Consider the following 115,343-nt stretch of genomic DNA (forward strand, 5'->3'; position numbering starts at 1 on the left):
CGAGGAAAGTCATCGCATGAAAAACCGAAAAAGCATTTTTTCGGCAAAAGTGTAAAAAGGAAACGAGCAAAAAGTGTAAAATTCGACTTGACGTCTACAGTCCTTTCCTAAACTATCCCTTCCTGTTGCTAGGTTCCATATATAAACAATAAATTGTCTTGCAAAAATAGAGGTGTTAGAATTAATGGAAAATACTGAATTTATTTCGAGGTGATTAAAGTTGGAAGCCTCTAAACCCTTTGATTATGAATCCCAATTGAAAGCTTATCAAGAGATGAGTAAGGATTTACAGGCTATATTTGATTTATCATTTGACGTTATTTATGTTTCAGACGCAAGGGGCGTCACACTAAGGGCAAGTTCAGCATGTAAGGCACTTTGGGGGAAAGAAGTGGAGGAACTTGTAGGGAAAAGCGTGCTGGATCTCGAAAAAGAAGGGCTATTCACCCCATCTATAACTCGGCTTGTTCTTGAAAGAAAGGAAAAGGTATCTGGCATTCAAACAACAAGTACAGGAAAACGATTAATGGTGGTGGGGACGCCAATAAAAGATGAGAACGGAAAAATCGTTCGAGTTGTAAATGCCTCAAGGGATATTACGGAATTACATCGCTTAGAGGAAGAATTAGAAGAAATGAGGCTCCTTTCGGAAGGCTACAAAAAAGAAATCATGCTTCTTAAAGAAGAAAAAGAGAGTTTCAGCAGGGTAGTATTTGCAAGTGAGGAAATGAAAAAAGTGTTAGAAATGGCTAGAAGGGTTGCAAAGGTAGATACAACCGTTTTAATTCTAGGTGAATCAGGGGTTGGAAAGGAAGTAATTGTAAACCAGATTCATCATTCCAGTCCCAGGAGAGAAAAGCCCTTTATTAAGGTTAACTGTGGAGCCATTCCCGAGAATTTATTGGAATCAGAATTATTTGGCTATGAGAGTGGAGCATTCACAGGTGCTAATAAACAAGGAAAAAAAGGATTATTTGAACTTGCTAATGGAGGCACCTTATTTCTGGATGAAATTGCAGAGATGCCCTTAGCTCTTCAGGTTAAGCTGTTAAGGATATTACAGGACCAGGAAATCACAAGGGTAGGGGGCACGCGGCCTGTTAAGGTGGATGTAAGAATTTTAGCAGCTGCCAATCGGGACTTAACCGCGGAAATTGAAAAAGGCCGTTTTCGTGAAGACTTATTTTATCGGTTACATGTAGTGCCCATTACGATACCTCGTTTAAAAGATAGAAGGAAAGATATATTACCTTTATTGCTTCATTTCATCCAATACTATAATCAGAAGTATTTTAAAAAGACAAGCTTAACACCTGGAGTCATCCATATGCTTGAACAGTATCACTGGCCCGGAAATGTCAGGGAGCTGCAGAATATTGTAGAAAGATTAGTCGTGACAACAGACGAAAACGAAATAACAGTCGAACACTTTACACAAATTATTGAACTTGTATCGAATTCAAAAAAAAAGGTTGAAATTCACGATCTTATGCCACTTAGAGATTGTATTGAATCTGCAGAGGAACAATTACTAAAGTTAGCCGCAAAGCGTTTTAAAAGTACTACTAAAATGGCAAAAGCACTGAACGTGAATCAATCTACCATCAGCCGGAAGCTCCAGAAACTTGGAATTAGACGACCTTAAAAACCTGCATATGCAGGTTTTTTGTATGCAAAATAACATATTTTTATGCATATTTGCATAACCAAGAGCTCTCATTTGTTTGAGAATGGCTGATTTTATAGCTTTCTGAATTTGGCACGGAAATTGCTTGGTAGTATGGTACAAACTTATTGTTCTGACTTAGTTTGTAATATGCAGCAGCGGGGAGTGAGAGGTCCAAATAATGAGAATGGAATCATATTTAAAGAACAATTAATAAGGAGGATTTTATGGGGATTAGTACTTGGTTATGGATTGAGTTGTCAATTTTCATGTTGTTGATGGTCATTTTAAGCATTTATGCAGCCAAAAAAACAAAAACAATTGAAGACTTTGCCATTAGCGGGTCTAACTTAGGTCCGTATGTTCTTGGCTTAAGCTTTGCAGCCACATTCTTTAGTGCAGCAACTTTCATGGGATACCCTGGATGGTCATATGCGTGGGGATATAGTAATCTATGGCTCTTCTTAACACTTATTGGAGCAGGACCGATTGGCATTATTGCTGTGGCGAAAGTGGTTAGAAAAGTAAATGATTCGCAGAAGTCGCTGTCCCTTCCGGATTGGCTTGGTGATTATTATAACAGTGATATTCTGCGCGTGGGCACAGGTATTATCATGCTTTTTAACATCTTTTACATTGCAGCCCAATTTTCAGCAGGAGCAAGGATATTTGAAAATATGTTAGGACTTCCTTACTTGACCGGTTTAGTCATCATTGCAGCTATCGTCATCGCGTATGTATTTTACGGAGGATCCTATGCTGATGTATATACAGATGCAGCCCAGGCGGTTGTTATGGCATTAACAGGTGTTATGGTGTTCATATCAGGTATTGTGATCTTTGGAGACGGGAGTGTAACAAAGGCTTTTACTTATATTACCGAAAATCTGTCTAATCAGGATCCTAATTTAGTAAAGATAATTAATCCGGAATCTACTAACTATTATGCGATTTCCACGATTATCGGCATCTTTATTATCCAGTTTGCTTTCAGTTCTCAGCCGCAGCTGTTTAACAAGGTATTGAGTTTAAAGAATTCAAAAGACCTTGGAAAAATGATCGTCACTTATATCGTTGCAGCTTTATTATGCTTAGTTGTATTCTTTGGGGGACTATATGCCAGAGTTGCCTTGCCTGGAATAGAAGTGGCCGATCAAGCACTATTAGAATATGTTGCTTGGGCAATGCCGGCAGCGCTTGCTGCATTTGTAGGTGTTGTCATTGTTGCGGCGGCACTTTCTACGACAGATGGATTATTCGTTGTAATGTCAACTGTTTTCGCAAATGATATCTATCGTAAATTCTTAGTAAAGAACGGCATTCTTAAACATGAAGAAGAGAAAGTAAATAGAGTGGCATTAAGTATTAGCCGCTGGGTCGTGCTGGGGGTAGGGGTTATTGCTACCTTAATTGTTATTAATCCGCCTGTATTTATGGGGAATTTCATGTGGATTGGGATTTCGGGAGTCTCTGCAGGCACTCTTGGGCCTATTTTATATGCCGTTTTTGCTAGAAAGAAAGTTCGTGGAATTGCAGCAGAAATCAGCATGGGTGTGGGGATCGTTTCATACCTTATTATTTTCTTTGGAGGCCTTGAAACGAGTCCAATGGCAGCTGGCGCATGGGCAACTCTAGTTGGAATTGTTACGATGTGGGCAGGAGCCGCTGTTTTTAAGAATCAGAACGTAAATCAAAAACAAAATATCGCGAAATGAGGGAGAAGTTGGATCCCTTAGCCATGGAATAAAATCAATTAATTTTTTATTTTAATAGATTAATAGAATCATACGCCAAGGGGGAAAGAATATGTGGATAAATGAAATGCTTTCAATTTGGTTATATGGAACACTTATCTTTTTGGCAATCAGCGGTTTTAGCCTATGGAAGTGGTATTTCAAAGATTGAAACCAGGGAACCTCCTGGTCAACAGTATAGTATTTATCATAAATTTCACTTAGGCTCGTTAAGTGATTTAATACAAGGATTTTGCAGGGAGTGGGTTATTGTATGGAAACCATAAAAGATTTCGTTGCTTTTGACATAAAGACCTTATCAAAGCTGATAGAAGAGAAGGAAGTATCACCTGTGGAAGTTACTTTACAGCTGCTGGATCGCATCGAAGCGGTGGATCCGGGTATTAATTCGTTTATAACGATCGATCGTGAAGCTGTTCTTGCACAAGCCCAAAAAGCTGAAGAAGAAATAGAGGCCGGCCTGTATAAAGGTCCTCTTCATGGAATTGCGATTGGGTTAAAGGATATTATTTATACTGATAACATGAGAACAACGATGGGATCAGAAATCTATCAGGATTATGTACCTGAGTATAATGCAGCAGTTGTGGAAAAATTGAAAAAAGCGGGAGCCATTATCATCGGAAAGCTGAATACCCATCAGTTTGCCTATGGTCCCACAGGTGACCGCTCACACTTTGGCCCTGTGAATAACCCATATGATAAACAAAAAATAACTGGCGGATCAAGCAGCGGATCTGCAGCAAGTGTATCAGCCTGTTTATGCTTTGGTTCTCTAGGCACAGATACAGGCGGATCTGTTCGAATTCCTTCTTCATTTTGCGGAATTGTTGGAATGAAGCCGACTTATGGAAGAATCAGCAAGCATGGGGTTTTTCCGCTGTCCTGGACACTTGATCATGTGGGGCCATTAACACGAACGGTGACGGATAATGCTCTTCTTCTCAACACCCTTGTCGATTACGATTCAAAGGATCCAAGCCCTGATCAGAGTGAACCGGAAGATTTTACCCGATTCCTTGGAAAAGGAATTGAAGGGATGACAATTGGGCTGCCTTCCACTTTTTACTTTGATGATATGAATGGAGAGGTCAAACAAGTTCTTGATCAAACTATTGAGACATTGCGTGAGCTTGGGGCAAGGATAGTACCCGTCACCATACCAAATCTGGATAAATTCACAGTAGCCCATAAGCACATTTTAAGAAGTGAGGCCTATGCGGTTCATGAGCAGCACTTGGCTGATTATCCGGATCAGTGGGATGATGAAGTAAAAGAACGTCTGCTGACAGCACATGATACTAAGGGCTATGAATATGCCCAGGCACTGCAAATACGCCAACTCGCGAAAGACGAATTTAATAAGGCACTAGAGCAAGTGGATGTCCTATTCACCCCAACCTTGCCAATTTTGCCCCCAAAAATCAATGAACGTCATGTGGATATTGAAAAATACGCAGGACAGCATATTCGCTGGTCCATTATAAAGCTTACAGCTCCTACTAATCTTAATGGATTTCCAAGCTTGTCATTGCCGTGTGGTTTTTCATCTGAAGGTATGCCAATCGGTGGACAATTGATAGGCCGAGAATTTGATGAAGCTGTATTATATCGTTTTGCTTATGCTTTAGAGCAGAAACTTTCTAGTAAAGGGGTCAGACCCCGGTTACGGTGAAGTGGTAAGTGTAGAATAAAAGCCAATAAAATAAAGCCTTGCTGATTCTGCAGCAAGGTTTTTTGTTATACAGGAAGGACCAGATCCCAAAAACGCAAAATGCTGTTAATTATATCAATGGATGAGAGCAGATGGACAAACATGTTTTTCAGGGACGTTATAGGGTATAGTTTTTTTATAGAAGGTGTATAAATGAAAATTCTATAAAATTGGAATTTGCTTTTCTGAAAGAATCAGTAATTCAAATGAAGAAGCAAATATGAAAACGATTACCCATCCTTCTTCGATTATTTATTATAATCCCACATAATTGTCCATTCGTCTTTTTCTTTCCCCACAAAGATATCCTGCTCGATATCAAAGTTTCCATATTTCCCTTCGAATGTTTGGATAACTGTAAGCTTATAAACATCCTTAATGGCTTTGTCCTCTTTGGACATCTTCCAGGACTTTAATTTTTCTGGCTTGCTGAGAGTATATGTAAAGGTATCTACTCCAAAATGATTCATAAAAACGTGGGCACGATCCTGAATATAATGTCCTTTTGTAAATTTCTGTTTCATACTGGAGTGAAAGAGCTCCCATGATGAGGCAAATTCCCCCTCCTGTTCATAGGAGTAGAATTCCTCAGCAATTTCTTTGACATGCTTCTCAGATGATGAGAATAGGAATTTGAAGACAAACAGGAGCATGGCTGCTAAAATCAGTCCTAAGGTGATTTTAAAGATTATTTTCTGCTGGTATTTTACAACTCTCAAGTATAGCCCTCCCTCTGCATATGGGGTATATACTTTTTATCCTATTCGAATTTATATATATAAATGAAAAAAGTTGCTGGGAGAATGTTGAAAAAAAAGAGAACCCTTGCATAGGGGGCTCCTTGTGACGATTACTTAGTAACGTATATTCGTTATAACCATTTTCCTTGCATAACGTTCTTGGCCGAGGATTCTTGAAGCAGAGCTGGAGCCGGAAGTAAATCTAAGATAATTGTAAAAAAGGGATGCAGATTTTGATCTGCATCCCTTTTCTGCTTCAAATAGCAAGGTGTTCCTTCAGCTCAGTTTGCACTCTTAATTTTTCTTCGTCACTTACAAGCAAATACCAGATAGAATTAATCTTTTGGCCGCTGCCTTCTATTGTCATTTGTTCTATATCTTTGCCCGCATTTTTGTAATGTTTCTGTATATCCACCATTTCATTAAAAGTCATGTTGGTTTTAATATTGTTTCCTAGTGCTTCAAAGATGTCGTCGAACTTTGTTAAAGAAGAGAAGCTGGCTCCCTGCCTAATGACTTCCTGGATAATTTGGCGCTGTCTCAGCTGTCGGCCGAAATCTCCGCGGGGATCTTCATATCTCATTCTGGAATAAATTAATGCCTTCTCCCCGTTTAAAGTGATGCTGCCTTTGGGGAATGATACTCCACCGGTAGTGAAGTCTAAATCATTGTTAACTGTAACTCCCCCAACCGCATCAACAATATCCTTAAAACCTTCCATATTGATTTGCATGTAATAATCAATCGGAATATCCAGGAAGTTTTCAACGGTATTCATGGACATTTCAATTCCGCCGAAAGCATAGGCATGGTTGATTTTATCATCAATTCCTTTTCCCGCTATTTCTGTCCTGGTATCACGGGGAATACTCAGCATTTTGACTGAGTTTTTTTCAGGGTTAACTGTCAAGACAATCATCGTGTCTGAACGCCCGCTGTCACCTTCGCGTTCATCCACTCCCAGCATTAAAACGGAGAATGGTTCTTTCTTCTCAAGCGTTATTTGCTCTTCCCGTTTCTCCGACTTTTCCCGGTTAATTGGCTCATGCATCGTTTCCACAGCCGATGTTAAAGATTTATATACGGTATAACCGTAAATGCCTGTTCCGGCAATCAATAGTAAAAATATAATCCCTAGCACGCGAAGCCATAGTCGCTTCTTTTTCTTCCCATTGGCTCTCATTGCCATACCCCCGAATAATTTTAAAAACCTAAATAAAAGAATACCAAATTTTTATTATATTGGATAGCTAATATTCCAGTAAATAGTAGTTTTATAGAAAAAAAGTAGGTCGAAGGGGACAGGTACCTTGTCCCGCCTCGAAAAGTTCTGTGGAGATGAATCTCTGCAGGGCTTTTCTTTATGCATTTTTTTGGATGGAGAATGATAGAGTTTAAGTACAAAACCAATTACAGTAATTCCTGAATGATAAAACCATCAAACTGGTGAATACTTTTCTTGAATAATGAACAGCCTCATATCCCGCTTCTTTTATTCTGATTGGAGCGATGAACCTTTCCTTGAAAGCAAATGGGCAAGTGTATACGAATAACTCCAAATTGATGGGTCGAGATACCTGTTCTCATGTCCCGATCTTATCTCATTTTTCTAATTTATAAAAATATATTGACTATTTAGAATTTTATTTTTACAATAAATTAAAGAACTTTGTTATAACAAAGTTGAATAAAGTAATTACTAATGAGGTGTAGTTTTGAAAAAAGCATTGCATATCGAAGTTTATAAAGACTTATTCAATAAAATAACATCTGGTTATTTTGCCATAGGGGATAAGCTTCCAACAGAAAGTGAAATGCAAAGAATATATGGGGTGAGCAGGGCTCCTATTAGACAAGCTTTAGGGAAATTAGAAGAAAAGGGATTAATTGATAGAAAACCAGGAATCGGTACAGTAGTTATTAAATGTGAAGCATCGGTTCCTTGGCCATCTGTTGGAGGATTTAGTTCCAATTTCAGTAAAAAATGGCGTCAACTGAAAGTTAAAACCATCGATGTCTCAAAAGTAATTTCGGACATAGATGTCACAAACAGTCTCGAATTAGAGCCAGAAAGCCCCACTATTAAAGTTACCAGGATAAGAACGGAAAACGATATACCTATTTTCTTATTAATCAACTACTACATTGATGCAGATGTAGAGAAAATAAAAAATGCAGGAGATATTTTGAATATGAGGCAATTTGCCAGTGAAGTCCTAGGTGTGAATTTTTCTTATGTTACTGAAGAATTAACAGCGGTCCCTGCAGATGAACAAACCAGCTATTTACTCCAGGTTGAAAAGGGTTTCCCCGTCCTGCAAATTAAGAGAGTTTCTTTTGACTCTAATTATCACCCGGTTGAATATGTAAAGTACTTCGTAAATACCATAGATTGGCCATATAACATTACGTATAACCAAGATTCAGGCGATTTTGATTTATGATAAGAGTCTTTATCATTATTCATAAATTAAAAATTAATCTTTGGAGGTGACAAAATGAAAAAAAGAAAAGATCTCGCATTACCACTTCGTTACTTAATTAGTCTTTCGCTTTTAGCCATTGTTGTGATTACCATTCTTCAAGTTATTGCACGATTTATTTTTGACAGTCCGCTTGTATGGAGTGATGAGTTAGCTCGGTTTTTACTTATTTGGATGGTATTTATAGGAGCAGCTATTGTTTCTTATGATGATAAGCATATGGGAATAGAAATGCTTCAAGAAAAAATGTCCCATAAAACCAAATTAATAACATCCTTAATAATGAGGGCAGTCATTCTATTAGCATTAATTATTACAGTTAACTCATCTATCGAATTAGTTCAAGTTTCACACAGTCAAAAATCGGGTGCTTTGGAAATTCCGTTTTCATTCTGGAGGGGTTCTGCTTCAATAGGATGCTTCTTAATGATAGTTTTTATCACAATAAGATCTGTCTACGATATCCAAGATTATCGAAATGGTAACTATCGCAATAGTTCTATTTTAGAGGAGGTGAAAGAATGATTTTTCTAGTAATCTTTTTAATGATTTTCTTAATTATTGTCGGTATGCCTGTAGCTTTTGCCTTATTAATTTCTTCATTGTTTTATCTTATTGCAGAAGGAATTAATCTCAGTATGGTTGCTCAAAGTCTGGTGCGGGGAGTAGATTCATTTACGCTGCTTGCAGTACCGTTCTTTCTTTTAGTTGGTGAGCTAATGAATTCTGGAGGTATTACCAATAAGATCATCTCAATGGCAAGAGTTCTGGTGGGGCATTTTAAAGGTGGATTAGCTCAAGTAAATAATGTTGCAAGTCTTCTCTTTTCAGGGATATCAGGATCTGCAACAGCAGATACTGTAGCATTAGGATCTGTATTAATACCAGCGATGGAAAAGGAAGGGTATGACAAGAAATTTTCCGCAGCTATTACTGCTGCCTCTTCCATTGTAGGGCCAATAATTCCGCCAAGTATCACATTGATTCTTTATGGGATTGTTACAGCACAGCCAATAGGGCCATTATTAATTGCAGGACTAATTCCTGGATTCTTAGTTTCTGTCTCTTTAATGGTATATACGTATTTTATTTCTGTTAAAAGGGATTACCCAAGCTATCCTAAAGCAACATTTCGAGAAGCTCGAAAAACATTTTCATCAGGTATACCCGCACTTTTATTACCAGTAATTATTGTTGCTGGTACGGTCAGTGGGGTTTTTACACCAACAGAATCAGCGGCAATAGCTGTTTTATACGGAATTATTATTACTTTCTTTTATTATAAGAATGTTAATATCCGTTCATTTGGATCTATTCTGAAAAAGACAAGCTATGAATCTGCCAAAATTCTATTTATCATTGCAGCTGCAACAATTTTTGCATGGGTTGTTACTAAGTCCAGGATTTCTGATATCTTAGGAGATTTTCTTTTTGGATTTTCTACTAATCCAACAGTCATAATGACCATAGTCGTTGTGTTTCTTTTCTTTATTGGATTATTTATGCTGCCATCTGAAGCGATTATTGTGTTTGCTCCAATTTTAACACCAATTGTAATGACGGTTGGCATTGACCCTATTCATTTCGGAGTTCTCATGGTATTAACATTAACAATTGGAGGTGCAACTCCACCAGTTGGAATGATGTTGTATATTGTTGCAGATATTGCAAAGCTTTCTTTTGCGAAATTAGTAAGAGAGATGCTGCCAATGTATATTCCATTAATTATTACTGTTCTACTAACAGCATATATACCTTACATTAGTTTGGTATTTGTAAGGATGTTCTTTTAAATATAGTAAATTCAAAAGGAGAATGACTATTTTGAGAAAAAATGCAATGCATCATATGACATGGAAAGAAATAGAAGAAGCTTTTAAGAAGGATCCAGTGGTAATCGTTCCCTTGGGATCAATGGAAGAACACGGCCCGCATTCAATTACTGGAGATTTCTTAGCTTCAACGGAAATTGCAAAAAAAGTAGCTAAAGAAACAGGTGCACTTTATACACCAACTATTCCATTTGGTAATTCAGAATATTTTAGAGGGTATCCAGGGACGATTTCTTTATCTCAACAAACCGTAATCAGTGTTCTGGAAGACATTTGTACTAGTTTAACAGAGCACGGAATTACAAAAATTATATTCTTCAACGGACATGCTGGAAATGGTCCGGCTGTCGATCAGGTTGCAAGAAAAGTAAGACGCGAAAAAAAGGTAATGGTTGTGTCTATGGATTTATGGCAAATGCTTAGCATTGAACAAAAAAATGAAATCTATAAAGAAGTAAAGGATCCATCTGGTCATGGTGGTGAGCCGCTATCATCGGTAATGTCTCATCTATTCCCTGAAGATATGAGAATGGATTTACTGCCAGACACCTGGGAAGTCAAGAATAAATGGGAAGATTTCGAAATTGATAATTTAGCAAAAACAAAACTCAATAACTCTAAAGCTAATTTATTTTTAAACATGGAGGAAATCTCAAAAGAAGGAATCTTAGGTAATCCTTTAAACGCCTCTTCAGAAAGAGGTGAAAAAATCATTTCATGTATAGTTGAATATGGAATTTCATTGGTTAAAAAGACTGAAAAATCAGAAATGTTGTTAAAAGAAAAAGCTTCGGTTGTTAAATAACAATATTATTCTTAATAGAATTGTTAGGAGGATGAAAAAATGAGAAAAAATTTACTGTCATTATTTTTGGGAGGAGCAGTTAGCATAGCAATGTTATCTGCATGCTCAGGTGGAGAAGAAAGCAGTGGAACATCCAATCCTGACTCCGGGAAGACATATGAAATTTCTTATAGTACATGGGCAAATCCAGGAGAACCAGCTTATCTAGGTATGGAAAAGTTCAAAGAGATCGTTGAAGAAAAAACCGACGGTAAAATAACAGTCGAGCTCTTTCCGGGAAATCAACTTGGATCTACAGAAGAGCAAATGGAGCAAGTAAAGTTAGGAACAATACAAATGATGTCAAGCGGTAACCCAGGTTTGGATGAGATAGAATACTTATCTCTTCCTTATCTAATGAAGTCTAATGCTCATTGGATGAATGTATTAGAATCTGATATTGGACAAGAATGGAATGAAAAATTAGTTAGTGAGATGGGCATTAGAAATATTGGCATTTTACCTCGGGGCCCTAGGGTAATTTCTGCTAATAAAGAAATACAAACTCCTGATGATATGAAAGGTTTGAAATTGAGATCTCCAGAAAGAGATTATTATGTCCAAACATTTGAAGCTTTACAAGCAAACCCAACACCAATGGATTTTGGGGAGGTATACAGCGGCTTGCAAACAGGTGTAGTTGATGGGCAGGAAAATCCCTTAGAAACCTTCTATGCTTCAGGTTTTCAAGAAGTTCAAGAGTATGTAATTCTTTCAAATCATATGTATAAACCGGCATTTGTAACAATTAATGATCAATTCTTCCAGGATCTTTCTGAAGAATATCAAAAAGTTTTAGTTGATGCTGCAGAAGAATCTGAAGCTTATACTGATGAAAAGTTGGAAGAGAGTGAACAAACGATGAGAGATGAAATTGAAAAGGCTGGAGTTACTTTTGTTGAACCGGATGTGGATTTGTTTATTGAATCAACTCAAAAAGTTAGAGATACATTAGGGGTTAAAACTTGGGGAGAAGAGGTATACCAGCAAATCGTTGAAATGGGACAAGCTGATCTATAATTTAGCAGGAAAGATTAAGGCTACATCGCTCAGTAGTAGTCTTAATCTCTTTTTTTATCAACTATTGAATAGTTGCATTTATCTAATTGATAATAATTTCAACGTAAGGAGAAAACACGTGAATTCTAATAACTTAACAATAGAAAAAGAGATAAATAAATTAACTGCAGAAATAGAAGAAAAAATAATAGAAATTCGAAGACACTTACACGAAAACCCCGAATTAAGTTTCCAAGAGTTTCGTACCACTGACTACATTTATAGTACTCTGTTGGACACAAATATTGAATTAAAGAAGTGTTCGGGTGGTACTGGAGTTATTGGGATATTAAAAGGAAACGGAGAGGGTCCAACGCTGGGAATCCGTGCTGACATTGATGCTTTACCGATCGTAGAAGAAACTGGTCTTGAATACGCATCTAGCAAACCTGGAGTTATGCATGCTTGCGGTCACGACATCCATACATCTGTTTTATTAGGTGCAGCGATTGTACTGGATAAATTAAGAGACTCCATTAATGGAACGATTAAGTTCATTTTTCAACCAGCAGAGGAAACGATGCAAGGTGCAAAATACATGATGGAAGAAGGAGTATTATCAGAACCAAATCTAGATAATATCATATGTTTGCACACTTGGCCTTTCACAGATGCAGGTAAAATCGCGATTCGTCATGGAGCGATTATGGCTTCCACCAATCGTTTTGAAATTGAAGTGTTTGGAACAGGTGGGCATGCCGCACATCCACACAAAAGTGTTGATCCGATTCCGGTAGCTGCACAAATCATAAGCAGCCTTCAGCAGATTGTATCCAGAACTCTTCCTCCGCTTGAATCAGCTGTTGTGACCATTGGGCAAATACATGGCGGCACTGCAGACAATATTATCGCCAATAAAGTAATGATATCTGGTACGGTTCGCACCTTAAAGACGGAAGTTAGCGATAAAATTAAACAATCAATGAAAGAGATCTCAGAAAATGTTGCAAAAGCATTTAATGGAAGTGCAGTATTGAAGTACTTTCCAGGTTCGCCTCCTGTTGTAAATGACAAAAAAATGGTTGACTTGTTAGCCGAAGCAGTTTCAGAAAGTCTTGGTAAAGAAAGCTTAGAATATTTACCTGAACCTTCATTAGGGGGGGAGGACTTTTCCTTCTATCTCCAGCATGTCAACGGCATTCTGTTTAGATTGGGAACTCGCAATGAAACAGAAGCATCACAAAAAGGCCTTCATAATCCAGGAATCATCTTTGATGAAAAAGCTATTTCAACAGGGATCATTTCAATGAGCTCTTTTGCGGTAAAATATTTAAATCAGTAAAAGGACCAAGGGGACAGGTTCATCGTCCCAGTTGATGTGGGTAGTTCTATAAAGAATGTAATGTTGGGAGATTCTGGCGGGGTTCTATTAGGAGACAGGATGATGTGCTTGATTGGGTAAGGATAGGTTTATTGATTTAGTAATGAGGAGAGGCCATTAGGATTAATGGGCTCTCCTTCTGTATATTCATAAGATACTAAAAATAGTTCAGACTGATTTATGCCATTCACAATAACCTTGGTTTTTCTGATTAACGGCCCGAGGGGATATAGAATAACAGCATATTGCCGAAGAGGGTAAGGAAATAGGGCTTCCTTGGGACGAGGTACCTGGCACCATGGACCTCAAATAGATAGGCCCTGACAATGTGTAATATAGTATGATACCTTGAATAAGGAATATAGAAGTAAATATTTGTATAAAATGGTGGCCTATATTGTGTAGGTACTACAATCAGGAAAGGAAGTCATGTCAGTGAAAAAATTGTCTGCAGCATTAGCACTTTTTATGTTTTTGGCCGGATGTAATAATGAGAATAGCACAGATAAGTCAGTTTCTGAAAACAATACTGAAACGGGTGACATAACATCAGAAAATAAATCGGAAAGTTCAACAAATAATCAAGAAGGTCAAAATATTGATGAGAATGAAAACAGCAGTACTTCAGAAACGGATAGCCAAAAACAAGAAGATACCCAAAATGAGTCAAGTAGTAATACAGAGGATAAAGAAGCAGGTACAGAAACAGAGAAGAATATGGGAAAAAAGGATAAATACATAGAAAAACTTAATGAAATTGAAAAAGCAGCAGCTGAAATACGCAATACCGATGATGACTCGACATTAGGGATGACAAAATCAGAAGAAGAAATATTAAAAAAGTGGGATCAAGCTTTAAATGAAATCTATCAAGTACTGGAAAAGCAGCTTTCTAAAAGTGAAATGGAAAAACTAAGAGCAGAACAAAGAAAGTGGATCGCATATAGAGATGAAACAGCAAAAGAAGCAGCAAAGAAATATGAAGGAGGAACATTGGAGTCATTGGAATATATAGCCTCCCAAGCAGGGACAACAAAAGATAGATGCTATGAATTAGTTGAAGGTTATATGAATTGAATTTAGAATTTTTTAATGAATAACTATCTAAACTGCACAACATAGACATTATCAGGAAAAGACTGGGCTTTTATTTAGCATAAAATAGCTAGATTTATAACCTCAAGTAATACTCCAAACTAATATTTTTCCGATAAACCAATCTAACTGCCTCAAATGTAACTATATAATAAGCTTCCCCGGTCCTTTGGCCGGGCAGCTTTATAGCAAAGCCTTTTGTTGCAAGATCCTCCCACAGATCAGATGGCTCAAAAGCATAATGAAATTTTTTATGGGGCCTTTTATGATTATTAATTAAGCCCAATGCTTCCCTTATCTCAGAGTATTGGATGGCTGAGATATCTGAAATCTTCATTTCCATCATTACAACACCTTATAGACGATTGCTGTTCCCATATTTAAATATCATCATCCCTTAGTTCTTCAAAAGAAAAATCATAAAGTGCAGCTAACTGTTCCATTCTTACTGTACTAGGAAAATATCGCTCCCAAGCAGATATCATATATACACTAACTCCTATTATTTTTGCTGCTTCTTTTTGGGTTAAGTTACGGGCCAGTCGTTTCATTCTTAATTTATCACCGATAGCTGGATACATTAGGATACATCTACTGATGAGTTTTATGGGTATATTTTACTAATAACAAGCGATGCGTGTAGTTCTATTCTCACTTCTTCAGGAGAGATCTCACAAGAATAGATGGTGTATATCAGTTTATTGCTTTCAATTTTATAACTTTAGGAATAATTCATGTAGTCATTGAAGACGGAGGGAGAATTAGCATACTTTTTTTTACTCAGAAGTCAAACATCTGATACCCAGTAATCAATAAATTTGACAATTACAATAGCGAAATACAAAGGTTAACCATCTCCCTGACTTGGTGTGAATTTGGTGAATACACCTAAAAATTTGTGTAATATTCTTCTCTATACTCGTGTATATCATATTGTATTGATGATAATTGAGGAGGCAAAGGATGAAAAAATTTCTGTTTTTCTGCACTTGTTTTATATTATCATTTCTCATCACCTATACTTCACTGAAGGTACATGCAGAAGAAGACATCATTAAAAAGAACCTAATCACTATTACAGAAAACGTTGAAGTTAAAAGAGGAGCAACAATGAATTACCCAACTGTTTTTACTTTAAAGAAAGGTACCCGGGTTTATGTAAGAGATACTTTCGCTGGAAGTGACGGAAGCAAGTGGGTTTCGATAGTTACACATGGTTATAAGTCAGGCTGGGCACTATTGGAAAAATTTGAAGTGCCTTCACCTGAGGCGGGAAGAAAAGCCTTTATTACAGACCAGGTTGATATCAGGAGAGGGGCACATTGGGGTTATGAACCAGTTGCATCTCTGCAAAAAGGTATGGTTGTCACTCAGGCAGATACATTCATGACTTTTTCAGGTCAGCTATGGCATAAAGTAGATACGGGCAGAAAACAAGGATGGTTAGAAAGCCAATATTTCCAGAATTATATAGATTATTATGGAAAAGGATCCATTAGTGTGAAAAATGGCTTAATTAGAAAAGGCGCATCAATGGATTATAGTGTTAGAGCTACCTTATCTCAGGGTACAGAAGTAAATACGTTTGTAAAATTCCTCAATAGCCGGGGTGAAATTTGGTATCATGTTCAAACACTGCAGGGGATGAATGGATGGATTAAATCAAGTGAAATTTCGGTTAGACCATATTAAATGAAATGACTTGTTCAATAGCAATAACAGTTTAAGATATATTTGAAAAACTATGGTGCTGCACCATTTTTTATTAAGTTATAGAGATAGGGCAGTGAAAACTGTCCTTTTTTTTGATAAAATAAGAATGTGTAAACTTTCACAAGGTGGCGATAGGATGAACGTCATTTTATTTGATGGAGAATGTAATTTCTGTGATCGAAGTGTTCAATTTATTATTAAAAGAGATAAAAAGGTTTTATATCACTTCGCATCTTTACAAAGCGAGGCAGGACAAGAGATATTAGCTAAGCATCATATTCCTGACAGTATTGACAGTTTCTTTCTTGTGGAAGGTCTTAAAAAGTTATGATAAGTCCTCGGCTGCTTTAAGAGTTTGTAAGAATTTAGAAGGTGGCTGGAAGCTGCTATATTGTTTATTAATAGTACCAAAACCATTTCGGGATTCTTTTTATGATATTATTGCAAAAAATAGGTATAAATGGTTCGGGAAAAATGAAAGCGGTATACTGCCATCTCCTGAGATAAGAAAAAGATTTTTTTAAGTATAAACAGCTATGGTCAAAATCTATAGGTTAGGACAGCTGTCATATAGGCAGCTGTTATATTCACTGCCGGAATCTTTATTTGATGAAATTTAGATTGGAGGTTACATATTGAAGGTTGAATATAAATTAACCGGTGCCGGCTGGGCTGAATGCGAAATAACACTTAATGGTAAGGCGTATAAATTTTCTGCAGGTTACCTTACGAATGCTTTTGGCGACATACTCCAGGCATTATTAGATATTAACCCTTTATATTCTGATGAGATTTATAAGGAGGAGGGGGCAAGCTTTTCCTGGGATGCTGAACCAATCGAAACAGATTGGCATGTTAAATACCTGGGTGATGATAAAATGCAAATAGCCATTTCAGAGTATGAAGATAGTCAACATCCTTTGGCAGAATTAAATCTTGAATGTTCCTACGACGCTTTTCTGCAACAATGGATAAAAACTGCAGAAAATATCCTATTAGAATATGGAATTGTGGGATATAAGAGGTTGTGGATGGAACATGAATTTCCTTTAAGTATTTACCTGCAATTAAAATACTATCTGCAACACAAAACCGAGTTTCCTGTTATTAAAGAAACTACTGATGATATAGAAATATTAAAAAGTAATATTGAAATGGAATTAAATTATCTAAAAAAGAATTAATGATATCACTATAAGATATTCAACCTCCGCAGCTGCCATTTTGGCGGCTTTTTTGATTTATTTAATAATAAATAATTTATTTATAATGGAAGTCAATGGATATATTTCAATACATTTTCTTGGTAGAGTAAGGCACAAATTAAAATAGATTTTCAGTTAAATTCATTCTTTAAGGAAAATACCAGAAAAAGAATTATTAGTTCTATACTACCATTTTATTGGAAATGAATATAGGTATATTCCAATTTTTGTTATACTTAGCATAGTTTTTAATTTGAAAGGAGAAAGTATCTTGCTTAAAAAAATTCTCTCTATATTTCTAGTATCCCTGTTAGCATTCAGCTCATTCAATGTAGTAAAAAGCGAAGCAGCATCAGCACCTATTGGAGTGAAATGGGGGAATTCCATTCTAATTCCTGGCCAGATTGGAAAGGTGACCATTCTCCAGGATACAAACTTATACCAGCTAAATTCCAATGGAGAGCTTACAGTATCCCGTAAGCTATTAAAAGGGAATGAGTACCGGGTATATTCTTATCTCAGCAGTCACGGCGGTCTTTATGGTGTAGGAGGAGGAATGTATGTTAAAAAGTCTCCTGCACAGGTGAAATATGAAACTCCTTCAACCACAAAGAAACGCCAAATTCAAAGAATCCTGTTTTTTGACCAGCAATTATTAACCCTTGCTGAGCAGGGAATTCTTAAGGGGCAGCCTATTGCTGCGGACGGCATACATGATATTAAGGAAGTCTATGAGCATTTTAAGAAGATCGGAAACACAGTCCCTAAGCTGGAGAGCACCCATTCTGGAAGCCTTGCTCATACCTTTAAGATGTATACGTATTATACCTATTACCCTCATGACAATAATGTACAGGTGATCGACTGGAACGACGATAATTTTGTTCCAATTACTCCTTATGTTATTCGAGAACTTCTTGGGAAGCCGGAATCGGAAGGAAAGAGTGAAATAAATGGAAAGTGGATTATGAGATACAAAGCAGGAACTTATAATTTATATGTTGGCTTTAGAGGCGATAATGGTTCACAGCTTGATTACCTTCGATTAAAGAAGTATTAACCCAAATTGAAGGCCATGAGCCAATTAAGTAATGTGTAACATGATTATATTTAATGTTGAAAAGAGAGGTACAACCTTGAAACGTTTGATGATTTTCTTATTCCTGCTTTTAGCACTTTCCGGCTGCACTCAAAAAAGCGAAGAAGGAATTCGAACTGAAATATACACAGCAGGAACAACCTATTTAAAATCCATGCAGAAAAGCGTGGAAGAGCTGGACAAATCTCCATCAAAAGGTGTTGTATCAAATTCAGATCACTTTAAGGAAGTATGTACAAAAAAATTTGATTACAGTAAGCTCTCAAAAAAAGAAACAAAGTTTATTGATAGTATTGGAGATTTAAGAATAGCTTACGAACACGTGGTAGACAGCCGCAATTCTAAATATAAAGACAGTTTCAATGAAGAAGCAGCATTAGGCGAATTTAATAGTTTGTCACAAAAATTTGTAAATAATTATAAAGTAGATAAATAGAGTAATTTTAATGCGTGTTAAAGTAAAGGTCCAGCAGAGCTGCCGCTTTCGGCAGCTTTTTCTTATTTGTAAAATTGTTGTAATAATTTATGAGAGGTTTGAACCCCCTCAATTACTTGGAACGTCTAAAAACTAGAAAGGGGGATACAATTGAACCATCTGCAGGAAATTACAGGGGATCCTGATATAGTAATGACTTATATTATGAAGCAGTATGGCACAGAGCTTTCTGTTTTAGCTTATTCCTATATTAGAGATTTAGAAGCCTCGAAAGACATCGTACAAAACGTATTTATCAAGTGCTATACACATCTGGATACATTTGAAGGGCGCTCATCTATTAAAACCTGGCTTTATAGAATTACCATTAATCAATGTAAGGATTATTTGAGATCTCACTATTTAAAGAGGATATTTTTATTCGGCCAAATAAAAGAAGAGGTAACAAAGCAATCCCCTGAGACTATTACTTTACAGAAGTTAGATGAGGAACAGGTTATTAATCATATGATGACTCTAAGCAAAAAGTATCGGGAGGTTTTGGTCCTCAGGTTCATTCATTCTCTCGAAGTCAGGGAAATAGCAGAAGTATTAAATATACCGGCAGAAACAGTAAAGACCAGGATTCGCAGAGGGAAAAACCTGCTAAAGCCTATATTAAAGGAGGAATTTCTGTATGAATAGAAAAAAATCCTTAAAACAGGCCTTTATTAATAAGTATGGGGAGGACCTGCATTTTTCTGATGAGGATATGCAGCTGGTATTGAACAAAGTTCATAGTAAAAAAGTTGAACAGCCTAAAAGGAAATTTAATATGGGCCCTGTTTTAATGTTGATCCTTGCACCATTGATTATGATGATTCTTATTTTAAGTTCGGATCACTTGTTGACCGATTCAAAGGATGCTTCAAAGGAATCAGAGCCTGCAGCGGAATCGGATAGGGATTTATTTGGAGATGCAGGGATTCAAACTATCATAAAGAATGACCTTTTTACTGAAATTAATCAAACCGTGGAGAAGAACGGAGTGGCTTTTACCATCCATGAAGTTATGTATGATGGAACCCGTCTGGCCCTTGTATATTCCATGGATAAAGAAGAAAGCAATCAGGAAGGAAGTACACACCCCGAGTTTCCTTTCTTTAAGTTGTCGATAGATGGAGAGCCTTTTATTGATTACTCCGAAAGCACGTCCTATGCTGGTGAAAAAAATAAGCTTCTTCAGGAGTTCCACACATATACAGATATGCCAGATCAGTTTCAATTGAGCATAGATATTTTGCGCCTGGGAGAAATAGAAGGTCCCTGGAGCTTTCAATTTCCTATAGAAAAAATCAAAGAGAAATATCATGCTTCACCAGGTAAATCAACTGCAAATGGTGATACAAGTTTGACTCTTAATGAACTGTCCTTTTCCGCAAGTGCCACAAATTTAAGCATTGATATGAGCGAACCAATTGAAGAGCAAAGAAAAAGAGCAGGCACTTACATTTTTGAAGTTAGGGATAATAAGGGGAATTCAATAGCTCATATGACTTCCGGTGCTACAGGTGGAGGAGACAGAGACGGGAAATTTGTTGAGAATTTCAATGAGTATTTTGAACCCGTTGATAAGCTGCCAAAATCCATTACGATTACTCCTTACCTGGAAAAAAGGGAAGAAATGAATTATGTTACAATGCCCCTTAATCAGGAATTGCCTATTTATCTGGAACAAGATCAGTTTGGCGGAATTATGATTAAGGAAGTGGAGCAAAAGCAGGGGGAAATATGGATTTATTATGAAGGTGAGGGCGTGTCAGAGAGCTTTCGAAGTTGGGTGGTTCTAGAGGAGAAAGGATCGAAAGCTCCAATAGAACGTATTAATAACTACGAAAAGACCGCAGAAGGGTATATTGCCAAGTTTAAAACCTCAATTCCTTTAGAAAGTTTAATAGTCAGTACAGCAAAGAGGAATATCACAAAGCTGGAGGGATTGGAGTTAAATGTAGATATCAAATAATTATTATGAAAAGATGATTAGGTATTCTAATACTCTATAACAATAAAATGATAGTGTTAATTTGGGAGGCGATTCAAAATGAAATTTAAATTACTTTTAGCAGCTCTATTGTCAGTGGTTACGCTTACCCTTTCAACTGGGAATGCTGAAGCTGCACCCACAAAGGTCTGGTGGGATGGAACAGAATTGAAAAAGGGACAAATAGGTCGAGTGACAATGCTGAAAACAGGTTTCTCTATCTTTAAATTAGAAGATGGGAATATGGTTCCAGCCCGTTATGTGAAAAAGGGTGAAGTATTCCGCGTTTATGGCATCTACCGTGATGACTACACAACGAATTATGCTTTGGGAGCCAACCTGTTTGCTTATAGAAGCAGTCACCGGCTGGATGGCAGCAACGAATATTTTCAAAAGAATTTATTCTATGAGACACCTTCTAAAGCTAAGCTGGAATTAGTGAGGCAATTAAATAACTAGATTAATAGCCAGCTGCTTAGCTGGCTATTTTAGTGCAGCAGAGTATCTTTTTTTATGATATTGACAGGCTTATAGGTGTAAACAACTTTTTAGTTGTAAGTTTTTATAACACTCAAGCCGGTGGCATTACCCATATTATTCTGCATTCTCCTGATCCATAAATCCTATTTTTGTGTTAATTATTTACATTATTATTATATAATTCAATTATACTGATAAAGGAGGAGTTTTGTTTATGAAGAAAGTACTATTCTCTGTTTTTGCTGTAATCCTATTTCTTGCTGCATCCCATCAACCGGCAAGTGCAGGGGGAGAATGCAATGCCTACAGAGAAGCCACAAAGATATGGTGGGATGGCGTGGAACTGAAAAAGGGCCAAATCGGAAGGCTGAATATCGAGAAGGATACACCCTTATTCAAGTTGGATGGCAATAAGAGAATCACTTCAAGAACTCTGAAAAAAGGGGAGTTCTACCGGATATATGCCTTTAAGCCAGGATTGCTGAGCGTCGGAGGCGGCTACTATGTGGACCGTGATGCGCGGGTCACCTATAAAACGCCAAGCAAGGCTAAATTAAATGGAGCAGAATGCATACATAACCGTTTTGAAAACCTGGGTTCGCAAATACATAATACAATTGCCATTACTGGTGCAGCCGGCTATGCGCCGGATGGGACAGCTCTCATGTATGTGCTGCTGCAGGGGGAGCCGGCCAAGTTTGTGGCGATCGATATCGTTAAAAATAAAGTTTGGGATGAAAAGACGTTAAATGGTGCTACCAGTGCATGGGCTGTCTCTGTAGACAGTGAGGGGAACGTCTGGATCGGCGGAACACCAAATGGACACTTATACCAATATATCCCTAAGACAAAATCCCTGACAGATAAGGGAAAGGCAACCGCAAACGGGACATCCATTCATGACCTCGAAGCAACAGGTGCAGGTACTGTTTTTGGCAGCACCTCCCCAAATGGAAGCGTGTTTAAATATGAAGCCGGCAACGGATTCACAGATCTGGGACAGGTTTTATCCGGAAAAACATTAGCGAGAAGCCTGGCGTATAACGAAGATACGAATACACTATTTGCGGGAGTCGGCGCAAAAGCCCAGCTGGTGGCATGGAATCTAACCACAAATAAAAAGCAGAGCATCCTTCCGGATAAGTTCCAGGGTGAAACATCTGTTTACGATTTAGATGAAGAAAATGGCCTGCTTTTTGCCAAACTGGAGCCGAGCAAAAAGATCCTGGTGTTTGACAGCCGCACCTATGCTTTTAAGGAGGAACTTCCTGCGAGCTCCCGAGGAGTTTCACAGGTTAGTGCGGATAAGAACTCTGTCTACTATTCACATGGCTATGTTCTTCGCAAGTATAACCTGAGCAGCGGTGAAACAAGCAGACTACCGGGAACACTCAAAGGAACCGAAGCTGTTTCGATTGATTTGATCGATTTGAAGCATAAAGATTACCCGGGCGACTCAGTGGTTGGCCTTTTAGGTAATTCAGGCACTTATTTATTGTACAATCCAGCTAAGAATGAACTGCAGGTGAATAAACTGAAACTGCCAAATCAGTCCATTCCGATCTACAATATAGAGCGGGGACCCCGGGGACAGATAATCTCAAATGGTTTTGTCTCAGGGCAGGTAAGTGCATACAATCCGCAGACGAAGGCAACAAAAGAACTTTTAAAAGTAGGCCAGGCTGAATCGATGGCAACCTTAAATGACAAGCTTTATCTGGGGGTTTACCCGGGAGCTGATCTATATGAATACGATCCATCACAGGCAGTTTCCGGCGGAAAGCTGCTTCCGCTCTTTAGTATAGGCAACGGGCAGGATCGCATTGTGGCTATGGCGGCTGATGAAACAACTAAGAGCCTGTTCATGGGAACACATCCGAAAAACGGCGAAATAGGCGGAGCTTTAGGTGTATACAATCCGGCTTCCAAAAGCAAAACAATCCGGAGGAATATAGTTCCTGAGCAAAGTGTTGTATCCCTGGCGTCAAGCGGCGGCTATATTTACGGAGGAACTACTATTTTCAGCAATGGCAAAAATGAATCACAGAAAACAGCTGTTTTCTTCCGTTTAAACAGCAAGAATCCAAAGGGAAAAATCGAACAAATACCGCTTCCTTTAACAAAGCCAAGAATGATTCATAGCCTGGCTGCTGCTCCTGATGGCACGATTTGGGGATTATCGGACGGAAACTTGTTTGCTTACGACCCAAAGACGAAAAAAACAAAAACAATGAACATCACCCCAGCCACGAGCGGCAGATTCAAAAATGGAACACTTGTGATTGGCAAAGATGGCATGGTATATGGGACTGTCGAGGAGAAACTGTTTTTGGTGAATCCGAAGACAATGAAAAAGATCATCTATCCGGGTGTTGCAGCTTCCGACATTACAATGGATAACATCGGGAATGTTTATTTTAAAAATGGGGCGGATTTGTGGATGTTTAGGTGATTGCATTTTAAAGCTGAATTTCAGTGTGCGGTCATTCACGAACGGAGTATCATAATAAACTTGAATTATCTATAGAACAAGGCAGCTGGTTTATATGCCAGCTGCCTTGTCTGTGTACCTACTTCACTTTTTTCAGCATAAATTTATAATCTTCATTTCCGTCTAAATGGCCAGTTATGTATCCATTATTATATTTTCCGGCTAAATCTACAACTACATAAGATCCTGGCTGCTGTATCCAAGAACCGCCTTTAATTTCGATAGACTTTGTTTTTATATCATACGTGTTGGATGTTGTAAAAACACCTGAAGGTACTCCGGGGTTTTCGTCAACAGCATAGAAATGGAACTCGCCTGTTCTTCCGTTAAGAACTAATGTAACGCCTGTCAGTCCCTGCCCGGCTGTATATGTCCCCTGGTAAGTGCCAAAAAGAGGAGCATTTTCTTTTTTCACTTGAGCCAGCTTAGCTTTAGAAGGAGTTTGATACCTAACCCGCTTGTCCCGGTCAATATAATATCCGCCGCCGACCCCTAGCATGCCAGGCTTGAAATTATAGATACGGTACGTTTCTCCCGGCAAAAGATTGCGCTCAAATACTCTCTGATTGCCTTCAAGCTTAAAAAGGATTGTTTCTTCCAGCACAGCCAATCTACCAATTTGACCAAGCTTCAATTCTACTCCATCCCAGAACACTTTGGCTTCTGCCTTGTTTGCATTCGGGGCAAAAAGACTGAATCCCATTGCTAAGGTGAGTGTAAGTATAATAACTTTCACTTTGTTCATATGTTTTCCTCCCTATAAAAATGGTTTTAATTAGTTGATTATACAGTAAAGGGTTTAAATGGTAAATAATTTATTAGTTCTAAATTCCTATTAAAATTTATTTATACCTATCTATGACTAAATAACTATTGATAGATAGACAAAGAAGATGCTGAAATAATTACATTTGTCACCAATAATTCTCATATTCTGCTATAATAGGAAAGTAATAATATGTAAATTAAGGAGGATTTTTGGTGCATAAAAGATTTAAGTCTATTACTTTTGTCATATTTTTGGCTTTCGTGCTGAGCAGTTTTTCTTCCAGTTCTTACGCGCAGAGTCAAAATGAAAATATTGCTGGTTCACCGGTGCTGACTTCAAGCCAGATGGGGGATTTTGTTTTAATGCATAATCCAACTCCATTGCTGCAGGGAGTAACGATATATCAGCTGGCAGATTATTATTTGAATACTGGGCGCGTTGAAGGAATTCGCGGTGATATTGCATTTGCTCAGGCGATTAAGGAGACGGGTTATTTTAAATTTGGCGGTGATGTAATTCCTGAACAAAATAATTATGCAGGTATTGGCACGACAGGCGGCGGTGTGAAGGGAGCTTTTTTTAAGACTGCTGAGGAAGGGGTTCGTGCCCAAATCCAGCACTTAAAGGCATATTCTTCAAAAGAGTCTTTAGTTACTGAGAATGTCGATCCTCGTTTTCATCTGGTCACACGGGGGATTGCGCCAAAATGGACAGACCTGAATGGCCGCTGGGCTGTGCCGGGAAATAATTATGGCCAAGAAATTCTCGATATCTACAATAATATGGAGAAAATGACGATCCAGATTCCGAATGTGTCTTTGCCTTCCAATCATAAATTGCCGGTAGCAAAGCTGGTGCCGCGCAGAAATGTGACTATGTTTACACCTGATGGCAAACCATATAACACACTGCAAAAGGATATTCATTACCGTGTATACGGGGTGAAGGGAACCTATTATGATGTGGGCGGCGGCTACCTGGTTAAGGGAGACAGCAGCAAAGTGGGAATTTATATCGGAAGAGTCTACATAAAGGATACAAATATTCCTCTTTACGGTCCGGATAACAAAATCAAACGGTATCTGAAAAGAGGAGAAACGGTCCGTGTATACAGCTATGATCATAGCCGTTATGACGTGGGCGGCGGTTATTATATTAAAAAAGGAAGCAACCAGACCTATTATTTAGGTACAGCAACACTCAAGCAAAATACCATTCTTTATGACAAGAGCGGAAAGGCTGTACGCACGCTTAAAAAGAAAGAATCATACCGTGTATATAAAATAGACAGCATCAAACTGGATCTTGGCGGCGGCTTCTATATTAACTATGATAAAAAAATGATAGATTATGTGAATTAAAGGGCGAATGTGTAGAAGGATAGCTTTAAATGTATTATCAGCTTATAACTCAGCAGATTACCAGATTTGCTGATACATAAATAGCGTGGAGGATAAAAGAATGAATATGAAAAACTGGGTATTTAGTATTCCTTTTGTATTAATGCTGGTATTAGGCCTAAATACCGAAGCGGAGGCAGCTGAAGCCCCAATCGGTGTAAAATGGGGAAATTCCATCTTAATTAAAGGTCAGATTGGCAAAGTAACAATCCTAAAAGACACAGATCTTGTAAAAGAGGAAAAAGGCAAGCTAACAGTCATTCGAAAGCTGAAAAAAGGCAGCGAGTTCCGTGTTTATTCTTATAAAGACCGTGATGGCGGCATCTACGGGCTTGGCGGCGGCGCTTTTGTGAAGAAAACTGCTTCTGTTAAATATGAGACACCTTCTCAGACAAAAAAGAATCAGATTGTGCGTCTGAGCATGTTCCAGGAGGGCTTTCTGGCATCTGCAAAGAAGGGAATTATGAAAGGGCAGCCTATTGCCATTGGCGGATATGAAGATTTATATGATGTGTATGACTATTATGGGATGTATCCAACCTGGGAAGGCTATATAGATGGCGGATTGGGCAGACAATTTGGTGATGGCAGCAATTATATTTATTATACTGGCGATGAATATGATGCTGAACTGACTGCTATTGATTGGTGGAACGACGACCTTGTTTTCCTTACTCCATATATCATAAAGAAGACGGTAGGAGCACCAACATCAGAGGGCATCAGTGAAATGGACGGTACCTGGTACATGTATTATGATTGCGGTTATTATGATCTGTATTTCTTTTTCGAAGACGGAAACCGCTCTAACCTGGATTTTGTGAGACTTAAATAATAATAGAAAAAGGAGAGCGTAAGTAGCTCTCCTTTTTCTATTCCATCACAATAATCGGCTTCTTAGCAGGTTCCAGCCACTGCAGGATTTTCACTAATTCTTTTTCCGCTATGGCGACACAGCCTAATGTGTAAGCAGTACCAGAAGTTCTGATATGCAAAAAGATTGCGCTGCCTTCTCCTTTTATAATGGGATTATCATTATATCTAATGACCACTCCATATTTATAGAGAGGGTGGTTCATTCTTTCGAAGGATTTCCAGCGTGCATACGGGTTCCCGGTGTAAGTAATCCATTTGTTATAGTCCGCTGAGGATACATCATCGACCCAATAATCTTGAGAAGTTACAGCCTTAAATGGGTAGCTCATGCCTGAGGGCTTCGGCCCCCACCCAAATGAGGTACCTAGCCTATAGGTTCCATAAGGAGTCCTGGCATCTCCCTCTTTTGTCTTTCCCATGCCCTCTTTTCCTATCACTGCCGCAACAGGCGAGGAAGCTTGCATCCATTTCCCGTTTTGTTTTTGATAGGTTTGCAGAGTGGCGGCTGTTTTCACTGATGATTTCTTCACGACAATCATCTGCTGTGCTTCATTTTTTAGTTGTGTATCTTTCTGGTAGACGCATGCCACGATCTGCAGCTTCATTTTAGAAGGAGTCTGATAGCTGATCAGCCTATCCCGTTTCACATACAATCCGCCTCCAACACTCAGCAGACCCGGTTTAAAGGCATACACGCGATAAACCTCTCCAGCTTTTAAAGTGCGGCTGTAACTCAGCTGTTCTCCGTTTAACTTATAGAGCGGTGCATCCTTAAGCACAGTGATCCTGCCGATTTGCCCTGGACGAAGCTCTGCGCCATCCCACCAGACCTTTGTGCCGGTTCTGATATCATTGCAGTCTATGTCTGAAGCCTGTGCAGGATTGCCATAAAGTATAACAGCCATACCAATCAGAACCAATAAGAGCTTTATATATTTTGGCATTATTTCACCTCTTTTTAATCCTAATCATACATGATGGAACTTCCATAGGCATCTATCATTTGGCATGATTCAGCATATTTTAGGCTCTCATTCCTGCATTTTTATCTTCTGTCTAACATATGCATAGCAGTAGGAAATCAGGAAATATGCAGGAGGTTCGATGATGAAAATAGGCAAATTACTAGTTGTGTTTTCCCTTGCAATAACTTTACTGCTGTTCTCCAATAAAGAGGCTCAGGCAGGCTCTGCTCCAATCGGTGTAAAATGGGATAACTCCATCCTCATTCAGGGGCAGATTGGGAGGGTCACCATCCTCAAGGATACAGCTCTTCTAAAGTATGAAAACGGTAAAATAATTACGATTAAAACTCTGCGTAAGGGAAATATCTATCGGGTTTACACCTATAAGGATCAAAATGGCGGTATATATGGAGTAGGCGGAGGAGCCTTTGTCAAAAAGTCCTCCTCAATTAAATATGAGACACCTTCCAAAACAAAGCGCAGCCAGCTTACCAGAATCGTATTTTTTGATGAAGGAGATTTTCTGAAGCTTGCTAAACAGGGCGTTATGAAAGGACAGCCAATTTCACTTAATAATGATGATTTGAATGATGTGTATGATCACTTCGGAAGCACGCCTTCATGGGAAGGGTACTATGAGGGAGGATATGGCAGGAAGTTTGGGAACTATATCTATTTTACAAGCTGGGAAGAGGATCCGGAATTTACAGCGTTCATGTGGGCCAATGATGGTTTGACTCCTTTAACACCCTATATTATTAAAAATACAGTTGGAAAACCATCCTGGGAAGGCATCAGCGAAATGGACGGCCATTGGATGATGTATTATTATCTTGGCTATTATGAGGTTTACTTTTCATTTAAAGGGGATAATCGGTCGGATCTGCATAGTATTTTGCTGAAGAGGAGTTATAGATAAGAAAGAGACAGGGGATATTATTCCCCTGTCTCATTTTTTCTTCATAATGGAGTGCGGAAATCATCCCGTTTTCTAATGAAAAAAGTATAAAATTATATATTGACAGTCATTTTGGAAAAGTCTATTATTATGTTAACGCTAACATTGTATTTCTTGTAAATGTGTTTTTTTTACCGAAAAATGTTAACGTTAACATTTTTGTGAAATGATAACTACATTAGAAGGATGATGCGGGTGACTCGAAGTCCAAATTTAATAGAAGTAGCAAAAGCTGCCGGTGTCTCTAACATGACCGTATCAAGAGTAATCAATAATAGCGGGAAAGTTTCAGAAAAAACGAGGCAGAAAGTATTAAAGGCAATAAAAGAGCTTAATTATCAGCCCAATTTAATTGCCAGAAGCCTGGCGAGGAAAAAAACAAACATCCTTGGGCTTGTCATGTACACTGAAAAAGGTGTTCACCCTGCTTTTTACAACGAGATTATCAACGGTGTTCAGCAAGGGGCATCTGAATTAGGGTATGATCTGCTTATTTTCGCTAATCGGGAAGAACAATCCTACAGTGACCGGATCACTCATTCGAGCTTCGTTGATGGTGTGATTTTTATGGGCGTAAAGATTAATCAGGATGATATTAAGAATGTACATGAAAAAGGATTTCCTTATGTCTTTGTTGGAAAGAGGGAGATAGAAGGGATTCAGCCCTATTTCATATCACCTGATTATGTGAAAGGCACCAGGATGGCCACGGAACATTTAATTGAACTGGGTCATACGAAAATAGGATTCATTGGACAATCAAGAATTATCGAACCGGATTATGACAAATTGCTTGGATACCAGGAAGCTTTGTTTATGAACCATGTTGTTTATAATCCTCAGCTTGTTTTTGAAGAGAGCCAAACTCAATTGGATGGCTATAACGCCATGAAAGAATTGCTTAAGCAGAAGCCTACAGCTGTGATTATTAACAACACGTATGCAACGATAGGGGCAACGACTGCCATTAAGGAAGCAGGTCTTCAAATCCCTCAAGATATTTCTGTCATTGGATTTGATGACAATCAGGAGCTTAATGAACAGTTTAATGATTTTATTGGGCTGGAGCTTTCCTCTATTCGAATCCCTAAGGTGGAACTGGGAAGGGAGGCAGCTAGGATGACTATTTCTTTGCTGGAAGGAAATGAAACTCCTAAGGCCAATTTTATCGATCTTCACTTTATGAAAAATAGTTCATGTAAAAAATTATAAATTCATATTTTTGAGGAGGATTAAGATGTTAAGAAAAATTAAAGTGCCGTTGCTGCTCGCATTCGTTCTAATTTTATCCGTAATTGTAAGCGCTTGCGGAGGATCTGAAACTGGGAGTGATGAAGATGGAAAAGTCGAACTTCGCTTCATTCTTAATAATGACAGCCCAACCCTGGTAGAACAAATTAAAGACTTTGAAAAAGAAAATCCCAACATCAAAGTGAATGTTGAAAAAATTCCTTTAGATCAATTCTTTGAAAAAATTGAAACAATGATTGCTGGAGGCAGAACACCTGATTTATTGTACACTCCAGTGCTTGCAACTCAGCGTTATGCCAATATGGATCTGCTACTGGATGTTTCCAGCGATCTTACGGAAGAGAAGAATGATTTTCTCCCTTCTGCTCTTGTAAGTGTAAAGAATGGAGATAAAGTAGTAGGAGTTCCTCATTTTACAGACAGCATTGCAGTTTTCTATAATAAAGCCCTTTTTGAAAAAGCAGGCGTGAAAGTCCCTGAGTCCATTGATTCAACATGGAACTGGGAGGAATTCGCTGCAGCCGCAGAAAAAGTAAAGAGTGCCAATAACTTAAAATATGGTGTCAGCACAGGAAGTGATGTTTCACAATTCCTTCCGTTCCTATATCAAAATCAAGGAACTGTTTTAAGTGAAGACCAAAAGTCCGCAGGAATCAATTCCGATTCGTCTATCGAGTCAATCGAATTTTTTAAATCATTATTTGATAAAGGGTTAGCATCCAAAGAATCCTTTATCGGATCCGAAAAATCAGATGAGCTATTTAAGCAGGGACAGCTGCCGATGGTTATTACGTTCTCTGGACTGATTAATTCATTTGAAAAAGATATTCAAGGATTTGAGTACGGTGTGACATACTTGCCGAAAAAGGAAGTAACAGCTACAAAACTGGGAGGCGCCAATATTGTTTCCTTTAAAGAAACAAAGCATCCCAAAGAGGCAGTGAAGCTAATGAAATACTTAACAAGCGAAGAAAAAATGGCTGAATTCGCTGCTAAAGAAGGGGTCGTTCCTACCCGGACAAGTGCACAGGAATCTGTTGATTATGGCGCTATTGATGAAGGAATGCAAACCATTATTAATGAGATAAATAGTGTCCCGGAATTTGCAGTGAAAGATTTCTCTATTCCTGAATACTTAGGCTACAAATCAATTCTGACGAGCGAAATGCAATCGGTTATTTTAGGTGAAAAGTCTCCGAAAGAAGCTGCTAAGTCTATGGAAGAACAAATCAATAGTTCAGTTCTGAAAAAATAATGAAGGATGGAGGGGCTGCTTCCCCTCCTTTCTAATTCCAGGGGTGATATCACATGGATTTGGTCAAGTCAATAGAGGTTAAAGAAGATCGCAATCATATGGCGAAACGTTATAAATGGAAACAAAAATTAACTCCGATTGGATTTATGTCTCCTGTTCTTCTTATATTCTCCCTATTTTTATTCTTCCCGGTATTATTTGCTTTCTTTATGAGCTTCCACCAATGGGGAATGATTGGAACGCCTGAATTTGTGGGCTTTAACAACTATGTGCGTCTTTTTAAAGATCCGCTTTTTTGGATCTCTATCAAAAACACGCTGATTTTCTCTCTTTCTGTTCCTTTAAAGGTGGCCATTGCTTTATTCATTGCGGTCCTTTTGAATCAGAAGATTAGAGGCTTAGGGTTTTACCGGGCAGCCTTTTTCTTCCCGGTTGTTCTTTCCATGGTTGTCGTCGGATTGGTCTGGCAATGGATGTTTAGTCCAAGTTACGGTTTTATCAACTATGTATTAGAAAAGCTTGGCTTGCCTCTGCAGAACATGCTGATTGACTCGGACCAGGCAATGATTGTTCTTATTGTCGTAAGTATTTGGAAGGGGCTGGGGAGCAACCTGCTATTATTTCTTGCCGGCTTACAGGCAATTCCAAGCAGTGTGTATGAAGCTGCAGAGATCGATGGGGCTAATTCATGGCAAAAATTTTGGTATATTACCGTACAGCTCCTGAAGCCTACCACTCTATTTGTACTTATCATTACGCTAATCGGTTCATTTAAAATATTTGATCTGGCTTATGTTATAACAGGCGGCGGACCTGGCACGAGCACAATGGTTCTGGTTCATTATATTTATCAAGAGGCATTCCAGCGATTTGATATGGGGTATGCATCTGCGGCAGCATATGTATTCTTTATCATTCTGTTTATTTTAACGCTCGTTCAAATGAGAGTGTTTAAATCCGATAGTGAATTCTAGGAGGGACCTTCTATGAGCAATAGAAGCAGAGAGATGTTAAAGCGAATACCTTTATATGCATTTTTGATTCTGGGTTCAATTGGGATGCTCGTTCCATTTGTCTGGATGATTTCAAGTGCTTTGAAGCCCAATAATGAAATTTTCACAAGTCCTCCTACATTCCTGCCCAAGGATGCCAATTGGGGTAATTTTATAGCAGCATGGAACTCGGGAGACTTCACGCAATACTTTATCAACACGTCGATTATATCGATATTAACTACGATCATTACCCTATTTATCTGTTCATTGGCAGGCTACACGTTCGCAAAATTTAACTTTATGGGCAAAAAACTGCTCTTTCTGTTATTTCTGGGGACGATGATGATCCCGATGCAAGTCATTATGATTCCGATTTTTCTGATGATGTCAAAGATCGGATTATTAAATTCTTACTGGTCTGTTATCTTGCCGCTGGTGGCGAACGCTTATGGCGTTTTCCTGATGAGGCAGTTTATGAGTACCATACCAACTGAACTTATGGAAGCGGCCCGAATTGATGGATGCTCGGAATTCCGGATCTTCTGGCAGATTATCTTGCCATTAACCAAACCGGCACTGGTAACCTTGGGAATATTAACGTTTCTTGGAGCCTGGAACGAATTTTTATGGCCATTAATTATGCTGGATTCGCCGGATATGATGACACTTCAAGTCGCATTAACCCAGTTCCAGGGGCAATATGAGGTGAAATGGAACCTTTTAATGGCGGCGTCGGCCTTATCCATGATACCAATCGCTTTAATCTTCATTGTTTTTCAGCGTTATTTGGTAGAGGGAATCGCATCATCAGGGGTAAAGGGATAGGAGGAATTGGAGATGGAAATGTATACACAGATAAAAAATATAGAGATTTCAAAACATGCAGATGTCATTGTAGCTGGCGGCGGCCCTGCCGGCATTGCGGCTGCTATTGCTTCAGCCAGGCAGGGTGCCAATACCATCCTGCTTGAACGGAATGGATTTTTAGGAGGAATGGGCTCCGCAGCACTTGTAAATCCATTTATGAGTTTTTCATCAGGCAAAACTCAGCTGGTAAAAGGCATCTTTCAGGAAATGATCGATCGCTTGAAGGAAGCGGGAGCATTTGGTGGAGAAGGGCATGCTTGGTCCTTTGATCCTGAAGTCTATAAATATGTCCTAAATGAAATGGCCCTCGAAAGCGGGGTCCGGCTGCAATTCCATTCGTTTGTGGTCGATGCGGTGACAGAGGGGAACCTGATTACAGGGTTGATCATCGAAAGCAAATCGGGACGCCAGTTGTTAAAAGCAAAAACGTTCATTGATTGTACAGGAGATGGAGATTTAGCAGCCAGAGCCGGGGCGGAATTTAAAATTGGCCGAGAGTCTGATGGCCAGTGTCAGCCTGCAAGCATTATGTTTAAAATGGGCGGAGTAACAAACCGTAAAAAAGCTTGTGAGTATGCAGTTGAAGATGAACGGCTTCCTCAGGGCAGGGTATTGTTTTTTAAGATGCCCCGTGAAGGAGAAGTCATGATCAATATGACACGGATTGTGAACGTGGATGCCCTGGATGTGGATGATTTAACGAGAGCAGAAGTTGAAGGCAGAAAGCAAGTCAAAGAGATTGTAGAATATATGCAGGAAAACGTGGAAGGGTTTGAAAATTCTTATTTAGTCACGACAGGACCACAAATTGGCATTCGTGAATCACGCCGGATTATTGGCGAATATGTTTTAACCGCTGATGATGTACTGGGTTGCCGTAAGTTTGATGATGCTATTGCTTCCTGCTCTTATATGATTGATATTCATAACCCGACAGGAGCGGGGACGGAGAAGGTGATCCTGCCTAAAGGACAATGGTATGATATCCCGTACCGCTGTTTGCTTCCGAAGGACTTCGAGAATCTTTTAGTAGCAGGCAGATGTATCTCTTCAACACATGAAGCCCATTCCTCCCTGCGTATTCAGCCGACATGCTATGCGATGGGTCAGGCAGCGGGGATGGCTGCTGCTATGTCTGTTAAGCAGGGGATCAACCCTAAAGCACTTAATACGGGTGAATTAAGAAGTAATTTATTAAAAGAGAATTGCTTTATCCGGGAAAGTATTTCATCAAGCTGACATATTTGTCAGCTTGTGTGAAAGCGGGGGAAAAGGCATGAAAAAAACATGGTGGAAAGAAGCGGTGGTCTATCAGGTCTATTGGAGGAGCTTCTATGACTCCAATGGAGACGGGATTGGCGACCTGGAAGGCTTGCTGTTAAAGTTGCCATATATTAAAGACCTTGGGATTGATGTCATCTGGCTGAACCCTATGTATCAATCTCCTGATAAAGATAATGGGTATGATATATCGGATTATTATGGAGTAATGGAAAAAGCGGGTACTATGCAAACTGTCGAGCGTCTGATCAAGGAGGTTCATAATCTTGGCATGAAGATTATTATGGATCTAGTTGTTAATCACACGTCAGATCAGCATCCATGGTTTCTTGAGTCCAGGTCCTCAAAAGATAACCCAAAAAGAGACTGGTATATTTGGAAAGATGCCAAAAATGGAAAAGAGCCAAACAATTGGCGTTCTTACTTTGCGCCCTCACCCTGGGGCTGGGATGAGAAAACAGGCCAATATTACTTTCATTCTTTTGCCGCTGAGCAGCCCGATCTGAACTGGGAAAACCGGGAAGTACGCGAAGAAATTTACCGAATCATGCGTTTTTGGCTTGATAAAGGAATAAACGGCTTCCGTATGGATGTTATTAATCTATTGGCGAAACAGCAAGGATATCAAGATGCGTTAAATACTTATGACCTTTCCTACTTAGGAAATAACCCGGGAATTCATGAATACCTGCAGGAAATGCACCATGAAGTCCTTAGACATTACGACATCATGACTGTGGGGGAAATTCCATTTGTCACACCGGAAGATGGCTTATTATATGTAGGAGAGGATAGAAATGAGCTCCACACATTATTCCATTTTCAGGTAGCTGATGATATGCCGGCCTGGGATATGCTGCGCTACAAAGAAATACAGAAGCGGTGGTATGAGGGATTAAAAGGAAAAGGCTGGAACTCGCAGTTTTTAAATAATCATGACCATACCCGTCAGGTGACCAGATATGGCAATGATGGTGAATATCGTGTGCAGTCGGCTAAATTACTTGGAACGCTGGTTCATACAATGCCTGGAACTCCTTACATTTTTCAAGGGGAAGAAATTGGGATGACTGGCGTATGTTTCGAAGATATCTCGGACTATCAGGATATTGCCATGAAAAATAAATATAATGAGCTAGTTGGACGGGGAGAGAATCCTGATAAGGTACTTAAAGAGCTGCAGCCTTTAAGCAGAGATAACTCACGGACCCCTATACAATGGAATGATAGCGAAAACGCCGGTTTCACACGAGGCGTACCTTGGATAAAAATTAACCCGAATTACAAAGAAATCAATGTGAAAAAAGAGCTGGAAACCCCTGACTCTGTATTTCACTACTATAAAAAGCTAATTGCATTAAGAAAAGAAAATAAAGTCATGGTTTACGGTGATTATGCAGATTTATCAGATGGGCATGAAGAATTGTACATCTATTCAAGATCATTAGGGGAAGTTACATGGCTGATTGTCCTTAATCACAGTGAAAACACAAATGAGGTCAATTTGCCGGAGTACACCGATGGAAAAAATAAAGAACTTTTACTTGCCAACTATGCTGAAATTCCGAAAGGTGAATCTGCAGAAAAGATTGTTTTGCGGCCTTATGAAGCAAGGATTTATAAAATTTAATTAGCGAAGTCATATTTCGCTTCCATACAAAAGGAGATGCCCCAGAGCATCTCCTTACATATTTTTTACGGATTAACTAATTTTAGCTTCTCTTTCGATGGCGTCTTATACTTCACATAGCCATCTATTTTCGTTACATAATACCCTCCTCCGACACTGTACTGCCCGCCAAATCCTCCATCATATCCATAGACACGGTAGATTTCGCCTGCTTTCAGTACTCTAACCGCTTTCAGCTTTCCGTCGGCTCGAGTCCATAGATTAATCGGTTTTTCAACCGCCAGTTTCCCAATCTGGCCTTTTTTCAGGACCATTCCTTCCCAATGGACAACAGGAATTTCTTTATCTTCTTCCTTCGGTTCCTCAGGAGCAGGCTGTTCTGGCATTTCCGGCTTCATAATAGTCCAAAACAAATCAGCCACAGCTTTATAGCCTTCTTCACTCAAGTGAACATCCTGCGGATTCGGCAGATACCCAATATTAGCAGCAATGGTTTGAGCAGTGGAGATATAAGTGGCACCAGATGCTTCAGCAATTCTCTCGATGATTGTGTTCAGAACCGCCAGTGACTGATTAAGCATTGGCTGATATTGAGCCGGGAGATGAGGCAATGGATTGTAATAGCCCATTATGTAGATCTGTGCTGTTGGGTTAATGGCTTTGATCGCCAAAATGGTATCCGTTAAATTCTGCTGGACACCCGCCATTGCTTTTTGCATTTCTGCTTCGTCAAACGTAACCGCTCCTGTTGTTCGGTCAACCTTAAGCTGGCGAAGAAGATCATTTGCACCGGCGTTTAAGGTAATATGAGTTGCTTTGCTTAGCTCGGTCTGAATACCGGCGTTATTGCCAATCGTGACATTATTCCGGATATCGTCGAGAACCTGTTTGGAAGTATAGCCAGACTCTGCATAGCTTTTGACAAATCCCTTCAATACACCAGCTTCTTTAAATTTGGCTGCGATAAAATCGGGATAGCCCTTCCCATTAGCTCCGAACGGTGTCCGGCCGGCTGCTAGAGAGTCACCCAGCGCTACATAATAAACATTTTTATTGCTTTCCCAGAAAGCTGAAGCAGGACTGACTACCCCTAAAATAAGCACGGAAACAATAAACATTTTCGTTAATAGCTTTATCAATTAATATCCTCCTTTTTAAAAAATGGAATATATAACTATGTTACTAGACTTTTAGGACTATAACTATAGATTCCGTATCTGAAATTCCGACAAATTCCGAAGAAATTAGTCGTAAAAAACCGAGTAAAACCATCTAAATAAATACATTTATGTCTTGAGTGGAAAATGTAGGAAATGTATAATAATATGGGTACTATTACCTAATATTCCTTTATGTGGTTTTTTAAGGTGATATTAAATTCCTAAGAATTTAAGGAGGAAAAGATGGGGAAGAGAAAAAGCAAAGGGTTAAAGGTATGGGGAATTACATCTGCTGCGGCAGTGGCTGGGTTGGCAGCAGGAAATCCGGTGCAGGCGGAAGCCGGAATAACAGCTAATCAGCATGTAGAGAAGGCTGAGAAATTAGCAGGTGCATTAAAGTGGGAAGTGTCATACGAACATCGAAAGGCAGCTAATCCCAAACATGCGGCAGATTACCCGGATATGAAATTATTCAACGAGACAAAAGCTGCTTTAAGAGAGGCAGAAAAAGCCGTTAAAGAAGTAAAAGGCAAAGATAAGGAACTCTTGGAAGCAAGGCTGAACCAGCATGTCAGAGTGTACTTTGACCGGGCAGTAAAATATATTGATGCTGTATCTGCAGGGAAGAAAATTACAGCTAAAGCAGAAGCTTTAGAACATTATCTGGTTAATCATCAGGTCGATGATGCAGCTGAAAAAGCATACCATGATCTGTCACTTGAAATAAAGAGAAGGTCCCCGTTCATTTATAAAGCTTACGGAAAAACCACTCGTGATTCATTACTCGATACATATCAGCAGAAAGCCTATGACATTAAAGAAAGTGCGTTATATCCTACATCCCTTAAAATGGAGATGGACAGGCTTGATTCTGCGTTAAAAAATAAAGATGTGGATCAAGTAATCTATCGTACTGGCAGAATTGACAAGCTGTTTAAAGATGGAACGAAACTGGATTTACTCGATAAAGAGTCAAAGTTGTATACTAAATTAAAAACAAATTATGAATCCTATCAGAAGCAGATCCAAGCATTTGTTTCTATTATTGAATCCCATTCCACAAATGCTGATCAGCCGACAACGGCAGGCGGAGATTCAAAAGAATTGAAAACATACAAAGAATCAATCGTGTTAGTTGCAGGCAAGGGGCAATATATCAAACTGGCCAATGCTGTAGTGAATGGAAATATTATTATTAAAGGGAACGAAACTGGCGCAGGTACGGTTTATCTGGAAAATGTAGAAGTAAACAAAGGCGGATCCATCATAGTCGATGATGTAGCGGAACATAGTTTATATCAAAATGGTGTCACTGCTGAAAAATTAGTGATTAATGATGCAAATGGCGCCAATATTGTTGGGGATAAAGGGACAAAGATTGAATTCGTTACAGTTTCGGAAGCAGCAGGTGTCTCAGGCAATATTCATATCGAGTCAAAAAATAAAGATGCATTTGCAAACATATCCATCGAAGCTGCAGGGACTAAAGGATCAGAGGGAGTTTCCCTGAAAGGTGATTTCTCAGAAACTCTTGTATCTGTGAGTGGGAAAGACGCTAAACTTAATGTTAATAAAGACACGAAAATAAAATCAGTAGATGTTAAATCATCTATGAAGCTGTCAGCTGAAGCGGGAGCCCAGGTGCAGTCTATTAATCTCGCTGCAGAAGAAAAAGGGCAAACCATTGAGCTTGGCGGTGATTTGAAAAATACTGTTGTAAACATCATGAATGCCAATGCGGAAATTACCGTTAAAGAAGACACACATATTAAAGAAGTGAAAAAAGACAGCAGTGTAACTGGAAATGTGGCCATTACGAATAATGGCAAGGTGGAAAAAGCAACAGGAGTGGAACTGACCAATAATCCGCCAGTGCAGACTCAGCCGCCGGAAGTACCGGGCACACCATCCAATCCGCCTCCTTCCAATGGCGGAGGAAATGACACTGAAGAACCTGTGCCAGCTGTCATTGAGTCAATTTCAACTATCACCAAAACGGTGACAATTAACGAACAATACTCATTGCCGAGTGAAGTAACAGCAAAGTTAAGCGATGGCTCAACAAGCTCTGTTGCCGTTACATGGGAACGGACCAGTTTGGACACATCAGCTGCAGGTGAGCATGAGTTCTTTGGAACAGTTGAGGGGTATGATAAGCAGGTTGTACTTGTAGTAAAAGTGCTGCCAGCCGGATTAATACTCAAAGATAATGGGCAAACAGCCGCAGTTTCCACAAGTGCTGCATTCTCCTACGCTGCTGAACAGCCGGGAATTACAAAAATAGAAATAGTGGATGGATTCAATGCAGCTAATATCGGGAAAGTCCGCCAGGAAATCGTGATTCCGGAAAATATTCAGGATGAAACCATAGATTTCAATGGTATGAATTTGCCAAAGGTATCAGTTTATGGAGACAAAATTCTAATAAAGAATGCAACCATTCATACACTGAATATAGCAGAAACTGTTTACGATTTGACATTGCAGGATGTAAAAGACGGAGAGAACTCCACCCATAACTTTGATGGGGGCGGCGAAAATTCCATTGTTCTCACCGGGAATACTACCTTTAAAGGAAGTATTAAGATCACATCAGGCGAAGCCATTCAGGTTCGTGCGGAGGGTACAGAATCAAAAATTGACGGAACAATTTGGATTGAGTCTGGTGCTGCGACCAAAATTGCTGCTCCGGTATCGAATGTAGTTATCAATACAGAGAATGATAAGGTTATTATTAATAGCCATATAGATCAGCTTATTCTTAGAAGCAATGCCAATATTGAATTAGGTGAAGGTGCAAGCATTACAAATGCGAAACTGCGTGTTGGAGTGACTCCGCCTGCAAATATATCAAATTATGATGTCATTTTGGATACTTTTGAGCTGGAAAGATATATATTAAATGCTGAAAATCTTATTGAAAACACAACACTAGGAGAAAAAGAAGGGAATGTTTCTGCGGACGCAGCTTTCGCTCTGCAAACTGCACTAGATAGTGCTGTAATGGTAAAAGCAGAAGATAGAGAGGTTGATGTGGAGAACCAGCGTCTCATTGATGAAGAGTCCGCTAAACTTAAGGAAGCAATTTCCCAATTCAGAAAATCTGTCATCACTCTGGATCTAACAGACTTGCACTATGAATGGCAGAGAGCCCAGCGTCTTGCTAATAGAGTTGAAACAGGTACAGAGCCGGGACAGTACCCGCAAGAAGAGTATGACAAATTGGAGGCTCTAATAGCGGGAGCAAAGGCAATGTATGAAGGATTCGGACATTCGCAGCAGGAAGTAGATGCAAAAGTATCCGAAATCCAAAACTTTATAGAGGATTTCCTGAAAACCAGAATTGAAGATGGGAATGATGAGGATCCAAGCATGGGAACAGGTATATCCTTTGTCATTCAGGGCGAACAGTTTACTCCTGACTGGGTTGATGTTGAGGTAACCCCTATAACTGAAAATGGCGGATCTCATATGGAAACTCGTCCGACAATTAATACTGAACAAGTTGAATCCGGATTAAAAATCAATGTGACAGAACTTGATGAAACGGTTGCTGAGACCTTCTACATTGTAATCCAAACGAATAATTATTTATTTATTGAAGAAGTAACTCGTACTGAGTTAAGGGAAGGGCTTACGAAACAAATTGCGCCAACCGGCAATCATGTTCCATTAAAGGTGAATATACCAAACGTTGATGCGAGCCATGAGGATTCTTTAAGCATGAATCTAACAAAGGAAAGTGAAAAAGGCATACTTACTGTACGGGTTAGCCCAGGTACTTATATCCCCTATGGAACCTATAACATTCACTTTAATGGTGAACGGGATAATGAATCATATAGCTTATTTAAGGATGGTTTTACAGTTTCTGAAACAAATCATACAATCCAATTTACAGAGAATGATATGGCAAAAATCATTTTTGAAATGGAAACAGCCAATCCTCTCAATTACCGATTAGAACATGCAGGACCGCTTTACTCTTTGGGAAATAAATATAATACAATTCTTCATCCAAAATTTGAAAACAATGTGAACACCCTTTATCTGACTAAAGAGAAATATCAAAGCATAAATCCCGTATATTCTCTTGAAAAGAATCAGCAAGCTTGGGAAATTACATTCAGAACAGGCGAAATGAGTGTTACAGAAGATACAACGATAAAAGTAGATGATAATATTAGCATTAAAGCTGATTGGCATCCTCATATTACTAACCATGTTTTAGATGTGAATACCGAATTAATGAATTACTTTAACAACTCTATAGTAAACTCTCAGGGGCAGCGTATTGAAAATTTCACTAAATTGATACCAGAGAATGAAGGTTATATACGCAGAGATCCCGTAAAGGGAAAAGTTACATTAAGAGTAAGCGGAAAATTTTTTACAAAGGAAATAAACCGTCTTGACTTTAACATGGTTAAGTTATCAGACTTAATCGGTGGAGAAGAAGTATCCGGCCAGGCAGAGTTAGAATTTTCCGTGGTAGATTCCCCAATTCCAATCGAATCATGGAAACAAACCTTCACAATTGGCAATTTAGAAGATAACGGATCGGTTACTCCTTCTGAACCCACAGATGCAGAAAAGGTTGCTGAAGCAAAAGAGATTATTCAGAATCTCGAACTTGGATGGAATACTGATATTAACACCACCATTGCAGCAATAAATACTTCAATAGAAGGCTTAAATTTAAATGAAGATGTAACCGCTATAGCTTCAGAAGGAACAGAAGATCAAACTGGGAGAGTGGTTATAACTATCTCAAGCGGTGAAATCACGGATGAGTCAATAGTCTTGGAAGCGCCGCAAGAATCACAAACAATAGATGGAGTATCTGCTATCCTTAACTTAGGAGAAACATTTACTGTTAAAGATGGGATTGTAACATTGAGCTAAATAGGAAAGGCATTTACAAAACCCCCAGCCATTGCGGCTGGGGGTTTTACTATAAAGAGCATTATCACTTCAATCAAACGTTTGATTAAATTCTGTTCCTTAAAAATTTTTTTACTTCCCATGCTGACGCGGAATCCTTTCTGCTAGGTCAAAAAAGCTTTCCGGAAAGGTTAATACTTGATTAGCTGTCCTTCTCCAGGCTTGTAAAGGAAAATGTGTCTATCCACCCCTGCTTTAAAATCAACCTACCCTACAATACTAAATGATCCTTATTTAACTTCTGTTAATTATTTATTTATATCTGAAATAGGGTATACAGATTATGGGGAAAATGGAATTAGTTTTATCAAGTTCGGAGATAAAGACATTGTTCCTGCTTTTTTATCAATACTTATTATATGTTAAAGGATCAAGAACCATGTTTAACCTTGGGTTTAAAGATTATAAAATTCACCTGATTTCTTTTAAAGATATTTTTGATGAACTTGTAGCTGATGAAAATTATTGTTTGAAGTTGTGTGAATTGCTAGCAAATTAAATTCTGCGGGACTCTAGATATCGTGAAGAGTAAAATTATGAAAAAGAATAAACCTTGCTGTCTTTTGCAGCAAGGATTTATTGAGTTAGATTTTGATAAAGTGAAGTGTTGCAGCCCAGTTAAGCATGTCTTTTCTTAGTTAATCTCGTTTTATAGTAAGAACAGAAAGTTTTTTATACATTTATTCTTACTATACTTTACAGCAAGGTCTTATCTGTAGATTTTCTGTATCCAGGGTACCCGGAAATTTAGGTTGCTTTCATGGAATTTTTGAATAAACAGTCTTCAATCAAACGTTTGATTAACATTTCTCTCTATCATACGGAAGCAAAAGAATAGCATTTGTAATCGGCCGTTCTCCAGTTAAATCAGAAGGTCTTGTCACCAGTGTTTCTCGAACTGCCATGGAAGTGGACATGCCCCTGTCAAGATTATGCGCATTGACTGCTCTTATTGACTTCATGATCTTGGCGTTCTCTTCAAAGCTTGCACCAACAATTATGCCCGGGGCCTGTCTCAACTTTAAGAAAAAAGGGTTCCGTCAGCTTTTATTCCAACGAGGGTTCTTGTGCAACGCCTTTCCCAAATCGAAAATAGAATTCCGGGTTATCCTGCCATTAAAAGCTTATTGTCACTGAATTAATTGAAGATTTTTCTGCTTCTAATTATCATGGTCCCCATTAATTATGCCTGCTGCCATTGGTTCTCCGTCTGCTGTTATACACACAAACGGGCAAGATAGATGAATAAGGATTTTCATTAAGCATTGCTTTTTTGTAGCATTTGGAGAGCTTGAGCAGAGTAGTTGATTGTCCAATAATATGTGAAAATCTGATATTGACGACATGGATAATCTGAAACCCTTTGATGAATTATTAGCAATTTCACGATATTCACCCATTCCATTTTTATTTATGTTCGTACATTAAAGTAAAAACATGAAGAAAGAAGGGTCAAGAGTTCATGTCGAATGATAATACTCAGACAATGATTGCAGATAAATACAGGAAATTATCCTCATATTTTGTTCCCAATGCTGGGCAACTGAAGGATAAACAGATTTACTATGAGATGAAAGGAGCAAGTCATGGAGCTTTTTTCACCTCTGAAAAAGTTATTTATACCTTTTTTGAAAATGGCATTCAAAAAGGTGAAGATCTGCCTTCTTCCGATTTAGGGGTCACAGAAAGTCCAGAAATAGAAAAAGAGATTCAAGGGATTTGTCTGGATTTCCGTTTCCTTTTTGCTAATAAAGGAGTAACACCAATTGGAAGAGGAAAGATGCAAGGAAAAGTTAACTATTTTAAAGGAAATGATCCTGCTAAATGGCATACAAATATTCCTTTATTTCAGGAGATTGTCTATTCAGATCTGTGGCCGGGGATTGATCTCGTTTTCCGAGGTGAAAAGGGTCAAATTAAGTATGAGTTTTGGGTTCAACCGGGTGCTAATGTGGAAGATATACGTTTTACCTATGATGGTGCGATAAAGCTTTCGTTAAATGAAAAAGGAAATTTGTTGATAGATACTGCATTTGGCCAGGTGATTGATGAGTGTCCAGTAAGTGTACAAGAAAAGAATAACAAACAAGTTTCAGTGCAGAGTTCTTTCAAGCTGGAAACGGATGATCAAGATGAATTCGTGATTGGTTTTAAAATGGGTGAGGAGTATGACATTCATTATCCACTCATAATTGATCCTGGTATCATTTATTCCTCATATCTTGGAGGAGCAGGCCAGGATAGGGGAGTTAGTATAGATGTCGATGATTCCGGCAACGCATATGTGACGGGTTTTACATTTTCCCCCACTGGCTTTCCTTTTAACGTCAATGCGTTTCAACCTACTTTTGGCGGTGCAAACGATGCTTTCATCACTAAAGTGGATCCTGATGGAATACTGGTCTATTCCTCTTATCTTGGAGGCAACGGATCTGAGAATGGCTTAAGTATTGCCAGCGATAATGCAGGTAATGCCTATGTGACCGGATTTACCAGTTCTCCAACTGGGACCTTTCCTACTTTGAATGCGTTTCAGCCTGCATTTGGCGGTGGGGGTACTTTTGGAGACGCGTTTATTACAAAAGTAGACCCCGATGGGATGATTGTTTACTCTTCCTATCTTGGAGGAACTGGAAGTGATAGGGGCAGCAGTATAGCTGTCGATCAAAACGGAAATGCCTATGTAACAGGACAAACTGCATCTCCTACAGGAACTTTTCCTATAATGAATGCCTTTCAACCCACATTTGGCGGTGGTTTTACAGGGGATGCCTTTGTCACCAAGGTAGGCCCAGCAGGGAGCTTAATTTACTCCTCGTATCTTGGGGGAACTGGAGCTGATGAGGGAAATAGTATTGCCGCAGATGATTCCGGCAACGCCTATATAACCGGAGCGACTACCTCTCCAACAGGTACCTTTCCCACGATCAATGCTTTTCAGCCCGCATTTGGCGGAGTCGCAGATGCCTTTGTTACCAAAGTGAACCCTACCGGGGGGGTAATCTACTCCTCTTATCTCGGGGGATCTGGAAATGATCAAAGCCCTTGCATCGCCGTAGATACGACCGGCAACGCCTATGTGACAGGTTTTACATCTTCCCCTACCGGATTTCCCTTTAACGTCAATGCGTTTCAACCAATATTTGGCGGCGTACTCGATGCCTTCATCACTAGAGTGGATCCCAATGGAATGCTGATCTACTCCTCTTATCTTGGGGGAACTGACAATGATCGAGGTAATAAAATCGCAGTCGATTCTACTGGAAATGCCTATGTAACGGGTTTGACTCAATCTTCCACTGGTTTTCCAACTATGAATGCCTTTCAGCCGCAGTATGGCGGTGGATTTGCAGATGCATTTATATCCAAGGTAAATCCTGCTGGGATGTTGATCTACTCTTCTTATTTGGGTGGTACTGGAAATGATCAGGCATCAAGTGTTGCGGTAGATTCTTATGGCTATGCCTATGTGACAGGTGGTACTTCTTCACCTACCGGCTATCCCTTCAATGTGAATGCCTTTCAGGCAACATATGGCGGGGGACAATTTGATGCCTTTGTCTCTAAAGTTGATCCTTTAGGGCTGCTGATTTACTCCTCTTATCTTGGGGGAAGCGGGATTGATAGCGGCATTGATATTTCGGTAGATGCTTTAGGAAATGCCTATGTGACAGGAAGTACTCGATCACCGGACGTAATTCCATTTTATATCGCTATAGGTGATTTCAATGGGGATGATATACTCGATCTTGCGGTGACCAATTCTGATTCTGATAATGTATCAATCCTTTTAGGCGAAGGAGATGGCACCTTCCAGGCACCTGTTTACTTCGCGGCAGGAGATTTTCCTATCGGCATTACAACTGGAGATTTCAATAATAACGGATCCCTTGATCTCGCAGTAACCAATTTACTTTCCAATACTGTTTCCATCTTAGTAGGCAATGGGAATGGCACTTTCCAGGCGGCAATGAACTTCGGTGTGGGCAATGGGCCATTTGGCATTACAACTGGAGACTTCGATGGTAACGGGATTCTCGATCTTGCGGTAACAAATTCAGGTTCACCCAATGTATCAATTTTACTCGGCAATGGGAACGGGACTTTCCAACCGGCGATGAACTTTGGTGCGGGGAACGAGCCCTATAACATTACGACTGGAGACTTCAATGGTAATGGGATTCTCGATCTTGCGGTTGCCAACCGTTCCTCAGACAATGTATCAATATTGATGGGGAACGGAGACGGCACCTTCCAGGCAGCAATGAATATCGGAGGATTTGCTGGTCCAACTGGCATCGTAACTGGAGACTTTAATAATAACGGGATCCTTGATTTGGCAGTGACGAATCAGTTTACCGACAATGTATCAATATTGATGGGGAATGGAGACGGCACCTTTCAGGCAGCGATAGACTTCGGTGCAGGGAGCGTTCCGACGGGCATTGTGAAGGGGGACTTTAATAATAATGGGACCCTTGATCTGGCAGTGACCAATCAAGGTTCCAACGATATATCGATTCTAATGGGGAATGGAGACGGCACCTTTCAGGCGGCCATGAACTTCGCTGTGGGGCAATCTCCGGAAGGAATTTCGTCTGGGGACTTCAACGGTAACGGAATTCTTGATCTCGCAGTGGTCAATATGGGATCCAGTAGCGTCTCGATTTTGCTGGGGAATGGAGATGGTACCTTCCAAGCGGCTGCGGATTTTTTTGTGGGAAACCTATTTCCTACGCTCAATGCCTTTCAACCGACATTTGGTGGTGGGGGTGAGGATGCTTTTGTCACAAAAATAGGATTAATTTGTCCTAGCGATATTACGGTAGAAAATGATCCTGGTCAATGTGGAGCAATTGTAAATTATTCATTATCTCCTGGAGCAGTTTGTACACCACCTTCAGGTTCCTTTTTTCCAGTCGGAGAAGCAGATGTAACTTGTACGGAAGCCAGTCAGGAGTGTTCTTTTATAATTACTGTCAATGAAACCGAACCGCCGTCTATCGTCTGTCCAGCTGACATTACGGTAATCAATGATTCGGGCAGAAATGGAGCTTTTGTCAACTTTCCAGAACCTTCAGTAAGCGACAATTGTCCTGGAGTGACGGCTGTTTGTACGCCAGCATCTGGTTCCTTTTTTCCTCCTGGTACGACCACAGTGACATGTATCGCAACAGATGCAGCTGGAAATACTAGCACTTGTTCGTTCAACGTGAAGGTGGTTGTAGATCCTTGCCGCTTTTTGAGTGGTAGAAACGGTAGGCGATAAAAACACTTTTAGTATAAAAAGAGAATTGCATTAAATAACTAAACAATGGCCCCTGTTTCAAATACTAAAGAAAAATCATTATAGTATTTTTTGTATAGTCCAGAAATGGGTGCTATTCTTCAATGACAAACTGATGCAAAACGGGTGCTTTAAATAGGCTTTATATACAAGATTCTATGGGTGAATTTTATATAAGGCCTTGATTTCTATTCAAAAAACATATTAACGTAAGCAAAATTTTTTTATATCGGAGAATATCACATTTTGATTTGAAGTGTTCGTTGAAAGTACCTTTAGATGGCTCACTTTTTGCCAGTGCGATTAGTTTTTTTGAATAAATAATAAAGCCAAGGCATTCGCTGCTTTGAACTTTATTTGATAGCGGAAGAACTTGATTTAAAGATTTAGCGAATCGTTTCGAATTGAATCGTGAGATATATGCTGCTATTCCAGTTGTTTAATAGGTATTTATGCCTGGTGATTAGGCATTTACTAGTGTTTTTGTTTAGAATGTTCACGCTTTCATGCAAATATGATATGATTTTATCGAAACGTTTCGAAAATTATGATTTCTGGAGGAAGCCTATGTCGTTTAAAAAAATGGCAACTGCCATTACCATGATTCTCTGTTTGGTTCACGCGTTTGTGATGACTCCTGCAGCATCAGCCTCTGTGAAAAATGCCAAGGAAATTGCTTTTCAAAATCAATTAAAGCCGATTGCAAAGAAAACGTATCGTTATTTCGAAGACTTCACAAATCCTGAAACGGGTCTTACCAATGATATTGTCCGTTTCAGTGATGGGGTGAAAGAAGAAGGAAATCATACCTCTCCAACAAACATTGCCATGTATATGTTAAGTACTATTTCAGCAGAGGAAATGGGCATCATTACTGAGAAAGAAGCTATATCCAAGCTGCAAAAAACAGTAAATACGCTAGAAAAACTTGAAAAATGGAACGGCCTCTTTTACAACTGGTATTTTACGAAGGATGGTTCATTAATGACCGATTGGGGTGAATTCATATCCCAGGTGGATAACGGCTGGCTGTCAGCCGGATTGATCACAGCAGGACAGGCCTACCCGGAATTATATGATCAAACCAGCAAATTAGTAGAAGCCATGGATTACTCCACCCTCTATGATCCAGAGGTGGGGCAATTCCGCGGAGGATATTCTGTGGATAAAGGGGAATACACCGAACACCATTATGGAATGTTTTATACAGAGCCTCGTTTAGGCAGCTATATTGCGATTGGAAAAGGCGATGTACCTGCTGAGCACTGGTGGAGAACATATCGTACACTTCCGCCAGAATGGGATTGGCAAGCTCAAATCCCGGCAGGAGAAATGAGATCGTACCATGGGGTTGAGCTATTCCAGGGTCACTATAATTACAAAGGTGTGAAATTCATTCCGAGCTGGGGCGGAAGCATGTTTGAAGGATTAATGCCGGGCCTTGTTCTGAAGGAAAAAGAGCTTGGAAAAAATGCTCTGGGCTTGAACAACCAGCGTCATGTTGACCTTCAAATCGCATTTGCCGAAGAAAAGGGTTACCCTGCATGGGGCTTTTCACCAGCAGCCACTCCGGATGGCTATAGTGAATTTGCTGCAACACCTTTAGGGACATCCGGCTACAAGGATGACGGCACCGTCACCGCACACGCTTCTTTCCTTGCATTAGAATATGCTCCGAAAGAAGTAGCAAAAAATATCACGGCATTGAAAGCTCTGGACACATACAGTAAATATGGATTCTATGACTCTGTCAATGTAAAGACAGGGGAAATTGCAGAAGCCTACCTTGCTCTCGACCAGGGGATGATCATGGTCTCCATTGCCAATTATCTTCTGGATGGAGTCATCAGGGATCATTTCCACAGCGATGAAATTGGCAGAAACCCGGAATATCTGCTGGAAGAAGAGGATTTTCTAATCCGCTGATAGTTATATAAAAGCGATGCCTAAATGTTCATTGGGCATCGCCTTTTTTGTGTTTGACAAATTTTAGTAGTGTCTGATGCCTTAATTGACTTGGCTGTAAATTAGGTTCATATATGGAATCGCCTTTTGGAGAGACAGTCTTCAATCAAACGTTTGATTAACATTTCACTCAATCTTATGGAAGCGGCATAATAGCATCCGCAATAGGTCTCACCTGTTAGGTCATCACTTGTCCACCGGGGTGATCCAGCATACATCTCCGATATCTTTTGATCCCCCGACGCTGCCTCCCTTTAGTTGTCGATGAAATCGAAGCAGAATGGGGGGAAGATATCGATTTCAGTTCCATAACGTTTCTTTGATAACCTGACAATTGCAGGATCAACGGTAGTATATTTAAATCTAGTATTCATATTTTCCAGTGGAGGTACCCTATTGAACTATTTTTAAGGCATTGGCTAGAATTGTTGTGTTGATATTTAGGCAAAGCAAGTATGGCAGTTTCAAAGGGGAAAAAGTATAAAACAGTAAATTTTCAAAAAAATAAAAAAATAGGTTGAAACAGTATGGGAAATTTATTATACTCAAAACAGTAAAACGTTTTACTTAATTTTTCCTGATGGTATAAAAGGAGTTTGTTAGTACTGCTCCATTTTTTTATAGTAATAATGAAACGTTTTACTAAAACTATTCTTGTTTATATGATTAACCTGGAAATGAAAGCGTTTTTTTGTATGTTGGCTATGTTTTTCGTTGATTCAGTTCTTAAATTTAATGAAACGTTTTAATATTATATCGAAGGAGATGAATTCATGAGACATTTGTATGGTGTAACAACAGCGATGATCACCCCTTTTAATGAAAAAGGTAAAGTGGAATTGAATTTGGTTGATGAGTTGACAGAGTTTCTAATTTCAAAGGGTGTTCATTGTTTGTATCCTTTAGGCACTACTGGTGAAATGTTAAGGCTAAGTGTAGAAGAGCGTAAGCAAGTTGCTGAAAGAGTAGTAAAAAAGGCAGATGGAAGAGTTACGGTTTATATTCATGTTGGAGCAATGAACCAGGATGAAACCGTAGAGCTGGCGAAGCATGCACATGCTATTGGAGCTGATGGCATCGGGGTTGTCACACCTGTATTCTTTAGTTCAAATGACCATGAGCTTGAAGAGTATTTTGTTCATGTAGCAAGCAGTGTCCCAGAGGATTTCCCAGTCTATTTATATAATATTCCACAGCTTTCGGGCAATGATTTTAGTGCTCAGGTGGCACAGAGAGTGGCAAATCGGCAAAAAAATGTAATCGGTGTCAAATATAGCTATCCTGATTTCCTGAGGGTAAATGAATACTTGGATGTTAATGACGGAAGCTTCTCAGTCGTACCTGGTACAGACCGTTTATTCCTGGCAGGACTGGCGATGGGCTGTGAAGGAGTTGTCTCAGGTATTTCTTGTGTATATCCTGAGCCATTCGTCGGGGTTTATAATGCATTCCAGGAAAAAGACTTTGAAAAAGCGAGGAAATATCAGAAATTAGCTAATCTTTATTGCGAAACACTGAAATGTGGAAGCAATATGTCGTACTTTAAGGAAGCTCTTAAATTACGGGGGGTAAACGCAGGATTAATGAAAGCACCTCAATTAGATTTAACGGAATCTGAAATTAAGAAACTTCAGGCAGAACTATCCCAAATTAGCAGTGAATTTTCGGTTGAAGTTTAAGGTAAGGCATACATCAAGGTTCCGGGTTCATCCATTAACTATTAATCGCTATAATTGATGTAATTATAGTATTTGCTTATGAACTTGGAGGTAACATGAAAAAGATAACCATAAAAGAAGTTGCGAAACATGCTGGTGTTTCCATTGGCACAGTTTCGAAGGTGCTAAATGATAAAGGATATGTAGGGAAGGAAACACGGGAAAGAGTATTAGATGCAATAAAGCAATTAAACTACCGCGTCAATGCCAATGCCAGAAGCCTTAAAGCGGTAAGGACAAAAAAGGTTGGAATGATTGTCTCTGATATATCCAATCCCTACCTTATGTCGATTGCAAAAACGATTGAGGATATGCTTCGTTCCATCGGACATCATATGCTTTTAATGAGCCACAATGAAAATGAAACTACTGAGAGAGAATTGCTTCAGCTGATCGTTGAACAGCGGGTGGAAGCTTTAGTTTTAATCCCAACTGGCGGCAATTCAGATATCGTACAGGAAATAAAACAGCAAATCCCAGTCATTCTTGTAGATAAAAGAATTGAAGGGATCACAACGGACCTGATTGTTGATGACAACTACTATGGCTCATACGAATCTGTTTCATTTTTAAGCTCTTTAGGGCATAAACGAATTGGTGTAATTTACGGTCTTGAAAAAAATTCTGTTGGCAAGGAAAGGTTAGAGGGGGCACTTGCTGCCATTAAAGATTTTAACTGCTCAGATGATAAGATCCTGATCAAGCCTGGGGAATTTAAAGCTGACAAGGCTTATGAGTCAGCGACTGAGCTATTGCTTCTCCCTACACCGCCAACAGCCATATATTGCTGCAATAATACGATGACAATCGGATTGTTAAAGGCCATCAATGAGCAGGGCTTGAGAATTCCTGAGGATATTTCTGTAATCGCTTTCGGTGATACTGCGCAATGGGAGCTTATACAGCCGCCGCTTACTCTAATGACACAGCCATTGAAAAGAATTGGGGTTGAAGCAGCTATCTTGCTGAAAAATCGCCTGACGATGGACGAGTATTTTTCGCCTAAGGAAATCATTATGAGTCCGGAATTGCTGATTCGCAGCTCCTGTTCGAAGCCAAAGGAAATACCGCATAAAATAGACTGATAAAAAGGGATTTTTAATATGAGAGGATACAAACCGAAAATTACTGTAGTGGGCAGTATAAATATGGATTTGGTGACAGAATCAAACCGTTTTCCAGAAGTGGGAGAAACGATTATAGGTAAAGCGTTTAAACAGTTTCCCGGCGGAAAGGGAGCTAACCAGGCAGTTGCCGCAGCCAGACTTGGCGGTGAGGTATCATTTATTGGATGTATCGGTCATGATGTTTTTGGCAAGGAGTTAATCAGGAGATTAGATCAAGAGAAGGTTAACCTTGAGGGCCTTGAGATTTTATCTGATGAACCCACAGGCATTGCCCAAATAACAGTATCTAACAAGGAAAACTCTATCATAGTGGTGCCTGGGGCTAATTATAAGATATCAAAAGATTGGATCGAGAATAAACGATCCTTGATTGTGAATGCTGATATTCTATTAGTTCAGCTGGAAATCTCTTTGGAAATTGTTGAGCAAGTTTTAGAGATAGCCGGTGAAAATCAAATTCCAGTTATTCTGAACCCTGCACCAGCTCAAACATTGCCTCGTAATCTCTTAAATAAAATTACATACTTAACTCCTAACGAAAGTGAGCTGACTTTGCTGACAGAAGGAAAAGGAAGCGATTTGGCCGGGAAAATGGATGCAATGCTGAAGATGGATATTGACAATGTAATCACTACAAGAGGAGCCAATGGGGTTGCCTATAAATCAAGTCATGATGAGCAAGTTTTTTATAAAGATAGTTTAAAAGTGAAGGCTGTCGATAGCACCGGCGCGGGTGACTCTTTTAATGGAGCCTTAGCTGTGGCGCTGGGATCCGGAAAATCTCTGGAAGAATCGATTGAATTTTCGACAAAAGTGGCAGCGCTTTCTGTAACAAAACTCGGTGCTCAATCAGGAATGCCTTTTGTACATGAATTGGACCAAAAATAAAAAAAGAAAAGAGGCTGTTAGTATGAAGAAATGGTTAAGCCTATTGCTTGTATTGTGTGTTGCTTTATTAGGAGCCTGCAGCTCAGAAACAGGGAAAAATGCTGATGCAAAAGATGCAGGTTCTGATTTTCCGAATAAGCAGATTGAATTAGTCGTTCCTTATGCACCAGGTGGAGCTTCGGATATGGTGTCACGTACAGTGGGCTCTTATCTTGAAGAAGACCTGGGGGTGCCGGTTGTAACGAATAATAAGACTGGCGGAACAGGTGCAGTCGGAATGTCTTACGTAGAAGGGAAAAATCCTGATGGATATACAGTTGGATATGTTCCGGTAGAAATGGCCATGCTTAGTGCTTTAGGTTTTGCAGACATCGAACCAAGTAAATTCGATTTATTAGGGAGAGCCATAGTCATTCCTGCAGCCATTACCGTACCGGCTGATGCTCCTTATAATACGATTGAAGAATTTATCCAATACGCAAAGGATAACCCTGGTAAAGTGCGTGTCGGGAACTCGGGAACCGGCTCAATCTGGCATATTGCAGCTGCGGGTCTTGCTGAGGAAACTGGCGCAGAGATGAAATATGTTCCGTTTGAGGGAGCGGCGCCAGCAGTTGCAGCCCTGCTCGGAGGGCATATTGAGGCTGTTTCAGTTAGTCCATCAGAAGTGAAGGCCAGCGTCGATGGCGGTGATTTGAAGATTTTGGCAGTTATGAGTAAAGATCGTGATAAAACGTTCCATGATGTACCAACATTAATCGAATCCGGCATTGATCTTGAAATTGCAGCCTGGGGAGGATTTGTTGTTCCTAAAGGTACACCGGAAGATATAAAAGCTAAATTAGAAGAGTCTGTTAAAGGTGCTGTCGGTTCTGAAGAATTTCAAAACCTAGCAGACGAAAGAGGGTTAAATGCATCACATTTATCTGCTGAAGAATTTACTAAATTTGCAGATGAACAATACAAATTCTTTGGTGATCTTATTCCGAAAATGGAACTAAAATAATTTTTTCAATCAAAGTGGGTGAGAACCTGATGAAAAAGGCAAATGTACTATTTGATGCAATTCTTATAATGGCTGCTGTTTACTTCTTTGTGGAGACATTATCCTTTCCGGATGGAGCTGATTTAGGCGGGATCGGTCCCGCCTTTTTTCCTCAATTGATGCTGCTTCTTTTAATAGGTTTTTGTTTGATCGATATTGTGAGTTCTATAAGGAAAAAATCGGACTCCCGCTTCTTTGAAGGATCTTCCCGCACAAACATTATAAGCATCTCTGTTGTACTGGGAAGCATGCTGGCAATGATCTTTTTATTAGGAAAAATGTCCTTTATTCTCATTGCAGCCGCTATGATTCTGTGTCAATGCTTAATTTTAAAACTTAAGCTCATACCGTCATTACTAACTTCCGTTATCTTAAGTGTTTCGATTTATCTTATTTTCGTTAAAGGCTTTAGTGTTCTTTTATAGGGTGGTGAACAAAAATGTTGGATGCATTCATGCAATCACTGCAGCCTTCTGTACTGCTGTATATGATGATTGGTGTATTATTAGGGATATTTATCGGTGCCCTTCCTGGATTAACGGCAACAATGGGGGTAGCAATCCTCATTCCACTAACATTCTGGCTCCAGCCGGAAGAGGGATTGGCAATGCTTATTGCCATCTATTGCTCAGCCATATTTGCGGGCGGGGTGCCAGCAATATTAATTAATGCGCCTGGAACTCCTGCATCAATGGCTACTGCATGGGATGGATACGAATTGAGCAAGCAGGGGAAAACGGGTTTAGCATTGGGAATCAACGCTATTTACTCAGCGCTTGGGGGAATAGTGAGTACAATATTTCTTTTGGCAGCGGCGTTCCCTATTTCAAAATTTGCATTAAGCTTTGGTCCTCCTGAATATTTCGCATTAGCCATCTTTGGATTGACTATGATGATTAGTGTTGCCGGCAGTTCTATCAGCAAAGGGTTAATTATGGGGTTCCTCGGACTATTTATCGCGACAATAGGATTAGACCCGATGCTGTCGCTGCCTAGATTCACATTTGGCAGCACGACATTACTGGATGGGATTTCCTTTATCCCTATTATGATCGGTTTATTTGGTTTAGGGGAAGTATTAACACAAATTCTGACAACGAACGGCAGCGATGAAGTGAAAAAAAGCAAGATTGGAAGGATTATTCCCAATCGCGCCGAACGCAAGCTAATGAGAAAGCCATTTTGGTTTTCATCCATGCTGTCAACAATAATTGGGGCAATCCCTGGAGCTGGCGGAGATATTGCTTCGTTAATGAGCTGGGAGCAAAGCAAGAGGTTTTCAAAAAACAAAGGGGAATTTGGAAAAGGATCCCTTGAGGGTCTCTGCGCCAGCAGTACAGCAAACAATGCTGTTATCGGCGGTGCCTTTACAACAATGCTTACATTGGGACTGCCTGGAGATAGTGTAACGGCCATTTTAATTGGGGCTTTAATGATGTACGGCATGCAGCCGGGGCCTACTTTGTTTACTGACCATATTGATTTTGTCTATATCATTATCAGTCTGTTATTTATAGCAAATATCATTGTGTTAATTATTGGTGTAGCAGGTGCCAATTTATTTTCAAGGATTCTATTAATCAAAAAAGAAATTATTTGGGTTGCCGTAATACTGTTCAGTATAGTCGGTGCTTATGCCCTGAATAACTCTTTCTTTGATGTGTGGGTCATGGCTATCAGCGGGGTGATCGGGGTGATTTTTAGAAAATTGGATTTCCCTTTAGGTCCGCTTATCCTGGCTTTAATCCTGGGTCCGATGGCAGAATCCAACCTTCGACGCTCTTTATCGATGAGTGTGGACGGCACAGCCGCTTTCATTTTTACAAGGCCTATCACTATGACGCTGCTTGCTTTGGCCATTATTTCACTTTTCTATCCTTTAATAAAAAAACTTATTTCAAAGAAAAAAGATGACAATCAAATCTCTCTCTAAAGGTTACTGGATTTTGAAGAATAATAAGGAGGAGATAAAAATGAAAAAATTCATTAATAAGCCTGAAAATGTTGTAACAGAAATGCTGGAGGGATTATTGGCGGCACATCCCGATTTACTAAAATCTGTTGATAACGTGAAAAATCTTGTTAGAAAAGATGCTCCTGTTCAAAACAAGGTTGGTATCGTTTCTGGAGGCGGTTCAGGGCATTTGCCTCTATTTTTGGGGTATATTGGTAAAGGGATGCTGGATGGTGTAGCGGTTGGCGAGATTTTTGCTTCACCAAGCTCAAAACAGATTCTGGATGTAACGAAGTCTGTTGATAGCGGTAAAGGTGTTCTCTACTTATATGGTAATTATGGCGGGGATGTAATGAATTTCGATATGGCAGGAGAAATGGCTGAAATGGAGGGGATCCGAACAGCGACTGTCATCGGAACAGATGATGTGGCGTCCATGCCTAAAGGCCAGGAAAGCCAACGAAGAGGCGTAGCCGGATTATTTTATTTATATAAAATCGCTGCAGCTAAGGCTGAGGAGGGGGCAACGCTTGAAGAAGTTGCCGAAATTGCGAAATTTGCGAATGAAAATGTGAGAACAATGGGAGTGGCGCTAAGTCCATGTACACTTCCAGAGGTTGGGAAGCCGACTTTTACCATTGAAGATGGAAAAATGGAATTAGGAATGGGGATTCACGGTGAGCCCGGTTATTATAAAGGGGATATCCAAACGGCAGATGAAGTGGCTGAAACTCTAGCTGAAAAAATCTATGATGATTTGTCCCTCGAGGATGGATGTGAAGTCTCGGTTCTGGTAAATGGATTGGGAGCTACACCATTAGAGGAATTATATATTGTTTTTAGGAAAGTAAAAAATATATTCGAAGAAAAGAACATTGCCATTAATAAAGTGTATATAGGAGAATATGCTACTTCATTGGAAATGGCAGGCTTGTCGATCTCTGTCTTAAAGCTTAATGATGAGCTGAAAAGTTTGCTAAACTCACCGTTTGTCACACCATTCCATGTTCAACCTTGAGTCATACAGGAGGAGACTGATATGCTTAATACTTTACATGCTAACGATCTAAAAAAAGTATTTATCGCTATTAAGGAGCTTATGGAAGCTAACAAGGAATATCTCTGTGAATTGGATGGCGCCCTTGGTGATGGAGATATTGGATTAACCGTTTCAAAAGGTTTTAGAGCTATTGCGGAAGAGCAAAGGTCATTTGAATCCCCTGATATAGGGCTGCTCTTAAAGAAAAGCGGCTTTATTTTAGCAGAAACAGTTCCATCCACAATAGGCACTATTTTGGCTTCTGCATTCATGCAGGCAGGAAGTGCATTAAAGGGAAAAGAAGAATTGGGTATTGAGGAATTGTTGCTTTTAATTTCCGAAATGAAAGAAGGTATTCAGAAGCGCGGCAAGGCTTCGGTTGGAGATAAAACAATCCTCGATTCCATCCATCCAGCGGTTCTCTCCTTAAAAGAGGCGGCAGAAAAGGGGCTAACTCTAAAGGCTGCTATTGAACATGCCAATCTTGCGGCTCAAAAAGGTGCACAGCAAACGATTGAGATGCAATCAAAACATGGCAGGGCAGAAAGATACTTCGAAAAATCGATTGGACATCAAGATCCTGGAGCAACTGTTGGAGCACTTTTTATACAGGGATTTAATAATTATATTAACGGAAAAGTGGGTGCTTGACCCATTAGGACTAGCTTGGCATTGCTTAGCTAGTTTTTTTGATTTTTTGAATACAAGAAAGTGTACCCGTCCTGCATTCGCGGGGTAAAATCATTCAGCTGCTACAGTAATTGTAAATCGACAGAAAACTTATTTATTTCCCGAAAAATAATAGAAAATAGCGAAATAAGAACAGCCTATTAAATAAAGTTCCTAGGTAATCCTATAGAACAAGCTGGTAGATAAATAGTTTTGTCGAAAAGATGACCCCAAAAAATAAAATAATTAAACGAGTTAAAGATTTGCTGTATTGTATTTTTTAACCGGGAATATTGAAATTTATGAGCCCTAATAGTCATATAAGTCATAATTGGGACAAGGAAAATTAGTCATTTTAATTATAGGCTCCCCTACATATATATTTTTGATATGATGTACTTAAATATTGAATCGTCTATCATTACGAACTTCATATGTATGGGGGAACAAATGTGGCTGGTATAAAATCAATAAACCTGGATGGGGAAGAAATCTATGCGTTTAACAGTGCCATCTATATTTTTGAATCGTCTGCAGGAAATACGCTGGAAGTGGATATGATCGTGAGTGAAGTTACTCTAAGAAAATATCAGAACAGGGAAAGTCTGATTACAGAAATAGAAATGGAAGACGGCGGGCTGATTAGCTCGTTTATGTTTCTAAAATCTGTGCCAGGGAAGCTGCCGAGGCTAAGCTTATTTTGTGAACTTGATCCGGATGAACCTTACGAAGGTATCTTAAGAATAAGTGAGGAACAGCAGGACTTTCCGGTTATTGAGGCGGGCATTACATTAGAAGAAATCCGAAAAGTGGAAATGCCGAATGAAAAAATCACGCTTAAATTAAATCTGCCCATTAACCAGGTGGAGTGGCTGAAAGAGAAGAAAAATAAGGAATTGAATGGGCTTTTTAGAGAGCTGCTGGGGGAGTACTTGGAAAAGCCAGAATAAATCAATCAAACGTTTGATTGATTTAAGCTGCTGTTTAGGGATGTACCGGGGGCTGCATGAAGAGCAGGATTTGGGCGGTATGGTGAACCTGCAAATAGAGCTATCAAATTGCAAATAGGCAATTAAGTTCTGCAAATAGAGCTATCAAATTGCAAATAGGCAATTAAGTTCTGCAAATAGAGCTATCAAATTGCAAATAGGCAATTAAATTCTGCAAATAGATTATCAATTACCGCAAATTGATCCCTATATAAAAGGAAAACCGAGCTGCCACTCAGCCCGGTTTATTAAATCCTGTTAATTAATCGTCCCGCGATCCACCTGTTCATACAGAATCCCCATATTACCCTTCACTTTTTTAGAAACCTCACACAATGCCTCAATCGCTTCAGCTTTATGATGCCCCAGCTGATAAACCACATCATCAAACAGCATTTCCATCTCTCTTAAAATAGCAATGGATGCGAGGTTGTAAAGGTGGACATTATAGTAGCCGCTGTTATTAAAAATGGCTGTCTCGACATAAGGCCTAAAATTCTCTAGTAGAGTAGGGTACTCAGCCATTAATCGGTCCAACCCTTTTCGGATGCCTTCAATAGTGCCGGCGAATTCGTCCAAAGGCTCCAGCGCGTTGTTGACACTGTTTCTGATTTTATCATCAAAGTCCGAAAACAGGCCGAATAACTTGCCGGGGATGGTGTAGTCCAATGCGAATTTGGTTGCTCCTTTGATGGTGCTCGACAGGAGTTCCAATGCATTTTCAATATTCAAAGTGATTACCCATGCTTTATGCAATAAAGGCAAGAGGAGTGCATGAGTTGATCTGGTAAAGGCACTATAAGCAGTATCCATCTGAAATTCCTTAATCTTCATCCTTAGTTCCATGTAGGGGGAATCTTCCAGTTTATACGTATTCGTTCCCTGTACGGATATTGAATTGGAATGAGAGGATTTGCTTCTGATGGATTGCCCGAGGGAAAGGTCCCTGTCATGAAAATTAGCGGCAACGTCCTGAACTTGTTTCTGGTATTCGCTGATATGTGAAAGAAGCTTATCCCTGTTATTGTTGACGATCCCATAATGGGCTTTTAACTCACTGACTACAGCATCATACCAGAGTTCTTTCCCGCCCTCAAACAGCTCCGGGATCTTATTGGAAATAATCCGGATAAGGCTTTTGGAAAGATCCTGAACATCCGCTTTCAAATCATACAAAAAGCTGCGGATTTCATTAAAGATGCTTTCCACACTGACGTTCGTCCGGAAAATATGTTCAAGCAGCTCGGCAGGCGGGGAATTCAGTATATAGTTCAGTGATTTAGCATGACTTTCAGCCACATTTAACAAAGAAACCAAATGATCGATTTCGGCCGTTAATCGATTACTGATCGAAGTAATCCCCATAAACAGCGGTTCACTGATCAGATTTTCAAACATATCTTCGAAAATCTTCTGCAGTCGGCTGAGCCGTTCATAATAACGGTTTGCTTCATCGTCTACGATCGCAACCGAATTGCCTAGGTACTCGTGAGCAAGGTTCAGTCTTTCCGTAACATGATTTTGCAGGGAGGAAGCAAGAAGGTCCAGGTTCTCCTTATTGATCTCAATGCGGTCTGAATGACCGCCGTATAGCGGTACTCCTGTCCAGATGCTGGATACGATATGGGCATCAGCATCCACATAGATTTTGCCATAGCCCGGCTTGCCGACCTCTCCAATAACATAGAACTGTGTGCCATCTTCATTCCTCAGATAGCCTGTATGGTTTGTAGCAAGCTTTGAGAATTCAGGAATCCCATTGAAGATTTCATACTGTTTGCCTGGAATCCGGCCATGAAGATCCAATGCAATCAAAGTTTGAGTCAGCACATCGTAGCTGCTGAAGTAGTTTGTAATATTATCATAAGTTTGATTAGGATCCACCATCCCCTCAGGAAGCAGGGCAGGGTTTAAAGTAACTGCATTTACTTCTGGATTTTCAACTGCTACTGCACCAACCAAACCGCCGCCAAGTGAATTTCCCGCGATCGATTTAACGCCGCCAACCTGGTTAAACTTTTGATTCATTTCAGTATAATAGCTTCTTGCTGCAGCCAGCTGAGCTGGAGTTAGGTCACTTAAAAGCTGTGCATCCGTCAGAATATCTTTGTTGCCATATTTTCCGCTTGCATCCGTACCTACATAAATGATGGATATTTCCTCTGTCTCCATATTTACGACTGTCATAGCATCAAGGCCAGTAGGGTCTTCATAACGAGTATCGATAACTGTATAGTCTGTATTATTTACCTGCAGAACTGATTCAAATAGCGGATAGGTATATGCATGAAGGCCTGCCAGTTCAACTAAATCTTTATCATTGTTTGCTGCAATATCCGTATTTATATTTGGTGAACCCTTAAGAGTATCCATATATTCACCTGCTTTATTCCTTAATAATGTAATCCGGGAATCCGCGTTTTAAAGAATTATCTTTAGCACCTTCCGAACTCTGTTTATCAATGAAGTTATCATTGAGAGCGAAGCTGTATGTGCCCTTAGGTATTGAGTCCATATCTTCCAGCTCTTTCGTGACTTGATTAAATATTTCTTCATTTGGCTCTGCCTGCTTTTCAGCCATGAATAATTGAATATTGATTTTGAAGTTTTCAGGATTAAACGCGTCCTCATCATAGACATTCCTCAAATTTTCCGTACTTTCATCAGGATTACTAATATAAAGGTCATAAACCGGTTTAATAGCCTCTTCTTTGCTTGTTAATGCAATAAAATAATATGGAGTCATATATCCGTGTCCACCCACATTTTGAAGGGCATCCTTTGTTTTTCCGGTTACTTGACCTTCTGCTGCAAGAGTCTCAAGATAGTCGTCGAGCTGTTGAAACTCTTCATTAAAGATCATGTGATACAATCCGCCTTTAATGGCATTTTCCACCTGGAATTCGTCCGCCCATATCTTTTCTGTCATCACTTTCTTTTCTAGTTCATCAATTGGTACTACAGCATAAGTGTAGAAATGCGGCTCACCTTTGGATTCTACAAACACAGTAGCCCCATCCTTAGCACCAACCACGTTATGCACCGTTACATCGGTCTTATATTTCTCCTTAAAAAACTTGATTGCAGCTTCCTCTATCTCATCAAGGCTTTCATCAGCAATTTTATCGGTTTCTTTTCCATATGGAAGTGCATAGCCTTCACCGGTATAATCCTGAACACTGATCAGTGATTCCTCAGAAGGAGCAGCCTGTGTTTCTTTTGATTTTTCACTTTCCTGATTGTTATTTGCGCTATTCATACCAGAACATCCTCCAAGCATTAATGATATGCCGACACTGCAGAGTAAAATTTTTGTTTTCTTGTACATTAGTTAAATGTCCTCCCTAAAGGAATGTGCCATTCAAAGTATATCCCTTATTTTAGCGGATAGAGTTATATTTTTACAGTTTAAACGTGGAAAATTACACTTTTTAGGTAAAAATAGGGAGAAAGTCAGGGGTGAATAGGGAGGATTATACTAAAAATTTGCTAAATTCGGCTTCTGCTGTATAAAAATTCACCAAACGGCATTTTAATAGTTAAAAGTTTACTTTGAATTTTCTAATAACACTGTGTATAATACATTTAAGGTAATGAAACGGAAAATGTCCGAAATAATATTCAACAAGGGGGATCTTTATGGACAGCTGCTTTTTAAAGGAAATAACTCCCCAGCTGATCAAATGGCGGCGCACTTTGCATGCACTGCCTGAACTGGGGTTCATGGAGTATATCACTACATACCGGATCGGAAAAGAACTGGAAAAGATGGGTTTCAAGCTTTATTTAGGGAAAGACGCGCTTGACGGGAATTCCCGCATGGGGCTTCCTGCACAAGCTGATCTTGAAGCTCAAGAGAAAAAGGCGAGGGATTGGGGTGTTGAAGAGTCCTGGCTCGATCAAATGCGCGGCGGCAATACCGGGCTTGTGGCAGTCTGGGATACTGGCAGAAACGGGGACCATGTTGGTTTCCGCTTTGATATTGACGCTCTGCCGATAAACGAATCGGCAGATCTTGCCCATCGTCCAGCTCAATACGAATTTGGCTCAAAAGAAGAGAATGTGATGCATTCGTGCGGACATGACGGACATACTGCCATCGGACTTGGGGTGGCACAGTATATTTCTTCCCATGCTGATCAGCTTAAGGGCCGCTTCACCCTTTTGTTTCAGCCGGCTGAAGAAGGCGGTCGAGGGGCTCGGGCGATGACAGACAAAGGCTGGCTTGATGATGTCGATTATTTTTATTCAGGCCACATCGGCATTAAGTCCATGCCTGTTGGAACGATTGCAGCCACAACGCCGGGATTTCTGGCTTCAACTAAATACAATGCTTATTTTAAAGGAGTTTCCTCACATGCCGGCATCAATCCGGAACTCGGGAAAAATGCTTTATTGGCAGCGACAACAGCCGCTAACAACCTCTATGGCATTCCGCGCCATCATGATGGCGTCACCAGGGTGAATGTTGGGAAGCTTGCTGCAGGCAGCGGCCGGAACATCATCCCGGGAGACAGTTATATGGAAATAGAAGTGCGGGGCGAGACACCGGAAATTGCTCAATATATGGCTGAAAAAGCTACCCGGATTATTCAGGCGGCAGCAGATATGCATGATGTGTCCTGCACAATCGAAGCAGTCGGAGTTACGGAAGTGGTTGTCTGTGATGAAGAGCTGATCCCGAAAATTACCGAATGGTGTGCATCAAGCGAGCTTGTGAAAGAAGTGCTGCCTTCTGTCCCTGTCTCCGGATCGGAAGACGTCAGCTTTATGATGAACCGGGTCCAGAAGCATGGCGGCAAAGCTACGTTTATGCTGTTTGGAACGAAGCTTGATTATCCTCACCACCATCCTCAATTCGATTTCGAGGAAGAGGCTTTACTGGTTGCAGTCGATGCTTACATTCACATCTTAAATGGCGGATCGTCCATTTAAATTAAAGGAGGAAATCATGTCGAATAACTTTGCAAAAACATTTTTGAAAGAGAATAAAGAGACCTTTGAAAAAATCAGTGAGTACATCTATCATCATCCGGAAACTAGATTTGAAGAGTATGCTTCAGCTGAATTTTTAGCTTCTGAATGCGAAAAAGCAGGCTTTCAGGTGGAACGCAAATCCGGAAACATTGAAACCGCGTTTGTAGCCACCTATGGAAGCGGATCTCCTGTCATTGGCTTTCTCGGGGAGTTTGATGCTCTGTCCGGATTGGGGCAGGTGCCAAACCAGACCTCGTACGAGCCAACCGAGCTGAATGTAGGTCATGGCTGCGGGCATAACCTGCTGGGGACCGGCGCTTTTGCGGCAGCCTGCGCTGCAAAAAAATATTTAGAAGAAAACAATCTGCCCGGGACTGTAAAGTTTTTTGGCTGTCCGGGCGAAGAGGGCGGTTCCGGAAAAACCTTCATGGTCCGCGAAGGAGTTTTTGAAGGGGTGGACGCTGCCTTAACATGGCATCCATCTCCGGCCAACAGCATCATGAGCCTATCGAGTCTCGCAAACTATCAGGTTTATTTTCGATTTAAAGGCTTATCCTCACATGCGGCGAACTCACCTCATCTTGGTCGAAGTGCCCTGGATGCGGTTGAGCTCATGAACGTGGGTGTGAATTACCTTCGCGAGCATGTCGTGCCGGAAGCCAGAATGCATTACGCCATCACCAACACAGGGGGCATTTCGCCAAATGTCGTACAGGCAGACGCCGAGGTCCTTTATCTCATTCGTGCGCCAAAGGTTCAGCAGGTGGATGAAATCTACAAACGGGTATGCAAGATTGCCGAAGGCGCTGCTCTAATGACAGAAACCGAGCTTACCATTGAGTTTGACAAGGCATGCTCCAATTATATTCCAAACCGCAGCCTTGAAAAAATTCTCTATCAGAGCCTACAGGAAGCCGGCATCGAAAAGCCAGACGAAGAAGAAAAGACCTTTGCCGAAAAGCTTTGGACAACCCTATCAGATGGTGAGAAAGAAAGCTATTTAGATATTTTAAGAGGATTTGGCTATGTAGGGGACGGAAGTGAGTTTGAAGGGAAATACCTTGCAGAAACAATCTCAGCCTATGAACCTTCCAAAGAAGTTCTTGCCGGCTCTACTGATGTTTCCGATGTAAGCTGGGTTGTTCCAACAGCACAGCTGACAGCATCAACATCAGCACTGGGAACACCGCTGCATACATGGCAGATGACAACTCAAGGCATCAGCAGCTATGCCCATAAAGGCATGCTCCGGGCAGCAGAAGCCATGGCTTTAACAGCTGTCAAACTACTGACAGACCAGGAAGAATTGGAAGCTGTCAAACAGGAATTCAATGCGTTTAAGGAAGCCAATCCATACACATGTCCAATTCCTGCAGAGGTTAAGCCCTCTACTTTAAAGTAAGTTCTCATTCGGACAGAGAAAGCAGAAAACCGAGAGAAGGAGTCCGAATCAGGCGCTCATTCAGACAGAGAAAGCAGAAAACCGGGAGAAGCAGTCCGAACCAGGCGCCCATTCGGACAGGAGAATCAGAATTCGGAAACAGCAAGTCCGAAACTGGCCGCCGCAGCGGAAAGCAACATCTTCATTCATAAGTAAAAAAAATCCAATAAAAAACAGAAAAGCGAGGGGAGTATATGAAAACAGAAAAACAAGGAAAGAAAGTGGTAACAGAAAATAAGAAACCAGGGATTGCCCAGAGATTCCTCAATGGGGTCGAGAAGGTCGGCAACAAGCTCCCGGATCCATTTATATTATTTGCCGGGCTCGCAGTGTTAGTTATTATTGTTTCAGCTATATTTAGCGCCTTTGGTGCTACTGTTGTCCACCCTGGCTCGGGAGAGGAACTGGAAGTTAAGAACCTGGCATCTGGAGACGGCCTGAATTTTATTCTGACATCCATGCTCGATAACTTCACCGGATTTGCGCCGCTTGGACTTGTTCTGTCCATGATGCTCGGTATCGGTCTTGCCGAGAAAGTCGGCATGCTGGATTATGCCATTAAGAAAACAATTTTAAAATCACCGCCGGCATTAATCACGTACACCGTTGTGTTTGTCGGGATCATGGGGAATATCGCTTCAGATGCAGCAATGGTGCTTGTACCGCCGCTTGCAGCAATGGTTTTCTACAAAATTGGCCGCAATCCGATTGCCGGTTTGGCTGCAGGGTATGCATCAGCCGGTGCCGGTTTTACAGCAAACCTGCTGATTGCTGGAACAGATGCACTATTGGCAGGGATTTCAACAGAAGCTGCCAAGATTATTGACGAGAATATGGTCGTTACACCAATTGATAACTGGTATTTTAATATTGTTTCCGTATTTGTTTTAACCATTGTCGGCGGACTTGTCACGACGAAGTTCATTGAACCGCGCCTTGGAGAATACAAGGGCGACGAGGTAAAAGAAGCCATTACAGAGGATCCTCCTAATGCCGGCAAGGCATTGCGGAATGCAGTCATTGCCGGATTCGCCTATATAGCCCTTATTGTGGGGGCGATCCTTATACCAAATAGCCCGTTAACCAATGAAGATGGCGGACTGGTTCCATCTCCATTCCTGGATGGCATTATCCCGATTATTCTGTTCTTCTTCATCATTATTGGTACTGTATACGGAATCACGGTTGGAAATATTAAGAGCAGTAAAGATGTTGCCAATTTTATGGCTGAATCCATGAAGGATATGGCGTCCTATATTGTCTTAATCTTTGCTATCGCCCAATTTATCGCTTACTTCAGCTGGTCTAATATTGCAACCTGGGTTGCAGTAAATGGTGCTGAATTCCTGAAAGATGTGGAGTTCACCGGAATCGGATTGATTATTGGCTACATCATTTTTACAGCTTCCCTGAACTTCCTGATCACTTCAGGTTCAGCAAAGTGGGCGCTTGAAGCACCTGTGTTTGTGCCAATGTTTATGCAGCTTGGCTATCACCCTGCATTCACGCAAGTGGCTTACCGTGTAGCAGATTCATCTACGAATATTGTGACACCGATGATGCCATATATGGTTATCGCCCTGTCGTTTATGCAGAAGTATGACAAAAAAGCGGGAATTGGAACATTCATTTCATTAATGCTTCCGTACTCGATTACGTTCCTGATCACGTGGATCATTATGCTATTAGTGTTTGTATTCTTTGGAATCCCGTTTGGTCCGGGAATCGGTCCTTATCTATAAGAACAGGATGTGGTTAAAAAGTGAGTAACCTCGAAAATCAGTTAAAAGAGTGGCGCCGTGATTTTCACCGCTATCCAGAGGGAGGATTCCTGGAAATGCGGACAGCCTCCATTGTCGCATCGATTCTGGATGAACTTGGCTTCGAGCTGGAAATGGGCAGGAAGGTAATGGCCGCTGATTATTTTATGGGTAAGCCTAATCAAGAGGAAACAGCCGCACATTATCAATGGGCTCTCGAAAATGGCGCGAAAAATGATTATATTGAACCCTTCATAGACGGCTATACAGGCATTGTCGCGACGATGGATACGCAAAAGGAAGGGCCGACCATCGCCTTCCGTGTGGATATGGATGCATTGCCGATCCATGAATCAGAGGCAGACAGCCATTTTCCGCAAAAAGAAGGATTCAGGTCGGCAGTTCCAAACACCATGCATGCCTGCGGACATGATGCCCATACAACCATCGGGCTGGGCCTGGCAAGCTTGATTGCTGAAAATAAAGACAGCCTTAAGGGGAAAATCAAATTGATTTTTCAGCCTGCAGAAGAAGGCACCCGTGGGGCTCGGTCGATGGCCGAAGCCGGTGTAGTCGATGATGTGGATTATTTAATTGCCTCCCATGTCGGTACAGGAGTGCCAGATGGACATTTTGTGGCATCCAAAAATGGATTCCTGGCTACGTCAAAGCTTGATGTAACGTTTAAAGGCGTTTCTTCCCATGCAGGCGGAAATCCGGAAGAGGGTAAAAACGCCCTGCTGGCAGCCGCTTCTGCTGCCCTGAATATTTACGCTATTCCGCGTCATTCAGAAGGGGCAACCCGCATCAACGTGGGAGAATTGCATGCAGGCTCAGGCCGAAATATTATCGCAGATAAAGCGGTGCTGAAAATTGAAACACGCGGGGAAACGACTAAAATTAACGAATATGTCAAAGCCCAGGCCGAAGCTGTTATCGCAGGATCAGCCCAAATGTACGGAGTAGAATACGAGATTCGTACTGTGGGCGAGGCCATTAGTGCTCAAGGTTCAAAAGAGCTGGCATCCGTCTTGCAAACCTGTGCACAAGAAGCTTCCTATATAAAAGAAAGCATCCTTGAAGACAACTCACCTGCAGGCTCCGAGGATGCAACCTTCTTCATGGAGCGTGTTCAGCAAAATGGAGGACAGGCGACATACTGTATTTTCGGTACAGAACTGGCAGCAGGCCATCATAACGAGAAGTTCGATATTAATGAAGGCACGATGATGAATGCCGTCCAGCTGCTGTTTGACTCTATAAAAAAATTAAATTAAGGAATAGATGAGGCAGAGCAATCTGCCTCATTTTAGATCAGGGAGGAGTGTTAATAATGAAAGAATGGTTGGATAAGCATCTGAAAGCTTTAAATTTAACAGACAGCATGGTCCAGGCGGAAGGGTTCTGCCGATTAGGCTACACGGAAGAAGAATGGCGGGCCATTGATGTATTTGTTTCCATTGCAGAGGATATTGGGTTGAAGGTTCGAAGAGATGAAGCGGGGAATGCGATTGCCCGCTGGCAAGCTGAAGATTCCTCACCTGTTGTTGCAGTAGGTTCTCATGTGGATACGGTCAAAGGCGGGGGTGGCTATGATGGAGTGGCCGGCGTCCTTTGCGGTCTGGCTGCCGTGAAAGTTTTGAAGGAAGAAGGGTTCCAGCCTGCTTCACCAATAGAAGTCATTTGTTTTGCTTCTGAAGAATCCTCCCGTTTTGGCGTATCAACCATTGGCAGCAAGGCAATGAGCGGCCTTCTTAATAAGAATGAAGTGGAAGATGTAACGGATGAAGATGGCATCACTATCCGCCAGGCAGTCGAGGACATGGGACTGTCATGGGATGCAATTGAAGAAGCTGAACGGCCGGAGTCAGCTTTAAAAAGTTTTATCGAGCTTCACATTGAACAGGGAACCAGAGTGGAGGATGCCGGCGCAGACTTTGGAGCAGTAACGGCAGTTGCCTGTCCAATCCGCTTAAAGGTAATTATCAATGGACAGATGGGGCACACTGGAACGACGCCGATGGGCAAACGAAAGGACGCCTTTGTAGCGGCTGCACCTCTCGTTCCATTCATATCAGAGAAAGCTCTTTCTTTATCGGATTCCAATGCGGTGCCGATTGTGGCAACAGCAAGCACCTTTGAACTAAAGCCGAACGCCATGAATGTGATTCCCGGAACGGTTGAGCTTGGAGTCGATATCCGCAGTGTGGACGATTCGCTGAAAAAGGAAATGGAGAAGCTCATCCGTGAAAAATGTCATCAGCTTTCGGAATCTTTTGGTGTTAAAATAGAAGTAAAAACGCTTGTTCATAATCCATCCGTTCAGCTGGATGATACAGTTATGCGGAAACTCCAGCATTCAGGTGAAGCGTTAGGATACAAAGCATTGGTGCTTGAAAGCGGTGCCGGCCATGATGTCATGAATATGGCGGCCAAATGGCCTTCAGGGCTTTTATTCATTCCCTGCAAAAATGGGCTCAGCCATCATCCTGATGAATTTGCCTCTATTGAAGATCTGGAAATGGGAACAAAGATTATCGCTCAATATTTAAAAACTGAAACAAGCATCTAAAGAAAAAGCAGGTGGAAAAAAATGAAGATTCGCGTTGGGGTAGTGGGGCCGGGAGACTCCGTTGGACACATTCTTGCCTTGTCGCGTGAATACAGCGAGCTTGAGATGATTCCATACATTTATAAGGAAACAAAAGAAACGGAAAAGATTATCAGGGAACATCAGACGGAAATCGATTTATGGTTTTTCTCCGGACAGGCCCCTTATTATTACGCGCGTTCAAAAGGGCTGATTGGGGAAGAAAACGCCCATTATCCCCCTCTATATGGCTCCAGTCTGCTGGGAACACTCCTTGAAGCGCATATCAGGGAAGGCGGATTTCAGCAGGCAAGCCTGGACACCATTCAGGAATCCGAGCTGGATACACTAAAGAATACATATTTTTTAGGAGATTTAAACATTCAGGCTTTTTCCTATAATGAGTACGAACCAGCCGAGGAAATCATCCGCTTTCATAAGAAGCTTTTTGAGGAAGGAAAAACGGAGGTCGCATTGACCTGTGTCCAGGAGGTGCATGACCGGCTGAGGGAACAGGGAATCCCCTGCTACCGGGTGGTCCCTTCTCCTGTCGCCATTAAACTTGTACTCCGCTACCTAAGGGAAAGAGGCCAGTCCAATTGGTATAAGCGCTCCCAGATAGCTATTATGGGAATGGAAGTCGCTCACTCTGCAAGCTCACTGGAAGAGCAGCATTTCACCTATGAAATGAAACGGCATGAGCTGGAAATCAAGCAGGTCATGCTTGATTATGCCGAAAAAGTGCAAGGCTCATTTGTGCAGATCGGGGATGGTCTATTCTTTATTTATACAACCCGTGGCGAAATGGAAATGCATTTTCAGGAAGCCTCCATGTACTCGCTCATTGAAGAAGCGAAAATCCACAGCAAGCTGAAGGTGAGGATCGGTGTCGGCTACGGGCTGACGGCATATGATGCAGAGCAGAATGTCCGGCTCGCCCTCCAATATGCCAGGGATCAGAAAGCTTCGCCTGTGGTTAGTGTTGATGAAACCAAACAAATTAAGGAACACCTTTCGGAAAGCGGCGAGGAAGCGGTTTCCTACCAGCAGCGGATTTGGGGAGAGGAATGGGAGGAACGCTTTAAGGGTGCTAAAATCAATCCGGCAATCGTATCCAAAATCGAATACCTTTCAAGGCACTATCAAAAAAAGATAGTCACTGCGCAGGAAGTCTCAAGATGGCTGAAAAACACCGAACGCAACTCGAGGAGGATTATGGCGGAGCTCGAGCGGCTCGGGCTTGCCAAAGTGACGGGTGAAGAACAGCCTGGACAGCGCGGGCGGCCGCGGAAGGTTTATGAGTTGAAGTTATAGGCCATGATTTTAGTTAGTTTATGGGAACGCACGAATGGAGTATGATGGAAATTAGGAAGTCCCCTTTAATCTTCAGAGTATCTCCTGGATTATAGGGGATTCTGTTTTATATTATTCCGATTTATTCCTAACAGATTTTCCAAATAAATTTGAATTTTTAGTAGTTGACTTTAAAACCACTTTCAATTATTCTAAAAGGGAATATAATATGTAACCGGTTACATAAGAGGTTATAATAAGTTGGTATCCCGCTCTAACAACTGCTATTGATTCAAAATTGTTAGGAACAGCCTTTTGTAGCTAAATATGTAACCGGTTCCACACCATTGTGATTCTGTAAGCTATTATATTATCAATCTTCTTATAAGCATGAAGGGCAAAGGGGGTACAATCATTCGCCGATTCAATTTGTTTATGAAAAATTAACTTTTTTAGGGGGAAAAGTGATGAGAAAATCTTTTATAGCCATATTAAGTCTTATTTTGGTTTTGGGTTTACTGGCGGCTTGTACAAACAAAGAAGAAGCAGGTCAGGGAGATAAAAAAGATAAAGGGGGAGCCACAACAATCCGTGTTGTAATGAAGGATGATAACAGCTCTAACCCTGTATCAGAAAAATATTATGATGCGATTGAAAAAGGGCTCCTTGAAGATGAAAATATTAAAGTGAATTTTGAATTAGTCGACCTCCCGCAAGGCAACTATGCTGAGAAGTTAAACTTACTGCTCAATAGCGGCGATATTCCTGACATGATTTATTTCCAAGGCGGAGATCAAGCCATGGCTGATCAAGGTTTATTAGAGGATTTAAGACCTTACATCAAGGAATCAAAATATCTTAAGGATATCGTTCAGCCATTTAACGAAAAAAGACTTGAAAATTATCCTTATCTGCTATGGATTAAACCACTTGCTCCTAAAGTTCCTGTCATTAGAGGAGACTGGTTTAACAAAATGGAAACTTCTAAAGCACTAAAGGAAAATCCAACTGTGGACAATTACTATGCATTTTTCAAAGAATTAGTTGAAAAACAGCCAGGCGGCGATAAACCTAAATATGCCATTACAGTTGCCGGTGACATAGCAGAAATCGACTATATGTTTGATATGGCTTTTGGGATCGATAAGACTTGGCTGCAAAAAGAAGATGGATCTTATGAATACGCAAGAGTTTCAAAGCAGCAAAAAGAAAAGCTTGAATTCTATAATAAGTTATACAAAGAAGGTCTTTTGGATCCCCAATACTTAACAAAGCAATGGGATACGAAAGAAAAAGCATTCTTTGATGGAGATGCTGCGATCATCCCAGGTACAGCAGGTAAGGTAATCGATATTTATGAAGGCAAAATGGTTCAAGTAAGCGGAGAAGAAGCTTCACTAGTCATGCTGCCGCCTGCGAAGGGCGAGTATCAAGGATTTGGTGCTACGGATGTTACAAAAGAATCAAGAGGTATTGCAATCTCTGCTAATTCTGAGAATAAGGATCTTGTGTTTAAGATTCTGGATTATATGGCAAGCCCTGAAGGACAAATGATCGACCGATTCGGATTCGAAGGCGATCATTATAACGTAGTGGATGGAAAACTTCAGCTTACTGATAAATATTACAGTGAATGGTTTGCTAGATTCTGGGAGCCAGCTGATTATACTCCGGCCACTCCAGTAGATGATACGACACCATTATTAAGTGAATCTGCGGAAAAATCACTTCAATCAGCAGAAGAGTTTTATGCAGAAGACAATAGCTTCATAATCCCGGAAGAATATGTAGCTAACTGGGATGCTATGCAAAACCTGTATATGGAATTTACAACGGACATCATTACTGGCAAGCGTCCAATCTCTGATTTCGAAAAATTCGTTAAAGAGTGGAACGAAGCAGGCGGAGAACAGATTACAGAACTTGCAAATAAAAATTTAAGATAATACTAAAAAAATAGTGGAGACTCCGTTCTCCACTATTTTTTTAGAAAACTTTAGCATAGGGGGACCTCATTTGGATTTCGAACAATGGTATAAGCGAGTATATGGCTGTTTAATAGGATTATCAGTGGGTGACGCGTTGGGAGCTCCAACGGAAGGCTTGGCTTTGGAAGAGATACGGGAAAAATATGGATGGATCAATGACTTTGTCAATGATGATCCAGTTGGAACAGATGATACCGAATACACCATGCTGACAGCTAAAATTATCTTAAAATATGGAAACAAATTAAACTATGAGGATATGACAAGAGAATGGACTAACTATCTTGTTTCCCAGGAAGGCGGCTTTAAAGGCGGCGGCTTTAGTGAAGTTGAGGCTATCTTTAATCTGCGAAAAGGGCTTGCTACTCCTGCCACGGGTGTCGATAATCACCAAATGTGGAGTGACGGGGTGGCCATGAGAATTTCTCCGATTGGCATCTATTGTGCAGGCGATCCGGAGGAAGCGGCCAGGCTGGCTGAGATTGAAGCTAGAGTAAGCCACGACCGGGATGGAGTATATTGCGGTCAAGCTGTGGCCGCAAGTGTTGCTTACGCCATGACGGGAAACGATTGGCAAAAGGTAATTGAAACAGGAATGTACCACATACCTAAGGATTCCTGGACATATCGGAAAATCGGCGAGGCTGTAGAAATTGGCACAAAGTATACGAATGTTCAAGATGCTATGGAGGAGCTCTACAATAAGATCTCTATTTTCTACTATCCTTGGGCCGATATGGGACCGGAAGCTATTCCGCTCGCTTATGGTGTGTTTGCTGCAGCAAAGGGTGAGTATATTCCTGCTGTCCTGGGCGGAGTCAATATTGGAAGAGATTCTGATACGATTGCGGCTATGAATGGTGCAATGGCAGGAGCATTACATGGTGCCGATGCTGTGCCAAAGGATTGGCAGGACCGGATTAATATTATTCGCGGACGTTGTGTTTTGGCCATGAAAGGGATAGATGTCCGTGATATTGCCAGAGATTTAACAAACGTAATAATAGGAGGAAAAGAGTAATGTCTTATGATAAAATTTACGGTTCTCTTCTCGGGATGGCAATGGGTGATTCGGCAGGCTTTGCTGCGATGTATCATAGATCGCTCGTACTCCCTCCTAAGCGGAGAAATCGTTTATGGAGCTTTAGCCAAATTACGGACCGGCATCGGATTAATAAAATTTCATTGCCCTTCACACATGCCTTGAGCGAGGAAATTTTAGATTTCTGCGGAACAGATGATACAGAATTTGCAATCATCGCGGCCCAAATGATTTTGGATTGCGGGAATGAAATTACGGAAGAAAAATTACTTCATGGCTGGATGAAATATATAGTAGAACCTGAGCAGGAAATTTGGAGCGGAGTAAGTGAGAGAGCTTCTATTGAAAACATCAAAAAAGGAATCCTTCCACCGGCATCTGGCAATGACAATCCACATCACTATGATGATGGCTCAGTTTCACGTGCGGTTCCAATCGGTCTTATATATAAAAACCAGCCTGAAAAAGCTGCAAGTACAGCACAAAAAATGGCTTCTATCACAAATGCTGAAGATGGCGTCTATGCAGCCCAGGCAATGGCTGCCAGTATAGCTGTTGCCCTATCAGGTGCTTCTCCGCAGGAAATAGTGGAAGAAGGATTAAAGTACGTACCGGAAAATACCTGGATTTGGAGAAAAATGGAGATTGCCCTAAATGTACTGGAAGAAACCAATGGGGACGGATTTGCAGCCATACCGCTATGGCAAAAACGAGTAGTCAATGCGGTCTATAACTATGCCAATATTGCTCCTGAAACACTTGCAGTAGCCTATGCTATTTTCCTAAGTACAGAAGGAAATCTGCAAAAAGGAATTCAGCTGGCATCATTACTGCCGAAACAGTCCGATAGTATGCCTGCAATGGTAGGTGCTCTATCTGGAGCCTCGCAGGGTGCAAATGCGGTCCCGGAAACGTGGAAAGAAGCATTAGATAAAATTAAAGGAATTTGTATTCCCAGTTTACAAGGGACATCACTAAAAGATGTTGCTGCCAAATTGGCCATCTATGAAAATGCTTAAAGTCTAATATAATAATGTTTTTATAGGATGCACGGTTCACCTTAAGAAAAGAGGAGTATGTGATCGTGCCTTCTTACTATTGAGATAATTGCAATATAAAACTGTACACATTGAGCTAATAATTGGTTGACAGGGACTGGCGTTAAACGGTACCATAAGGATATACAATGTGTAACCGGTTACATGTCCTTTGGGTTTTATAACCATATTTTTTTGAGAAAATGTGTAACCGGTTACATATTGAGCGTTTTATCAATAAGAAAACAGACAAATAAAGAAGAGGTTATTAATATGACTAGCAGTGATGTACGTATTGTTTCACCGTGCGGGATATTAGGATATGGATTTCCGGAAGAGTCATTTAACAGAGCCTTTGAGAATGACCAAAAGGTTCATGGAATTGTAGTGGATGCCGGGTCGACTGATGCAGGTCCGCATAAGCTCGGTGCGGGTGTTGCGATTGTAAGCCGCCGGGCAACCAAAAAGGATTTGGATATCATCATTAAAAATGGTGTTCCCCGGGACATTCCCATTGTGATTGGGTCTGCTGGCGGAGCCGGTGCCAAGCCGCATATGGAGTGGACGCTGGATATTATTAAAGAAATCCTGGATGAACGCTGCTTAACAGCTAAAATTGCCATGATTTGGGCCGACTTTACACAGGAAGAAATCATAAAAGCTAACCATGAGGGCAGAATTAACCCTCTAACGCCAAACATTCCAGCTCTTACAGATGAAGCCATTCAAGAAACAAACAACATTGTTGCTCAGATGGGACATGAGCCCATTTTGGAAGCTCTCAAAAACGGGGCAGACATTATAGTCTGTGGCAGAGCATATGATCCATCGCCATTTGCGGCAGTTGGAATTTACTGCGGCAAAGACCCTGGTCTCGCTTACCATCTGGGAAAAATATTAGAATGCGGGGCACTATGTGCTGAACCAGGTACAACAAAGGATTGTATTGTTGGAACATTAAAGGAAGATTCCTTCACCGTTCAATCGTTGAATCCAATGCGTAAATGTTCGCCGATTAGTGTGAGTGCCCATACTTTTTACGAAAAAGAGCATCCATACCTTTTACATGGACCGGGCATCATCCTTGACCTTAGTCAATGTGAGTTTACCCAAGTGAGTGACGGGGTTGTCGAGGTTAAGAATAGTAAACTGCAAAAAAATGATCATTATTACATCAAGCTGGAAGGTGCACGAAAGGTTGCATATAGAACCTTTGTCATCGCAGGTGTCCGTGACCCGATTTTAGTAGGGAATATCGAAGAAATTGAGGAGCTTGTGATGGAGCAGGTAAGGGATTATTACGAGGACATCCCGGAAGAGGATTATGCTATCAACTTCTATAATTATGGAAAAAATGGAGTGCTCGGTTCAAAAGAATGCGCACCATTCCAGGGACATGAGATTGGTGTCATGTTTGAAGTGGTTGCCAAAACACAGGAACTTGCAAACAGTATTTGCTCGAGTGTAAGATCGACATTTCTTCATTACGGATATGAGAATCGGAAATCAACAGCTGGAAATTTAGCCTTTCCATTTGCACCAAGTGATGTAGAGTTTGGACCTGTGTATGAGTTTTCTCTCTATCACCTAATGGAAATCACTGAAAATCCATTTGTTATTGAGTATTTGTAAGGGGATGAAAACATGGCCGCTTTATTTGAACTAGCTAAAGTATTACGAAGTAAAAACGCAGGACCATTTGAGCTGACATTCGATATTTTATTTGATTCCAAGGAAGTTTATGAGCGGGTAAAGAATTCGGGGAAAATCAATAACCAAACCATTTGTGATTTGTATAACCTCACTGCAGACCAGATTGACCATCTCGTTTTCTATGACCAGGCACTTGGAATTAAGATTACGATTTTAAGAGATATCTCCTCTGGAACAGTTGGAGACCGGGATGTATATGGGGCACAGCAGCATGCACCGTTAATGAATATACTGATTGATTAGGATGATGAACATGCAGAGAATAGCCGTTGTTGGAAGTATCAATATGGATTATTTTATTGAAAGCGAGGTACTGCCTAAATTAGGAGAAACCGTCCTGGGTGAGAATTTCTTTTTATCCATTGGCGGCAAGGGGGCCAATCAAGCTGTGGCAGCTGCCCGTCTTGGCGGTGATGTGTCCTTATTCGGATCGGTTGGTGATGATGAGAATAGTGATCTGATTATCAAAAAGCTGGAAAAGGAGAATATCAATCTTGTAAATCTCCAATCTGTAAAAGGATTGCCTACAGGAGCAGCGTTTATTGAGCTTTGTCAAAGTGAAAATCGCATCATTGTGGTACCTGGAGCAAATACACATACCAACGTTGACTATGTAAAAAAAACTGCAGCAGAGCTTCTGAACTACGATGTGATTGTATTTCAGCTAGAGACACCGTTAGAGATGATTGAGTATCTGGTTCCGCTCCTTTATGAACAAGGAAAAACGATTATTATCAACCCGGCTCCGGCACAAACACTCAGTCAAGAGCTGATTAACAAGGTGACCTATATCACACCGAATGAACACGAGTACAAATTAGTGTTTAACACGAATGATTCAATGGAAGAGCTGCTTGAAAAGTATCCAAATAAATTAATTATTACGTGCGGTACAGAGGGGGTTCGTTTCTTTGATGGCACAGAGATCAAATTAGTTCCTTCCATTAAGGTGATTCCGGTTGATACAACTGGAGCTGGAGATACCTTTTCAGGAGCTTTCGCTGTGGCCATTGCAGAAGGGAAATGTCTTGAAGACAGCATACGTTTTGGCAACATAGCCGCTGGTTTATCGGTCACTAAAAAGGGTGCTCAAACGGGAATGCCCAAGCGAAATGATGTGACTCAATTTGTAAAGGAAAAGGAGTATAAAGATGAAAAAGGGCATACTGAAGCAAATTAAATCAAGCTGGGTCCTCTATCTTATGCTTTTTCCAGCCCTCCTTTATTTTTCGATCTTCCACGTCGTTCCATTAATCGGAATGAAGCTGGCATTTCAGGATTACCGGATTATTGGTGATAATGTTTGGGTCGGATGGAAGCATTTTAAGGTTCTATTTAGCTCCCCAGCCTTTCTGGATGTGTTAAAAAATACCATAATTATTAGTGTGATGAAGATTGTATTCTTTTTTCCAATTCCGATTATTTTATCATTATTGATCAATGAAGTAAGAGTCGGGAAGTTTAGAAAATATGTACAGTCAATTGTTTACCTTCCTCACTTTTTATCATGGGTCGTTATTGCAGGAATCTGGATCGCATTGCTGAATCCGGAAGATGGCGGAGTCAACATGATTCGCAGCTTTTTCAATATGCCATCACTTGATTTCATGACAAGTAAGGACCATATCCGCTGGATATTGGTGTTCCAGGAAATATGGCGCAGTGCGGGATGGGATTCCATTATTTACTTGGCAGCCATTCTAAAAATAAGTCCTTCTCTCTATGAAGCAGCCAAAATTGACGGGGCATCTAAAATACAGCAAATGAGATACATCACGCTGCCGTCTTTAACTTCAACAATCATGACAGTCTTTATTCTAAATCTGGGATTCTTCATGAATGCAGGTTTTGACCAGGTCTTTAATATGATGAACACTTCTGTCATCAGTGTAATCGACATTTTAGACACTTATGTATATCGAATCGGTCTCTTAAACGGCCAATATGCTTATGCAACGGCAGCGAGCCTTTTCAAAGGTGTAATTGGGGTTATCTTAATTTTGAGTACACACTTTATCTCAAAACGATTTACCGGTAAAGGTGTTTGGTAGGAGGTGGGACGAAGATGAATAAATTAAAAAAATTGAGTGTTTCAACCATTATTATTTACAGCATTTTGTTTTTAATTTCATTAACAGTGCTAGTTCCGCTTCTTCACTTACTAGCAATGTCGCTATCAGATCCTCTCAAGGTCCATAAGCTAAGCGGCCTGGGAATAATACCTGAAGGATTTTCACTCATTAACTACAAAATTCTATTATCAAACCCGCTAATTATAAAAAGTATTTTCAATACCTTATTAATAACCATTGTGGGTACAGCCGTGAATCTATTGCTTACATCAATGACAGCCTATGTGCTGGCAAGAACGAAATTTCCGGGCCGAAATTTTGTCATGATTTTCTTAATTGTCATCATGGTATTCGAACCAGGATTAATTCCTGAATACTTACTGGTGAAAAACCTGGGATTGCTGGATACGTATGCGTCCCTCATCCTGTATAAGACCATCAATATCTTTTACTTGTTTATCATGATGAGATTTTTTGAAGATGTTCCTGAAAGTATTTTGGAAGCAGCCCGTATGGATGGGGCTGGGCACTTTCGTATCTTCACAAAAATCATGCTGCCTTTATCCAAGCCAGCTTTGGCAACAATGGGTCTGTTTTATGGAGTTTATCACTGGAACGAATACTTCCGGGCGACAATCTACTTAACGGACACTGGCAAATGGCCTCTGCAGCTTGTTCTTCGGCAATTTGTAGTAGAACGTGATAATACATCTCTATTAGGAGCGCAAAACTTCCTATCCTATGATCAAATAGCAACCCTTGATTTTGCCTCCCTGCAAGCAGGAACGATAATCATCTCGGTTGTACCTTTACTTCTGATTTATCCATTGATTCTAAAGTACTATGCGAAGGGTGCTTTTGAGGGTGGAGTCAAAGACTGATTTTTACGCTCTATGTGGAATAGATTAAAAAATACACAAAGCGAAGTGTGTAGAAAAAAGGGAGTTCTTCATATGGTTACTTTTAAAAAACGAGTTAGAGGTGTTGTTTTATCCACTGCATTGGGGGATGCAATGGGAGCACCTGTTGAAAAATTAAGTTATGAAGAGATTAAAAAAATGTATAAGAGGGTCGAGACACTCCGTACCAAATGGTACAAGGAGGATTATCCTGCTGATATGAATTTAGGCAGGAGAAGAGGCAACGGTACAGTTACAGACGATACCCTTATGACTGTTGCCCTCATCAATGTCTATAACAAAGAAAAAAGACATTTAGATGCTTATGACATGGGGAACGAGTTTGTGAAGGAAATAGCTTTCAGAAAAACGTATATCCCTGAGTTTGGCAAAGAGGCGCTCATTATTGACCGTCTATTCTATCCGGAAAAATATATTTTCATGCGCCATGTATTAGCCAATTGTGAGCCGCGTGAAGGCGGAATTGGCAATATGATTAACTGCGGGGCTGCGATGTATATTGCACCTGTTGGAATTGTCAATGCCGGAAATCCGAAGGCTGCCTATGATGAAGCAATTTTGTTTGCAATGGGACATCAAAGCAGCTACGGCCTGGAAGCGGCAGGGGTGCTGGCAGCTTGTGTGGCAAAAGCGTTTGAAGAAAATGTGACAGTTGATGAAATTGTTGAAACAGCCCTCTATTTTGCTAAGGATGGAACAAAGAATGCGATTCGTGATCTAACCGAAGCTGCTAAGAAATTACGTCCTGAAAAGGCGGACATGGATACAGTCATTGCTGCATTCCAAAGTGTGATTGAAAAGTATTCGCCAATGAAAGACGATGTTCACCGTAAAATTGAGAAGGTTGGTGTTCCTTCAAATCATTATACGCCAAGCAGGCTTTTCTCTATTGAAGAGCTGCCGATGGCGCTGGCGTTTATGGTGTTAAACGATGGGGATTATTACGGATCCATATTAGATGGCATCAACTCTGGCCGTGATACAGATTCCATCGGGGTAATGGCCGGTGTTATTTTAGGTGCCATGTACGGAGACAGTGTTATTCGTTCTGAGGACGTTGAGCTTTTACAGGAAACGAACAAAATGAATTTAATCCAGGCAGCTGACCATTTTTCAGAAACTGCCAGGCTGATTATTGAACAAGATCTGCAGCTTAATGAAAATAGAAAAAACATTCTTTAAAAGACTTTGGGGACCAGGAGTTGAGTAAATTGTTGCCTGAAAACTATTTAGAAAGGGTGTATGCCGGTTTCTTAGGAATGAATGTTGGAATCCGGCTCGGTGCACCACTGGAGCCAAATGAATGGTCATATAAAAAAATACAGGAAATTCATGGTGATATAAGGGGATATGTGAAGGATTATAAAACCTTTTCTGCAGATGATGATGCAAATGGTCCGGTTTATTTTATCCGGGCATTAATGGATGACGCACGCGGGCGGGAGCTGGCACCCCAGGATGTTGCAAGAGCGTGGTTAAACTATTCGCGTGAAGGAATCGGCATGTTTTGGTGGGGTGGAGATCAGATCAGCACAGAGCATACCGCGTATCTGAATTTGAAAAAAGGCATCCCTGCACCACAGTCTGGTTCGGCTGAAGTCAATGGCGTCATTATGGCTGAGCAGATTGGCGGGCAGATTTTTATCGATACATGGGGATTGCTGTTCCCAAATAATATTCAAAAGGCAGCCGATTATGCAGAGATAGCGGCAAGTGTGTCTCATGATAAAAATGGGCTATATGGGGCTCGTTTTATGGCAGCGTGTATTTCCAAAGCCTTTTCAGCTAAAAATATTGATGATATTATCGAAGCAGGATTGTCCGTGATTCCAAAAGATTCCACGTATTATGCTGTCGTGAAAGCTGTGATTGATTTTTATCAGAAGCACCCTGAGGAAGAGGATTTCCGAAAGTGCCGTCAGTATTTAGAAGAAGAGTGGGGTTATGATAAGTATACTGGAGTATGCCATATCATCCCGAATGCCGGGGTATGTGCCCTGGCCCTCATGTATGGAAAGGGAGATTTGGCTCGAACAGTTGAAATTGCTACCATGTGCAGCTGGGATACGGATTGTAATGCAGGAAATGTCGGAACCATCGCAGGAGTTTTCGCCGGGCTTGATGGAATTCCAGGTCATTACCGTATGCCAATCAACGATATGATCGCGACATCCAGCGTGTCGGGCTACTTGAATGTGCTGGATATCCCGACCTTCTGTAAGGAGCTTGCCGTTCTTGGCTATCAAGTGAATGGGCTGGAAGCTCCTCAGCGATTAATGGAAAGCGTTCGAAATGGTGAAGTTTACTTGGATTTTACCTTGCCGGGATCAACTCATGGTTTTAAGACGAATAATGGCTTTAAGACACTATTGCGTCCATGTAGTGATGTAGGGATTGAGGAAGCCCGAGGTTCATTGTCCGTTCTTTTTGACAGATTTATAGAAGGCGATTCAAGTAAAGTTTTTTACAAGCCATTTTATCGCCGTGAAGAGTTCAACGATGAAAAATATAAGCCGACTTTTGCACCTACTGCATACAGCGGACAAAAGGTTTCTGCAAAGGTGTTTATGGATAAGTGGCAGGGAGGGGCGGATGTTTATTTGACTCCTTACGCCCGCAATAGTTTTACAAAGGAAGACTTGAAGCTGGGCTCCGTCACATTAAGCCATCAGCAGTGGCTTGATATTGAATTTTTCCTACCAGAAACTGATGGTGCATTGATTGACGAGGTTGGCTTTATTGTCGAGAGTCCATCACCTGCAGATAACCGTTCATTTGGAAAGTTTTACATCGGCGAGTTTCGAATCTTTGGGAATGCAGATTACTCCATCGATTTTACCAAACAAGCCTTGGAATTCAAATGTGTAACACCTTTTGCTCACCACCGTGGTGAATGGACACTGGAAAATGGTTTTATGAAGGCTGCTGCAGGTGAGGAAGATGCTTCTTCCTTTACAGGGAACTATTATGGCCGTGACCTTGAACTGGAAATAAGCCTTCAGCCTGTTTCCGGTAAAAGCCACGGGGTAATTCTTAGAGCAATTGGAACAGAACGTTATTATTGGGCAGGATTTGATGGCAGCAATCAGGTTTCATTAATTGAAAATAACTTTGGCTTTAAGCGTTTAAAGACAGTTTCATATGAATGGAATCATGAAGCTATATATAATTTTAAAGCTGTCAGCAAGGGAGCAGCTGTTCAGTTAGAAATCAATGGCGAGCCAGTCCTGGATTTCGATGGTTTGGAAAATGAATATGGAATGATTGGCTTAGGCCTGCTTGAAAAAGGGGAAACAAAGGTCCAGCGTTTCCATGTGAAAGAAACGAACAAATAGTTTAAAAACAGAAAAATCCTTTCAAAGGAGAATTTTCGTGAGAGAGAAACAAATAACCATTCGAGATGTTGCAAAGGAGGCAGGCGTATCCGTAGCGACAGTGTCTAGGTATTTAAACAATAATGGATATATCAGTCAAAAATCGGAGCTAAAGATACGAGAAGTGATGGAGCGTCTAAATTATCATCCAAATGAAATCGCGAGAGGATTAGCGAAAAAGAAAACCCGGACGATTGCCCTGATTATCCCTGATATTACAAACCCCTTTTTTCCGGAGCTTGTCGTGGCAATTGAAGAAGTGGCGAAATCAAAGGGATATAGCATCATCTTAGTAAATACACAAGTCGGGGATATGGACGATAATCATTTTTGGACGCAGCTTCAAAACCGATATGTCGATGGTTTTATTCTGGCATCGTTTGAAATGAGCGAGAAGGTCATAAAGGCTATTGAAAAATTAAAAATACCTTTTGTAAGAATTGACCGGGCAGCTGAGAATAACACCTTTGACTCGATAGGATTAGATAACTATAAAGGTGCCAAGCTGGCTGTTGATCACTTAATTGAGGTAGGCTGCAAGAAGATTGCCCATATCAGCGGGCCGAAGTCGTTCCCTCCATCGTCTGAACGGAAACGGGGATATGTGGAGACTGTCACTGATAGGGCCGTGAGGGATGGAATGGCATCGCCAGAGGATGCGGTTATCGTTTACGAGGGAGACTTTACATTAGAAAGCGGCAAGATGCTAACTCAAATCCTTATGAACCAGCATAAGGATGTCGATGGGATATTCTTGGGCAATGATTTAATGGCGATCGGCTGTCTCAAAGCTCTTAAGCTAATGGGCTACCAGGTTCCAAAGGAAGTCGCTATAATCGGCTTTGACGGAATCAAGCTAACCGAAATGGTAGAACCGGAAATTAGTACAGTAGAACAGCCGATTTATGACATCGGGGTCGTATCCACTAACAAACTTATTCGTAAAATTGAGGGATTAGAGAACGATAAAACGCTCCTTGATGAAACCTCGCTGGATATTCGTCTTGTAACAAGACAATCCACACTTGGGTTTGGGAAATATAGGTGAATCGGCAGGATTGGATTAAATTGAAAAAAGGTGGAATAATCAGCTTTTCTTATCCTTTCCTTTCTTTATCAGTTTTTTAAGTCCAAAATAAATAGAGAATCACACATGAAGACTATACGTTTATTAATTCTAATATAAATTATGCTTATTACCTAGCTGGCTAACCAGCTAGGTTTTTTAATTGATTCATGATTTGAAATCATTATATTAATAAGAAAAAATACCTAGATAAATTTGATTTTTTGCCGATAAACAATCTGTGTAAAGTGTTAAACAAATAAAAAGGAGAGCCAGCATGATGAACAAACTGAGAAACATTAAGATCGGGTGGAAGTACGGAGGCGCACTTCTGATTGTTTTTATCCTATTCGGTATTGCAGCAGCAATCGTTTTAGGTTTGGTTAGGGATATTGGCGATAATGTAAGTGCATTGGAGAAGCGTGGAGACCGGGCTGTTCAGATTACAGAAATGGGGTCGCTTACCCGGGCGAAAGCCATCAGGGTATTTGAATACTTATACAAGCCAGAGACAAAGTTCATGGATGAATTTCAGGATCGAAGAGAACAATTTAATGAACTGGAAGCTCAGATAAGGGAAAATATGGATACGGAAGAGAAGCTGGTCATATTTGATAAAATCGTGGCTCAAGATCAAAAGTTAAATGATATCTTTTTTAGAAAACTTGTTCCTGCAATGGATAAAGGAGATAAAGAAGCGAGCGAGCTGTTTGCAGGCGAGGCGAGCGAAATCCAGCTTGAAACCGTCAAATTGTTAGACGAGCTGCTGGTTATTGTGAATGAGGAGCGGGCACAGGCGGTAAAAGGCACAAAGGAAAGCCAATTCCGCACTTTTAATACTCTTATTATTTCTATGCTTGCCGCGGTTATACTCGGGGCATTGATCACATTCTTAATCAGCCGAATGGTATCCCGCAGCATGAATGAAGTTGTGAGTATAACAAATCGCATCGCAAATGGAGAATTGGACGTTCCGGAGATCCCATACAAGGGAAAAGATGAAATTGGGCGTCTGGCAGAGGCTGTAAATGCCATGAGCCATAATCTGCGAATGACGATTCATCAGGTTTTCGAAGTATCGCAGACAGTGAGCAGCCAGAGCGAAGAACTGTCACAGTCAGCTGAGGAAGTGAAAGCAGGCTCCCAGCAGGTTGCCTCTACCATGCAGGAGCTCGCATCCGGCTCCGAAGCACAGGCGACACATGCTTCTAATCTCTCATCTTTTATGGAGACATTTTCAGATAATATGCAGGAAGTCAGTTCAAGTGGAGAAGCTGTGTTTGAATCTTCAAGGAAGGTCATAGGTATGACCGAAAAAGGCAGTCAGCTAATGTCAGCTTCGATTCAGCAAATGGGTATTATTGACCGGATTGTCCAAGATGGTGTGGAGAAAATGAAAGGCCTGGATGCGCAATCACAGGAAATTTCAAAACTTGTATCAGTCATTAAGGATATTGCGGACCAGACCAATCTATTGGCGCTGAACGCAGCAATTGAAGCAGCGCGTGCAGGCGAACAGGGCCGCGGATTTGCGGTTGTTGCAGATGAAGTAAGGAAGCTTGCGGAAGAAGTAACTGTATCAGTAGAAGATATAACTGGCATTGTTTCAAGCATACAGACTGAATCCGCCAGTGTCGCAGATTCATTGCAGGGCGGTTATCTGGAAGTTGAGAAAGGCACAAGCCAAATTAAAACAACCGGCGAAACATTTACTGAAATCAGCACTGCAATACATGAAATGGCGGGCAGCATTCAATCAATCACAGAAAAAATGGAAACCATGGCCGGAAAAAGCCGGCAAATGGGTGGAGCCATTGAGGAAATTGCTTCTGTTTCAGAAGAAGCAGCTGCCGGGATTGAACAAACATCTGCTTCATCCCAGCAGACAAGCAGCAGTATGGAGGAAGTATCCCGAAGTTCTGAGGAACTTTCGCAAATGGCAGAAGAGCTTAATAGGCTGGTTGGGAGATTTAAATTGTAGCAGGGGACCGTCGATGTTTTTCATCGGCGGTTTTTAAGGCTATATGGTGGTTTTGCAGCTAGCATAGGTGATTCTGCAAATAGAATAAGCAGCTTTGCAAATAGATTCGATTTCTTGCAAATAGGCCAGCAGCTGAAAAGGCAGTATTTTTTTGGATTTATATAGTAAATATTACCAGTTTATAGTTTAATAGAACTAAAAAAATAAAGAGCGGAGAGAGAAAATGAAAAAGATAGCTTGTTATTTACTTGCATTGATGCTGTTTTTTCAAAGTATGGTGACATTTGAAGCTAAAGCTGCAGGCACAAATGGGATTGATTCGTATGTAAAGCCGTCAATCAAAGCTTATCCCAATATCTCTATCTATTATGAGAACTTAAGTACAGGGGAAAAGTATTCCTATAATTCTTCAAAAATAAGACCTGCGGCGAGTACGATAAAGCTGCCTTTAGCGCTGTTTGTATATGATTTGGCTTCCAAAGGTAAAATTAACTTAAATGAAAAGCTTACTTACCGCTCTCATCACTATTACGGAGGCAGCGGTGTTATCCAAAATGATCGGGTCGGTACTTCTTATACGATTCGTGATTTGCTGAAAAAGTGTATCGTGTATTCAGACAATATTGCTTTCATTATGCTGCGTGAAAAGGTTGGAAAGAGCAATTTCATTAATTATGCAAAGTCACTGGGTGGGAAAACCGTTTATCCTTCCGGTATGAATGTCACATCTGCAAACGATTTATCGGTATACCTAAAAAAGGTGTGGAATTTTGCTGAAAAAAACCCTAAGTATGGAAATGAACTATTGAATCTGCTTGCTAATACAGCATATAAAGAAACAATCGCACCTGGCCTGGCTTCAAACAAAGTCGCCCATAAGGTAGGCTATATTCCAAAGGATTTAATCTATAATGATGCTGCTATTATTATGGATGATCAGCCATATATCCTGGTGATCATGACCACGGGAATTCCAGTGGAACAGGATGTTAAATTTATATCTTCTTTGGCTGGCAGAGTACACGTATATCATATTAATTCATCTATCAATCTTTTTTTGAAGCATCTTTCTGATGCGGAGAGAGCAAGTTCAGCACTCCATAGACAGATATTTGTTGATTATGAAGGGAAAGTAACAGTTAAACCGTATGCTGCATATAATCAAACGGGAAATAGCTTAAATCAGGCAAAGAAAGCTTTTGCTGCCGTATCTGATATGCATAAAAAAGCCTATTCGCCAAAGCTTAATAATATTGAAATGACCAGAGAGCGTGCTATGAACTTCATAGACGGAATTTCGGCCGGAGAAAAACTTACCGTAAAGCAGCAGGAATTGGAATCTTACAAGAACGCGGGGAACCTGGATAAGATGGAAGCCTCTTATCATTCATTATCATCACTCATAAAAAGGCAGGCTCAATATTTATATAAAGTGCATGGAAAAACTACACGAGAAGCTGTTCTTGTGCAGTATAAAGACCCTGCGGAAAAAATACTTGAGGATACCAGGATGGCTGTCACACTAAATAGGGTTCTTGCTCAGATCAAAAGTGATCTTTCTGCTCAGAATCAAGCAGGTGCTGAGAAAGGAATAGTTTATTTTGAGTCAAAACTGTCACAGGTTTCTGATTCTGTTTTAAAAAAGGCTTTGCAGGATAAATATAATGATTTAGATATTCAATGAATATTCGTATAGTGCTTTATACTTGTCCTGTGATATCCTTAAAATGAATTTATTTCTAATTTCTGGAGGTATCCGATGAAAAAGGCAAAAATAGCTGTTATGGTATTGGCCTCCTTCTTCCTTCTTTTTGTTTCTATGCCAAGTGGCGCCAGTGCCAAGGTGATGTGGGATGGAGCAGAGCTGAAAAAAGGCCAGATTGGAAGATTGACAGTATTAAAGAACACTGAATTATACAAGTGGAATGGATCTAAAAAGACACCCTCCAGAACACTGAAGGCAGGGGAAAAATATAGAATCTATACATTCCTTCCAGGCAAGCTTGGATTAGGCGGAGGCTATTACATAGACCGCGATAGCAAAGTGAAATATGAAACACCATCCAAAATAAAAGTTCAGGCACTGGGAGTGAACTTTACCAAAAAGTATGCTGGTGACTTTGCTTATCCACAGATTACAAGCTTGGTTGACAATGGTGCTAAAGACCGCATCAATGCCATTATTAAAACCCATTTTGAAGAATCCTACGCAAATGCCCAAGATCTTGAGGATGAAGAGGAAGAGCACCGCTGGGATTACTATTATGACCATGGTTATCACGTACCGGAAGATGAAGAGTGGATGTACAACTATGAATATAATGTTTCCTATGAAATCAAATATAATGAGAACAATCTTTTAAGTATATTGATTTATGATTATATGTACACAGGCGGTGCACACGGGATGTCAATAGTAACATCTTATAATTTTGACCTGTTTAAGGGTATTGAGCTGCAGATGTTCGATGTGGCCAAAACCAGCACCGCCAGAAACAAAATTAAAAAGTATGCAGTCATTGACATAAAAAATCGGGCAGCACGGGGAGAAATGTTCTTTGCTGAGGACATTAATGATATAACGCTTGACAATGATAGACCTTTTTATTTTACAAGCAATGGCATTGCTATAAAGTTCTATGAATATGAAGTTGCACCGTATGCAGCTGGAATGCCGGAAGTAAAAGTGCCATATAAGATTTTTAGATAAGAAAAAGCCCTAATTCAAATTCTGAATTAGGGCTTTTGATATATCACGCTGTATTCGATTTCGCCTCCAGCTTCTTTAGATGCTTTACCTTCTCAGTTTTTCTGTCCTTGGCCTTAGGCACTGTTAGCAAATACTGATTATAAGGCAGAAGCTGTATTACTTTAATCACCCCGATAGTTCCTAATAGAATCACTGCAAAAACAAACGGGAAATTAATTGTACTCCAAATACTCTTTGGTGCGAGTGATTGGAAGGTTAAGAGTACAAATGGATGGACAAGATAGATTGCCATCGAGAGGCTTCCAATTTTCGAAAGGCATATTTCCAACCAGCTAATTTTCTTTATATCTTCCCCAATTCCCATCATAAACAGAGTGATAATTGGGATATTAATCATATTGGTTGCCCGGTTGGATGGAATGGACCCGATGATTTTATATTCCACAACAGCCAGAACGGTAATAATTACGACACCAGCACCTAATAGTTTCTTGTTTCTTTTTGAAAACTGGCTGAGCGGCTCCCAATAATAAGCTAAAAATCCCCCAAAAATAAAGAAGAATATCCAGGCTGGCAGAAAGGCACGCTGGCTGAGAATGATTTGCCAGATCCCTTCAAACTGTCCCGGGTTATACATCTTTAAGGAATATAGATTGATTAAGATTGAACCTGCTAATAAGAAAATCCAGCTCTTTTTTGAGCGGAATAGCTGAAGGAGCGGAAACAGCAGGTAAAACTGAAAAACAATTGACATAAAGTATAAATGGTAAAAGGCGTTGCCGAATGCAAAGTTGATCAGGAACAGTCTTTTCCCTGATTCCAAAGGATTTGTTCCTTGAACTATATACATAAACAGGAGATAGAAAATGCTCCAAAATATAAAAGGTACACCAATCTTCGTAAAACGGCTCACAGCAAATTTCTTTAACTTAAAGCCTCGTGTACGGGTTTGGTAGAAGAGAAGAAATCCGCTGATCAGAGCAAAAATAGGTGTACCGAATCGGCTAATTTGATTGATAAAAAGAGTGAATTCATTGTATGTTTCGCCGTTCTCAAAATAAAAGGAGGCTGAAACGTGAACTAATAATACCCATATGCATGCAATAGCCCGCAAATAGTGGATCTCTTGAATATGTGCTTTTGATTTGCCCATGTCTTCACATCCTTGCAGTAGTAAGGAATTTCACCACTACATCGTATATGAAAAAAAAGGGCGCGTCCTCAATGTTATCATACTTTAATGATAAAGTAGCTTTCTGTTAATAAAGCATCCAAAGATAGGGAAATACTAAAAAAATTTACAGCAGGAATCTTTATATATCAAATGATAATTGGATGTACGATTCTTGAGATGGAGCCTGTTCTTCCTGCTTTCGATTTTTCGAGCGGCTGCTTACTGCCTCTAAGATAAACAATTTGTCCTGAGGGGTTAATATACTCCAACTGCCTGCTTTAATTTTCATCGAAAAACAACTCCTTTTTAAAAATTTTCAAATCCCAATTTTTAGTTATTACGTATATACCGCCATTTTAATAGATTAAAACAACAAAAATTCCAACAAAATCTGCGCTATCATGCACAGATTTTGCTGGAATCCATCGAATTACTTAAACAATTCCCCAATTAAATTATTCTCCAGCAGAAATTCAGACAGTTGAATGTCCTTTGCAAGCTGTTCATACGTTTTTTTACAGGCATTAACTGACACTTTTTCTCCGGTTTTGTTGTCTGTGCAAATACCATCCTGAAATACCCCATTATGTGAAGCAGCGTAATCATATTCTCCCGAATAGTAGGAGTATGGCGTCGTTTCATAGGCAAAACCGGCAAAGCCTTCTTTTTGGATATCGAGCGATGACCCCAAATGTGCAAGCGGCTGTTCGATGCCAACCAGGGATGCAAGAGTAGGAAAGATGTCCATTTGGCTCCCTATAACCTCATTTTTAACAGCTGTGGTCTGTCCTGGATGGTGAATAATCAGCGGGACATTGAATTGCTCTTTCTGATCGAAGCTTACGCCAAGCAGCTGCTGAATCTCATCCTTATCCTTTGGTATAGGCCCGTAATGATCTCCGTAAACTACAAAGATTGTATCATCCCACATTTTTTCTTCTTTTAATTTTTCAATAAGGTAACCGATAGACCTATCAAAATAATGAGTAGCCTGCAGATAGTTGCCGGTTAATGTATCTGTAAATTCTGCAGGGAGATTCAGAGATTGATATTTATCCGGCATTTCGAAAGGCCGATGATTGGTCAGGCTGACTATAAAGCTGTAAAATGGTTTTTCCTCTTCCTTATAAATATCAATCATTTGATAAAACATGCTTCGGTCCGAAACGCCCATTCCGATAACTTCATCTTCTTCAATCTTTATATGTTCAGTGCTGTAAAAGTTATCGAAACCCTGGTTAGGATATGCCATTCGGCGGTTCCAGAATTCAGGTGAATTTCCATGGGCAGCATTCGCTGTGTATCCTTCCTTCTTTAGCACTTGAGGAAGCGAGATGAAATTATTTTTTGGAAAGGTTTTATAAACCCCCATATCTGCAATTGGAAATAAAGAATTATTTGCAACAAACTCAGCATCTGATGTATTGCCTCTGCCAATTTGAAGGTAAATATTCGGATAATAATGGCTGACGCTGATTAGCTCATTCAGATGCGGGGTTATTTCCTCGCCATTTACTTTTAAGCCAATTGGAAAATCATTCAGTGATTCAGCCTGCACCATAATAATATTTTTTCCTTCAAACATTCCGTAGTAGGGGGATGCTTTTAAGAGCTCCTGTTTTTCTTTGAAATAATCCTCCAGAATCTCCAATTCAGTCTTTTCCTCAGCGGTTACTTCTTTGGCTGCAGCCTGATTATAGTAGGTTCTTGAAAGATCATAGATATGGGCTGGCAGGATACCTATAAGGGAAACCTTATATTGATCAGAAAAAGTATCTTTCAGCGGATAAAAGGCAGCGAATAAAATAAAAGCAGAGCCTGCGGCAAACATAGCTGATCCGATGAATGGATGCCTGCCGTTCCTGGCCATCCTGGAAAAAATATAAAGGAACAATATAGCGGCAGGGATGTCTATCCAGTACCAGATATCACTAACGTAAACAAGTGAGGCTATCGAGTCCTTTACTTCCCCCAGCTGATTGGCCTGCTGCAATAGCTGGATATGTAAAATGGCATCGTAATAACGTTCATAAAGTACATCTGCATATAAAAGGAACGAGAGAAGCAGGTAAACAATTAAGGCCAGAGCTGTCTGGATTCTCTTTTTACTGAAAAAAAACAACCCTGCCAGTACTGATCCCAGCCCGCAAGAAGATAATAATATCAGTTTTTTATGCGGGTTAAGCTCTAATTCATAGATAAAGTAAAAGGTTTTAAACGCCCAGCAAAAGCTGAAAAAACCTGCCAGCAAAGCTAAAGACAGGAGAGCCGGATAGTGCTTCTTTATTAACTTCATTTTCCCCCACCTCAAAAGCCTTTTACAAAATCTTAACACTTAATTTACAGAAAATTAATAAAAATAATCTGACACCATTCGTGGCGGGTTTGTCGAATCCATTGAAATAGGACTTTTATACGGTTTTTTTACAAACTATCAAACAAATCTTAATAGTTTTAATATATAATATTTCTGTAATAATAAACTTTAATTATAGGAGGTTTATAATGAGATTTTTGAAAAAAGGCTGTATTGCCCTGGTATCCGCCATGGTTATTTCATCAGGATTCAGCGGTACATTTGCTGTGAAGGCAGAAGGAAATACGGACGCCAATACTAAAAAAATTACCATTCTTCATACGAATGATTCTCATGGCCGCGCGATTGAAGGAGAATATGATGGGATGGGATTTGCGAAACTGTCAACTCTAGTAAAGCAATATGAAAGTAAAAATCCAAATACATTGCTTTTAGACGCGGGTGATACACTGCACGGAACCACTTTTGCCACACTAAGCAAAGGCGAAAGTATTGTCAATGTAATGAATAAGGTAGGCTATGATGGAATGGCTGCCGGAAACCATGATTTTAACTATGGTTATGAAAGATTAATGGAACTGAAAGATAAAATGCTGTTTCCGCTTTTAAGCGCGAATGTTCGCAAACAGGATGACAATCTGCTTCTGAAGCCTTATGAAATTAAAGAAGTAGACGGATTGAAACTGGGGATCTTTGGGCTATCAACACCGGAGACCCATTATAAAACACATCCTAAAAATGTTGAAGGCTTATCTTTTACTGATCCGGTAAAAGAAGCGCAGGCAATGGTAGCAGAACTGAAAGCTCAAAACGTTGATATGATTATTGCGGTAACACATTTGGGGATTGATGAGTCAAGTACTGATACGTCTATTAAAGTGGCAAAGGGTGCCCCTGGAATTGATCTGATTGTTGATGGGCATAGCCACTCTACCCTGGTAGAAGGCTTAAAGGGTGAAAATGATACACTAATTGTAAGTGCTGGTGAATATACGAAAAATCTTGGCGTTGTGGAACTAACATTTGAGAATAATGAACTTAAGAGCAAAACGGCTGGCTTAATTACAAAAGAGCAGGCTGCTGCTATTGAGGAAGATCCGGCTGTTAAAGAAGTAATTGATGAAATTCAAACAGCTCAAGAAGAGATTCTGTCGGAAGTCATTGGCGAAACAGCTGTAAAACTTGATGGGGAACGTGAGCAGGTACGTGCCGGTGAAACAAATCTCGGAAACCTAATTACCGATGCCATGGTGGACATGACGGGTGCTGATATGGCCATTACCAATGGCGGCGGAATTCGTGCGTCAATCGGTGAAGGTGAAATTACAAAAGGTGATGTTATCACAGTCCTCCCTTTTGGAAACTATATTGTCACTAAAAAGCTGACAGGTGCCCAAATTAAAGCAGGAATTGAAAATGGTGTGAATGCATACCCTGATGCAAAAGGAGCATTCCCGCATGTTTCCGGTTTGACATTTGTCATTGATGCATCTAAAGCAGCTGGAAATCGTGTACAGGATATGAAGATCAAAGGTGTGCCGGTAGACATGAACAAAGAATATCTCGTTGCAACGAATGATTTCATGGCAAGCGGCGGTGATGAGTATACATCATTCAAAGACAGTGCGATTGTTAATGAATTCCCTGCACTGGATGAAGCGCTAATCGCCTATATTCAAAAAATCGGCACTGTAAATACAAAAATTGAAGGGCGCATTACAGCAAAAGCTGCTGAGGAACCTGAAGAAGGCGGCAATAAGTCGGCACCTAAAGTTTATTGGGATGGCGTATTGATGAACAAAGGCCAAATTGGACGCATTATGGTTCAAAAACCTATTAACCTTTGGAAACGCACAGCTGAAAACAAGCTTCAGTTTGTACGTGTGTTAAAGCCTGGCGAGGTTTACCGCGTCTACAACTATGACTCTAATTACTTTGGCCAGTATGGGGTGGGATCTGGACATTACATCACGAACATGAAGGGGTATGTGAAGTACGAAACTCCATCTAAAAAGAAGCTTGAAGAATTGAATGGAAAATAAATGATAAGGAAGCTGCCAAATAGGCAGTTTTCTTTTTTATAGTAGTATATACCTGTTTTACAAAATAAGGGTTTCGTTTGTAATATTTTTGTAATATTATTGAAATATAAGTAATAAAGGAGTGGGGTAATGAAAAAGATATTGATTTCAGGAATGATTATAGCTGCTGGTTTTTTTGGTATTATGGGGGATTCTGAGACAGCCTCAGCAGCCTCTAAGGATACAAGACCATCAGTGATTTGGGATGATGCGAGATTAGTAGAAGGTCAAATTGGCAAGGTGACCATTCTGAAAGATACAAGCAGGCTGATTAAAGAAAGCAACGGAAGTTTTAAGCCGTCCGGCACTTTCAAAAAAGGAAATACATATAGGGTATATTCCTATGAAAAGATCAATGGCGTCTATTTTTATGGCGTAGGTGCAGGTGTTTATGTAAAGAACTCATCTGATGTCTTTTACAAAACTCCTTCGGCTCTAAAGAAACGGCAAATGGCTGATCTGGTCATGATAAAATCAGACCTTCTTGCAGATGCGGCGAACGGAAAGCTGAAAGGGCAGGATTTTATTATTAACAGGAATACGATTGACGATGTAAAGAGCAAGTTGGGCGAGCCATATGATGAAGGTCTGTTTGAAGGCTCAAGATATTATCAGTACGGAAAGAAATATGTTTATTTTACTGTATTGCCGGACGGAAAAGAGATATTATCTTCAAAGTATTTAGTTGACTCTGTAACCGATATATCACCCCTGTATGTAAAAAATAGGCTGGGAAGCGAGTCTATCTATAGAGAAGAATATTCCGAAAAAGACGGAACATGGAATCTCGTCTATAAAACGGGGAGCAATTTAATATACTTTGTTTTCAACGGACCTGAGGGCAAAGAAAGATTAATATATATACACCTGATGCAGCAAAAATAGTTTAATAAGAGGAGCATGAAAAATATTCTATATCTATTTTAAAAGTGCCTTGTGCGGCACTTTTTCTTTTGCTTGTGAGCAATTGACTAATTTCTAGAAATTTCGAGTCTTTACTGGCAATTATTACAATCTTTTATATAATAAAAGAAAGTTCATTTACGGAGGAACAGCAATGTCATACCATGTTCAGCTTATAAAAGGAATCCTCTATCCAAATACCTATCTTTATCAATTGGCAAAAGCAGAGAAAATTACCGGGCTTTATATAAGATTCCTGCTGCTCTTGGCTGCTGGGGCCATTATTTATCTGGCGGCAGCTTATACAGGATATGGCATGGATATTGTATCTAATGAAATTTCAAATGTATCCAATGAAGAATTGGAAACGAAGAAGCTATTCATAGGCATTGGAAAAATATTGTGGGGAATTGTTTTTGCGCTCCTAATATTCTTTATCCCAGCCATTTTTTATTGGACCTTAATGGATACAGAATTTGTTAAATTGCTAGTTATGCAGCTTTTTGTTTTAGCTGTTTTAATAATAGAAAAAGGCCTGACGCTTGTTCTTCAGATTAGCTTTGGTCTTGATAGGGCGTCCTCACCTTTCAGCTTGGGTGTGATGGCGCAATATTTGACAGATAGCCGTTTGCTTATTCACCTGGCTGGCACCATCACCCTTTTTCAAGTATGGGTCATATTCTTCCAATATATGAACCTTAAGGCATTTTCGCCGCGAAGCCCCAAGTGGATCCTGCTGATCGTGATAATTGTTAATCTGGTTGGATGGATCATGACATCTACCATTTACTATCTTGAATTTGAAAAACTTATATAATGGCGGTGTTATTGTGAAAAGAGCTTGGGTACTTAGAATCCTGGTTGCATGTATAGGGATCTTTATAGCCGCAAATCTTTATCTGGCATTAAAGCCAGACAGCAAAGTGGAAAAGGCAGCATACATAAATAAATGGCAGTCCGTCTCGAAAGAAGATCTAATAGATTCTTTTGCCAAAAAGGGTGTAGTCGCACCGGCGGAGGAATATCAGGTCTATTATGATGAGCGGCAGGGGGTTTTTAATCAGTTTTTGGTTAAAGAGGGAGACAGCATTACTCCTGGAGCTGGTTTGTTTGAATATCAGCCGGAAGACCTTGATGCTGAGAAAGAAAGGCTGAATTCGGAAGCGGAAAAACTGGAAAATCAAATAGATGATTTGGAAGATCATATTGATGATTTAGAAACATATAAAAGAACACTAATTTTTAATGAAGAAGAGAAAGGCAGTGAAACAACGGTCACTTCCAGCTTAGATAGGGACATCCAAGAGAAGGAGCTTCAAGTCAGCCTGCTGGAACGGGAGCTGGAAATGACTGAAAATCAGATGGATTTCCTGGAAGATCAGCCAGGCAGTGTAACCGTGCAGAGCAATTTCTCTGGTACTATCAGTGAGATTGACCGTTCCCTTGATAATCCGATCATTACCATCACTTCAGATTCATCCCTGATAAACGGGGAACTAACATTAGATGAGAGAATGCAAACTTCCATAGGCCTGAAGGTTCTGGTTTCAGCAAAAGGATTTAAAGGAGAAGGAAGCATTATTAATCTGGCATCTCTTCCAAAGAGCGGGGCTTCCCTTGATAAGGAAAGTGCTTATCCCTTTTCGGTTCAGTTAAATGAGGACGCAACAGAGATTTTAAAAGGCACGCCAGTCCATATTGAGGTTGTCACAGATGAGATTGAAGGGGCTGTCACAGTTCCCTCCAAGGTGATTAAAAAAGAGAAAGATGCATCATATGTATGGGTGATTTCAACTGCAGGGAAGCTTGAGAGAAGACAAATAAAGAGCGGCCTGCAAGTGAATGGGAAAACAGAAATTAAAGATGGCCTGGAAAAAGGTGAATGGATTGTGAAGGACAAAGGCATCCATAAGGACTTTGACGGTACAGCTGCAGCAACTTCCTTCAAAACGAAATATTTAAGTAAAAAGGAAATCAGCAGTTTGAAAAACAAGACCAAATGGAAGTACATTTTAAAAGGGTTTGTCGCCCGATAAATAGTATTGTGAGAAGCCTGGGCCGATGCCCGGGCTTTTCATTTGGTTTTGCACATGGTGGGGATGATCAGGTAATGCATTGCAAATATGAACTATGCAAATAAAATTAGAAATCCTGCAAATAAATTAGAAATCCTGCAAATAAAATTAGAAATCCTGCAAATAAAGTTAGAGAAATTGCAAATAGGACGGAAATTTTGCAAAAAAACTGCGTTCTACTGCAAATAAAGCCCCCTAAGGCGCCCGCTAAACCAAAAAAAGGCCGTCCGGTTCACCCCGGACGGCAATAAATTGGAGAATTGGATGATGTTCGTAAAGTGACGAACTTCCGAAAGTATTAAATACTCATAAGCCTATTAAAACATATTCCAGAAAAGAGTGGATTTCCGCTAAGGTCTGATTTTTACTTAATAATATAGCTTTTAATAGGCTACATAAGCTTTTATAATAAAAATATAATAATTGGAATATTTTTTGGAGAGTGGAAACATTGGATTTTTCTGTAATAGGAGCTAAGATTAAAGAATTGCGCCGAATACAAAGAATCACTCAAAAGGAGCTGGCAGAAGATATCTGCACGCAGGCGCAGATCAGTAAACTGGAAAATGGAGAAGTGATTCCATGTGCATCAACTCTTTTTTTAATATCTCAAAAACTGGGCATTGACGTGAATTATTTCTTCAATATTGGCTTAACACCCAGATTGGATTATGTAGAAGAAGTGGCCAGACAGCTGAAAATTGCAAGACGCAATTTCAGGTATAGGGAAATGGAAGAGATAGTGGAGATGGAAGAAAGGAATCCGTTATTTTATCAAAACCCCGAATATTTGCAGCTGCTCATATGGCACAAGGGGATAAGTCTTTATCACGTTCATTCTGATTTTGAACGTTCTCTTGCTACCCTTGATGAAGCTCTGTCGTTAACTAATAAAAAAGTTTGGACTGAACAGGAAATGGAGATTCTTTTAAGCAAAGGAATTGTCTGCTTCGAGAATAATCTGCTTGATGGAGCTATTCAGATTTATGAAATGGTTTATAAAGAGATGGAAACACTCCCTGATTTTCGTGATTATATTGTTAAAGTAAAGCTTCTCTATAATATGGCCAGGACCTTCACTCGAAAAGGCATTTATGCAAAATCAATAGAATTGTGTATGGAGGGAATTGAGTGGAGCATTAATAAAGATAACCTTTTTTTAGTAGGTGAGCTTCACTACCACATTGGTTATAATTTTGAACTCCAAGAAGATTTTTATTCAGCTCAGGATTATATGAAAAAAGCATTGCTGATTTTTGACCTTCAGAAGGATCATAAATATTCGGATTATATTAATGGCAAGTTAATGAAGTGGCAGGAAGAAAATCTCATAAAAAATACCTGATGCTCATCTGCAAACATCAGGTATCCCGTGACATCAATGCTGGTACACGCATGTGTTGATGCCGATGATTTTTAGAAATTCCTTTATTTTAGTGAACGACTGGTTTTTAAATCCCTCTGGTATGGTTAGTTCAGTTACATAAGCCATTTTTCTTTTTGCGTTAGCATTAAGTTCTGTTAATTCTTCATGGTTGTTATAAACCATTCTTGCCAATTCTTCATTTTGTTCTTCTTCACAAGTATAGATAACCGCTTCTCCAACTTTCATTGATGCGTTTCTAAAGTAGAATGAAAAAATGATCGCACTTTCGTTCTCGATAAACTTTGGCTGGATTTTCATATCAAGATCCATTCCCTTTCACCCTCCCTGCATCTTTATGCCCTTATCATAACAAAAATAGTTCCTTGTGCTGATTGAAATCTGAAGGTGATTTCGATAATGGAAGTAATATTTAATATGAAAAAGTAGGGTTTTCATATAAAATTATAACTATAGGAATATTCCTGAAAGAATATAATAGCCCTCCTTCATCCTCAAAAGAAGGGAATTTATGTTTGCTTGTTGAATTTGAGCAGTAATTAGGTTTTTTATTGCAAAAAAATAGACACTTCATGATGAAGTGCCCCAATTGGAGATTAATAAGACAAGGGTCAAGCCCATTGAAATCCTTACAGATATGCAAAAAGATTAGAAAATAGTCGGCAGCTCTTGCGTTGTTACTCCGCCGCCGCCATTATTGCCAGCAGCAAAGGTAATGCCTGCTGCTCCAAATACAAAAGTGAATACAGCCATCATGACCAATAAACGTTTTTTCATGAAAATTCCTCCTTGCTTTTTAAAATTTAAGGAACTAATTATATTAAACCATAAATTATCCATAAGCATTTTTTGTATATTTTTTTAATTTTACCAGTATACTTTGTCTTATATCCTTTTTCCTGTTTATAAAAGATAAAAATATAACTCTAGGCATATTTACATGAGAGAGGTGAAAAGGTTGAATTTCTCCGCTATTGGCCAAAGAATCAGGGAACTTAGAAAACTAATGAACTTATCACAGGGAGAACTTGCTAAGGGGATATGCACACAGGCGCAGATCAGCAAAATTGAGAAGGGGGATGTATATCCTTATGCATCTACTCTATATTTAATATCCGAACGCCTTGGTGTCGATGTAAACTATTTCTTTGACATTGGCACAACTCCCAGATTGGATTATGTCCAGGAAGTCTTAAGGCAATTAACCTTAGCCAGAAGAAACTCTAATTATAAAGAAATGGAACAAATCGTAAAAACCGAGGAAAAGAATCCATTATTTCAGCAAAACAATAAAAATTTCCAGGTCCTTTTATGGCATAAAGGAATTTGCAAGTATATGCTCCACAAGGATTCCAAATCAGCAATCGATATTCTTACAAAAGCCATTGCTTTAACTCATTATACCGACAAGGTTTGGTCTGAACGGGAAATAGAGGTTTTGCTGAGTATCGGTTCTGTATATTTTGAAGAAAAGGATTATAAAAAATCGCTTAAAGTATATTTTGAAGCAAAGGAATATCTTCATCAGCTTCCATTTATTAATGATCATACCTTATTGTGCAGACTCTATTATAATATTGCGAGATCACTGACACGTATGGAAAAATATAATGACTCAATTAAATATTGCAGGGAAGCCGTTAGATGGTGCATCGAAAAAGATAATCTGTATCTGCTTGGTGAACTTCATTATCATATTGGCTATAACTATGAAATCCAAGGCAAGTTGCAGAAAGCAAGGGAGTGCATGCAAAAATCGCTGATTATTTTTGAACTGCAGGAAGATGAGAAGTACGTAAACTTTATTAATAGTAAAATTCAAAAATGGCGTACCTTTGCATAAGCCTGTCCCGGAGCGGGGCAGGTATTTTATTTATCATAGAGATTTTTAAACTAATTGCTGAATTTTCCCCCAACTTGGCCTCCTGCATAGTATATTAATAGATGTACAAAATATTAGGAGGAAGAGATGAAAAGTTTAAGGATATTTATATTTACCTTATTGTTTGCTGTTGCTGGTTTCGCCCATTTGGAACATCGTGCGGAAGCGGCCGCTGTTAATCCAGCCGAAGTTTATACTTATGAAAGAATGCAGGCTGATATTGTCGAGCTTGCTAAGCAATACCCAGATCTTATTACATATAAAGTTATCGGGAAAAGTGAATATGGAAGGAATATTTATGCCGTATCACTTGGGAAAGGCCAAACAAACATATTTATTAATGGGTCCCATCATGCCAGGGAATGGATGACTACGACATTGAATATGTATATGCTCGAACAGTATGCTGCAGCCTACAAGAGCGGCCGGACCATAGCTGGGGCAAATGTAAGGACTCATCTGAACAGAACTACTATGTGGTTTGTGCCGATGGTTAATCCGGATGGTGTGACATTGCAGCAATTCGGATTAAAAGCATTTCCTTCGAGTGCACATGCTGGTTTGATAAACATGAACGCAGGAAGCAAGGATTTTAAACGCTGGAAAGCAAATGGAAAAGGAATCGATTTGAATCGCCAGTATCCTGCTGACTGGGCAAATATTAAGAGCAATCCAGGAAAGCCATATTACAAGAATTATAAAGGAGCTCAGCCGCAGTCGGCTTCTGAAGTGAAGGCGATTATAAACTTTGTGAATGAGATTAAGCCTGCATCTGCTCTTGCTTACCATTCAAGCGGCCAAATTCTTTATTGGAAATTCCATCAGACAGGTGCTTTATATGACCGGGATCATCAATATGCCAAAGCTATAGGGAAAATGACGGGCTATAGCCTTGTGTACCCTGGTTCAAGACCATCAGGCGGCGGTTTTACTGATTGGTTCACAGATACATATAAGCTTCCTGGATTCACACCGGAAATAGGCAGATATGCAGGTGAAACAAGCTTGCCGCTTTCAGAGTTTCAAACCATCTGGAAGCAAAACCAGGGTGTAGGACTTTATGTTGCAGGAATTGGTTATAGCCTAAACCAGGCAAAAGCGGGATCAAAAGTTACCCAGGCGACTAACCAGACGAATGATGCTGTTGCGAAATCAAGAAAGCTGAGATCCTATTATTCTGGAAATATAAAAAGTGTTAATGATTTTAAAGTGAATACCGATTTTGCAAAAGCCTACCAGAATGCAGCTAAAAGTATTACTGCAGCTGAAACATTGCTGAAAGGCATACCTCAAAGCGATCAAAACCGTTTAAAGGGAGTATTGCAGGAGGCCTATGATCATAAAGCCCGGGCAGCTGTCTTTATTGATACAGAAAAAACGGGTGCACAGCTGACAGCGATGAACTCAGAGCTAACTAAATTGATAGATGCAGGAACTCTGGATGAACATACAGTGGAAGCTTACCATAAGTTTTCATACCAGATTAAGAAAGCAGAGCTGTTCATTAATAAACTTTATGGTCCTCATGTTCGTGATATTGCAGCAGAAAAGTATGTATTGCCTGCGAAAATCACAAAAGAGACAGTTATTTACGAGATTTCCAGATACATGCTTATGGAGGAAATTGAGATTAACCTTAAGGCCGGCAAGCTTGATATAGTTGAAGGTCAATTGGCAGAGTTAAATAGGCTTGAAAGGCGTTCTGCTGAAATTAAAGAGGCAGGCAACAAGCTGTATCCTGGCAGATATCGTGAATTGCCTGGCTTTGAAGCAGTGCTTGCAGAAATGAAGCAGGAAATCATGAAAGAGTACGAAGCCTTGAACTCGGCAGTGGAACAGCCGGAAGAGGAGCAGGTTCAAGAGCAGGAGGGCAGCTCAAAAGAAGAGGATCCAGCTGTTAATACTGAAATAGAAGCGCCATCAGAAACAGAGGAACCTGAGGCAGGCACTCTAGAAACAAGTGAAACAGAAGGCGAAACTTCACAAACTAACACAATACCAGAATCTGAAGAGCAGTCATAAGTCATTAATTAGAGTTGGGTTTTATAAAAACCCGGCTCTTTTTTTGTCGAATTATTTAATATGGTAAAACTTTCTATTAATTGAAAATGATAGTAATATTATGATAGCAACTATCATTTTACAGTTTTGAGGTGGAAGGGAATGGAAAGCTGGCTGAAAAAATCTATTAGTCTTGCAGCAGGGATTGGTATTGCTGCAGGCTCTCTGGTGGGAGCATCAGGTGTATCTGCAGAAGGCGGAAAAGAGGTGCCCCGCATTTCGGCACTGCAGATTGACCAGCCGTCATTGCAGAAAAAGCTGGATCTTTCAAAAGAGTCTGCATTAAGCGGAGATACTTTGGTGGTTAAGTTTAAAAAGCCGCTCACCCAGTCGCAGCACAGAATGGCAGGGGGAACATTGCTTAAACAGTTCTCCAATTTAAATTATGCTGTTGTTAAAGTGCGGAATAAAAATCAGTTCAACAAAGTATTAACCAATTACAAAAAAATGAACGGAGTTGTATCCGCTTACCCAAGCGTCAATTACAAGCCGCTGTCATTGCCGGATCCAAAAGCGAAGGAACAATATCAAAACGAACTCCTTCAGCTCGAAAAAGCACAAAAACTGGCTGGGAAAAATTCTGTAACAGTTGCAGTGATCGATCAGGGTGTGGATGTTAACCATCCTGATTTAAAGGGAAGGCTGCTGCCGAGCTATAATGCTGTCAATCCTATGAGCCCTGGCACCCCTGATTATCATGGCACCCATGTGGCTGGGATTGTTGCAGCCAATAAGAATAACGGCATTGGAGGTTATGGCGTTAATCCAAATGCTAAAATTCTTCCCATTGATGTTTTTGACAGGGGATGGGGAGCTTCTGACTATGTCATTGCACAGGGGATTCTCTATGCAGTTGAAAAAGGTGCAAAAGTAATCAATATGAGTCTCGGAGGACCGATGAAATCTCCTTTAATTGAGGAAGCACTCAAAAAGGCCGCTGAGAAGAATGTGACAGTAGTGGCAGCTGCAGGCAATACAGGAGATGATTCATTAAGCTACCCTGCTGCCTATGAAGGCGTCATCAGTGTTGGTAATGTTAACAGCAGCAAAAAGCTGGGGGTTTTATCTACATATGGCACGTCCGTTGATATTGTAGCTCCTGGTGAAGATGTCTACAGCACTATGTATGAATATGAAAAAAAATCAAGCTTCCGTAAAATGAGCGGAACGTCCATGGCTTCGCCAATGGTAGCTGGTGCAGCATCCTTGCTCCTTTCCAAGCACCCTAACCTGACTCCGATTCAGATCGAATATATATTGGAGCATACTGCGGAGGATCTTGGTGATAAGGGATTTGATACAGTATATGGAAACGGTCTGCTTAATCCGCCGGCAGCAATGCAATACGATATTAAGAAGCTGCCTGCACTAACAAAAGGCCAATGGTCTGAAAAAGAAATTTTTGAAAAAGCGGAAGCGGTAAGCCTTGAAAAGAAGCAGACAGTTAATGGAGCCATTACAGCTCCATTCCAGGAAAAATGGTATAAAGCAGATGTCGAAAAAGGTGATTTTGTTCAATTTGTTCTAAGCGGAGCCAAGCAGTTTGATTACAAGCTGAAATTATATTTGGTTTCCGATGAAGGCAAAGTGGAACTGGATATAAATAAAGTCAGAGAAGGGCTTGAGGAAGGGAAGCTGTTCGAAGTTCCGTTTTCAGGAACTCTCGCATTTGGCATCAAAGATGTGAATGGCAGCTTTGATGATTCGGGCAGAGGGCAGTCTAAATTCAGCCTTTCCGTTGAAAAAGCTTCAAGTATTGAAAAGGATGAGAATGCGCTTCACAATATGAGTAATATTGAATTGCCTTACTCATATGGCAAGGAGCTATTAACTGGAAAAGATGGCGATGATGATTTTTATCAATTCACTGTTAAAGAGGAGCAGGCGGTAAAAATCGACTTATCTAAATTGCCGGGCGTTGATACGAGCATTAGTGTATATATGGGGGATGAAATTCTTCCTCCTGATATGGAAGAGATTACGGAGGAAGAGAAAAAAGCACTTCTTGAAGAAATGTTTTATGGAAAATACCCAATTGAGCCAGCTTTCTACGCGAACAGAGGCGGTAAAAGTGAAGGGGAAACACTCTCCTTTACAGCTATGCCGGACATTCCATATATCATAAAAGTATCAAATAAAATCGATCAATATTACTTTGGCATGTACGACTTCATGTTGAACTTTGATCTGCTTGAAGAAGAGCAAAACCCTGAACCTTCCCTGATTCCATACAAGCTGCAGGTTAATGGAAAGACATTGCCGGCAGATGAAGATATATTCCCTTATATGATGGACGAGGAAGCAGCTGAAAAAGAAATGAACGTAAACAGCCTTGAAAAACAGCGCAGTGCATTTGAAGAGATGGAAGAGGCAACAGAGGAAGCTGCTGAAGAAGAAGCCGGTTCAGAACCTGATTTCCTTGAAATTCTCAAGGAGGGTGCCCAGCCTTTTGAAATGGATGGAAAGGGTGAGGGCTATATCCAGACATTAGAAGATGAAGACTGGTTTAGTGTTGTGCCGGCTGAAACTGGAATCTATGAATTTAAGTTTGACAATAAAAAAGGCCAGGTTCCTTTAATGGAAATTTACCGCATTAAAGAAGAAACGGATATAGAAGGTAATACGTATGCCTATTTGGATCAGATTGGAACCAATATGCAATTTGATTGGGTAAGCATGAAGCTGGATGCATCCATGCATACGGGTTTGAAAGCTGGAGAGAGCTACTATATTAGAGCAGGTGCAGATTACTACACTGGTTCAACTTCTTTCGATCCATACAGCTTCAGTGCCAGGCTGGTGATTGAAGATCCTCAGGATCCTTATGAAGATAACGACGGCCTTGAAAAAATAAAAAATCTGCCTTCATCAAAAATTGAAGGAAACCTTGCAATGCCTTTTGATCAGGATGTATTTTATCTTGAAAGCAAATCATCAAATATTTATGGGGCATCAATGAAGAGAAGAAGTGTTGATGCCAAATGGAAAGCGAAATATCCAAAGGAATTGTTGAGCCCGTTCTATGGAATTGTGGTCATTGCAGAAGATGCAAATAAAAACCGCAAGCTTGATCCGGAGGAATTTGATCGAATCCAGTATATCGAAAAGGGAATTGACAGCGGAGCAACTTATGGATCATTTAAAGCAGAGAAAAACAAAAACTATATTATTATTGCCTCCGGCTATTTTGATGGTAATATTCCATTCTCCCTGCTTCCTTATGAATTGACTGTTGCGCCAGTTAACCAAAATGATGAAGATAAGGGATCTGTGGTGAAGAATAACAAACCTTCTAAGCCGCTAATGATGAAGAAATCAGGCAGCAAGCTCTTAACTGCCTCCGGACATCTTAATGCCGGTGTACCGAACGGTGATGAAGATTGGTATGAATTAAAAATTGATAAACAAACAAAAGGAAACATTGTATTCAATGCCGGAACTGAAATTGATGGTATTGTGACTCTCTATAAAGATGGCAAAGAGCTGGCTAAAGCTGACTACTATCCTGAAGGGGATGGGGAAGTGCTGTACTTTAACCTGAAAAAAGGAGTCTACCATATCAAAGTCCGTGACACATTCGGCGGTTCTACACTGGACCCTTACAGTCTGAAAGTTAACTTGCAATAAAGATAAAAATGCCCTGCCTTATTGTTTAAGCAGGGCATTTTTATCTTTTATTCAGGTTCGTACCTCCACATATCAGCTTCATTCCTGAAGTAAATATGGCCATTCTGATCGATGGCTAAATCATGTGCACCCTCTTTTTTTATCAGTGTTACTTCCATTGTTTTCGGATTTGCTTTAAATAATACGCCTTCTACTGTGCCATAGAGCTGCTGGTCCTTTCCGAATTGCAGATTAGCATTTTTAAAACGGCCGGAAATGGCTGGAACGATCATTACTTGCTTGGTTTGGCCGGATTCGATATTGTATTTAAACAGTTTTCCGTCTGCCATTCCGAAGATATAGTTTTCTCCATAATACGTTAACGCATTAATCATGGCCGCTTTTATTGGGAAGTTCATCTCCTCTTTCTCAGAAGGAGAATCAGATGGAAAACGGAATAATACAGCATCGCTCTTTGCACGCTCATGATTTGCATACACTGAAGTACCTCCATAAACATAATCCTGAGCCTGTACAAGGGAAATGATGCTTTGATTTTCTACATAGTTTTCATAATTTACGGTTTCTTTTGTGCCGGGATTATATACAGACAACAGTCCTCCGCCCGTACTTGTTTCAGGATAAGTGCCAATGAACAGCTGATTGGTTTCATCAATCCCAAGCATGGCAGTTGGCCTTTCTTGGCCTATGTCTTTATAACGGGCAATTTCAATTATATTATTGCCTTCAAACGGTTTTGTCAGATCGTATTCAAGGATTCTGGCTTTTGGATAGGCTCCAAAATATAGCTTGTCATTTAAATATGCCATAGATTCAACCTGGCTGATGCCCTTCACTTCTTTTGTCTCGCCGCTTGCAGTGTCAAAGAGGCCCAGCCCGCCAGACATATAGCCATTAATAATGATTTTATCCCTTTCAGGAGTCTCTGCCATTGTATATAAAGTTACTGGTAGAGGAGCAAGTTTTGCCTGATGCAGTTCAAATTTCCGGGTTTCCAAGTTAAAAGTGAAATAATCCCCATTATTGCTTAACAATCCTGTCAGCGTGTATCCGGGATAATCCTGTGTGCCAATTTCCACAAAGTCTAAATTTATTACGTTCATGCCTTCCAGGGGAACATCCATTTTCACGATTTCCCGAGTCTTATAATAATAAGCATATAGCTCCTCTTTGTTTGTATAAAAAACAGCTTCTTCTGCGGGAGATTTTACAGAAACGGTTTTAGAAGTTGAATCAAATTCATCCAGCAATTCCAAAGTATTTTTATTAAAAACTAGTACCTTTGGGCTTGGATCCAGTTTGGCAAATAAATACTCATCAGCCACCTGAATATCCGATACGTATTTTTCCAGCCGATATTCCCACGGCAGGAAGCGATCCCTGATTTTCGTGCGGATATTATAGCGTATAAGCTCTGCCTTTGATCCGATTCCCATGAAAATGCTCTCTTGCTCTTCATCAAAGTAAACACTTTTTGCAAATTCCTTGCCTCTGATGATTTGACCATAATCCTTTCTTTCACCTGATTCAGGTATATAGGAAAACACAGTTCCATTATAAGCTGTGGACCCATATATTCTTCCTCCAGATGCGTGCAGGTCCTGAATAGAGGTATCACGGCTGTGCTTCAGTTTATTACCATAGTCGGTTAGCTTTTTCGAGGAGGGATCATACTTGTAAATATGTCCGCTTGATGTTCCTCCGACCCAGACGTTTTGATCAGCATCGACATCAATTCCCCAAGCACTTGTGGAATTCTCCAGTGTATATGTCTTTTCTGTTTTTCCGGTGTTCAAATTGACGATAGATAAAGCTGATGGCGTCCCATGCTGGATGATGTACATATAGGGTTTGTTATCAGGTGATTTCCCATATGCCGCAGCCAGGGCAGTGCCATGGAATACCTGGGGTCCAATTTTTTCTATAATCGGATTTAATTCTTCTTTCAGCAATTGAGACGGGTCTGATTCTTCTTGAGAAGGTGTTTGGCTGTCATCCAATTCAATACTCTCCTCCTGATCGATTTGATCTTCTGCGTAGGCTGCACTTGAAAAGAAAACGGGTGTGCAAATGAGAGATGCAGCTAGAATGTAAGTGATTTTAAATTTAGATAGATTCATATTTTCCCCCAAAAACTCTTATAGTAATCACTTCCTACATTACTATAATTATCCAATAATGAAAAGAGCCATCTCCTCTTCCTGGAGCATGGCTCTAATCTCTAGTAAATATCAGCAGCATCTATTTGCAGCCATTGGTCGTCTGAATCAGCATTCTTCCAATGGATTCCAATCATAACATTTTCTGCGTCTTTTCTGATTTTTTTCGATACTTTAAATGAACGGGATGTATCTTCATCAGGGATGGTATTATATGCTTTCCTTTCCCATTGGCCGTTCACCTGATCCTGGATAAATAATTGCACATCACCTGGATTGGATGCTTTTCCTTTCAGAGAAACGATAAAAGTAACCTCTTCGGAAGCGGGAATATCCATGTCAGTCAGGCTGAATCCTGCTTGTATTGCAGTGCGGCTTTCGGGATTTTCATTCTTTGGTTTTAAAACCATCCCTCCGGTGCGTCCTTCAGTTACCTGGAATTCACCCTCTTTTCCCAGCAATTTCATTGGCGAAACCTGGTTCAGCCATTTATCAGTTGAAAACGGCTCGAAATTTGGCGGGAGAAAAGAATAAGATGACTCCAGACCAATGGGAGCGAGATAGTCATAGGCATCTGTTTCTGCTGCTTTAATTTCCTTCTTAATCTTTGTAATTTCAGCTTCGGCATTATCTTTATTTAGTGTTACTCCGAAATCTGAATATCTGTTTCTTTCATTCCAGATTGAATTGACTATTTTTGTCCCGGCATCCGGAGTGAAATGATGGGAGTCAATAAAGTTTGGCAGGTGCCTTGTTATTTCATTTACATCCATAAAATGATGAACCGTTCCGAAGGTTTCTGTCAGGTTCTTAAGCCAATGTTCGTAGCCCTGCATATATTCCTCATTTTGCATTTCAATGACTAAACGTGGAAGTGTAACGGGTGTTGTATAGACAATAAATTTGGTTTTCGGGTTTTCGGCTTTAACCTGATTCAGCATCTCAATAACTTTAGGATCATATTCATAGGGTTCGTTATTTTGGAAAAATTGATAGATATTCGTTTCAATTCTGGCTTGTCTCAATTGGCTGTCCACCGGAAAAGGCATAGCCACATTTTCACGATTATAAAACCTATGATCTATGAATACAGGGTTATTCTTTTTCGAAGATTGATAAACAGATAAAGATTTTTTCAAAGTATCAAAGGACGCAGTCGACTTGACTCTGTAAAGATAGCTGTCAGCCTGTTCTGTATAGAACTCCGGCTTTTCTTCGGCAAGCACACGGTATTTATTTGTAGCGAAGAAGTCCAATCCAAGGAAGATATATTCAAAAGGCTTTCCGTTTATTTTTTTTGCGTAGTCTATATATCCCTTATACTCCTCCACATACATTGAGCTCACGGCAAAATTGAAAACCTTTAAATCTTCAAAATCATGCTGGTTTATATAAGTAGAACGGCTGCTTCCCAATAAAAGGGCGTCATATTTCTCTTCCCCATACTTTAATTTATTTACTTTCTGCTGCCTTTCATTAAAGCCCTGCTGCACATCATTCCATTCGTTTTTATGCTGGAAGAGCCATAAGGGATCTGCAATGTAATTAAACACAGTTATCGGCATGGCGAAGAGGCAACCCAAAATCACAAAAGCAGCCAGAACTTTTAAAAGCCATTTTTTATAAACGTTCATGATTAACCACCTAAAAATTAAAATATAAGAACTCGCTGACTCTTGTCATGCTAAAGAAGGAAATCAGCAGCAGTGCACAAATGAAAAACGCAGAAAACCAGGAGGGCTTTAGCTGATCCATCAATCTTATTGAGTTTCTTGCCCACAAGGTAATTGCGAATGCAGCCCCCAGTAAGGCAAGCATGTACAAAAGGGATGTATCAGTTGCAGCGTTAATAGAGAGTACTTCCACAGCCTGAACGGAAGCCGGTGTAAAAAGGGATGTGAGCTGCTCCGGCCATGAGAAGCCGCTCATTCCAAACATGCCTTTTAAAACTTTTTCCGCATCTTCCCATGATTGCGCTCTAAAAAATACCCAGGCAAAATTGACAAATTGAAAAGTTATGAACCAGCCAAGGAATCTGTTCATTTTAAAGCCAAGCTGCTTCCACAATCGGTTCAGCATGGATGCAGCTCCATGTAAGGTTCCCCAGAGTACAAATGTCCAGCCGGCGCCATGCCATAAACCGCTGACGAAAAAAACAAGAAAAACATTTACATAGGTTCTGGGAATTCCCTTGCGATTTCCGCCAAGGGGAATGTACAAGTATTGGGTTAGAAAGCGGGTCAGCGTCATATGCCACCGTTTCCAGAAATCCTGAATATTAACAGCTTTATATGGTGAGTTAAAGTTAACGGGAAGCCGAACATTAAATAAAAGTGCTGCTCCCATGGCCATATCTGTATAGCCGCTGAAATCAAAATAAAGCTGGAATGTATAGGATAGTGACACAATCCAGGCTTCTATAAAAGTTAACATTTCTGCCTGATCAAACCCTGCTGTAGCCCAAACAGCAAATGTATCAGCAATAACAACTTTCTTAAAGAGCCCAATTGAAAAGATGAAGATTCCTTTGGCAAAATTTTCGTAATGAAATTTTCTCTGTGCTTTTTCCCTGGAGAACTGAGGCATCATTTCATTATGGTGAACAATTGGCCCCGCAATTAATTGCGGAAAAAAGCTGACAAACAATGCATATTTCCAGAAATCGTATTCCTTTGTCTCTTTGCGGTAAGCATCAACAAGGTAGGCGATCTGCTGAAATGTAAAAAAGCTGATGGCAAGCGGCAAAGCGAGATGCAATAAATTAAAATCTGTGCTTAACAAGGCATTAAGATTTTCTATGAAAAAATCATAATATTTATAGTAGCCCAATGCTGCAAGATTGGCAGTTATGCCAACAGTCAAAAGCAACCTTGCCCGCGGCTGGCTGCTGGCCTTTCCAAGCAATGTTCCAATATAATAATTAATCAGCATGGAAGCTGAAATTAATGGGAGATAAACGGGATTCCACCAGCTGTAAAAAAATAATGAGCTGATAACAAGCCAGACATTTCTTACAAAGAAAAGCTGCCATTTATTCAGCAAAAAATAGCCAATCCAAACAGCAGGCAAAAAAGCGAAAATAAATTCATAGGAATTAAAAATCAATGTATTCTCCACCTGTTCCAAAATGTTCGTGCAGTCCCCATTATATCATGGAAGAAGCCGGTGGAATGCCCCCAACTTTTACTATACTGTTCACCTTAAATCTACTAGAATGGGAATAAGAATATTTTGAATTGGAGGGAGTATCTTGAAAAAAAGCAATGTATTGGCAGCTTTCACTATCCTGATTGCCATCTTCATCTACATTCCTCCTTTTTCTGCAGCAAGTGCAGCAGAAAGCTGCGAAGGTTCAAGAGGGACCCAAACAGTCTGGTGGGATGGAGCTGAACTGAAAGTCGGACAGATTGGCAGATTAACAGTATTGAAGGATACACCTCTCTATAAATTATCAGGTGATAAAAAGATTACACAGAAGACTTTAAAAGCAGGCGGAACTTATAGAATATATTCCTTTAAGCCTGATATGCTCAGTGTTGGCGGGGGCATGTATTTGAATCGGGATGCCAGAATTAGATACGAAACTCCTTCTCCTGCAAAAAAGAGAGCTCTTGCATGTAAAAAGGAATCCCAGGAAATTATCAGCGGCTCTATTAAAATAGGCGACAGCAAATCTTCTATTGAAGCAAAACTGGGAAAGGAAAAGCGGGTATCACTTGGTGAATATGGAATCTCCTGGCACACCTATCATAATCAATACCGGAACTTTTATATGATAGGATATGTGGATAATAAAGCGGAATTCATATATTCAAGCAGCCAAAGGCTTTATAGCTTTGGCATCTTTAAAGGCTCGTCACGATTAGGGGTTTCTTCAGCATTGGGAACGCCAAGCAAGTGGATCAATAAAAACAATGTAAATTATGTAACTGTAAATAATGATAAGCAGCAGACATTTTACAAAAAAAACTCATACATTACCGTTTTTTATGATATTCATAAGAGAGGCAATGTTACTGGCATTCAAATGATTTCGGAAAAACTGGAAAACAGGAAGAACAGCCACTATGGTCTGCCAAGCTCGAACCTTCAGCAAAGCCTTGAAATGCAAATGTTTGATCTGGTTAATGCTGCAAGGGCAGATCATGGACTTGCACCAGTTACCTGGAATTCTGCTGCCCAAAGCTCTTCAAGAAAACATAGCTTGGATATGGCTGAACATGATTTCTTCGATCATATGAATCTTAGAAACGAAAGCCCTTTTCAACGGATGGAAAAGGAAGGGATCCATTATTTGTATGCCGGAGAAAACATTGCAATGGGCTATTCAAGCAGCATTTTTGCCCATGAGGCTCTAATGAATTCAGCTGGTCACCGCAAGAACATCCTGAATGCCCAATACACTCATTTAGGGGCAGGGGTTCAGTTCCAAAAGGAAACAGCAGTTCCGTATTATACACAAAATTTCTTTACTCCTTATTAAATTGAAGGATGTGCCTGATTATGCAAAATAGAAGATTTATAGTGTTCCTTCTATTTTCTGTTTTGCTCATTTTTGCATTCCCAAGGGACAGTTTTGCTAAGGTATATTGGGATGGAGCAGAGTTAGTAAAGGGGCAAATAGGCCGGGTAACCGTCACAAAGCCGATAAATTTATGGCGTATGGAAGGAAACAGTCTTAAGTTTGTGCGGATTTTATACCCAAAAGATAAATACAGGGTGTATGGCTATGTTCCTGAACGCCAGCAGTTCAGGGTTGGAGGATCCTATTATATTACCAATATGAAAGACAGAGTTTTATATGAGACACCTTCAAAATCCAAGCTGGCAGAACTGCATAAGTCTTATTCGGAACAGGATGAGCTTGTGGATCAGCTTATTATTGTGGATAATGGCCATGAGCAAGACTCTGAGGTTTCAAAAATAAAAAGCAGAATCAGCAAAATACCGATTTCTCTATTAGGGAAATTAAATGAAAAAGGGGTAAAAATTAAATTGACTGCATCCCCAATCACCAATCTTCCGGAATACGCCTATTTGAAAGGACAAGTGCCAAGGGGATGGGAGGGAACAAATAGAACCTGGGATGATGTTCCCGGCATTGGCGGAGCTGCCATTGTGGCCATCCGGATTGGATATAGTGAGCCTGGCAATGGCCACAGCTCCAGCAACCTTGAACTGCATGAGGTAGCACACACGATTGATAGCCTTATTTATAACAATTTATCTTCTACACAAAGCTTCAAAGAAATCTGGGGAAAAGAGAAGGCTCTTCTATTTGGAGAAAATTCCTATTATAAGAATTATCCTGAAGAATATTTTTCAGAAACCTTTGCTATGTTTTATTTAAATGAAGAAACGAAAAAAACACTTAAACGAAAAGCCCCGTTAACTGCAGTGTTTTTTGAAAACTTACAGTGAAAAAGTCTTGTCCGGAGGGGCAAGACTTTTTATGTTTCGATATTACCTCAGCAAAAGAAAACGGCGCAGAACACTTTAGGTAATTTATACCATTCTCCCTTTTTTGTAGAATAATAGGAAAATACTTGGTATTTTGTCGTATAATAGACTTATTGTAAAAATAGTACATCCGAGGGAGAGAGTAATGAAAAAGAAAATCTTATTGTGTTGTCTTTTGTTTTTGTCCGGGATCATATCCCCTTTTTCGTATGCAGTAAAAAAGGCTTCAGCTTCAGCACCTGTCGTATATTGGGAAGGGATGCAGCTGGTTAAAGGCCAAATAGGCAAAGTGGATATCCTTAAGCCTATTAACCTATGGAAAAGGGAAAACAATAAATTGAAGTTTGTCAGAGTTTTAAAACCTGGGGAAGCATATAGGGTTTACCGTTATGATTCAGCTTTTGGCGGGCAATATGGTGTTGGAGGACAGTACTTTGTTACCAACATGAAAGGGTATGTCCAATACAAAACGCCATCAAAGCTAAAGCTTAAGCTTGTGAATCCTGAATTATATGGAACCAAACTAACTTTAGGTACAGTTACCCAGGAGCAGACGGCTGTACTTGCACCTGGTGTCACGCAGTCTAAGCTTTCTGTAGAAGGGTCAAAAGGGAACCAGGAGATCTATAAGCTGGATGTTGACCAAAAAACGAGCCAGATTTCTTTTGAGACTTCCCTGGCTAAAGATCAAATGATCGGGTTCGAATCGGTTAATAGTATGGCACACCGCGAAGAAGCCGAGGGCAAGTATGTAATTGCCGGAATAAACGGCGACTATTTCGATTCAAATGGAGCTCCAACTGATTTAACTGTACATAATGGTGAATTGGTTACCACGAATACAACCCTGGTCAATGAAAGAACCATTTTTGGGGTTAGCTTCAGCGGCAAGGCAATGATCGGAAACCCTGAAATTTTATTGAGTGTGTCTGCAAATGGCCAGAAGCCATACTTGATTAATTCGGTTAATAAACGGAGATTTGCGGGCCATCTAGTTCTTTATACATCTTATTTTGCAAGCAATACGATGACAAATGAATTGGGTACAGAAGTAGTTCTTTCAAATGTGGCAGGCCAGCTGAATGGAAATGGCCAGGTCACTGCCACTGTAAAAGAAGTAATTGCTGGCAAAGGAAGTGCAGCGCTTAAGCCAGGTGAGTTCATTCTGTCAGGCCATGCTGCAGGCAGTGACTATTTAAAATCACTTAAAGCCGGTGACTCAGTTACAATAAACGCAAGTTACGATAATCCCGAATGGGACCGGGTACAGCA

At 40.2% G+C, this 115,343-nt stretch carries 88 protein-coding genes and 2 pseudogenes (1 of these 90 running past the window's edge); 71 read left to right on the top strand and 19 right to left on the bottom strand.

From position 1 onward, the window contains the following. Positions 1-220: 220 nt before the first annotated feature. From JI665_RS13085 to JI665_RS13095, 3 genes are all read left to right on the top strand, one after another. On the top strand, positions 221-1,645 hold the full coding sequence (locus JI665_RS13085) for a sigma-54 interaction domain-containing protein (RefSeq protein ID WP_206839932.1): 1,425 nt from the start codon (positions 221-223) through the stop codon (positions 1,643-1,645). 248 nt (positions 1,646-1,893) lie between these two features. Next, positions 1,894-3,381 carry a sodium:solute symporter family protein gene (locus JI665_RS13090; RefSeq protein ID WP_206839933.1) on the top strand — a complete coding sequence of 496 codons (1,488 nt, stop codon included), beginning with the start codon at positions 1,894-1,896 and terminating at the stop codon, positions 3,379-3,381. 292 nt (positions 3,382-3,673) lie between these two features. Beyond that, on the top strand, positions 3,674-5,095 hold the full coding sequence (locus tag JI665_RS13095; protein WP_206839934.1) for an amidase: 1,422 nt from the start codon (positions 3,674-3,676) through the stop codon (positions 5,093-5,095). A 287-nt stretch (positions 5,096-5,382) separates the two neighbouring features. Here the strand turns inward: JI665_RS13095 and JI665_RS13100 are convergent, their stop codons facing one another. Together JI665_RS13100 and JI665_RS13105 are read right to left on the bottom strand one after the other, a co-directional pair. Beyond that, the gene (locus JI665_RS13100) at positions 5,383-5,853 is read right to left on the bottom strand and encodes a hypothetical protein (RefSeq protein WP_244671182.1); all 471 of its coding nucleotides are present in this window, start codon (positions 5,851-5,853) and stop codon (positions 5,383-5,385) included. Between the two features lie 277 nt (positions 5,854-6,130). After that, positions 6,131-7,057, bottom strand: coding sequence for a LytR family transcriptional regulator (locus JI665_RS13105; protein WP_206839935.1), 927 nt, complete (start codon positions 7,055-7,057; stop codon positions 6,131-6,133). Positions 7,058-7,589: 532 nt separating this feature from the next. Here JI665_RS13105 and JI665_RS13110 point away from each other — a divergent pair. From JI665_RS13110 to JI665_RS13140, 7 genes are all read left to right on the top strand, one after another. After that, positions 7,590-8,318 carry a GntR family transcriptional regulator gene (locus JI665_RS13110; RefSeq protein WP_206839936.1) on the top strand — a complete coding sequence of 243 codons (729 nt, stop codon included), beginning with the start codon at positions 7,590-7,592 and terminating at the stop codon, positions 8,316-8,318. Between the two features lie 54 nt (positions 8,319-8,372). Continuing rightward, a complete protein-coding gene (locus tag JI665_RS13115) occupies positions 8,373-8,882 on the top strand; it encodes a TRAP transporter small permease (protein ID WP_206839937.1) in 510 nt (169 codons plus the stop codon). Further along, positions 8,879-10,150 (top strand): TRAP transporter large permease, encoded by a 1,272-nt coding sequence (locus JI665_RS13120; protein ID WP_206839938.1) that lies wholly within the window; start codon positions 8,879-8,881, stop codon positions 10,148-10,150. Before JI665_RS13115 ends, JI665_RS13120 begins: the two co-directional genes overlap by 4 nt. A gap of 31 nt (positions 10,151-10,181) precedes the next feature. Continuing rightward, entirely contained in the window at positions 10,182-10,994 is an 813-nt protein-coding gene (locus JI665_RS13125; protein ID WP_206839939.1) for a creatininase family protein, read from the top strand. A 39-nt stretch (positions 10,995-11,033) separates the two neighbouring features. After that, positions 11,034-12,053, top strand: a complete 1,020-nt coding sequence (locus JI665_RS13130; protein WP_206839941.1) for a TRAP transporter substrate-binding protein — start codon at positions 11,034-11,036, stop codon at positions 12,051-12,053. Between the two features lie 118 nt (positions 12,054-12,171). Beyond that, positions 12,172-13,374: a M20 family metallopeptidase gene (locus JI665_RS13135; RefSeq protein WP_312886193.1), complete on the top strand. Its 1,203-nt coding sequence runs from the start codon at positions 12,172-12,174 to the stop codon at positions 13,372-13,374. A 468-nt stretch (positions 13,375-13,842) separates the two neighbouring features. Further along, positions 13,843-14,490, top strand: coding sequence for a lysozyme inhibitor LprI family protein (locus JI665_RS13140; protein WP_206839943.1), 648 nt, complete (start codon positions 13,843-13,845; stop codon positions 14,488-14,490). A gap of 94 nt (positions 14,491-14,584) precedes the next feature. On the opposite strand, the gene JI665_RS13145 is transcribed toward JI665_RS13140, so the two are convergent. Together JI665_RS13145 and JI665_RS13150 are read right to left on the bottom strand one after the other, a co-directional pair. Next, positions 14,585-14,854 (bottom strand): hypothetical protein, encoded by a 270-nt coding sequence (locus JI665_RS13145; protein ID WP_206839945.1) that lies wholly within the window; start codon positions 14,852-14,854, stop codon positions 14,585-14,587. Between the two features lie 34 nt (positions 14,855-14,888). After that, positions 14,889-15,089: a helix-turn-helix transcriptional regulator gene (locus JI665_RS13150; protein ID WP_206839947.1), complete on the bottom strand. Its 201-nt coding sequence runs from the start codon at positions 15,087-15,089 to the stop codon at positions 14,889-14,891. Positions 15,090-15,471: 382 nt separating this feature from the next. Here JI665_RS13150 and JI665_RS13155 point away from each other — a divergent pair, with 382 nt between their 5' ends. From JI665_RS13155 to JI665_RS13195, 9 genes and pseudogenes are all read left to right on the top strand, one after another. Next, positions 15,472-16,200 (top strand): SH3 domain-containing protein, encoded by a 729-nt coding sequence (locus JI665_RS13155; RefSeq protein ID WP_206839949.1) that lies wholly within the window; start codon positions 15,472-15,474, stop codon positions 16,198-16,200. Positions 16,201-16,357: 157 nt separating this feature from the next. Beyond that, positions 16,358-16,745: pseudogene (locus tag JI665_RS13160) on the top strand (thiol-disulfide oxidoreductase DCC family protein). Between the two features lie 111 nt (positions 16,746-16,856). Beyond that, on the top strand, positions 16,857-17,405 hold the full coding sequence (locus tag JI665_RS13165) for a hypothetical protein (protein WP_206839950.1): 549 nt from the start codon (positions 16,857-16,859) through the stop codon (positions 17,403-17,405). Positions 17,406-17,697: 292 nt separating this feature from the next. After that, entirely contained in the window at positions 17,698-18,486 is a 789-nt protein-coding gene (locus JI665_RS13170; protein WP_206839953.1) for a hypothetical protein, read from the top strand. Between the two features lie 76 nt (positions 18,487-18,562). After that, positions 18,563-18,961: a membrane lipoprotein lipid attachment site-containing protein gene (locus tag JI665_RS13175; RefSeq protein ID WP_206839955.1), complete on the top strand. Its 399-nt coding sequence runs from the start codon at positions 18,563-18,565 to the stop codon at positions 18,959-18,961. A 150-nt stretch (positions 18,962-19,111) separates the two neighbouring features. Next, positions 19,112-19,645 (top strand): sigma-70 family RNA polymerase sigma factor, encoded by a 534-nt coding sequence (locus JI665_RS13180; RefSeq protein ID WP_206839956.1) that lies wholly within the window; start codon positions 19,112-19,114, stop codon positions 19,643-19,645. Further along, positions 19,638-20,963, top strand: coding sequence for a DUF4179 domain-containing protein (locus JI665_RS13185; protein WP_206839959.1), 1,326 nt, complete (start codon positions 19,638-19,640; stop codon positions 20,961-20,963). Before JI665_RS13180 ends, JI665_RS13185 begins: the two co-directional genes overlap by 8 nt. A gap of 78 nt (positions 20,964-21,041) precedes the next feature. Next, entirely contained in the window at positions 21,042-21,440 is a 399-nt protein-coding gene (locus JI665_RS13190) for a hypothetical protein (protein ID WP_206839960.1), read from the top strand. A 235-nt stretch (positions 21,441-21,675) separates the two neighbouring features. Further along, a complete protein-coding gene (locus tag JI665_RS13195; RefSeq protein WP_206839962.1) occupies positions 21,676-23,913 on the top strand; it encodes a hypothetical protein in 2,238 nt (745 codons plus the stop codon). A 118-nt stretch (positions 23,914-24,031) separates the two neighbouring features. Here JI665_RS13195 and JI665_RS13200 read toward each other — a convergent pair whose 3' ends face one another. After that, entirely contained in the window at positions 24,032-24,697 is a 666-nt protein-coding gene (locus tag JI665_RS13200) for a hypothetical protein (protein WP_206839964.1), read from the bottom strand. Between the two features lie 236 nt (positions 24,698-24,933). Here JI665_RS13200 and JI665_RS13205 point away from each other — a divergent pair, with 236 nt between their 5' ends. After that, on the top strand, positions 24,934-26,082 hold the full coding sequence (locus JI665_RS13205) for a glucosaminidase domain-containing protein (RefSeq protein ID WP_312886194.1): 1,149 nt from the start codon (positions 24,934-24,936) through the stop codon (positions 26,080-26,082). A 100-nt stretch (positions 26,083-26,182) separates the two neighbouring features. Further along, a complete protein-coding gene (locus JI665_RS13210) occupies positions 26,183-26,956 on the top strand; it encodes a hypothetical protein (protein WP_206839966.1) in 774 nt (257 codons plus the stop codon). Between the two features lie 37 nt (positions 26,957-26,993). On the opposite strand, the gene JI665_RS28590 is transcribed toward JI665_RS13210, so the two are convergent. Next, positions 26,994-27,941: a L,D-transpeptidase family protein gene (locus tag JI665_RS28590; protein WP_244671183.1), complete on the bottom strand. Its 948-nt coding sequence runs from the start codon at positions 27,939-27,941 to the stop codon at positions 26,994-26,996. A 160-nt stretch (positions 27,942-28,101) separates the two neighbouring features. On the opposite strand from JI665_RS28590, the gene JI665_RS13220 reads away from it, so the two are divergent. From JI665_RS13220 to JI665_RS13250, 7 genes are all read left to right on the top strand, one after another. After that, positions 28,102-28,881: a hypothetical protein gene (locus JI665_RS13220; RefSeq protein ID WP_206839968.1), complete on the top strand. Its 780-nt coding sequence runs from the start codon at positions 28,102-28,104 to the stop codon at positions 28,879-28,881. 234 nt (positions 28,882-29,115) lie between these two features. Next, positions 29,116-30,132, top strand: coding sequence for a LacI family DNA-binding transcriptional regulator (locus JI665_RS13225; RefSeq protein ID WP_206839969.1), 1,017 nt, complete (start codon positions 29,116-29,118; stop codon positions 30,130-30,132). Between the two features lie 25 nt (positions 30,133-30,157). After that, a complete protein-coding gene (locus tag JI665_RS13230; RefSeq protein ID WP_206839970.1) occupies positions 30,158-31,426 on the top strand; it encodes an ABC transporter substrate-binding protein in 1,269 nt (422 codons plus the stop codon). A 53-nt stretch (positions 31,427-31,479) separates the two neighbouring features. After that, positions 31,480-32,400, top strand: a complete 921-nt coding sequence (locus tag JI665_RS13235) for a carbohydrate ABC transporter permease (RefSeq protein WP_206839971.1) — start codon at positions 31,480-31,482, stop codon at positions 32,398-32,400. A 12-nt stretch (positions 32,401-32,412) separates the two neighbouring features. Further along, complete coding sequence (locus JI665_RS13240; protein ID WP_244671184.1) at positions 32,413-33,246, top strand: carbohydrate ABC transporter permease; 834 nt, start codon at positions 32,413-32,415, stop codon at positions 33,244-33,246. A gap of 12 nt (positions 33,247-33,258) precedes the next feature. Continuing rightward, on the top strand, positions 33,259-34,527 hold the full coding sequence (locus JI665_RS13245) for an FAD-dependent oxidoreductase (RefSeq protein ID WP_244671185.1): 1,269 nt from the start codon (positions 33,259-33,261) through the stop codon (positions 34,525-34,527). A 37-nt stretch (positions 34,528-34,564) separates the two neighbouring features. Beyond that, positions 34,565-36,199, top strand: coding sequence for a glycoside hydrolase family 13 protein (locus JI665_RS13250; RefSeq protein WP_206839972.1), 1,635 nt, complete (start codon positions 34,565-34,567; stop codon positions 36,197-36,199). Between the two features lie 65 nt (positions 36,200-36,264). On the opposite strand, the gene JI665_RS28595 is transcribed toward JI665_RS13250, so the two are convergent. Beyond that, the gene (locus JI665_RS28595) at positions 36,265-36,621 is read right to left on the bottom strand and encodes a hypothetical protein (protein WP_312886211.1); all 357 of its coding nucleotides are present in this window, start codon (positions 36,619-36,621) and stop codon (positions 36,265-36,267) included. Next, a pseudogene (locus tag JI665_RS28600) lies at positions 36,622-37,317 on the bottom strand (SGNH/GDSL hydrolase family protein); the annotation flags it as partial. 285 nt (positions 37,318-37,602) lie between these two features. On the opposite strand from JI665_RS28600, the gene JI665_RS13260 reads away from it, so the two are divergent. After that, positions 37,603-42,264 carry an Ig-like domain-containing protein gene (locus tag JI665_RS13260; RefSeq protein WP_206839974.1) on the top strand — a complete coding sequence of 1,554 codons (4,662 nt, stop codon included), beginning with the start codon at positions 37,603-37,605 and terminating at the stop codon, positions 42,262-42,264. 839 nt (positions 42,265-43,103) lie between these two features. On the opposite strand, the gene JI665_RS13265 is transcribed toward JI665_RS13260, so the two are convergent. Beyond that, complete coding sequence (locus JI665_RS13265; protein ID WP_280516089.1) at positions 43,104-43,322, bottom strand: phosphodiester glycosidase family protein; 219 nt, start codon at positions 43,320-43,322, stop codon at positions 43,104-43,106. 551 nt (positions 43,323-43,873) lie between these two features. Here JI665_RS13265 and JI665_RS13270 point away from each other — a divergent pair. The 11 genes from JI665_RS13270 (at position 43,874) to JI665_RS13320 (ending at position 58,945) form a co-directional block, all read left to right on the top strand. Then, positions 43,874-47,572, top strand: coding sequence for an SBBP repeat-containing protein (locus tag JI665_RS13270; RefSeq protein ID WP_206839977.1), 3,699 nt, complete (start codon positions 43,874-43,876; stop codon positions 47,570-47,572). A 585-nt stretch (positions 47,573-48,157) separates the two neighbouring features. Beyond that, positions 48,158-49,516 carry a glucoamylase family protein gene (locus JI665_RS13275; protein WP_244671186.1) on the top strand — a complete coding sequence of 453 codons (1,359 nt, stop codon included), beginning with the start codon at positions 48,158-48,160 and terminating at the stop codon, positions 49,514-49,516. 812 nt (positions 49,517-50,328) lie between these two features. Beyond that, complete coding sequence (locus JI665_RS13280; protein WP_206839979.1) at positions 50,329-51,234, top strand: dihydrodipicolinate synthase family protein; 906 nt, start codon at positions 50,329-50,331, stop codon at positions 51,232-51,234. A 95-nt stretch (positions 51,235-51,329) separates the two neighbouring features. Then, positions 51,330-52,358: a LacI family DNA-binding transcriptional regulator gene (locus JI665_RS13285; protein ID WP_206839980.1), complete on the top strand. Its 1,029-nt coding sequence runs from the start codon at positions 51,330-51,332 to the stop codon at positions 52,356-52,358. Positions 52,359-52,376: 18 nt separating this feature from the next. After that, positions 52,377-53,288, top strand: coding sequence for a ribokinase (gene rbsK, locus JI665_RS13290; RefSeq protein ID WP_206839982.1), 912 nt, complete (start codon positions 52,377-52,379; stop codon positions 53,286-53,288). A 22-nt stretch (positions 53,289-53,310) separates the two neighbouring features. Next, entirely contained in the window at positions 53,311-54,294 is a 984-nt protein-coding gene (locus JI665_RS13295) for a tripartite tricarboxylate transporter substrate binding protein (RefSeq protein ID WP_206839983.1), read from the top strand. Positions 54,295-54,323: 29 nt separating this feature from the next. Then, positions 54,324-54,758, top strand: a complete 435-nt coding sequence (locus tag JI665_RS13300; RefSeq protein ID WP_206839984.1) for a tripartite tricarboxylate transporter TctB family protein — start codon at positions 54,324-54,326, stop codon at positions 54,756-54,758. 14 nt (positions 54,759-54,772) lie between these two features. Further along, positions 54,773-56,266, top strand: coding sequence for a tripartite tricarboxylate transporter permease (locus JI665_RS13305; protein ID WP_244671187.1), 1,494 nt, complete (start codon positions 54,773-54,775; stop codon positions 56,264-56,266). Positions 56,267-56,306: 40 nt separating this feature from the next. Then, positions 56,307-57,305, top strand: a complete 999-nt coding sequence (gene dhaK, locus JI665_RS13310) for a dihydroxyacetone kinase subunit DhaK (RefSeq protein WP_206839985.1) — start codon at positions 56,307-56,309, stop codon at positions 57,303-57,305. 21 nt (positions 57,306-57,326) lie between these two features. After that, positions 57,327-57,977 carry a dihydroxyacetone kinase subunit DhaL gene (gene dhaL, locus JI665_RS13315; protein WP_206839986.1) on the top strand — a complete coding sequence of 217 codons (651 nt, stop codon included), beginning with the start codon at positions 57,327-57,329 and terminating at the stop codon, positions 57,975-57,977. A 470-nt stretch (positions 57,978-58,447) separates the two neighbouring features. Further along, entirely contained in the window at positions 58,448-58,945 is a 498-nt protein-coding gene (locus JI665_RS13320; RefSeq protein ID WP_206839987.1) for a hypothetical protein, read from the top strand. Positions 58,946-59,242: 297 nt separating this feature from the next. Here JI665_RS13320 and JI665_RS13325 read toward each other — a convergent pair whose 3' ends face one another. Further along, complete coding sequence (locus JI665_RS13325; protein ID WP_206839988.1) at positions 59,243-61,357, bottom strand: SA1320 family protein; 2,115 nt, start codon at positions 61,355-61,357, stop codon at positions 59,243-59,245. Positions 61,358-61,370: 13 nt separating this feature from the next. Next, on the bottom strand, positions 61,371-62,312 hold the full coding sequence (locus JI665_RS13330) for a DUF1672 family protein (protein ID WP_206839989.1): 942 nt from the start codon (positions 62,310-62,312) through the stop codon (positions 61,371-61,373). A gap of 311 nt (positions 62,313-62,623) precedes the next feature. Here JI665_RS13330 and JI665_RS13335 point away from each other — a divergent pair, with 311 nt between their 5' ends. From JI665_RS13335 to JI665_RS13430, 20 genes are all read left to right on the top strand, one after another. Continuing rightward, a complete protein-coding gene (locus JI665_RS13335; protein WP_206839991.1) occupies positions 62,624-63,919 on the top strand; it encodes an amidohydrolase in 1,296 nt (431 codons plus the stop codon). A 16-nt stretch (positions 63,920-63,935) separates the two neighbouring features. Continuing rightward, on the top strand, positions 63,936-65,363 hold the full coding sequence (locus JI665_RS13340; protein WP_206839992.1) for a M20 family metallopeptidase: 1,428 nt from the start codon (positions 63,936-63,938) through the stop codon (positions 65,361-65,363). Positions 65,364-65,596: 233 nt separating this feature from the next. Then, complete coding sequence (locus JI665_RS13345; RefSeq protein WP_206839993.1) at positions 65,597-67,144, top strand: AbgT family transporter; 1,548 nt, start codon at positions 65,597-65,599, stop codon at positions 67,142-67,144. A gap of 20 nt (positions 67,145-67,164) precedes the next feature. Continuing rightward, positions 67,165-68,439 (top strand): M20 family metallo-hydrolase, encoded by a 1,275-nt coding sequence (locus tag JI665_RS13350; RefSeq protein WP_206839994.1) that lies wholly within the window; start codon positions 67,165-67,167, stop codon positions 68,437-68,439. Between the two features lie 56 nt (positions 68,440-68,495). Continuing rightward, positions 68,496-69,734 (top strand): M20 family metallo-hydrolase, encoded by a 1,239-nt coding sequence (locus JI665_RS13355; protein ID WP_206839995.1) that lies wholly within the window; start codon positions 68,496-68,498, stop codon positions 69,732-69,734. 21 nt (positions 69,735-69,755) lie between these two features. After that, positions 69,756-71,066 carry a hypothetical protein gene (locus JI665_RS13360; RefSeq protein WP_206839996.1) on the top strand — a complete coding sequence of 437 codons (1,311 nt, stop codon included), beginning with the start codon at positions 69,756-69,758 and terminating at the stop codon, positions 71,064-71,066. A gap of 446 nt (positions 71,067-71,512) precedes the next feature. Next, a complete protein-coding gene (locus JI665_RS13365) occupies positions 71,513-72,991 on the top strand; it encodes an extracellular solute-binding protein (RefSeq protein ID WP_206839997.1) in 1,479 nt (492 codons plus the stop codon). A 70-nt stretch (positions 72,992-73,061) separates the two neighbouring features. Beyond that, positions 73,062-74,054 (top strand): ADP-ribosylglycohydrolase family protein, encoded by a 993-nt coding sequence (locus JI665_RS13370; protein WP_206839998.1) that lies wholly within the window; start codon positions 73,062-73,064, stop codon positions 74,052-74,054. After that, a complete protein-coding gene (locus JI665_RS13375; protein WP_206840000.1) occupies positions 74,054-75,094 on the top strand; it encodes an ADP-ribosylglycohydrolase family protein in 1,041 nt (346 codons plus the stop codon). The genes JI665_RS13370 and JI665_RS13375 overlap by 1 nt, the downstream gene beginning before the upstream one ends. Positions 75,095-75,385: 291 nt before the next feature. Continuing rightward, complete coding sequence (locus tag JI665_RS13380; RefSeq protein ID WP_206840002.1) at positions 75,386-76,744, top strand: acyclic terpene utilization AtuA family protein; 1,359 nt, start codon at positions 75,386-75,388, stop codon at positions 76,742-76,744. A 12-nt stretch (positions 76,745-76,756) separates the two neighbouring features. Then, positions 76,757-77,068: a DUF4387 domain-containing protein gene (locus JI665_RS13385; RefSeq protein WP_206840004.1), complete on the top strand. Its 312-nt coding sequence runs from the start codon at positions 76,757-76,759 to the stop codon at positions 77,066-77,068. 10 nt (positions 77,069-77,078) lie between these two features. Continuing rightward, a complete protein-coding gene (gene rbsK, locus JI665_RS13390) occupies positions 77,079-78,005 on the top strand; it encodes a ribokinase (RefSeq protein WP_206840006.1) in 927 nt (308 codons plus the stop codon). Next, positions 77,977-78,876: an ABC transporter permease gene (locus tag JI665_RS13395; RefSeq protein ID WP_206840008.1), complete on the top strand. Its 900-nt coding sequence runs from the start codon at positions 77,977-77,979 to the stop codon at positions 78,874-78,876. The genes rbsK (JI665_RS13390) and JI665_RS13395 overlap by 29 nt, the downstream gene beginning before the upstream one ends. 14 nt (positions 78,877-78,890) lie before the next feature. Beyond that, entirely contained in the window at positions 78,891-79,778 is an 888-nt protein-coding gene (locus JI665_RS13400) for a carbohydrate ABC transporter permease (RefSeq protein ID WP_206840010.1), read from the top strand. Between the two features lie 72 nt (positions 79,779-79,850). Then, on the top strand, positions 79,851-80,999 hold the full coding sequence (locus tag JI665_RS13405) for an ADP-ribosylglycohydrolase family protein (RefSeq protein WP_206840012.1): 1,149 nt from the start codon (positions 79,851-79,853) through the stop codon (positions 80,997-80,999). A gap of 29 nt (positions 81,000-81,028) precedes the next feature. Further along, positions 81,029-83,152, top strand: a complete 2,124-nt coding sequence (locus tag JI665_RS13410) for an ADP-ribosylglycohydrolase family protein (RefSeq protein ID WP_206840422.1) — start codon at positions 81,029-81,031, stop codon at positions 83,150-83,152. 37 nt (positions 83,153-83,189) lie between these two features. Next, positions 83,190-84,239 carry a LacI family DNA-binding transcriptional regulator gene (locus tag JI665_RS13415; protein ID WP_206840014.1) on the top strand — a complete coding sequence of 350 codons (1,050 nt, stop codon included), beginning with the start codon at positions 83,190-83,192 and terminating at the stop codon, positions 84,237-84,239. A 295-nt stretch (positions 84,240-84,534) separates the two neighbouring features. Next, positions 84,535-86,238 carry a methyl-accepting chemotaxis protein gene (locus JI665_RS13420; RefSeq protein ID WP_206840016.1) on the top strand — a complete coding sequence of 568 codons (1,704 nt, stop codon included), beginning with the start codon at positions 84,535-84,537 and terminating at the stop codon, positions 86,236-86,238. A 223-nt stretch (positions 86,239-86,461) separates the two neighbouring features. Continuing rightward, on the top strand, positions 86,462-87,922 hold the full coding sequence (locus JI665_RS13425; RefSeq protein ID WP_206840018.1) for a serine hydrolase: 1,461 nt from the start codon (positions 86,462-86,464) through the stop codon (positions 87,920-87,922). A gap of 75 nt (positions 87,923-87,997) precedes the next feature. Next, positions 87,998-88,948, top strand: a complete 951-nt coding sequence (locus JI665_RS13430; RefSeq protein WP_244671189.1) for a DUF3298 and DUF4163 domain-containing protein — start codon at positions 87,998-88,000, stop codon at positions 88,946-88,948. Between the two features lie 43 nt (positions 88,949-88,991). On the opposite strand, the gene JI665_RS13435 is transcribed toward JI665_RS13430, so the two are convergent. From JI665_RS13435 to JI665_RS13445, 3 genes are all read right to left on the bottom strand, one after another. Then, a complete protein-coding gene (locus JI665_RS13435) occupies positions 88,992-90,101 on the bottom strand; it encodes an acyltransferase (protein ID WP_206840019.1) in 1,110 nt (369 codons plus the stop codon). Positions 90,102-90,261: 160 nt separating this feature from the next. Next, a complete protein-coding gene (locus JI665_RS13440; RefSeq protein WP_206840020.1) occupies positions 90,262-90,411 on the bottom strand; it encodes a hypothetical protein in 150 nt (49 codons plus the stop codon). A 141-nt stretch (positions 90,412-90,552) separates the two neighbouring features. Then, on the bottom strand, positions 90,553-92,418 hold the full coding sequence (locus tag JI665_RS13445; RefSeq protein WP_206840021.1) for an LTA synthase family protein: 1,866 nt from the start codon (positions 92,416-92,418) through the stop codon (positions 90,553-90,555). A 209-nt stretch (positions 92,419-92,627) separates the two neighbouring features. Here JI665_RS13445 and JI665_RS13450 point away from each other — a divergent pair, with 209 nt between their 5' ends. The 5 genes from JI665_RS13450 (at position 92,628) to JI665_RS13470 (ending at position 98,843) form a co-directional block, all read left to right on the top strand. Then, positions 92,628-94,481: a bifunctional metallophosphatase/5'-nucleotidase gene (locus tag JI665_RS13450; protein ID WP_206840022.1), complete on the top strand. Its 1,854-nt coding sequence runs from the start codon at positions 92,628-92,630 to the stop codon at positions 94,479-94,481. 129 nt (positions 94,482-94,610) lie between these two features. Beyond that, entirely contained in the window at positions 94,611-95,405 is a 795-nt protein-coding gene (locus tag JI665_RS13455; RefSeq protein ID WP_206840023.1) for a DUF4309 domain-containing protein, read from the top strand. Positions 95,406-95,577: 172 nt separating this feature from the next. Further along, entirely contained in the window at positions 95,578-96,240 is a 663-nt protein-coding gene (locus JI665_RS13460) for a hypothetical protein (protein WP_206840024.1), read from the top strand. A gap of 13 nt (positions 96,241-96,253) precedes the next feature. Further along, a complete protein-coding gene (locus JI665_RS13465) occupies positions 96,254-97,459 on the top strand; it encodes an efflux RND transporter periplasmic adaptor subunit (protein WP_206840025.1) in 1,206 nt (401 codons plus the stop codon). Between the two features lie 481 nt (positions 97,460-97,940). Next, positions 97,941-98,843: a helix-turn-helix domain-containing protein gene (locus JI665_RS13470; RefSeq protein ID WP_312886198.1), complete on the top strand. Its 903-nt coding sequence runs from the start codon at positions 97,941-97,943 to the stop codon at positions 98,841-98,843. 33 nt (positions 98,844-98,876) lie between these two features. On the opposite strand, the gene JI665_RS13475 is transcribed toward JI665_RS13470, so the two are convergent. Together JI665_RS13475 and JI665_RS28965 are read right to left on the bottom strand one after the other, a co-directional pair. Then, positions 98,877-99,194 (bottom strand): hypothetical protein, encoded by a 318-nt coding sequence (locus tag JI665_RS13475; protein ID WP_009332016.1) that lies wholly within the window; start codon positions 99,192-99,194, stop codon positions 98,877-98,879. Between the two features lie 336 nt (positions 99,195-99,530). Continuing rightward, the gene (locus JI665_RS28965; RefSeq protein ID WP_256815608.1) at positions 99,531-99,659 is read right to left on the bottom strand and encodes a hypothetical protein; all 129 of its coding nucleotides are present in this window, start codon (positions 99,657-99,659) and stop codon (positions 99,531-99,533) included. Positions 99,660-99,831: 172 nt separating this feature from the next. Here JI665_RS28965 and JI665_RS13480 point away from each other — a divergent pair, with 172 nt between their 5' ends. From JI665_RS13480 to JI665_RS13490, 3 genes are all read left to right on the top strand, one after another. Beyond that, positions 99,832-100,725, top strand: coding sequence for a helix-turn-helix domain-containing protein (locus JI665_RS13480; RefSeq protein WP_312886212.1), 894 nt, complete (start codon positions 99,832-99,834; stop codon positions 100,723-100,725). Positions 100,726-100,851: 126 nt separating this feature from the next. Beyond that, positions 100,852-102,786 carry a M14 family zinc carboxypeptidase gene (locus JI665_RS13485; protein WP_206840030.1) on the top strand — a complete coding sequence of 645 codons (1,935 nt, stop codon included), beginning with the start codon at positions 100,852-100,854 and terminating at the stop codon, positions 102,784-102,786. Positions 102,787-102,927: 141 nt separating this feature from the next. Beyond that, a complete protein-coding gene (locus tag JI665_RS13490) occupies positions 102,928-106,452 on the top strand; it encodes a S8 family peptidase (protein WP_206840031.1) in 3,525 nt (1,174 codons plus the stop codon). 47 nt (positions 106,453-106,499) lie between these two features. On the opposite strand, the gene JI665_RS13495 is transcribed toward JI665_RS13490, so the two are convergent. The 3 genes from JI665_RS13495 to JI665_RS13505 form a co-directional block, all read right to left on the bottom strand. Next, a complete protein-coding gene (locus JI665_RS13495) occupies positions 106,500-108,572 on the bottom strand; it encodes a WD40 repeat domain-containing protein (RefSeq protein WP_206840032.1) in 2,073 nt (690 codons plus the stop codon). A gap of 101 nt (positions 108,573-108,673) precedes the next feature. Beyond that, a complete protein-coding gene (locus tag JI665_RS13500) occupies positions 108,674-110,245 on the bottom strand; it encodes a hypothetical protein (protein ID WP_206840033.1) in 1,572 nt (523 codons plus the stop codon). Positions 110,246-110,255: 10 nt separating this feature from the next. Beyond that, positions 110,256-111,716 carry an MBOAT family O-acyltransferase gene (locus tag JI665_RS13505; RefSeq protein ID WP_206840034.1) on the bottom strand — a complete coding sequence of 487 codons (1,461 nt, stop codon included), beginning with the start codon at positions 111,714-111,716 and terminating at the stop codon, positions 110,256-110,258. Positions 111,717-111,861: 145 nt separating this feature from the next. Here JI665_RS13505 and JI665_RS13510 point away from each other — a divergent pair, with 145 nt between their 5' ends. From JI665_RS13510 to JI665_RS13520, 3 genes are all read left to right on the top strand, one after another. Next, a complete protein-coding gene (locus JI665_RS13510) occupies positions 111,862-113,094 on the top strand; it encodes a CAP-associated domain-containing protein (RefSeq protein WP_244671190.1) in 1,233 nt (410 codons plus the stop codon). A gap of 20 nt (positions 113,095-113,114) precedes the next feature. Continuing rightward, a complete protein-coding gene (locus tag JI665_RS13515) occupies positions 113,115-114,032 on the top strand; it encodes an anthrax toxin lethal factor-related metalloendopeptidase (RefSeq protein WP_244671191.1) in 918 nt (305 codons plus the stop codon). Between the two features lie 184 nt (positions 114,033-114,216). After that, on the top strand, positions 114,217-115,343 hold the beginning of the coding sequence (locus tag JI665_RS13520; RefSeq protein WP_244671192.1) for a phosphodiester glycosidase family protein. Its footprint extends 1,336 nt past the window's final position; the window shows 1,127 of its 2,463 coding nt (coding positions 1-1,127); it begins with the start codon at positions 114,217-114,219; the stop codon falls past the right edge of the window.

Origin of the sequence: Bacillus sp. NTK034 (assembly GCF_017303275.1) — a bacterium.
Taxonomy (GTDB): Bacteria; Bacillota; Bacilli; order Bacillales; family Cytobacillaceae; genus Cytobacillus.

What these genes read in the sequence shown, in the direction of transcription:
- JI665_RS13380 (WP_206840002.1), top strand. Translation starts at nt 75,386, where the DNA reads ATGACTAGCAGTGATGTACGTATTGTTTCACCGTGCGGGATATTAGGA.
- JI665_RS13360 (WP_206839996.1), top strand. Translation starts at nt 69,756, where the DNA reads ATGAAGATTCGCGTTGGGGTAGTGGGGCCGGGAGACTCCGTTGGACAC.
- JI665_RS13425 (WP_206840018.1), top strand. Translation starts at nt 86,462, where the DNA reads ATGAAAAAGATAGCTTGTTATTTACTTGCATTGATGCTGTTTTTTCAA.
- JI665_RS13150 (WP_206839947.1), bottom strand. Translation starts at nt 15,089, where the DNA reads ATGTATCCAGCTATCGGTGATAAATTAAGAATGAAACGACTGGCCCGT.
- JI665_RS13500 (WP_206840033.1), bottom strand. Translation starts at nt 110,245, where the DNA reads ATGAACGTTTATAAAAAATGGCTTTTAAAAGTTCTGGCTGCTTTTGTG.
- JI665_RS13190 (WP_206839960.1), top strand. Translation starts at nt 21,042, where the DNA reads ATGAAATTTAAATTACTTTTAGCAGCTCTATTGTCAGTGGTTACGCTT.
- JI665_RS13335 (WP_206839991.1), top strand. Translation starts at nt 62,624, where the DNA reads ATGGACAGCTGCTTTTTAAAGGAAATAACTCCCCAGCTGATCAAATGG.
- JI665_RS13395 (WP_206840008.1), top strand. Translation starts at nt 77,977, where the DNA reads ATGAAAAAGGGCATACTGAAGCAAATTAAATCAAGCTGGGTCCTCTAT.
- JI665_RS13245 (WP_244671185.1), top strand. Translation starts at nt 33,259, where the DNA reads ATGGAAATGTATACACAGATAAAAAATATAGAGATTTCAAAACATGCA.
- JI665_RS13260 (WP_206839974.1), top strand. Translation starts at nt 37,603, where the DNA reads ATGGGGAAGAGAAAAAGCAAAGGGTTAAAGGTATGGGGAATTACATCT.
- JI665_RS13195 (WP_206839962.1), top strand. Translation starts at nt 21,676, where the DNA reads ATGAAGAAAGTACTATTCTCTGTTTTTGCTGTAATCCTATTTCTTGCT.
- JI665_RS13275 (WP_244671186.1), top strand. Translation starts at nt 48,158, where the DNA reads ATGTCGTTTAAAAAAATGGCAACTGCCATTACCATGATTCTCTGTTTG.
- JI665_RS13485 (WP_206840030.1), top strand. Translation starts at nt 100,852, where the DNA reads ATGAAAAGTTTAAGGATATTTATATTTACCTTATTGTTTGCTGTTGCT.
- JI665_RS13305 (WP_244671187.1), top strand. Translation starts at nt 54,773, where the DNA reads ATGTTGGATGCATTCATGCAATCACTGCAGCCTTCTGTACTGCTGTAT.
- JI665_RS13435 (WP_206840019.1), bottom strand. Translation starts at nt 90,101, where the DNA reads ATGGGCAAATCAAAAGCACATATTCAAGAGATCCACTATTTGCGGGCT.
- JI665_RS13235 (WP_206839971.1), top strand. Translation starts at nt 31,480, where the DNA reads ATGGATTTGGTCAAGTCAATAGAGGTTAAAGAAGATCGCAATCATATG.
- JI665_RS13200 (WP_206839964.1), bottom strand. Translation starts at nt 24,697, where the DNA reads ATGAACAAAGTGAAAGTTATTATACTTACACTCACCTTAGCAATGGGA.
- JI665_RS13430 (WP_244671189.1), top strand. Translation starts at nt 87,998, where the DNA reads ATGAAAAAGGCAAAAATAGCTGTTATGGTATTGGCCTCCTTCTTCCTT.
- JI665_RS13130 (WP_206839941.1), top strand. Translation starts at nt 11,034, where the DNA reads ATGAGAAAAAATTTACTGTCATTATTTTTGGGAGGAGCAGTTAGCATA.
- dhaK (WP_206839985.1), top strand. Translation starts at nt 56,307, where the DNA reads ATGAAAAAATTCATTAATAAGCCTGAAAATGTTGTAACAGAAATGCTG.
- JI665_RS13375 (WP_206840000.1), top strand. Translation starts at nt 74,054, where the DNA reads ATGTCTTATGATAAAATTTACGGTTCTCTTCTCGGGATGGCAATGGGT.
- JI665_RS13295 (WP_206839983.1), top strand. Translation starts at nt 53,311, where the DNA reads ATGAAGAAATGGTTAAGCCTATTGCTTGTATTGTGTGTTGCTTTATTA.
- JI665_RS13460 (WP_206840024.1), top strand. Translation starts at nt 95,578, where the DNA reads ATGTCATACCATGTTCAGCTTATAAAAGGAATCCTCTATCCAAATACC.
- JI665_RS13270 (WP_206839977.1), top strand. Translation starts at nt 43,874, where the DNA reads ATGAAAGGAGCAAGTCATGGAGCTTTTTTCACCTCTGAAAAAGTTATT.
- JI665_RS13340 (WP_206839992.1), top strand. Translation starts at nt 63,936, where the DNA reads ATGTCGAATAACTTTGCAAAAACATTTTTGAAAGAGAATAAAGAGACC.
- JI665_RS28590 (WP_244671183.1), bottom strand. Translation starts at nt 27,941, where the DNA reads ATGCCAAAATATATAAAGCTCTTATTGGTTCTGATTGGTATGGCTGTT.
- JI665_RS13400 (WP_206840010.1), top strand. Translation starts at nt 78,891, where the DNA reads ATGAATAAATTAAAAAAATTGAGTGTTTCAACCATTATTATTTACAGC.
- JI665_RS13185 (WP_206839959.1), top strand. Translation starts at nt 19,638, where the DNA reads ATGAATAGAAAAAAATCCTTAAAACAGGCCTTTATTAATAAGTATGGG.
- JI665_RS13330 (WP_206839989.1), bottom strand. Translation starts at nt 62,312, where the DNA reads ATGTACAAGAAAACAAAAATTTTACTCTGCAGTGTCGGCATATCATTA.
- JI665_RS28965 (WP_256815608.1), bottom strand. Translation starts at nt 99,659, where the DNA reads ATGAAAAAACGTTTATTGGTCATGATGGCTGTATTCACTTTTGTATTT.
- JI665_RS13355 (WP_206839995.1), top strand. Translation starts at nt 68,496, where the DNA reads ATGAAAGAATGGTTGGATAAGCATCTGAAAGCTTTAAATTTAACAGAC.
- JI665_RS13475 (WP_009332016.1), bottom strand. Translation starts at nt 99,194, where the DNA reads ATGGATCTTGATATGAAAATCCAGCCAAAGTTTATCGAGAACGAAAGT.
- JI665_RS13250 (WP_206839972.1), top strand. Translation starts at nt 34,565, where the DNA reads ATGAAAAAAACATGGTGGAAAGAAGCGGTGGTCTATCAGGTCTATTGG.
- JI665_RS13155 (WP_206839949.1), top strand. Translation starts at nt 15,472, where the DNA reads ATGAAAAAATTTCTGTTTTTCTGCACTTGTTTTATATTATCATTTCTC.
- JI665_RS13240 (WP_244671184.1), top strand. Translation starts at nt 32,413, where the DNA reads ATGAGCAATAGAAGCAGAGAGATGTTAAAGCGAATACCTTTATATGCA.
- JI665_RS13420 (WP_206840016.1), top strand. Translation starts at nt 84,535, where the DNA reads ATGATGAACAAACTGAGAAACATTAAGATCGGGTGGAAGTACGGAGGC.
- JI665_RS13365 (WP_206839997.1), top strand. Translation starts at nt 71,513, where the DNA reads ATGAGAAAATCTTTTATAGCCATATTAAGTCTTATTTTGGTTTTGGGT.
- JI665_RS13440 (WP_206840020.1), bottom strand. Translation starts at nt 90,411, where the DNA reads ATGAAAATTAAAGCAGGCAGTTGGAGTATATTAACCCCTCAGGACAAA.
- JI665_RS13495 (WP_206840032.1), bottom strand. Translation starts at nt 108,572, where the DNA reads ATGAATCTATCTAAATTTAAAATCACTTACATTCTAGCTGCATCTCTC.
- JI665_RS13220 (WP_206839968.1), top strand. Translation starts at nt 28,102, where the DNA reads ATGATGAAAATAGGCAAATTACTAGTTGTGTTTTCCCTTGCAATAACT.
- dhaL (WP_206839986.1), top strand. Translation starts at nt 57,327, where the DNA reads ATGCTTAATACTTTACATGCTAACGATCTAAAAAAAGTATTTATCGCT.
- JI665_RS13285 (WP_206839980.1), top strand. Translation starts at nt 51,330, where the DNA reads ATGAAAAAGATAACCATAAAAGAAGTTGCGAAACATGCTGGTGTTTCC.
- JI665_RS13230 (WP_206839970.1), top strand. Translation starts at nt 30,158, where the DNA reads ATGTTAAGAAAAATTAAAGTGCCGTTGCTGCTCGCATTCGTTCTAATT.
- JI665_RS13090 (WP_206839933.1), top strand. Translation starts at nt 1,894, where the DNA reads ATGGGGATTAGTACTTGGTTATGGATTGAGTTGTCAATTTTCATGTTG.
- JI665_RS13095 (WP_206839934.1), top strand. Translation starts at nt 3,674, where the DNA reads ATGGAAACCATAAAAGATTTCGTTGCTTTTGACATAAAGACCTTATCA.
- JI665_RS13515 (WP_244671191.1), top strand. Translation starts at nt 113,115, where the DNA reads ATGCAAAATAGAAGATTTATAGTGTTCCTTCTATTTTCTGTTTTGCTC.
- JI665_RS13115 (WP_206839937.1), top strand. Translation starts at nt 8,373, where the DNA reads ATGAAAAAAAGAAAAGATCTCGCATTACCACTTCGTTACTTAATTAGT.
- JI665_RS13300 (WP_206839984.1), top strand. Translation starts at nt 54,324, where the DNA reads ATGAAAAAGGCAAATGTACTATTTGATGCAATTCTTATAATGGCTGCT.
- JI665_RS13345 (WP_206839993.1), top strand. Translation starts at nt 65,597, where the DNA reads ATGAAAACAGAAAAACAAGGAAAGAAAGTGGTAACAGAAAATAAGAAA.
- JI665_RS13490 (WP_206840031.1), top strand. Translation starts at nt 102,928, where the DNA reads ATGGAAAGCTGGCTGAAAAAATCTATTAGTCTTGCAGCAGGGATTGGT.
- rbsK (WP_206839982.1), top strand. Translation starts at nt 52,377, where the DNA reads ATGAGAGGATACAAACCGAAAATTACTGTAGTGGGCAGTATAAATATG.
- JI665_RS13280 (WP_206839979.1), top strand. Translation starts at nt 50,329, where the DNA reads ATGAGACATTTGTATGGTGTAACAACAGCGATGATCACCCCTTTTAAT.
- JI665_RS13405 (WP_206840012.1), top strand. Translation starts at nt 79,851, where the DNA reads ATGGTTACTTTTAAAAAACGAGTTAGAGGTGTTGTTTTATCCACTGCA.
- JI665_RS13140 (WP_206839943.1), top strand. Translation starts at nt 13,843, where the DNA reads ATGTCAGTGAAAAAATTGTCTGCAGCATTAGCACTTTTTATGTTTTTG.
- JI665_RS13210 (WP_206839966.1), top strand. Translation starts at nt 26,183, where the DNA reads ATGAATATGAAAAACTGGGTATTTAGTATTCCTTTTGTATTAATGCTG.
- rbsK (WP_206840006.1), top strand. Translation starts at nt 77,079, where the DNA reads ATGCAGAGAATAGCCGTTGTTGGAAGTATCAATATGGATTATTTTATT.
- JI665_RS13445 (WP_206840021.1), bottom strand. Translation starts at nt 92,418, where the DNA reads ATGAAGTTAATAAAGAAGCACTATCCGGCTCTCCTGTCTTTAGCTTTG.
- JI665_RS13145 (WP_206839945.1), bottom strand. Translation starts at nt 14,854, where the DNA reads ATGATGGAAATGAAGATTTCAGATATCTCAGCCATCCAATACTCTGAG.
- JI665_RS13455 (WP_206840023.1), top strand. Translation starts at nt 94,611, where the DNA reads ATGAAAAAGATATTGATTTCAGGAATGATTATAGCTGCTGGTTTTTTT.
- JI665_RS13385 (WP_206840004.1), top strand. Translation starts at nt 76,757, where the DNA reads ATGGCCGCTTTATTTGAACTAGCTAAAGTATTACGAAGTAAAAACGCA.
- JI665_RS13105 (WP_206839935.1), bottom strand. Translation starts at nt 7,057, where the DNA reads ATGAGAGCCAATGGGAAGAAAAAGAAGCGACTATGGCTTCGCGTGCTA.
- JI665_RS13450 (WP_206840022.1), top strand. Translation starts at nt 92,628, where the DNA reads ATGAGATTTTTGAAAAAAGGCTGTATTGCCCTGGTATCCGCCATGGTT.
- JI665_RS13325 (WP_206839988.1), bottom strand. Translation starts at nt 61,357, where the DNA reads ATGGATACTCTTAAGGGTTCACCAAATATAAATACGGATATTGCAGCA.
- JI665_RS13120 (WP_206839938.1), top strand. Translation starts at nt 8,879, where the DNA reads ATGATTTTTCTAGTAATCTTTTTAATGATTTTCTTAATTATTGTCGGT.